Raw genomic sequence first — 111,194 nt, 5'->3', positions numbered from 1 at the left:
ACTGGCGGGGAAGATGGTGATATGGGTGCGTCGATGGCGCTGCGGAACCGCGGCGCCTTTTTCATGCCACGACACATGTCGTACGAGACGCCAGGGGGCGGTAGGTGCTGAAGAAGGTGTTCATGGCGCCGGATCCGGGACGGATCCGGCTGCGGTTCGCGACGCGGGCCGTGCTCGGCATCGGGGCGGCCGTCGTCGCCTGCGGGCTCGCCGGGCACTCCCTGACCGGCGCGATCACCGGCGGGCTCGCCGCGCTCCTCGCCCTGTTCACCGTCACCGACGCCACCGTCCGCGGGCAGGCCGTCACCACGGCCCTCCTGCCCGCCGTCGGCCTGCCCGTGCTGGCCGCCGCCGCGGTCCTCCAGGACCACCCGGTGGCCCGGGACGCGGCCTTCCTCGCCGTCGTCGGGCTCGGCGTGTACGCCAGGCGCTGGGGACCCCGCGGACACGCCCTGGGCGTCTTCGCCTTCATGACCTTCTTCGCGGCGCAGTTCCTGCACCCCAGGACCGGCCAGCTCGCCGAGCTGTCCGTCTCCGTGCTGCTGTCCGTGGCGATCGCGGCCACGGTGCGCTTCGGGCTGTGGTGCTACGAGCGGCGGCTGCCCCCGGCGGCCGTGCCCGCACCGCCCGGCGGCGCCCGGCTGTCCCGCATCACCACCCGCCAGGCCGTCCAGGCGACGGCCGGCGCGGGCTTCGCCCTGCTCGTGGGCCAGCTGATGTCCGGAGAGCGCTGGTACTGGGCCGTCGGCGCGACCTGGTGGGTGTTCGTCAACACCACCTCGCGCGGTGAGACCCTGGTGCGCGGCTTCCGCCGCGTGCTCGGCACGGTCATCGGCGCCGGGCTCGCCCTGTTCGTCGCCGTCCCGGCGCACGGCGACGCGACCCTCACCGCGCTGGTCGTCGCCGTCTCCGTCTTCGGCATCTTCTACACGGCGGCCGTCTCGTACACCTGGATGATGCTCTGGGTGACGGTCCTCGCCGCCATGCTGTACGGCCTGCTGGGCGTGCTCACCCCGTCCCTGCTGGCCCTGCGCATGGCGGAGACCGGCGTCGGCGCGCTCGGCGCGGTGCTGGCGGTGGTCTTCCTGCTGCCCGTGTCCACGCACAGCGTCACCGACGCCTGGATCCGGCGGGCGCTGCGCTGCGTGCACGCCTGCACGGCGCAGACGGCCGCGCGGCTGGCCGGCGACCCGGTCGCGGACCCGGCGCCCACGGTCGTGGAACTGGAGCAGCTCCTCGCCCGGGTGCGCCTGTCGGTGGCGCCCCTCGTGCACCCGCTGAACCCGATGCTCGGCCGCAAGCGGCGGGCCCGCCAGGTGCTCGCGCTGCTGGACGACTGCGCCCGCGAGATCCGCGGCCTGGTCGCCGTCGCCGCCGACCCGGAGGCCTCGCACGACGCCCGCCTGGCCGCGGCCTGCTGGCGCGTCGAGGCGGCGGTCGAGGCCCTCACGACGGGCCGCGACATCGAACCGCGCACGGCGCCCTCCACGCCGGAACCGGCCGCCCTCGCCCACCTCCACACCCTGGAACGCACCCTCGCGGAGCTGTCGGCACCGCTGCGGACACCGTCGGGCTCGCCCCTGGTAGGCGCGTGACGGCCTGCGCGGCCGACGGTTGACACGACGGACGGGGGCGACCCGCGTCCGGGTCGCCCCCGTCCGGGGCGGTGTCGGACGCGGCTGCTGGGCAGCGCGTTCGGAGTGGACGCGCTGTCGCGCGGTAGGGGGTGCCTTACGCGCGAGGGGCACGGCACCCCGCCGGCGGTGATGCGGCGTGGGACACCTGTCCGGGTCGGTGCCGGACGCGGCTGTTGTGCAGCGCCTCCGGCGGGGACGCGTGGTGCGCGCCGGAGGCGCTGCACAACCCGGAGGGGCACGCCACTGGTGTGCCCTTCGCCCGGCCACGGGGTCGCTCCGCCCCCGAGGGGCATGACACCGATGGCCGCCCATGACCCGGCCGCGCATCGGCTCATCCGCCACAGCTGCCCGGCGAACCCGCGCCGACGCCCTTCGCCCGTCGCCCGGTGCACGCCGACGCATGTGACGTCGCGCTGGGGCTGTGCCCTCACCTGCCGGGTCCGTCGGCGACCCCGCACTCGGACCCGGCCGCGTGGCCGTCGCCCCGTCAGCACCCTCGGCGGTCGGGCCGCCCGCCCTCGAACGCCCCCGCCTCCCGGGGGCCACGCCAAAGGGCCCGCTCCGGTGACCGGAGCGGGCCCTTCAGGCGTCCTGCGAAAGAGCTGCCCGCGTCAGCGGGCCGGCGTGCTCTGGGGCTGCTGGGGCGCGATGCCCAGGGCGGTCGTGTACTTGGCCAGGGCCAGCTTGCCGATCGCCGGGTAGGGGCCGAGCGGCTCGGACGCGGGGCAGTCCGCCTCCTTCGCGGCCTCCTCGACGAGCGAGGCGTCGATCTCCGGGCCGATCAGGTACGGCGCCAGTGCCAGCTGCTGCGAACCGGCGTTGCGCAGCTGCTCGGCCACGGAGGCGATGGAGCCCTCCTGGTCGAGGGCCGCGGCCATGACCGGCACGGCGAGGCGCGCGGCGAGCAGCATGCCGGTGATGCCGGCCGCCTGCACCGCCTCGTCGCCGCCCACGGAGGCCAAGATGATGCCGTCCGCGGCGGTCGCCACGGTGAACAGGCGGGCGCGGTCGGCGCGGGCCAGGCCGGCCTCGGAGAGCCGCACGTGCAGCGCCTCGGCGAGCAGCGGGTGCGGGCCGAGGACGTCGGTCAGCTCGGCGGCGACGCGGCTGTCCATGACGGCCTGGCGGACCTGGCGCAGCAGCGCGCTGTCCGGGCCGGCGAGCAGCGGCACGACGACGGCGACCGGGCCGTCGGGCTCCTTGACGTCGGAACCGGCGGCACGCGCCTGCTCGTAGCGGGCGGTGCGCTCCTCGGCGGCGCGCGCGAGGACGGAGGTCAGCGAGGGGAACTCCTCGTCGTCCCCGTCGAGGTAGCCGATGCGGGCGTCGAGACCGGGCAGCTCGGACCGTGCGATGCTCACGACCTCTTCGGCGAGCGAGCGGGTGGCACTACTGGGCTTACCCGGCACGGCGAGGACGAGCGCGGGCGCGTCCTCGGGAGCCACCAGGGGTTCGGGACGGCGGTGCCGTCCGGGCTGGCGGGGGCGCGGCATTCGTACGGGCAGGCCGGACGCGGGCCCAGTGGGGGTGCTCATGTTGCGGCATGTTAGTGGCTTCCGGGGGTCTCCTGTTCGGGGAGGGTGCAGGTGAGCGGTATCCGTCCGGTTTTGTCGGATGAGTTACGTACGGGTGTCGGCCGTGAGGGTGACGTCCGTTCCCTCCGTGCTCGTCACGCACAGCATCCTCTCGTCACTCGGAAGAGCGAGCGGACCAGCGGAAAGGTCCTCCGCGAGCCGCACCGCGCCGTCGAGCGGATCCCCCTCGGCGGGCACCCGGCGCGCCCCCGGCAGCAGCTCCGCCAGCCGCTCCTCCAGGGGCGCCAGCAGCACCTCGCCCAGCCCGAGGAGACCGCCGGTGCAGCCGACCGCCGGCGCGCCCTCCGCCGGGCACACGGCGGCCGCCGCGTCGGCCATGTGGCGGGCCGCCGCCCGCACGATGCCGACGGCCACCGGGTCCCCCTCCGCCGCGCACGCGCCCACGCGCGGAGCGAACGAGGCGAGCACCGCCGCCCGGTCGGCGCGCGGGTACACCTGACCCGGCAGCCCGGTCACCGGACCGAACATCTCCTCCGCCTCCGCGAGCAGCCGCGCGGAACCGCCGTCCCGCCCGTCGTGCGCGCGCAGCGCGGCCTCCAGGCCGGCCCGCCCGATCCACGCGCCGCCGCCGCAGTCGCCGAGCAGATGGCCCCAGCCGTCCGCGCGCCGCCAGCCGGCCAGGTCCGTGCCGATCGCGATCAGGCCGGTGCCCGCCGCGATCACCGCACCGGGGCGAGGCCCGAGGGCGCCCACGTACGCGGTGACCGCGTCGGCCGCCAACGCCGCTCGCCGGACGCCCAGTTCACGGGCGAGCAGGTCCGGCAGCTCCGCGCGCAGGGCGTCACCCAGGCTGGCCATCCCGGCCGCGCCGACAGCGGCCGCCTCCAGCCGCTCAAGACCGGCCTCGGCGCACAACGCCCGCGCCATCGGGACCACTTGCTCCATGAAATGCTCCGGTTCGAGCCCCCGCTCGCCCGTGCGCACCGGCACGTCCGAGGACGCCCGCGCCAGCGGACCGCGCCCGGGCGCCCCGACGACGGCCCGCAGTCCGGAGCCGCCGGAGTCCACGGCGAGGTAGCCGGCTCCGGTCACGGCAGGCGCCAGTCCACCGGCTGCCCGCCCTGACGGATCAACAGGTCGTTGGCCCGGCTGAACGGGCGCGAGCCGAAGAACCCGCGGTCCGCGGACATCGGCGACGGGTGCGCCGACTCCACGGCGGGCAGATCACCCAGCATGGGACGGCAGTTGCGGGCGTCCCGCCCCCACAGGATGGAGACCAGCGGCTTCCCGCGTGCGGCCAGCGCGCGTATCGCCTGCTCGGTGACCTCCTCCCAGCCCTCGCCTCGGTGGGCGCCCGGCTTGCGCGGGGCGGTCGTCAGCGCCCTGTTGAGCAGCAGCACGCCCTGCTCCGTCCACGGGGTCAGGTCGCCGTTCGACGGCTGGGGCACGCCCAGGTCGCTGTTCAGCTCGCGGAAGATGTTGATCAGGCTGCCGGGCAGCGGGCGCACGTCGGGCGCGACGGAGAAGCTCAGGCCGACCGCGTGCCCCGGGGTGGGGTACGGGTCCTGCCCGACGATCAGGACGCGTACCTCGTCGAAGGGCTGCTGGAAGGCCCGCAGGACGTTCGCTCCCGCCGGGAGGTAGGTGCGTCCCGCGGCGATCTCCGCGCGGAGGAAGTCCCCCATAGCGGCGATTCGCCCCGCCACCGGTTCGAGGGCGTTCGCCCAGCCCGCTTCGACGATCTCGTTCAAGGGTCGTGGTGCCACGGGCGTCACCCTACTGCCGTGCCGGCAGCGGCTATCAACCCGTGGCCCGAGCCCGGCCGGATCCGCGTCGACCTCATCCGACGACCGCCGCCCGCACGCACAGCACGTCCGGCAGATGCGCGGCCAACTGCGCCCAGCTGTCGCCGTCGTTCGCGGACGCGTACAGCTCGCCGTTGCGGTTGCCGAAGTAGACGCCCGCGGGATCGGCGTCGTCGCTGCACATCGCGTCGCGCAGCACCGTGCCGTAGTGGTCCTCCTGCGGCAGCCCCGCCGACAGGGGCTCCCAGCTGCGCCCCGCGTCCCCGGTCCGGTAGACGCGACATCGCCGGCCGGCCGGGACCCGGTCGGAGTCGGCGTTGATCGGGAACACGTAGGCCGTGTCCCCGCGGGACGGATGCGTCACCATCGCGAACCCGAAGGTCGAGGGCAGTCCGTCGCCGATGTCCGTCCAGTGCGCGCCCGCGTCGTCGCTGCGGTAGACACCCCAGTGGTTCTGGAGATACAGCCGGTCGGGGTCCGCCGCGTCCCGGGCGACCTTGTGCACGCACTGTCCGAACTCCGGGTCGGGGTCCGGCAGGAACACCGCGGACACCCCGGAGTTGGACGGCGCCCAGTTCGCGCCGCCGTCCAGGGTGCGGAACACTCCCGCGGTGGAGACGGCCACCGTGACCGCGCTCGGGTCGCGCGCGTCGGTCAGCACGGTGTGCAGGCCCTCACCGCCGCCGCCCGGCACCCACTTGGAGCGCGTGGGATGCTCCCACAGCGGCCTGACCAGCTCGAAGGACTCCCCGCGGTCCTCCGAGCGGTACAGCGCGGCCGGCTCCGTGCCCGCGTACACCACGTCCGGTTCGGCCGCCGCCGGATGCAGTTGCCACACCCGCTCCAGTGACGCCCCTGTGTCGGGTGGGAACTTGACGGCGGGCCGGGCCGGTTCGGTCCAGGTGCGGCCCAGGTCGTCGGAGTGGAACACCGACGGCCCCCAGTGCGCGCTGTCCCCGCCGACCAGCAGCCTAGGGCTCTGCCCCCGGGTGTCGATCGCGACCGAGTACACGGCCTGCGCCTCGAAGTGGGGGGACTCGTCGAACTCCCAGGAGCCGCCTCGCCGGCGCCCGATGAACAGGCCCTTGCGGGTACCCACGGCGAGCAGTACCTCGGTCATGCCGATCACCTCCGTGACATCGTCTTCGACGTCCTCGATCAGGACACCGGTCAGTGTGCACCCCACCACTGACAGTCACCGTCGGACGCGGCATGACCGCAGGTCAGGGCGGTGCGGCGGCCCCGCCTCACTCCCGCCCCGGCAGCCCCCGCTCCAGAATCGCGTCCAGCCCCGCCCCCGCCGGCAGCGTGCCGAACGCGTGCCCCCAGTCGCCGCCGAGCCGCGTCGCGCAGAACGCGTCGGCGACCGCGGCCGGCGCGTGCCGCACCAGCAGGGACGCCTGAAGCGCCAGCGCCATCCGCTCCACCAGACGCCGGGCCGTGACCTGCGACCCCTCGGCCAGCTGGTCCTTGAGCCCGGCCACCGCCGCGTCCAGCCGGGCGTCGGCGCCGCGCGTCAGCGACAGCTCGTCGAACAGGGCCTGCGCGGTCGCCGGGTCGCGGCCGAGCGCCCGGAGCACGTCGAGGGCGTTGACGTTGCCCGAGCCCTCCCAGATCGACAGCAGCGGGGCCTCCCGGTAGTGGCGGGGCATGCCCGAGTCCTCGACGTACCCGTTGCCGCCCAGGCACTCGAGCGCCTCGGCGGTGAAGGCCGGGCCCCGCTTGGTGACCCAGTACTTGCCGACCGCCGTCGCGATCCGCCGGAACGCGGCCTCCCCGGCGTCCCCGCGCACCGCGCGGTCCGCCGCACCGGCCAGCCGCAGCGTGAGCGTCGTGGCGGCCTCGGACTCCAGCGCGAGGTCGGCCAGCACGTTGCGCATCAGCGGCTGGTCCACCAGGCGCGCCCCGAAGGCGCTGCGGTGCCGCGCGTGGTGGCCCGCCTCGACGAGCGTCTTGCGCATCAGGGCCGCGGACATCATCACGCAGTCGAGACGGGTGCAGTTGACCATCTCGATGATGGTCTTCACGCCCTGCCCCTCGGGCCCGACCAGCCAGGCCACCGTCCCGTCGAACTCGGGCTCGGAGGAGGCGTTGGAACGGTTGCCCAGCTTGTCCTTGAGACGCTGGATGCGGAAGGTGTTGCGGGTGCCGTCGGGCAGCACCCGCGGCACGAGGAAGCAGGACAGTCCGCCCGGCGCCTGGGCCAGCACCAGGAAGACGTCGCACATCGGCGCCGAGGTGAACCACTTGTGGCCGCGCAGGGTGTACACCCCCGGCTCGGCGGTCGGCGTCGCGACGGTGGTGTTCGTGCGGACGTCGGAGCCGCCCTGCTTCTCGGTCATCCCCATGCCTGCCAGCAGCCCGCGCTTCTCGGCCGGCACGCGCAGCCCGGGCTCGTACTCACGGCTGGTCAGCAGCGGCTCGTAGATCTTCGCCAGCGTGGGCTCCCGGCGCAGGGCGGGGACCGCCGCGTACGTCATGGACGTGGGGCAGCCGTGTCCGGCGTCGGTGTGGCCCCAGACGAGTCCCCCGGCGGTGCGGGCGACGTGTGCGCCGGGGCGGTCGTCCGCCCAGGGCGCGCCGGCCAGCCCCTCGGCGACGGCGGTGCGCATCAGATGGTGCCAGCTCGGGTGGAAGTCCACCTCGTCGACGCGGTGCCCGTACCGGTCGTGGGTGCGCAGCTCGGGCTCATGGCGGTTGGCCTGCTCGGCCCACTCCTGCGCCTCTTCGCTGCCCGCCAGCCGTCCGAGCCTGCGCAGGTCCTCCTCCGCCCAGCCGGCGCCCTCCCGCCGCACCCCTTCGAGCAGGGCGACGTCGTCCGAGGCGTCGTACGGGGCCGTGTGAGGGGGCTGGTTGGTGACGTCGTGGGTGGCGCCGCCGGTGACGCCGGATGCGTAAGGGGTCTGCTGCGACTCGTCGGCGCGCGTGGTGGTCATGGCTGAGTGTTGCACTGTCACTGCGCTCGCAGCAATAGTGCAACACGGCTCGCGTGGCGGTTCCCGTCCCCTCAGCCGTGCCGGTCGATCAGCACCCGGTACGTCTCGAAGGCGGGCTTCGGCGTGTAGTCGTCCGTGGTGAGCCCGAAGCGGTGGAACAGTCCCGTCCGGGAGCTGTCGGCGTCCCGCAGCGCGAAGTGGGTGTAACCGCTCAGGCGCAGCGGCTCCGCCAGCTCGGCGACGGCCCGGACCACGGTGTCGACGACCTCGGCCTGCCGCTGAGGCGGGCGTTCCTCGCCGGTGGGCCAGCCGTGCTCGGTGATGTGCAGCGGCAGGTGTCCCAGCCCGGCGGGCGCCAGCACGGCCTCGCGGTGGTGGCGCAGCAGGCCCGCGACGGCGGACGCGAGGTCGGACGCGGCGACGGGCCGGAAGACGTCGGGGAAGAGGTCCAGGCCCACGTAGTCCAGTTCGGCGGCGAAGGCCGGGCCGCCCAGCACGGCCAGCTCCGCGACGAAGGACGCCGACGGTCCGAACAGCGGGGTGGTGTTGAACCCGACGCGCAGCTCGTCGTGCCCGAGTTCCCGTGCGCGCTCCTTGGCGGCGGAGACTCCGCGGACGATCGCCTCCCGCACCGACGGGTAGTAACCGTCGAGGACCGGATTGCCCGTGTCGTTGGGCTCCTCCGTCACCTGGAGGGTGCTCGTCACCGCGCCGTACTGCTCGACCAGTTCGCGCACGAACCGGCAGTAGCCGTCGACGTCCCCCGCGGCGGACCGGTACTGCGCCACCAGGTCGAGGCGGCGGCCCCGCACGGCGTACCGCGCCGCGTCCTCCGGCGCCGCCGTCGCGTGCGGCCCGCCGAGGCGGGTGGCATCGTCGAACGCGGTGTAGGCGCGCACCAGGAACGGACGGTCCGGCCGCCCCTGAAGGCGGTCCAGGGCCTGCGTCACACGGTCCGGGTCGTCGGGCGGCCCGCCCGCGAGACCTCCCGAGTCGTCACCGGAGACCCCACCCGGATACACACCGAACAGCAGACGATGCGACGTCACGCGCCCTCCTCCTCCAGCTCACGCGCGGCCCCCGTGGGCCACGGCAAGGTCCCGCTCTGCAGCTCCTCGATCACCGAGTCGACCCACGCGATCTCGGCGCGCGCGAGGCTCAGCGCGTACTCCGCCTCGATGACATGCATGCGGGGGACGCCGGCCGCCAGGGCCTCCTCGAGCCGCTGCTCGTCCTCCGCCGTGCGCTGCCGCAGTCGCCGCCCGCGCTCTGCCAGCGCCTCCATCGCGCCGCCCCGGCCGAGAGCGCCCAGATAGGCGACCGCGCCCAGGAACTGGGAGAACTCCCGCTGGGGGACGCGGATCTGGGAGTCCAGGCGGCGCACGAGTTCCTCGCGCCCCGCGTCCGTGAGGGCGTAGACGGTCCGCTCCGGGCGGTTGCCCGACCGTTGTCGCTCCAGCGGGGCGAGCCAGCCGGCCTGGGTCAGCGCGGCGACCGTGTTGTAGAGCGTGCCGCGGGTGATCGCGGCGGCGTGCGCGTCGCTGCGTCTGCGCAGCTCGGCGAGCATCTGGTGCGGGTGGGTGGGTTGCTCGAGCAGCAGGCCCAGGACGAGCAGGACGATCGGGTTGTCGAGAGCACGACGAGGCATGGCCGAACGCTATCAGTCCAAATAGAGCAGTCCAAATAGACTATTCCGCGAGAGATCACCGGAGGGCAACCGGGCCCGAGCGGGGGCCTAAAGTACGGCTCATGCGGCGCAACGACCCGGCGGAGCCGGCACCGGACGGTCCGCGGCTGCGCCCGCTCTCCGCGCGGTCGGTCGTCCTCAGCCTGCTGCTGGGCACGCACCCGCCGGAGCTCCCGGCGCGGCAGCTCGGACGGCTGGTGGAGGGCTTCGACCTCGGCGGGTCGACGCTGCGGGCGGCGCTCAGCCGGATGGTCGCCGCCGGGGACCTGCGCCGCACGGACACCGGCTATCGCCTCAGCGACCGGCTGCTGGAGCGTCAGCGCCGCCAGGACGAGTCCGTACGGCCGCGCACGCGCGCGTGGGACGGCGAGTGGGAGCTGGTCGTCGTCACCGCGACCGGACGCGGCCCGGCCGAACGGGCGGAACTGCGCGCACGCCTGGCCGGACTGCGCCTCGCCGAGCTGCGCGAGGGGGTGTGGCTGCGCCCGGCCAACCTGGACCGCCCGCTGCCCGCCGCCCTCGACGGGGTGGCCGAACAGGGAACGACCCGCCCCGCGCGGCCCGCCGCCGAACTTGCCGCAATGCTCTGGCCGTTGGACGCCTGGTCGGGCGAGGCCCGCACTCTGCTCGGGCACGTGGGGCGCACCGGGCGGCCGGCCGAGCGGCTGACCCTGTTCGCGGCCGTGGTGCGCCATCTGCTCGCCGACCCCGTCCTGCCGCCCTCCCTGCTCCCCGCCGGCTGGCCGGGCGACGAACTGCGGGCCGCGTACGCGGACTACCGGCGGGAGCTGGAGGGTGAGGTGCGCTCACTGGTGGGCGGGGGCCGGCCGCACGCGGACCTACGGGCGGACGACCGGCGGCCGTAGGGGACGCCCGGCGGGACGCCTCCCACGGCCGCGGCCCGTGGGGGGTTACCGGTAGGTGATGTCGGACGAGCTGTACTTGCAGTAGGTGCCGTCGGGGCCGGAGCCGTTGCTGCTCGGCTCCTTGCCGGTGTTGTTGCCGATGTACTTCTGGCACGGCACGATCTTCTTGCTGCTGTCGCCGACGATCGTGATGTTGCGCAGGGTGGCGCTGTCGCCGTAGTTGGTGTTGATGCCGGCGATGCGGCCGCCCTTCCAGTTCACCTCGATGGAGTTGAGGTTGATCGTCCGCTTGTACTGCGACGAGCAGTTGCCGCAGGAGCGGACGAAGGTGCCGAAGTTTTTGACGGCGAAGTTCGACACGTTCAGTGTGCCCGCGCCGTTGAACTGGAAGACCTTGTCACTGGCCTCCTTCGCGCCGCCGCCGCTGACGGTGTAGACCGACCCGGACGACTTGCCCTTGAACGTGGCGGCGTCCTCGCCGACGTCCTCCCACCAGACGTTCTGGAGGGTGCAGGAGCCCTCGCAGTGGATGCCGTCGGCGGCGGGGGCGCCGAGGATCACGTTCTTCAGGACCGCGCCGTCGGCCAGCTTCAGGATCGGGCCCTGGTCCTCGTCCTGGCCGCCGGAGCCCAGGTCGCCGGTGCCGTAGAGGCGCTTCATCCCGTAGTCCTTGGTGCCGGACACGGAGATGGTGGACGAGACGCCCTGGCTGCCGTTGGGGGTGGGCCAGGTGGCGGCCTGCGCGGACGGAGCCGCGGTGGTCAGGACCATGCCGGCCGAGAGGCCGAGGGTGGCGAGCGCGCCCGTCAGCGCGCGTCCACGGAGGCGCGGTCGTGTCGCGGATGTCATGTCGTTCCTTCTCCTGTGGTGTGGGGGTGTCGAGCCATGACGAACCATGTGGATGAACGACGTACATGTATCTGCACGGCATGCGGGGTGAACGCGCTCGGCGGTCACGTCCCGGTCATGTCGATGAACGGAACGTAGAGGGAAAGCGCTTTCTGGTCAACGCCTCGCGTGGTCCGTATCCGGCCAGGAACGACGGACGCCGGCGGCCCGGAAACCCTGCGCGGGTCTCCGGGCCGCCGGCGCGGCACCGCGGGTGGTGAACGGGTCGGACGGCGGTGAACAGGTCAGACGGAGAGGTGGTACTGGTCCGGCACGCGGACCCGCGCGTCCAGCTCGCGGGCGGCCTGCCGGGCCCAGGAGGGGTTGCGCAGCAGCTCACGGCCCAGCAGCACGGCGTCCGCCTCGCCGTTGGCGAGAATCTTCTCCGCCTGCCCCGTGTCCGTGATCAGACCCACGGCCGCGACCGGCATCGACGTCTCCTGACGCACCCGCGCGGCGAACGGCACCTGGTAGCCGGGGCCGGCCGGGATGCGGACGCCGGGGGAGTTGCCGCCGGAGGAGACGTCGAGCAGGTCGACGCCCCTCTCGTGCAGGTCGGCGGCGAGGCGCACGGTGTCGTCCACCGTCCAGCCTTCCTCGTCCAGCCAGTCGGTCGCGGAGGTGCGGAAGAACAGCGGCTTGTCGTCCGGCCACTCCTCACGCACGGCGTCCACCACCTCGAACGCGAACCGCGTCCGGTTCTCGTAGGAGCCGCCGTAGGCGTCGGTGCGGTGGTTGGAGTGCGGGGAGAGGAACTCGTTGATCAGGTAACCGTGGGCGCCGTGGACCTCGGCGACCTCGAAACCGGCGGCGAGGGCGCGGCGGGCGGCCGCGCGGAACTGGCCGACGATCTCCCGGATCTGTTCCGGGCTCAGCTCGTCCGGCACCTGGTGGCGCTCGCTGAAGGGGACCGCGCTGGGCGCGACCGGCTGCCAGGCGCGCTCCTCCGGCCCGAGCGGCGCCCCGCCCTTCCAGGGCTGATCGGTCGCCGCCTTGCGCCCGGCGTGCGCGAGCTGGACGGCCGGCACGGTGCCGTGGGCGGCGAGGAAGCGGGTGATCCGGCGGAACGCCTCGACCTGGGTGTCGTTCCAGATCCCCAGGTCGTAGGGCGAGATGCGGCCCTCCGGCGACACCGCCGTGGCCTCGACGACGATCAGTCCCGTGCCGCCGGTGGCGCGGGCGGCGTAGTGCGCGAAGTGCCAGTCGTGCGGCGCACCGGCCTCCGGGCCGTCCGGCGCGGCCGAGTACTGGCACATCGGCGCCATCCACACGCGGTTGGGAATCGTCAGGTCGCGCAGGGTGTACGGCTCGAAGAGCGTGCTCACGGTGGGCTCCGTTCGGAAGGCGGCGACGGGTGTGCGACTCGTACGATAGCCGTCGTAGTACGGTGGATGTCAAACTACGAGGGTTCTCGTACAATGAAGACTCCCGGAGCACCATGGAGCCGCCGTGACGACCGCCCTGCCCAGCCCCCGCGTCCTGCCCCACCCCACGCGGGACGAGATCCGGCTGGAGTCGGTGCTGCACGCGCTGTCCGACCCCGTCCGCATGCGCATCGTCAGCGAACTCGCGGACGCCGACGCCGCGTTGTCCTGCTCCCGCTTCGACCTCCCGGTCACCAAGTCCACCACCACGCACCACTTCCGCGTGCTGCGCGAGAGCGGCGTCGTCCAGCAGGTCTACGAGGGCACCGCCAAGATGAACGGCCTGCGCCGCGACGACCTGGACGCCCTGTTCCCGGGCCTCCTCGACGCCCTCCTCACGGCGGCCCGCCACCAGGGGGCACGGGACGCGGTCTGACGCGCGGGCCCGCCTCGGCCGGCGGCCGTCACCCGGCAGGCCGGGCTACGGCCCGGTCACCGCCTCGCCCGCGTCCCGCGCCGCAGCCATCAGCGACGTCCAGTCCGCGAGCTTGACCACACCCCGGCCGAGGGACGCGCCCAGGCGGGACTCGGCGCGTTCGATGGACTGCCAGCCCTGCCAGAGGACCGGGTCGACGCCCTCGGCGCGCAGGGCCGGCAGGGGGTCGTCGGGGAGGGCGCGGGCGGTGAGGGACGGGGCGTCCTGGAGCAGGGACGTCACCGTTTCCTTCGCGCAGGAGCGGTTGGTGCCGATGACGCCCGTCGGGCCCCGCTTGATCCAGCCCGCCACGTACTCGCCCGGGGCGACGGCGCCCCCGCGCAGCACCCGCCCGGCGAGATGCGGCACCGTGCCCGTCGCCGCGTCGAACGGCAGTCCCGCCGGCGGCACCCCGCGGTACCCGACCGAGCGGAGCACCAGCTGACCCTCGATGTCCTCGAAGCGACCCGTCCCGGTGATCCCGCCCAAGCCGTCGGGCACCGTCCGTTCGAAGCGCACGGCGCCCACCCGGCCGTTTCGGGCGAGCACTTCGACCGGACGGAGGAAGAACCGCAGACGGATCAGGCGCAGGGCGTCCGCTCGCGGCGGCGCCGTCCAGGCGCGCAGCACCTCGACGTTGCGGCGGCGGGGCGGGGGCAGGCCGGACGGGTCTGCGAACGCCGGGTCGAGCGACGCGTCGTCCGCGTCGGCCTGGACGGCGGTGTCCGGCAGGGTGCCCAGTTCGCGCAGCTCCTTGGTGGTGAAGCGGGCCTGCGCGGGGCCGCGCCGGCCGACCATGTGGATCCGCGTGACCTCGCTCGCCGCGAGGGCGGTCAGCGCCGCGTCCGGCATGTCGGTCGGGCGCAGTTCACGCGTCCCGCGCGCCAGCATGCGGGCGACGTCCACGGCGACGTTCCCCACGCCGATGACCACCGCCGACCGCACCCCGCGCAGGAACCCGGTGTCGGCCGCGTCCGGGTGCGCGCTGTACCAGGAGACGAACTCGGTCGCCGACCAGCTGCCCGGGAGATCCTCGCCGGGGATGCCCAGACGCCGGTCAGCGGCGGCGCCCACGCAGTGGACCACCGCGTGGTACAGCTCCCGCAGCCGGGCCGCCGGCACCCCGTCCGGCCCGACCGGCACCGCGCCGAGGAACCGCACCCGCTCGTGCTCCAGCACCGTGCGCAGGCCGTTCTGCAGCGACTTGATCTTCTCGTGGTCCGGGGCCACGCCGTAGCGGACCAGGCCGTAGGGGCAGGGCAGGCGGTCCAGGACGTCGACCCGCGCCCCGGGGTCGAGCTGGACGAGATGCTGGGCGGTGTAGCACCCGCTGGGCCCGCTTCCGACGACGGCGACACGCAGCACGGGGAACTCCTCACCCCGAGGGGGACCGGCGGGACACCGCCGGTGCCTCCCAGCATGGCACCGCCCGCACTCCGCTGACAGGGTGCCGTCCGCCGTCCGGGGTGCGTGTTCCTACGGAGGGAAACTGATCACCCCGTTACGTTGCCTGTGTGCTCGAGGCATCTTTTCTTCAACTTTCCGATCGCTCTCCGGCGGAGGGTGCGGTGTCCGTGTGGCCCGCGTGGGAGGTGCGGGAGGGCGAGCGCTCCACCCGGTGGCTCCATGTGCGGCTGGCCTTCCGTGACGGGGCCACGATCGAGGCACTGGCGTCCGTCGGCGAGGGCTGGGTCGGTGTGGAGGACGTCCAGGCCCGCCCCGCCCTCGCGCTGGAGGACCTGGCCGTGTTCGCCGACTGGATCGAGGGCCCGCTCGCCCGGGCCTGCGGCATCGAGCCCGAACCCGGGGAGGACACCGGCGGCACGCACGGGGAGGAGCCCCCCGGCGGGCGGGCCGAGTGGCCGGCCGTGGCCCGGACGTACCGGGCCGCGCAGGAGCGGGGCGCCGACCCGGTGCTCGCCGTGATGGACCGGACCGGCTACAGCCGGCGCGGGGCGCTCCGCCTCATCGGGCGGACACGCGACGCGGGGCTGCTGTCCCCGCGCCACGCCCGCCGCTGAGCGGACCGGCGCCCCGGCGGAGCGTCACAGCAGGTCGCGCATCCGGTTGATCTCGCTGGTCTGCTGCGCGACCGTGTCGTCCGCCATCTCCTCGATCTGGATGTTGTTCCCCTGGCCCTTCACGTCCGTGGCCATGGTGACCGCGCCCTGGTGGTGCGTGATCATCAGCGTGAGGAACAGCTGGTCGAACGCCGCGCCCTCGGCCGACCGCAACTGCCTGAGCTGCGCCTCGGTCGCCATGCCCGGCATCGCCGCGTGGTCGTGCCCGTGGCCGGCGTCCTGCTCCGTCTTGCCGTGGGTGCGCAGCCACCCCTTCATCGCGCCGATCTCCGGCTTCTGCGCGGCGGCGATGCGCTCGGCCAGCTTGACCACCTTGGGCGACTCGGCCCGGCCCGGCGCCAGCTGGGTCATCTCCAGCGCCTGCGTGTGATGGAGGATCATCATCCGCGCGTACGACACGTCCGCCGCGTTGGGGGAGTCGTCCTCCCGGCGCTCCCGCTCGGCGTCCTCGGCGGACAGGGTGCGGTTCTCCTCCCCGGGCGCGCCGGGCGCGATCACCGGAGGCCCGCTCGCCGGCGCCGACTTGGTGTCGTCGCCGCCGGAGTCGCAGCCCACGAGTCCGAGTACGGCCAGCGCGGTCAGCCCGGCGGCGACGGCGGACAGGCGTGGCACGCGGCGGTGTTGCACATGGACCTCCTGTGACTGGCGGTATGCCCGCTCGGCAGTGGTGCGGGACACCTCGTGAGTGTCGATGACCGTCCTAGCACGGTTTCGCGCAACTTCGATCAAAAAACTTTGTTGCGATGATGTGGCGCCCCTGTTGGTATGTGCATGCCGAAGACGATACTGCCGGTGCCACACCGTTCCGACGTGAACGGAACCAGGGAGGAAAACAGTGATCCTGTTGAGCGTTTCCCGAACCCGGCGGAGACGGCTGGGAGTTGCCGCGGCCGCGGGCGGCCTGCTGGCCGCGCTGCTCACCGCGGCGCCCGCCGCGGCGATCCCGGACCCGGGGGACTCGCCCGCCGCCGCGAAGGACGTGTCCCGCAGCGACCAGGCAGAGGCCCGTGCCGCCATCAGGAGCGGCGAGATACCCGGCCAGGACGAGATCGTCCACTCCGCCAACATCGAGCACGTGGCCCACATCCCCAAGGACGTGCTGTCCGGCACCAACTCGGACCTCGCCTTCCAGGGGAAGTACGCCTTCGCCGGCAACTACGACGGCTTCCGCATCTTCGACATCAGCAACCCCAGGAGCCCCAAGACGGTGGCCCAGGTGCTGTGTCCCGGATCGCAGAACGACATCTCCGTCTCCGGCAACCTGCTCTTCCTGTCCACGGACTCCTCGCGCAGCGACAGCAGCTGCAACAGCACCACGCAGCCCGCCACCGAGAAGTCCTCCTGGGAGGGCATGAAGGTCTTCGACATCAGCGACAAGCGCAACCCGCGCTACGTCGCCGCCGTCGAGACCGCCTGCGGCTCGCACACCCACACGCTGGTGCCCGAGCGCAAGAACGTCTACATCTACGTCTCCTCCTACTCGCCGAACGCGGCCTACCCGGACTGCCAGCCGCCGCACGACGGCATCTCGGTGATCAAGGTGCCGCGCAAGGCCCCGCACAAGGCGGCGCTGGTCGGCTTCCCCGTGCTGTTCCCGGGTGAGGGCCCGGACGGCGGCGGCAACCCCGGCTCGCCCACCAACCCGGGCGTCTCCAAGACCACCGGCTGCCACGACATCACCGTGCTGCCCTCGAAGGACCTGGCCGCCGGCGCCTGCATGGGCGACGGCATCCTGTTCTCCATCAAGAACCCCGAGCGCCCGCGGGTGATCGACCGCGTCCAGGACAACGTGAACTTCGCGTTCTGGCACTCGGCGACCTTCAACCAGCGGGCCGACAAGGTCGTCTTCACCGACGAGCTCGGCGGCGGCGGCGCGGCCACCTGCAACGCGGAGATCGGTCCCGACCGCGGCGCGGACGGCATCTACGACATCGTCGGCAGGGGCGACCGCAGCAAGCTCGTGTTCCGCAGCTACTACAAGATCCCCCGCCACCAGGCGGACACCGAGAACTGCGTGGCCCACAACGGCTCGCTGATCCCGGTCCGCGGCCGTGACCTGATGGTCCAGGCCTGGTACCAGGGCGGCATCTCGGTGTGGGACTTCACCAACTCGTCCAAGCCGAAGGAGATCGCCTACTTCGAGCGCGGTCCGCTGTCCACCGACCAGATCGTCACCGGCGGCTCCTGGTCGGCGTACTACTACAACGGCTACATCTACTCCAACGACATCGCCAAGGGCTTCGACGTCCTGAAGATCGACGACAAGCGCACGGACCCGGCCCGCTGGGTCCGTATGCAGGAGCTCAACGTGCAGACGCAGCCGGACTACTTCGACTGAGTCCCCGCGTCCGTCGCGAAGAACCGGGCCAGGTCCGTCCGGTCCTTCTCCTCCGTCCCGCCGGTCCCCTCGGGGTCCGGCGGGACACCCATCTCCCAGTCCAGCCGGTAGCGCTTGAACAGCTCGGCGCGCAGCACCGGCAGGGGCATCGGCGCCCCCGGCATCAGCGCCGCGTACACGGCGCCCATCAGCAGCGCCCGCAGCATCGGATAGTCGGACTCGACGTCCCGCGAGCCGTGCCGGGCGACCGTGTCGCTCAGCAGCTCGGCCAGCCGCCGCTGCTCGGGACACGGCAGGAAGCCCTCCGCCTGGAGCAGCCCCGCCATGTGCTGGCGCATCAGCACCGGCCGGTCCCGTGCCAGGCCCAGGATCGCGTCGATGGCCCGCGCCAGCCGCTCCCTGCCGTCGTCGGTGCGCGGCTCCCGCTCCAGCGCCTCCTCCAGGGTGCGGTGCATCAGCCGGTGCACGGCGGACTGCACGAGCTGGCGCTTGCCCGGGAAGTAGTACGACACCAGGCCCCGCGCGGAACCCGCCCGGTCGGCGATGTCGCCCAGCGTGGTCGCCTCGTAGCCGCGCTCGTCGACGAGCTCGACGGCCGCGTGCAGCAGCCGCTCCTTGGAACGCCGACGCAGTTCTTCATTGACCAGGGCGCTGCGCGGGGACATGCTGGACTCCTGCGTTGACTGGCTGCCAGCCAACTATACTCAGCGCACCTGGAAGGGCCCTGTGCGGGCCCTCTTCGGGCTGCCGTTCACCTCGGGCGACGCGGGGGATCGTCCGAGGTGGGCGGTTCGGGCGAGGGCGACGGCGGGCGCGCACGGTCGGACCCGTCCGGCGCGGCGGGACACAGCCGCCGGTGCGCCGCGACCGCCGCGACGACTGTCAGCGCGCCGAGCAGCCAGCCGCCGAGCACGTCCGTCGGCCAGTGCACCCCGAGCCAGACCCGGGTGAGACCGACACCGGCCACCGACACGGCCGCCACCGCCAGCGCCGTACGCCACAGATCGGGGCCCGGCCCGTGACGGCGCAGCACCCACAGCAGCAGCCCCAGCACGACCGTCGCGGTCATGGCGTGCCCCGACGGGAAGGCGGCGTAGTGCGCCGTGTCCACCGGGTCGGCCCACACCGGTCGGTCCCGGCCGAGCGCGGCCTTCAGCCCCTGCTGCACGGCCGTGGCCACGGCCACCACCACGACCAGCCACCCCGCCGTCCACCGGGCGGCCGGACGCCGCAGCAGCACCACCACGGCCACCGCGCACAGCAGCCGCATCGTCCAGGGGTCCCACACCCAGTCCGTCAGGACACGGGCCGCCTGCGTCAGCCCGTCCTCCGCCACCGCCCAGCGGTGCGTGGTGCGGGAGATGCCCGCGTCCAGGTCGAGCAGGGGCCGCCACTCGGCGGCGACCAGCGCCAGCAGCAGCGTGGAGGCCGCCGCCAGCAGGGCGGCCGGCGCCGCCGCCGACCGGGCCGGCGTACGGGGTCCGGGGGGTGCGTGCGGTGCGGGGGCGTGGGGGGTGCGCATGGGGTGATCCTCGCCGACCGGAGGCGTCCGGGGCCAGAACCCGGCACGCCCGGTCCTCAGGGGGCGCGGACCGGCCCGGTGCCGGGACGGTACGGCCGCGTCGGGGCCGTCGCCTACCCCAGTGCCCGCAATCCCGGCAGGAACGCCACGAGCACGGGGACCGCCGGCACCAGCGACGCGACGGCCGTCAGCCGCAGCCGCCGGCCCGCGGTCAGCCGGTCACCCGGGGCGAGCAGCCGGTCCACCCGCGCCGGGACGTGCGCCTGCGCGGTGGGGCAGGGGCCGAACACCCCGCGGTCCTCGTTCAGTTCCACCAGGGCCAGGGCGGTGGTGAGCCGGCCGAACCGGCGGGACGCCGTGTCGTCCGCGGCCAGTTCGACCAGCCGGTGCATCTCGTCCCGGAACGCGGAGAACACCGGCACCTGCGGGAAGCCCTCCGCCAGCGCCGACGAGCAGTGCAGCAGCCAGTCGTGCCGGGCGCGCGCGTGACCGCGCTCGTGCGCCAGCACGGCGTCCAGCTGCCGACCCTTCAGACGCTGCAACGCGGCCGTCGTGACCACCAGTTGGGGCGGGCTGCCGGGCAGGCACCAGGCCTCCGGACGGTCGCCCTCCAGCACCACCAGCCGGTCGGAGCCCGGCTCCTCGCCGGGCAGCAGCGGCGCCCTGCGCCGCAGTTCGGCACGGCGGGCCCGGCGGCGGGCGCGGGCCCGCGCGATCTCCCGCACCAGCATCGCCCCGCTCCACAGCCCCCCGCACGCCAGCACCACGGCGGTGACATGCGCCCAGGGGCCGGCCGTGCCCAGGGTGTACGCCTCCACGACCGCGACCGGCGCGCCGGTGAACACATGCCCGCCGACCGCCCGCCAGGCCGCCGCCGCGCTGAACGTCATCGACAGGGCGCAGCACAGCAGCACCGACGCGATCACGCACTGCCAGGCCCACAGGGCCACCACCGGTTCACGGTCCGGCCAGTCCGCCCGGGCGAGCAGCCGGGGACCCACGACGGCGGTCAGCACACCGAGCAGCAGCAGGACCGCGGGGAGGATCATGGCAGCAGCCTAGAAGCGCGGACGCCCCCTGGATACGGACCCGCGGCCCGAAGTGACGCAGACAACGGTCCCCTGCCTGCGGCCGAACGGCCTCTTGCGCGCCCTCACATCGTCAGCAGCATCGCCACCATCGCGATCCCCATCGACAGCCGGCAGGCCCGCGCCAGCTCCGGCCGGTCACCCCACCCGGTGCCCGCACCGGTGCCCGGCCCGGCGCCCGGTGGTCCGCCCGCCACGGCGGCCACCGGGGCCAGGCGCGCGCCCGTCACCAGCACGTACGCCGCGAAGTACAGCAGCAGGGCCGCGGTCAGCGCGGGTATGCCCGCACCGCCGTGGTGCGCCCCCTGCGGCGCGGCCGCCATGACCACCGCCATGTAGACCATCGCGCCCGCGCCCACCGCATGGTGCAGATGGCGCGCGGAGGCGCGGGCCGCCCACAGCGCGTGCAGCCCCGCCGCCCCGAACACCGCCGCCCACAGCGGCCAGGTCCACGCCGGCGGCGTGAACACCGCCGCGGGCACCGCCATCGCCGCCATCCCGAACCCCATCAGCGCCTCGCCGCCCGCCGCTCGGCGCTGCTCCTCCACGCTGCTGCGCATCCGCAGCAGGCAATAGGCGCCGGTCGCCGCGCAGAGCGCCACCAGCAGCCAGCCGGACGATCCCGGTCCGTGCACGCGAACCCCCCTCGAACCGTTCCACCGGACGGTCAGGGGATGCCCGGGCCCGACGGCGTGTACGCGAGCGCGAGGGGGTACGCGGGGGGCTTGCGGGGGCGCGGGCGGGTCGGTGAAGAATTATTTAGCGTGTAAAACACCTGTTAACCTTGCCTGTATGAGCAGGACCAGCGATGCCACCCCCACGCGGGTCCGGCGCCTCCCCGTCGTCGGCGCGCTGCGCCTCGGGCGACCCTCCGACGTCTGGTTCAAACCCGCGCTCAGCGTGGTCGCCGCCGTCGCCCCGCCCAGCCTGCTCCTGGTGGCACTGGGCCGCCTCGACCTCGCCGCGTACACCATGGCCGGGTCCCTGTGCGCCCTGTACGCCCACAACCGCCCGTACGCCGCTCGGGCCAAGGCGCTGGCGTGGGTGATCCTCGGGATGCTGGGCGGCCTCGCCGTGGCCCTGGTCGCCGCCTCGCTCACCCGTGACGCCGTCGTGCTGGTCACCGTCGGCGCCCTGCTGGCCGCCGTGCAGAAGGCGGTGTGCGACGCCACGCGTGTCGGGCCGCCCGCGCACGTGATCTTGACGTTCGTCAGCTCTGCCACACTGTTCGTCCCGCAGACCCTCGGCCAGATTCCCGGCCACCTCGCGCTCGCCGCGGCGGCCGGCGCGTGGGCCTGGCTGGTCGGCATGGCCCCTGCCCCGCTCCGCCCTCACGGCCCGGAACGCCGGGCCACCGCCCAGGCCCTGAACGCGGCCGCCGCGTACGCCGCCGCCACGGCGCGCGGCGGTGAGGGGGCCGCCGCCGCCCGGTCCGCCGCGTACGCCGCCGTGCACGCGGCCTGGCAGACCCTCCTCGCGGCAGGGGACCGCCCCTCCACGACCCGCGGCGCCCTGGAACGCCTCGTCGTCCGCGCCGAGGTCGCCCTGGCCGCCCCCGCGGACGCCGACCCCGCCCTCCTGCGCACCTGGGCCCGCGCCGTACGCGGCACGGGCCGTGTGCCGTGCACGGACGATCCGCGCCGGGTGGGCGATGGGGTGTGTCGGGACGACTTGGGTTCGCGCGGGGTGGGCGGCGGCCTGCGTCGGGGTGCCGGTGACCTGCGCCGGGTGGGCGACGGGGTGCGTCGGGGCGACGAGGGTTCGTGCGGGGTGGGCGGCGGCCTGCGTCGGGGTGACGGTGACCTGCGCCGGGTGGGCGACGGGGTGTGTCGGGGCGACGAGGGTTCGTGCGGGGTGGGCGGCGGCCCGCGTCGGGCTGACGGTGACCCGCGCCGGGTGGGCGATGGGGTGTGTCGGGACGACTTGGGTTCGCGCGGGGTGGGCGACGGCCCGCGTCGTGGCGACGGTGACCCGCGCCGGGTGGGCGACCGTCCGCGCCCGACCGCGGACGGCCCGCGCCGGGAGGTCCACGGCCTGCGCCGGGCAGGCGGCGACTCGCTCCCGGTGGGCGACGGTCCGCCCCCGATGGGGGATGGTCCGCGCCGGGAGGCCGGTGATCCGCGTCGGCTCCGCCGGCGGGTCGGCGGTGGCCGCGTCCGGCGGCGGCTGGATCCGCAGCAGCGCCGTCACCCGGCCGGCCGCGACCACGCCCCGGCTGAGGAAGTAGCCGGACTCGATCAGGAACATCACCGGCCACACCAGCATGGTCACGTACCCGAGGACGACCGTCCGGGTCCGCAGGGCGACCGCCTGCGCACGACCGGCGTCGGCCCGGGCACGATCGGCGACGGCCTGCATGGGACCGGCGAGATCCCGCCCAGGACCGGCGGCATCCCGCCCACAACCCGCGACCTCCCGCCCGCCGAGCGGGACGAGCTTCTGGGGGTCGACGCCGAGCGTGACGTCCCGCCGCGTCCGCTGTGGAGGCGGCTCGAGGCGCTTGCCCCCGTCGCCCTCCGTACCGCTCTCGGCTGTGCGCTCGCCGGTTACGCCGCCCTCGCCCTCGGGGCCGACCGGCCCTCCTGGGCGCTCGTCACCGCCGCGTCCCTCTACCAGGCCAACGTCACGCTCACCTGGAGCAGGGCCGTGCAGCGGGTTGTCGGCAACGTCGTCGGCGTGCTGCTCTTCGCGGTCGTCGCCCCGGTCGCCCAGCTCGGGCCGCTCGCCCTCGTGCTGTGCATCCTCGCCTGCAACTTCGGCGCCGAGGCGCTCATCGGGCGCAACTACTGGCTCGGCAGCGTCTGCGTGACCCCACTGGCGCTGCTGGTCACCGAGCTGCCCGGCCACCAGCCGACCGGCGAGCTGGTCACCGGCCGGGTCGTGGACACCCTCGTCGGCGCCCTGGTCGGCTTCGCCGCCGCCGTGGCCGTCACCGACCGGCGGGCAGGCCGGCGGGTCGAGCGGGCGCTGACCGACGTCGACCGGGCCCGCGAGCACGCCGCCCGCCTGGCGGCCGGGCCCGCGGCCACCCCCGCCGCCCTGGAGGCCGCCCGCCGCGGACTCGCCGCCGCCGTCGTCGACCTGCGCGCGACCACCGACGCCGCGGCCGGAGAATGGTGGCAGCGCGCGCTGCCCCAGGAACGGGTGGTGCTCGCCGAGCAGGCGGCGCACCGTACGCTCGCGGCGACGGTACGACGCCAGGGACTCCTCCCGGACCCCGGTACCAGCACGCACACGCACACGGAGGACGCATCGCCATGACGGCGACCCAAGGGCCATCGGCCGGCGACGGCGCCGGCACGCCGCACACCTCGAGCACCACGGATGCGTCCGCCCCCGGGCGTGACACCGTCGCCGAGGTCGTCCGGCAGTGGCGGGCGGTCCACCCCGGCCTCGACACCGGTCCCATGGAGGTCATCGGCCGTATCAACCGCTGCGCGGCCCTCTTCCAGCAGGCCGAGGACGCCCCGCTGCGCCGGGCGGGGCTCACCCGCCCGGAGTTCGACCTGCTCGGCGCGCTGCGCCGCACGGGGCACGAGCTGACGCCCAGCGAGCTGGCCCGCGAGACGTTCTCCTCGGGCGCCGCCGTCACCAAGCGGCTGAAGCAGCTCACGGAGCGGGGGCTGGTGGAACGCCGTGGGGACACCAGGGACCGCAGGGTGGCGCACGTGCGCCTCACCGACGCGGGCCGTGAGCTGGTGGACGGCATCCTGCCGTCGCAGCTCGCGTACGAGAACGCGGTGCTGTCCGGGCTGGACCACGGGGAGCTGGGCGATCTCGCGGGGCTGCTCGGCGGGCTGCTGGCCCAGCTGGAGGGGCGGCTGGGCGCCCTGCGCGCGTAGGGACGACTCCGTCTCCCCGTCCCCCGGAACCCCTACAGGCCCGGCCGGTACCGCAGCGGGTGCTCCTCCGGGATCTCGACGAGCACGATCGGCGTGCCGTCCGGGTCCTCGATCCACATCTCGATCAGGCCCCACGGCTCCTTCACCGGAGGGCGGACGATCTCCACGCCGCGCCCGGTCAGTTCCTCCCGCGCCGCCTCGGCGTCCGCCACCTGGAGCCACAGCCGGACGTCGGGGGAGCCCGCCGGAGCCGCCTCCGCGCGGCCCGAGAGCTCCAGGAAGCCGCCGCCGAGGAAGTACACGGTGCCGCGCTCCGGACCGGTGCCGAACTCGCGGTGGACGGCGAGCCCGAGCCGGCGGCCGTAGAAGTCGCGGGAGCGTTCGGGGTCGGAGGGGCGGAGCAGGACACGGCTGCTGAGTACATGCACCATGCGGCCGAGCGTAGGGGGAGGGGACGGGCGCCGCCGCCGACCCGCCGTCCGGAGCGTGGACCGCGCCTTCAGGGCCCGGCCGGGGCGCGTTAATCTCGGGCCGTCCCGGCCACGCCGAGGAAGACGCACACGAATCGAGGGACCGCGCCATGGGAACCGCCGCCGACGCCGTACTGACCTTCCGCGATGCCACCGACGCCGATGTGGACGCGCTCGTCGAGCTGATCGAGTCGGCCTACCGGGGGGAGTCCAGCCGCGCCGGGTGGACCACCGAGGCGGACATCCTGCACGGGCAGCGCACCGACCGCGAGGGCGTGCTGGAGGTCGTCAAGGCGCCGGACAGCCGGCTGCTCACCGTGGAGCGCGAGGGCCGGATCGTGGCCTGCTGCCAGCTCGAACACCGCGGCGAGCACGCCTACTTCGGGATGTTCGCGGTCAGCCCCGCCCTCCAGGGCGCGGGGCTCGGCCGCACCGTCATCGCGGAGGCGGAGCGCCAGGCCCGCGAGGGCTGGGGCGTGACCGAGATGCACATGACGGTGATCTCCGTGCGCGAGGACCTGATCGCCTGGTACGAGCGGCGCGGCTACCGCCGTACGGGACGGACCACGCCGTTCCCGTACGGCGACGAGCGCTTCGGCATCCCGCAGCGCGACGACCTGGAGTTCGAGCTGCTCGTGAAGGAGCTGGCCTGACCGTCGCACGGCGTCCGGGGGCTACGCGGTGAAACGGCCGGTACGTTTGATCTCCGGGTAGTCGGTGGTCGCCCCGTCCAGTTCCAGCGCCCGCACCAGCCGCAGGTGGTCCTGGGTGTTGACCACCCAGCCGAACACCGACAGGTCCGCCTTGCGGGCGTGCTCCACGATCTCCAGCGTGATCCGGCGGATGTCGAGGCACAGCCGCGAGGCGCCGACGGCCACCGCCCGGTCCACCACGTCCGTGCCGTAGCGGCCGGCCACGAGCGCCGTGCGCACCCCGGGCACCAGCCGGGCGATCTCGGCGATCGCCTCGTCGTGGAAGGACGCGACCTCCACGCGGTCGGTCAGTCCCCGGTCGTGCATCACCTCGGCCAGCGCCCGGGCCGCCCGGACGTCCTTGATCTCCGCCTGGAGCGGCGTCCGCACCGCGTCCAGCACCTCCACGAAGAGAGGCACGCGCTCGCCGCGCCCGGCGTCCAGGGCACGCAGTTCGTCGAGGGTCTTGTCGGCGATGGCACCCGTGCCGTCCGTGGTGCGGTCCACGCGCGCGTCGTGCATCACCACGAGCGCGCCGTCCTTGCTCAGATGCAGGTCCAGTTCGATGACGTCGAGCCCGGCCTCCTGGGCGGCGACGAAGGACCGGAGGGTGTTCTCGGGCTCGACGCCCATGACTCCGCGGTGACCGATGGTGAGGAAGTTCAAGATCCGACTCGCTTCCGTCGACGGCGGCGGGGGGCCGCGTCCCTACGGCCCTCTGGGACCGTATCGCCTCTGCCCCCGGCGTCCAGAGGCTGAACCCGGAACGCATGGAGCGCCGCCGTACGGGGTAACCCACAGGAAAAAATGCGGTGACGCCCCGGGTGAGGCAGGATAATTTCCTGAGGTACCCCTTGCTGGGAGAAACGCCCTGTGTATACGGTCAGGCGTACGCAAGGTTCTCCTGTGGAGGATGGGACATGACGGAAATTCTTGTGCAGCAGGCTTCGGGGGAGCGGGTTCCTTCGACGACCAGGGTGGTGGAGCACCCGGCATGGCCCGTGCTCAAGGATGCCGTGGAGCGGATCCGGCCCTGGCAGTCCAAGGACGGCTCGATCGACTTCGACGCCGAGGGCGCCCCGTCGCGTGCCGACGCGGAGCGCGCCGTGCGCGCCGTGACCGACGCGGTCGGTGAACTGTCCCCGCTGCTCCCGCACGACCGCGCGTATCACGAGGCCCTGGGCAAGGACCTGGCCCGCTGGGCCGAGGGCGGCTTCGAGGTGCCCGACTTCCTCGACTCGCTGCTGGCCTTCGCGCCCGCCGCGCACCGCGAGGACGGCCTCCAGCACCTGGTCGTCTTCCCGATGTACACGCAGAACGGCAACCCGGACCGCAACCTCGAGGCGGTCGTGTTCCGCATGGTCTGGCCCGACTGGCTGGCCGAGCTGGAGCGCACCCGCTACGACAACCCGCTGTTCTGCGGCATCACCTTCGAGGACTTCACCGCGGGCTACGACACCAACTCCGCGGTGCTCTTCCCGGAGACCATCGCCGTGCGCGAGGCCCCCGAGCGCTTCACCTGGGGCGCCATCTTCTGCGACCGCGAGGCCGCCCGCTTCCGCCGGGTCACCGAGGCCGCCGTCGACATCCTCGGCCTCGAACTGCCCGAGGACGTCGCCGCCATGGTCCACGACCAGAAGCGCTGCGAAGAGGCCTTCGTGCTGTGGGACATGATCCACGACCGCACGCACAGCCACGGCGACCTGCCGTTCGACCCCTTCATGATCAAGCAGCGCCAGCCGTTCTGGATGTACGGCCTGGAGGAGCTGCGCTGCGACCTCACCGCCTTCAAGGAGGCCGTGAAGCTGGCCGGCGAGGGCGTCCCGCAGGCCCGTGACGTGCAGGTCGCGGTCATCTTCGACCGCATGTTCCGCTTCCCGGTGACCGGCGAGCGGGTGCGCAACTACGACGGCCTCGGCGGCCAGCTGCTCTTCGCCTACCTGCACAAGCACGACGTCGTCCGCTGGACCGACAACAAGCTCTCCATCGACTGGGAGCGCGCCCCGCAGGTCACCAACGAGCTGTGCGCGGAGATCGAGACGCTGTACCGCGACGGCATCGACCGCCCCAAGCTCGTCCACTGGTTCGCCGGCTACGAGCTGGTCTCCCGCTACCTCTCCCCGCACCCCGGCTCCAGGTGGGCCAAGGGCCCCGAGGCCCTCGACCTGTCGCTGCCGCCGCGGAAACTCGTCGATGACGTGCTTCCGGACGAGTTTCCGCTGAGCATGTTCTATGAGGCACTGTCCAAGAAGCTGAAGAACGTGATCGCCTCGACCAAGGGCATCACGGCGGACGGCGCCGAGCGGGTCGCCGCGTGAGCGATCTCGTCCACACCACTGCTCAGGAGGCGAGAACCATGGGGAACGGGGCGCTCGAAGGCGCGGTGATCGCGGTGGCCGGCGCGGGCGGGCCCGCGGGACGCGCGGCGCTGCTCAGGCTCGCCGAGGCGGGGGCCACAGTCGTCGGCTCGGACAACGACCCGGAGCGCCTCGCGTCCGCCGTGGACGCGGCGCGCTACGCGCACGGCGGCGCCACCGTCACCGGCGAGACGGTCGACCTGCTCGACCTGGAGTCGACTCGTGACTGGGCCGCCCGCACCGAGAAGGAGTTCGGCCGCGTCGACGGCCTGGTCCACCTCGTCGGCGGCTGGCGCGGCAGCGAGACGTTCACCAAGACCAGCCTGGACGACTGGGACTTCCTGGAGCTGCTGCTGGTGCGCACCGTGCAGCACACCACGCTCGCCTTCCACGAGGCGCTCCAGCGCAGCGACCGCGGCCGGTACGTCCTGATCAGCGCGGCCGGCGCCACCAGGCCCACCGCGGGCAACGCCGCCTACGCCGCGGGCAAGGCCGCCGCCGAGGCGTGGACGCTGGCCATGGCCGACTACTTCCGCAAGGCCGGGGGCGAGCAGGGGCCGACTTCGGCTGCTGCCATCCTGGTGGTGAAGGCGTTGGTGCACGACGCGATGCGCGCCGACCGCCCCAACGCGAAGTTCGCGGGCTTCACGGACGTCAAGGACCTGGCCGAGTCCATCGTCGGCGTCTGGGACAAGCCCGCCGCGGAAGTGAACGGAAACCGTCTGTGGCTGACCGAGAAGCCGTGAACCCGCCGAGGACCGACGCGCGTCGTCATCACGACCCGGACGTCCGCGGTTTCGCCAGCGACAACTACGCAGGCGCTCACCCGGAGGTGCTCGCCGCCCTGGCCCTGGCCAACGGCGGGCACCAGGTCGCGTACGGCGAGGACGCGTACACCGAGAACCTCCAGCAGGTGATCCGCAGCCACTTCGGCCCCACCGCCGAGGCGTTCCCGGTGTTCAACGGCACCGGCGCCAACGTCGTCGCGCTCCAGGCGGTCACCGACCGCTGGGGCGCGGTGATCTGCGCGGAGAGCGCCCACATCAACGTGGACGAGGGCGGCGCCCCGGAGCGGGTCGGCGGCATCAAGCTGCTCACGGTGCCCACCCCGGACGGCAAGCTCACCCCGGAGCTCATCGACCGGCAGGCGTACGGCTGGGACGACGAGCACCGGGCCATGCCGCAGGTCGTCTCCCTCGCCCAGGCGACCGAGCTGGGCACCGTCTACACCCCGGACGAGATCCGGGCGATCTGCGAGCACGCCCACGCGCACGGCATGAAGGTGCACGTCGACGGCTCCCGGCTGGCGAACGCCGCCGCCACGCTGGACGTGCCGCTGCGCACCTTCACCAACGCGGTGGGCGTCGACCTGCTCTCGCTGGGCGGCACCAAGAACGGCGCGCTGTTCGGCGAGGCGGTCGTGGTGCTGGACCCGGACGGCATCAAGCACATGAGGCACCTGCGCAAGCTGTCCATGCAGCTCGCCTCCAAGATGCGCTTCGTGTCCGTGCAGCTGGAGGCCCTGCTCGCCCGGGACCTGTGGCTGCGCAACGCCCGGCACGCCAACGAGATGGCCCAGCGTCTCGCCGAGGGCGTGCGCGCGGTGCACGGCGTGGAGATCCTCTACCCGGTGCAGGCCAACGCCGTGTTCGCGCGGCTGCCGCACGACGTGAGCGAGCGGCTGCAGAAGCGCTTCCGCTTCTACTTCTGGGACGAGGCCGCGGGCGACGTCCGCTGGATGTGCGCCTTCGACACCACCGAGGACGACGTGGACCGCTTCGTGGCCGCCCTCAAGGAGGAGATGGCCCACTAGGCGCCCGTCGAGCATTGCATAGGTATGCGGCCGGTCGAAAAGTCATTGACTGTCGTCCGGTCGCTTGCCTATGCTCCGGCGCCATGCAGCTCATCCAGGAAAACCCGGACCTCTCCGCCTACTTGGCCGCCGACGAGGCGATCGACCACCACCATCCGCAGGTCCGGGAGGTGTCCGCGCGCCTGGCCGCCGACGTCCATGACTCGTATGAGTATGCGCGAGTGGCCTTCATGTACGTGCGCGACCGCATCACGCACTCGCAGGACGCCGACGACCCCCGCGTGACCTGGCGCGCCTCCGACGTACTGGAGCAGGGCACCGGCATCTGCTACGCCAAGTCCCACACCCTGGCCGCGCTGCTGCGCGCCGAGGACATCCCGACCGCGCTCTGTTACCAGCACCTCGGCGTGGTGCACGGTCTGGTCGCCGTGCGGTTCAACGGCGCCTGGCACCGCCAGGACCCGCGCGGCAACAAGCCCGGGGTGGACGCGCGGTTCTCCCTCGACGGCGAGCGACTGGCCTTCACCCCCGACCCCGCGTCCGGCGAGAGCGACCACCCGGTCCTGTATGCCGCACCGCACCCGGCCGTCCTGCGCGCCCTGCGCGACGCCACCGACCGGGCGCAGCTGTGGCGCACGCTCCCCACCGCGCTCTGAGGCGCACGGCCGGGGAGCCCCGCTCGGCGCGCGGCGGAAACGCGACAGGTCCCGGGCGTCCGTGCGTGAGCACGGCCACCCGGGACCTGGGCACGGGACCTCAGCGGGCCTCCGCCTCGCGGACCTGCTCGGGGGTGGGGGCCGTGCCGCCGAGGTGGGCCGGCATCCACCAGGTGTCGTTCTGGCTCTTCGGCCGCACCGGGTACGCCCGCTGCGCCGCCTCCAGCAACTCCTGCACGCGCTCGCGCAGCTGACGGGTGATCGCGCCCGCGTACTTGTCCTTGGACGCCTCGATCGCCTCGCCCACGCGGATGGTGATCGGGGTGTGGCTGCGCTTGAAGTTGCGCGGGTGGCCCTTGGTCCACAGCCGCTGCGTGCCCCACACCGCCATCGGGATCAGCGGGACGCCCGCCTCCTGGGCCATGCGCGCGGCCCCGGACTTGAAACTCTTCAGCGTGAAGGACGGGGAGATCGTCGCCTCGGGGAAGACGCCCACGATCTCCCCGGACCGCAGCGAGCGCAGCGCGTGCTCGTAGGCGGCCTCACCCTGCGTGCGGTCGACCGGGATGTGCTTCATGCCGCGCATCAGCGGGCCGGAGACGCGGTGGCGGAACACCGACTCCTTGGCCATGAAGCGGACGAGCCGCTTCTGCGGCAGCGCCGCCAGTCCGTTGAAGACGAAGTCGAGATAGCTGATGTGATTGCTCACCAGCACGGCGCCGCCCGAGCGCGGGATGTTCTCCGACCCCTGGCAATCGATCTTGAGGTCCCACACCTTGAACAGGGTGCGGGCGAAGCCGATCACGGGCCGGTAGACAAGTTCTGCCATGGGCGGGTCGAAACCCTTCCTTCTCTGCCTGGGAAGGGGGTCTCCCAGTCGAAGTTACGCAGCCGTAGGTTTACGGCCTGTCGCTGATGCTGCCCCAAGAACGGCCGGTGAACCAGCCCCGGTGCCCGTCCGGCGCGGAGATTCTCGTCACGTTCCGTCGATCCACCTCGACTTTCGCGGCGCGGGCGGGAATGTCCGGGGTCTCTGGGGCGCTGGAGGCGTTGGACGTGACATCCAGGGTGGCGGGAGCGGCGAGTGCGAGGCAGTGACGACACGGGACGGTCGGGCACCGGCACCGACGCCGGCTCCGGCTCCGACGGCGGAGCGCGCACCGGTCTCGCGGCGGAACTCGGCGCGGGGCTGGGCGAGCGCGCCACCCTGGTGCAGTTCTCCAGCGCCTTCTGCGCGCCCTGCCGGGCCACCCGCCGTGTGCTCGGCGAGGTCGCGGACATGGTGCCGGGCGTGACTCACGTCGAGATCGACGCCGAGGCCCGTCTGGACCTCGTACGGCGTCTGGGCGTCGAGCGCACCCCGACCGTGCTGGTCCTCGACGCGGACGGCCGGGAGGTGCGGCGCGCGGCCGGGCAGCCGCGCAAGGCCGACGTGATCGCCGCCCTGGGCGCGGCGCTGTGAGGCCGTCGCGATCATGGTGAGACATCTCCCATCCACGGGGGCCCGCTTGACGCTGCGCGCGCGTTGTCGTCAGCCTGACAGCTTGTCGTCGGGGTCGTCGGGACTCCCTCGCCGCCGCCGGGTACCCGGCCCCCTCCCGGCCGACGCCCGCGTCCCGCGCGCGTCGCGGCCGGGCCGGTGAGCAGCCGCGCATCCGCTCGTGACCCCTCCCAGAAGGACTGTTTCATGACGGCCACGTCCGACCTCGGCGCCGCCCGGCCCGCCTCGCCCGACCTGCTGCGCTCCGTCTTCCGCCGGCACCCGGCGGGGGTCGCGGTGGTCACGGCGCGCGGCCGTTCCGGTCCGGTCGGCTTCACCGCCACCTCCCTCGCCTCCGTGTCCGCGGAGCCGCCGATGCTGTCCTTCGGCGTGTCCACGGGCAGTTCCAGCTGGCCCGTGATCGCGGACACCGATCACGTGGGCGTGCACCTGCTGGGCGAGCACCAGCAGGACCTCGCGGCCACCTTCGCGCGCCGGGGCGCCGACCGCTTCGGTCCGGGCACGGCGTGGCGGGAGGGGCCGGAGGGGGTGCCGGTGCTGGACGGCGTGCCCGCCTGGATGGTGTGCCGGGTGACGGCGCGGGTGCCCGCGGGCGACCACCGGATCGTGGTCGCCGAGGTGCTGCTCGGCGATCCCACGGGCCACGGCCGTCCCCTCGTCTACCACCAGGGACGCTTCAGCGGGCTGCCCGACTGAGGGCGGGGACCTCGGTCGCGGGCCGGGAGAGTTCCGGTTACGCTGCGTTGCGAAGGTCACAGTTCAAAGCGCTTGCTTAGCGGGCAGGAACTGAGTGTACTGACGAGTAATATTTCGGTCGGAGCGTGGGTCGCCCCGACCGGGACCGCCCGCTTGAGGCGCCTATGCTGCCTGCAGGCAGGCAGCCAGAAATGACGATGCAGTAGGAGAGCCGGCGTGAGCTTGAGGATCGTTGTCACTGTGAAGTACGTGCCCGACGCCACTGGCGACCGGCACTTCGCCGATGACCTGACCGTCGACCGTGACGACGTGGACGGTCTGCTCTCCGAGCTGGACGAGTACGCGGTGGAGCAGGCGCTGCAGATCGCGGAGAACTCCGACGACGACGTCGAGGTCACCGTCCTGACCGTGGGCCCCGAGGACGCCAAGGACGCGCTGCGCAAGGCGCTGTCCATGGGCGCCGACAAGGCCATTCACGTCGAGGACGACGACCTGCACGGCACGGACGCCATCGGCACCTCCCTGGTGCTGGCCAAGGCCGTCGAGAAGGCGGGTTACGACCTGGTCGTCTCCGGCATGGCCTCCACCGACGGCACCATGGGCGTCGTCCCGGCGCTGCTCGCGGAGCGCCTGGGCGTGCCGCAGGTGACGCTGCTGTCCGAGGTGTCCGTCGAGGACGGCAAGGTCACCGGCCGCCGTGACGGCGACGCCGCCTCCGAGCAGCTCGAGGCGTCCCTCCCCGCGGTCGTGTCGGTCACCGACCAGTCGGGCGAGGCCCGTTACCCGTCGTTCAAGGGCATCATGGCGGCCAAGAAGAAGCCGGTGGAGTCCTGGGACCTCTCCGACCTCGACATCGACGCCGACGAGGTCGGCCTGGAGAACGCCTACACGGTCGTCGAGTCGGCGACCGAGCGTCCGGCCCGCACCGCGGGCACGATCGTCAAGGACGAGGGCGAGGGCGGCAAGCAGCTCGCCGAGTTCCTTGCGAGCCAGAAGTTCATCTGAGCCGCAAGGCACGGCTCGCTTCCCGCCCCTCATACTTCGCAAGCAGGAGAGAAGAAGTCCCATGGCTGAAGTTCTCGTCTACGTCGACCACGTGGACGGCGCCGTCCGCAAGCCGACCCTGGAGCTGCTGACCCTCGCCCGCCGCATCGGCGAGCCGGTCGCCGTGGCGCTGGGCAACGGCGCCGGCGACACCGTCGCCACGCTCGCCGAGCACGGCGCGGTCAAGGTCCTCACCCACGAGGCCGCCGAGTACGCCGACTACCTGGTCGTTCCGAAGGTCGACGCCCTCCAGGCCGCCCACGAGGCCGTCTCCCCGGCCGCCGTCCTGGTCCCCTCCTCCGCCGAGGGCAAGGAGATCGCCGCCCGCCTGGCGCTGCGCATCGGCTCCGGCATCATCACCGACGCCGTCGACCTCGAGGCCGGCGACGAGGGCCCGGTGGCCACCCAGTCGGTGTTCGCCGCCGGTTACACCACCAAGTCCCGCGTCTCCAAGGGCACCCCGGTCATCACGGTCAAGCCGAACTCGGCCGCCGTGGAGGCGGCCCCGGCCGCCGGCGCGGTCGAGTCCCTGAGCGTCACCTTCTCCGCGCAGGCCACCGGCACCAAGGTCACCGGCCGCACGCCGCGCGAGTCGACCGGCCGCCCGGAGCTGACCGAGGCCGCGATCGTCGTCTCCGGCGGCCGCGGTGTCAACGGCGCGGAGAACTTCTCGATCATCGAGGCGCTCGCCGACTCGCTCGGCGCGGCCGTCGGCGCCTCGCGTGCCGCGGTCGACGCCGGCTGGTACCCGCACACCAACCAGGTCGGCCAGACCGGCAAGTCGGTCTCGCCGCAGCTGTACATCGCCAACGGCATCTCCGGCGCGATCCAGCACCGCGCGGGCATGCAGACCTCGAAGACCATCGTGGCCGTCAACAAGGACGCCGAGGCCCCGATCTTCGAGCTGGTCGACTTCGGCGTCGTCGGCGACCTGTTCGACGTCGTGCCGCAGCTGACCGAGGAGATCAAGGCCCGCAAGGGCTGATCACCCCCGGAACCGTCCGAGGCCCCCGCGACCGCACCGGTCGCGGGGGCCTCGCCGTGTCTTCCGGGCGCCCGCCCGGGTCCGGTGGCGGGGCGGCCCTGCCCGGGGGACGGTGTTGACCGGCACGGAGACCGCCGGATACCGTCCTTCAACATATTGTTGAATCTGCGTGTCGCGGTAACGCGACGGCGGGATCAGGGTCGCGGACGTCCGGGAGGGTGGCATGGGCCAGGGGCAGCAGGAGCGGGTGCCGACGAGTGTCGCGGGCGCCGTCGCCGAGGAGATCGGCGCCTCCCTCGCACCGGTCGACGCCGAGCTGGAACGCCTGTACCCCGGCGATCCCGGGACCCGGCAGCCCGTCCACACCGTCTACGTCCCCGGCGACCGGTTCACCGCCGGCACCGTCCGGGACTGGGGCGACCAGGCCCTCGCCGCACTGGACGAACACGCCCCCGACGCCGCGTTCTTCGGCGCCGTCCTCGGCCTCGACGGCGCCCTCGCCGAGGACGTGTACGCCCGGGTGCGCGCCAAGCTGGAGCGCGAACCGGTCGAGGACCTGCGCATCGACTTCGAGGACGGCTACGGCCACCGCCCCGACGCCGAGGAGGACGAGACCGCCGCCCGCGCCGCCCGCCTGGTCGCCGAGGCCTCCGCGCACGGAACGGCGGCCACAGCGGCGCCCTGGACCGGCATCCGTATGAAGTGCATGGAGGCGGCCGTACGCGACCGCGGCATCCGCACCCTCGACATCTTCCTCACCGGCCTGATGCGGGCCGGCGGACTGCCCGCCGGACTCGTCCTCACCCTCCCCAAGGTCACCTACGCCGAGCAGGTCTCCGCCATGGCCCGGCTGCTCGGCGCCTTCGAGAAGACCTGGGGGCTCGAACCCGGACGCATCGGCTTCGAGATCCAGATCGAGACCAGCCAGTCCATCCTGGCCGCCGACGGCACCGCCACCGTCGCCCGCATGATCCAGGCCGCCGACGGCCGCGCCACCGGACTGCACTACGGCACCTTCGACTACAGCGCCTGTCTCGGCGTCCCGGCCGCCCACCAGTCCGCCGACCATCCCGCCGCCGACCACGCCAAGGCCGTCATGCAGGTCGCCGCCGCCGGCACCGGGGTGCGGCTCTCGGACGGCTCCACCAACGTCCTCCCGGTCGGCCCCACCGAGCAGGTCCACGCCGCCTGGCGGCTGCACCACGGCCTCGTCCGCCGCGCCCTCGCCCGCGCCTACTACCAGGGCTGGGACATGCACCCCGGTCACCTGCCCACCCGCTACGCCGCCGTCTTCGCCTTCTACCGCGAGGGGTTCGAACAGGCCGCCGCCCGGCTCGCCCGGTACGCCGAGCGGACCGAGGGCGACGTGATGGACGAGCCCGCCACCGCGAAGGCCCTCGCCGGGTACCTGCTGCGGGGCCTGGACTGCGGAGCCCTGGACGACGCGGAGGTGTCCCGCGCGAGCGGGCTGACACGGGCCGGGCTCGAGGCGTACGCCTCGCCCCGGCGCGGGGGACTGACCGTCTCGGCCCCGTGACGGGCGGACGCCACCCGCACCGCGCGATTGCGTTGCCTATCGAAAATCGATAGATTCCCATCGTGCTTCGAGTGAAGGAGAGGCGATGGGACACGTGACCGTGCTCGCGCTGCGCGCGGTGATCGCGGTGCTGCTGGCGGGCTCCCTGGCGGTGCAGACGGTGATGGTGCCGCTGCTGGCGAGCGACCTGGACGGGCTGGACGAGCAGTACGCCTACCTGCGGACCCCGCTCCTGGTCATCGTGGTCCTCACCGTGCTGGCGGCCCAGACCGTGCTGATCTGCGTCTGGCGGCTGGTGACCATGGCCCGGCGCGGCACCGTCTTCTCCTACGCCGCCTTCCGCTACGTCCACGTCGTCATCGGCGCGTTCGTCGCCGCGGCCCTGCTGGTCTTCGCGCTCGGCGCGCTGCTGGCGCCGGGGGAGGCCGTCGCGCCCGGCGTGGTGCTGCTGGTGGGCGGGGTCGGCCTGGCGATCGGGGGCATCGCGCTCGTCGTCCTCGTCCTGCGGATGCTGCTGGCCCAGGCCGTGGCACGGGAACTGGAGGCGTCGCGGATGCGGGCCGAGCTGGCCGAGGTGATCTGATGCCGATCGCCGTCGACATCGACGTGATGCTCGCCCGGCGCAAGATGTCCGTGGGGGAACTCGCCGAACGTGTGGGCATCACCCCGGCGAACCTGGCCGTCCTGAAGAACGGCCGGGCGAAGGCGGTCCGCTTCACCACCCTCGCCGCGCTGTGCGAGGTGCTGGAGTGCCAGCCGGGCGACCTCCTGCGCCACGAGCCGGACCATGCCGTGGCGGAGCCGGCGACGAACTCGGCGTAGCGCTGGGGCGGAGCGGGCGCCCGCGGCTTTGTCGGCGCGGGGGCGCTACGTCCCTGCCCCGTCCGCGGAACCGGTCCCTGCGGACGTCACGTACCGCTCCAGGCCCCCGGACGTCACCAACCCCTCCTCCGCGAACAGCCGCGTCCCCTTCTCGCACAGCGCGCGGTCCGCGCGGGCGCGGGAGGTGAACTCCTCCGGCGTCGTGCCGAACAGGGCCCGCAGGCGGGGGAGTGTCGCCAGGAGGCCGGTCAGCAGGGGGCGCTGGCCCGGGTGGGTGCGGGGGGCGCCGGTGCCGTCGTGGAGGACGCCACGGCGATTGACGTAGGCGTAGGCGCCCGGGAGCGTGCTGCCGTCGGGGAGTTCGACGCGGACGTCCGGCGCCGGCAGCCAGGCGCGGCGGAAGTTGCCGCGCGGCAGCGGAACGCCCTCGCTCGCGTCGATCACCGTGAGCTGCCGCGCGTCCAGCCAGAGCACGAACAGCTCGCTCACCCGCCCCGGCGTCGCCACCGGGGAGTTGGAGACGTAGCCCATGCGGCTCACGTGCGCCGAGACGCCGATGCCGACGCCCGCCACCCGGGCCCGCACCATGGGAAGCGGGGAGGTGGTCCCCGACTCGGCCAGCTTGTGGCGCAGCTGCCCGGGGCAGGCGTTGGAGCCGATCGAGATCACCGGCACCCGGTCCTCGAACGCCCACCGGTCCAGCGGCAGCAGCCGGTCCCCGTCGAGCAGCCCCGACTCCCGCGGCCAGGCGCCCGGATACTCCAGCGGATGCTCACGCGGCACCACGTCCAGTCCCAGCGTCCGCAGCGTACGGTCCTCCACCGGCACCGCCCGCCTCAGTCCGCCGGGGGCAGCTCGCCCGAGCCCCGGGTGATCAGCCGGGTCGGCAGCTCGATGCGCTCCGGGGCGATCAGCGTGCCGTCGAGCTGGCGGAACAGCCGCTCGGCGGCGGTCCGGCCGAGGGCGGCGGCGTCCTGCGCGACGACCGTGACGCCGGGCTGGAGCAGATCGGCCAGCTCGATGTCGTCGAAGCCGACGAGCGCGACCGGGCGGGCGTGCTCGGCCAGCACCCGGATCACCGTCACCGTCACCCGGTTGTTGCCGGTGAAGATCGCGGTGACCGGCTCGGGGCCGGTGAGCATCTCCCGCGCCGCCCGCCGCACCCGATCGGGGTCCGTGACGCCCAGCGACATCCACCCTTCCGCCACCGGTATCCCCGCGTCCTCCATGGCCGTGCGGTAGCCGCGCAGCCGCTCGGCCGCCGTGTGGATGCGGGGCATGTCGCCGATGAAGCCGATCCTTCGGTGCCCGTGCGCGATCAGGTGGCGCACGCCGTCGCGCGCGCCGCCGAAGTTGTCCGACACCACCACGTCCGCGTCGATGTGCCCGGCGGGCCGGTCCACGAACACCGTGGCGACCCCGGCCTTGAGTTCCGGCTCGAGATAGCGGTGGTCGTCGCCGGCCGGGATCACCACCAGGCCGTCCACCCGGCGGGCGCACAGCGCCAGCACCAGTTCCTGCTCGCGGTCCGCGTCCTCCGCGCTCGACCCGTTGATCAGCAGCGCGCCGTGCGCCCGGGCCACCTCTTCCACGGCCCGGCTCAGCGGACCGTAGAACGGGTCCGCGAGGTCCTCCAGGACCAGGCCGATGCTGGCGGTACGTCCCTTGCGCAGCACCCGCGCGCTGTCGTTGCGGCGGAAGCCGAGCGCGTCGATCGCCTCCTGCACCCGCCGCTCGGTCTCCGGCGTCACGCCCGGCTCGCCGTTCACCACCCGGGAGACCGTCTTCAGGCCCACTCCGGCGCGGGCGGCCACGTCCTTCATCGTCGGACGGTTGCCGTATCGGGTCCCCGGGAAGCGGTCGGTGCGGCGGGTCGTCTCCGGCACGATGCGGTGTCCTGTCCTGTCGGCCACGGCCACGGGGATGCGTGAGCCCATGGGCTTGTATGAGGATGTGGCGTCGAGCATAGAGCCTGGACAACGTTGTCAGCCTCGGGGGACACTGTCCGACGCACACTCCGGCCCGCACCTGACCGCTCGACCGGGCCGTTGCCCGTGCGCATGTGTTGCCTCCTGGTCGCGCATGGCCGTTCCCAGCGTGTTCCTTGATTGTTTCCGATGGTTGACGGGGAGATCCGACTCTGATGCACACCGACCTCGTGGCTGCGCTCGACATCGGCGGCACCAAGATCGCCGGCGCGCTGGTGGACTGTGAGGGCCGGATCCAGGCCCGGGCCCAGCGGCCGACCCCCGCGCGGGAGGACGGCGACACGGTCATGGGGGCCGTCGAGGCGGTGATCGGCGACCTCACCGCGTCCCCCCTGTGGGAGCGCGCCGGCGCGGTCGGCATCGGCAGCGCGGGGCCCGTCGACGCCTCCACCGGCACGGTGAGCCCCGTCAACGTCCCCGGCTGGCGCGACTACCCGCTGGTCGCCGGGGTACGGGACGCGGCCGGCGGCCTGCCCGTCGAACTGATCGGCGACGGGGTCGCCATCACGGCCGCCGAACACTGGCAGGGCGCCGCCCGCGGCCACGACAACGCGCTGTGCATGGTGGTCTCCACCGGCGTCGGCGGCGGCCTGGTGCTCGGCGGGCGCCTGCACCCCGGACCCACCGGCAACGCCGGGCACATCGGCCACATCAGCGTGGACCTCGACGGCGACCCGTGCCCGTGCGGGGCACGCGGCTGCGTGGAGCGGATCGCGAGCGGGCCCAACATCGCCCGGCGGGCACGGGACAACGGCTGGCGGCCCGGCCCGGACGGCGACACCTCCGCCGCGGCGGTCGCCGCCGCGGCCCGCGCCGGCGACCCGGTCGCCGTGGCCTCCTTCGAACGGGCGGCCAGGGCCCTCGCCGCGGGCATCGCGGCCACCGCGACGCTCGTCGAGATCGACATCGCGGTGATCGGCGGCGGCGTGGGCAAGGCGGGCGAGGTGCTCTTTGCTCCGCTGCGGAAGGCGCTCACCGAGTACGCCACGCTGTCCTTCGTGCAACGCCTCGCGGTGGTCCCGGCCCAGATGGGCACCGACGCGGGCCTGGTGGGTGCGGCCGCGGCGGCACTGTTCAGCCGGACGGACCCGGCGGTGGCGGGGGTGTGAGGCGCGCGGCCGGGTTCGCGGGAGCCCGGCCGCGGGACTGATGCGAGCGGGGGCTTGGGACCTGTGTGAGTTCGGGCGGGCCGGTGCGGGGGCTGGCCGGCCTTGTCGGACTTCGGCAGGGACTCGTCCCGTTGCGGCCCTTGGCTCGTCCGAGCCTGGCGGGGGAGTCGTTCTGGCGGGGCGGTGACTCGATCGAGCCGGGCGGGTGACTTGGTCGAGTGGGTCGGGGGCTGGTCCGAGTCGGCCGGGCCTCGTGTGGGTGGGGCCGGAGCTTTGCCGGCGGCGGCGCTGTTCAGCCGGACGGATCCGGCTGTCGTGTGTGCAGGGGCTGTGAGCGAGCCCGGCCGGGGCTGGTCCTGGCCCGAGCACGGGACTCGTCCGATTCGTGCGGGCTGGTTCGAGGTGTGGCCGGAGCCTTGGCCGGGACTGGGGTGAGACCCGTACCGTCCTGGTCCACTGGCTCCTTCGAGCCCCGGCTCGGCCGAGTCGTCCATCCGCCTCGGCAGAGTCACCGCCAGCCCCGGCGAGGGCACGTGCGAGCCTGGCCGTGGCTCCATCCGCATCCGGGCGGGCGCGGGTGCGTGTTCGGCCGGCGGCGCACGTCCAGTACGGCCGGGTGTCACGCGACGGCCGGGTGTCACGCGAGCGAGGCCAGGGTCTCGTCCGACCCGGGGACGGCATTCGGCCCGAGCCGGGCCAAGGGCCGGCCGGTCTGCGGAGGACGCGTCCGAGCCCGGTCAGGCACGGGCCGAGTCTCGCCGGGGACCCGGCCGAAGCCGGGCGTGACCCCGCGCGGCGTTTCGCCGTTGTGCCGGGCATGAAGAAGCGCAGCATGCTCGCCATCGCCTCCCTCGCCACCGGTTTCGTCGTCGCGGCCGTCACCCCGTCGCACGCGCTCACCGACACCCCCGCCCTCGGCACGCTCGACGTCGAGGACACGCTCAGCTCCCTCGACCGCACGGTCGCCGAGAACAACACGCTGGAGCTGGACATCGACCGGGACGGCACGGCCTGACGGGCCCCTCGAAGCGTCGACGGCGGCGTCGGCACCCCTCCACGACGGGGCGCCGGCGCCGCCGTCACGTGTTCTCCGCCGGATCTGGTTTCCGTGGCAGGGTGGAACGGGCAAGCCACAGGGGGCCAACGGAAGAGGGGGAAACGTGATCGTCTGGGTCAACGGCGCGTTCGGTGCGGGAAAGACCACCACCGCGCACGAACTGATCGAGCTGATCCCGAACAGCACGCTCTTCGACCCCGAAGTCATCGGCGGAGCACTGGAACGGCTGCTCCCGCCCAAACGCCTCGCCGAGGTCGGCGACTTCCAGGACCTCCCGATCTGGCGACGCCTCGTGATCGACACGGCGGCCGCGATGCTCGCCGAGCTCGGCGGGACCCTCGTGGTCCCCATGACCCTGCTGCGCCAGGAGTACCGCGACGAGATCTTCGGCGGGCTCGCCGCCCGGCGCATACCGGTGAAACATGTCCTCCTCGCCCCGGCGGAAACGATCCTGCGCGAGCGCATAGCCGCCCGCGAGGTTCCGGCGGACTCCCCCGACGGGGAGATACGCGTCCGGCAATGGTCGTACGACCACATCGAGCCGTACAAGGCCGCCCTCGCCGCCTGGCTGACCGCCGACGCCTATCCGATCGACAGCGGCTGTCTCACCCCGCGCGACACCGCCCGCCGCATCGCGGAGGCGGTCGGCAGCGGGGAGGTGTCCGCCTGCGACATCGTGCAGACGCCCGAGCCCACCGCCGAGACCGTCGCCGCGGGGGTGCTGCTCTTCGACGAGCAGGACCGGGTGCTGCTCGTCGACCCGACCTACAAGGCCGGCTGGGAGTTCCCCGGCGGGGTCGTGGAACGCGGTGAGGCCCCGGCGCGGGCCGGCATGCGGGAGGTCGCGGAGGAGACCGGCATACGGCTCGACGACGTGCCGGCCCTCCTGGTCGTCGACTGGGAGCCGCCCGCGCCGCCTGCCTACGGCGGACTCCGGCTGCTGTTCGACGGCGGCCGCCTCGACTCCGCGGACGCCGGGCGGATGCTGCTGCCCGGCCCCGAACTGCGCGCCTGGCGCTTCGCCTCCGAGGCGGAGGCGGCCGACCTGCTGCCGCCGGTCCGTTACGAACGCCTGCGGCGCGCGTTGCGGGCCCGTGAGCGCGGCCGGGCGATGTATCTGGAGGGCGGGGTGCCGGTGGGGTGAGGTGCGGGTGTCAGGGGGTGCCTCAGGGCTCGCCCGGCGCGTACTCGCCTTGTGGATGGTCCGGTTCGCCGCCGCTTCCGAGGCCCCGCGACCTTCCACGCCCCAGGCTCCGCCCCGCCGCCTACGGGTGTGAGTAGTTGGCGTACAGGAAATCCCGGTGAGAACGATCATGGTCGGCTAGCACATGGCGGGCCCGTACGGCGGCCGAGCGGCGCCTGTCGAGGCGGTGGCCCGTGCTGCGTGCCGGGCCGATCCGGCGCTCGCGCCGGCGCTGGCCGGGCTGCTGGCGGTGCCGGAGGGCAAACGAATCTCGGAACTGGAGCGGCTGCGCACACCGCGCGTGAAGTCGACGGGTACGGCGATGGTCCGCGCGATGGAGCGGGTGGAGGAGATCTCCTCGTTCGCGCGCGGGCGGGTGAATCTGTCGCGGGTGCCGGTGAACCGGCTGTCCGCGCTGGCCCGGTACGGGCAGTTGAGCAAGGCGCAGACGATTGAGCGGGCGCCGGAGCCGCGGCGGACCGCGCTGCTGACGGCGGTGGTGCGCCAGCTGGAGGCGCGGGCGGTCGACGACGCGCTCGACCTGTTCGCGGTGCTGATGGCGAACCGGCTGATCAGCCCGGCCCGGCGGGCGTCGGACCGCGAGCGCCTGGCGATGCTGCCGCAGCTGGAGAAGACGGCCCGGATCCTGGCGAAGGCGTCGAAGATCCTTACCGAGGAGCTGGACCTGGTCGCCGAGCACGAGGCGGACCTGGACGTCGCCGCGCTGTGGGCGGCGGTTGAGGAGGCCGTGCCGCGTATGGCGGTGGCCGGGGCGGTGGCGACCGTCGAGGCCCTGGTGCCCGAGGACGACGGGTCGGCGGAGGCGGTGATGCGGGAGAAGCTGGCCCTGCGCTACAACACCGTGCGCCCGTTCCTGTCCCTGCTGGGCGAGTCCGACGCGCTGGGCGCGGCCCAGGCCGGGCGGCGCGTCCTCAAGGCCGTGCGGCGCCTGCCCGCGCTCTCCCGGCGCCGGGTCAAGGACCGGCCGCTACTGCCCCGCGAGGTCGACGCCGAGCTGGTGCCGGCGATGTGGAAGCGCGCGGTGTTCTCCAACGCCAAGTTGCCGCAGGGCGCGGTCGACCGCGACGCGTACGTGGTGTGCGTCCTGGAGCAGCTGCACCGCGCCCTGAACCGGCGCGATGTGTTCGCCTCCCCGTCGAACCGGTGGGCGGACCCGCGCGCCCGGCTGCTGGACGGGCCGCGGTGGGAGGCGATGCGCGCGGACGTGCTCGCGGTCCTGTCCCTGACCGAGGACGCCGAGGAGCACCTGGCCCAGCTCACCCGGGGGCTCGATGCGGCGTGGCGGCAGATGGCCGACCGCCTGGAGGAGGCCGGCGCCGACGCGAAGGTGGAGATCGTCGTCCCCGAGGGCGGCGGACGCGCCCGCCTGTCGGTGGACAAGCTCGGCGCGGTGGGCGAGCCGGAGTCGCTGACCTGGCTCAAGGCCACCACGAAGGCGATGCTCCCGAGGATCGACCTGCCGGACCTGCTGTTCGAGGTCCACTCCTGGACTTCGTTCCTCGACGCCTTCGGGCACGTCTCCGAGCGGCGCACCCGCATGGAGGGCCTGCTCGTCTCCCTGGTCGCGCTGCTGGTGGCGGAGAGCTGCAACATCGGCCTGACCCCGGTCATCGACCCGGAGAACAAGGCACTGACCCGCTCGCGGCTGTCACACGTCGACCAGAACTACCTGCGCGCCGACACCATCGCCGCGGCGAACGCTGCCCTCACTGACCTGGCTCAAAGCCTTCAATGACCAGGTCGCGGGGATCGGCGCGATGGTCGTACGGGGCGCCCCGCGCGACAGCCTCTACACGCTGGACACGCTGCTGAACCTCGACGGCGGGGTGAAGCCGGAGATGGTCGCGACCGACAATGCCTCGTACTCCGACATGGCCTTCGGCCTGTACAAGATGCTCGGCTTCCGCTTCGCCCCGCGCTTCCGCGATCTCTCGGACCAGAGGTTCTGGCGGGCCGACCTGCCCGACGGCCAGGCGCCGGCCGCCGGGTACGGGCCGCTGGAGGCTGTCGCCTGCAACAAGGTGAATCTCAAGCGGGTCGCCACGCACTGGCCGGACATGCTCCGCGTCGCCGGGTCGCTCATCACCAACCAGGTCCGGGCCTACGACCTGCTGCGGATGTTCGGCCGCGAGGGCCACCCGACCCCGCTCGGCGCCGCGTTCGCCGAGTACGGCCGGATCGACAAGACCATGCACCTGCTCGCGCTGGTCGACCCGGTCGACGACACCTACCGCCGGCTGATGAACCGGCAGCTGACCGTGCAGGAGTCCCGCCACCGCCTGGCCCGCGCGATCTGCCACGGCGGCCGCGGCCAGATCCGCCAGGCGTACCGCGAGGGACAGGAGGACCAGCTCGCCGCCCTCGGCCTGGTCCTCAACGCCGTCGTCCTGTGGAACACCCGCTACCTGGACGCCGCCGTCGCCCAGCTCCGCGCCGAGGGCCACGGCATCAAAGACGAGGACGTCGCCCGCCTCTCCCCGCTCAAGGACCGGCACATCAACTTCCTGGGCCGCTACCTGTTCACATCAAGGCCAGCGGCCCCGGCCAGGGCCTGCGCCCCCTCCGCGACCCGGATGCGTCCGAGGACGGTGACGAGGACGGCGAGCAGCCGTGACGTACCCGGCAGGAACCGTCACCGGGTGGGCAGCCCGATGCGTCGCAGCCATGCCTCGACTTCGGTGTCGCCGTCCTTGACCTTTTCACCGCGTACCGCGAGGCCCTCGGCGATGGTTGCGGCGGGGCAGGAGGCGGCGTAGTCGCGTTCGGTGGTGCCCAGGCCGCTCATGGCGTAGGTGGTGACCGGGTGGACGGTCTTGCCGCGGAAGTCGAGGGCTTCGGTGAACGTCGTCATGATCATGGGTGCTCGGACGTTCCAGATGGGGCTGGCCAGGAGGATGATGTCGTAGCCGTCGAGGGAGGGCAGGCGGCCCTCGATGGCCGGGCGGGCATCGGTGTCCTGCTCGCGGACGTTGCGCTTCACGGTCGCGTCGTAGTCGCGCGAGTAGGGGTCGGCGGCCTGGATGCGATAGGTGTCGCAGGCGATACGGTCGGCGATCTTGTTGGCGAGCACCTCGGTGTTGCCGACCTTCAGGTCGGTGCGGTCGCCGTAGTAGTAGTTCTCGCCCGGACGGGAAAAGTAGGCCAGCAGGACTCGTTTCACGTTGCTTCCGCTCGTCGTGGCGGGCTGAGAGGCGGTGGGGGTGCCGGACCTCGGTGAGGACGGTGAGCAGCCCGCGAGGTGGGTCGCGCTCAAAGCGGCGGTTGCGGTCAGCAGCGCGCCGCGCAGAACGGTGCGCCGGCCCGGCAGGGCGCCGTGGTGCTGCGGCAGGATCATGGTGGGCGGCTCCCGGTGAAACCGTGGAAGCCGGGCGGGTGCCCCGGGCATTCGCTTGAGGGCACACGCGGCCGGCGAGGGCGGTGGGCGAGGCGTTCAGCTGTCCAGACGGCGTCCGGCGAGCCAGGTGACCATCTCGGGGTCGTGGTGGTCGAAGAACAGGGAGCTGCCGGTGTCGAGGGTGGCGATCTGGGCCATCTGCTCGTCGGTGAGCTGGAAGTCGAAGACGTCGATGTTCTCGGCCATGCGCTCGGCGCGGACGGACTTGGGGATGGCGATGACGCCGCGCTGGGTGAGCCAGCGCAGGACGACCTGGGCGACGGACTTGCCGTACTCCTTGCCGATCTCGGCGAGCAGAGGGTTGGTGAACAGGTCGTTCTTTCCTTCGGCGAAGCCGCCCCAGGACTGGATCTGCACCCCGTGCTCGCGCATGAGGTCCTGGTAGTCGGCGCGCTGGAAGAAGGGGTGGGTCTCGATCTGGTTGACCTGCGGGGCGATCTCGTTGTTGATGATCAGGTCGATCAGCCGGTCGGGATAGAAGTTGGCGACACCGATCGCCTTCGCGAGGCCCTCGCGGTTGAGGGCCTCCATGGCGCGCCACTGGCCGTAGACGTCGCCGAAGGGCTGGTGCATCAGGTACAGGTCGAGGTGGTCCAGGCCCAGCTTGGTCAGGGACGTCTCGAACGCGCGGCGGGTGTTGTCCTGGGCGGGGGCGTCCTGGACCCACAGCTTGGTGGTGACGAACAGCTCCTCGCGCGGGATGCCGCTGGACTTGATGGCGCGGCCTACGGCTTCTTCGTTGCCATAGGCGGCGGCGGTGTCCAGCAGCCGGTAGCCGGCGGTCAGGGCCGCGGAGACGGCGCGCTCGGTGTCCTCGGCGGGGATCTGGTAGACGCCGAAGCCGAGGAGCGGCATCTCGACGCCGTTGTTGAGGGTGACGGTCTGCATGAGCGGGATGTCCTTCACTGTGCGCGGCGGGTGGTCAGGGGCGGATGAGGGCCTTGAGGACCTGGCGGTCGGCCATGGCCCGGTAGGCGTCCGGCGTCCGGCCGAGGGTGAATTCCTGGTCGAAGACACGGCCTGGGGTGATGGTGCTGTCCAGGACGTCGGGCAGCAGTTCCGGGATGTAGGCGCGGGCGGGGCTGGCGCCGCCGGTCAGGGTGATGTTGCGCATGAACTCGGCCGGGCCGATCGGGCCCTGCTCGTACTGGGGGACGCCCAGGCGGCTGATGGTGCCGCCGTCCAGGACCGAGCCCAGTGCGGTGTCGAGGGCCTGGCGGGTGCCGACGGCCTCGATGACCTTGTCCACGCCGCCGGTCAGCTCGCGGATCCGGGTGATGCCCTCCTCGCCGCGCTCGGCGACCACGTCCGTGGCGCCGAACTCGCGGCCCAGACCGGTGCGGGCCTCGTGGCGGCCGGCGAGTACGATCCGCTCGGCGCCGAGCCGCTTGGCGGCGATCACCGCGCACAGGCCGACCGCGCCGTCCCCGACGACCAGTACCGCATCCCCGCGGCCGACGCCGGCGGTGACGGCGCCGTGGTGGCCGGTGGTCATCACGTCCGAGAGCGCCAGCAGCGACGGCAGCAGCGCGGAGTCGGCGGCCACCGGCAGCTTCACCAGGGTGCCGTCCGCGTACGGGACGCGGACGGCTTCGCCCTGCCCGCCGTCCACGCCGTCGAAGCCGTACCGGCCGCCGTTGCGGCACGAGATGTGCAGGCCCTTGATGCAGTAGTCGCAGGTGTTGTCGCTGTAGGTGAACGGGGCGACGACCAGGTCACCGGTCTTCAGGCCGGTCACGTCCGCGCCGGTGTCCTCGACGATGCCGAGGAACTCGTGGCCCATGGGACGGCCGGTGCCGGTGGCGGGCATTGAGGCGTAGGGCCACAGGTCACTGCCGCACACGCAAGAGGCGACGACGCGGACCACGGCGTCAGTGGGATGGACGATCTTCGGGTCGGGCCGGTCCTCGACGCGGACGTCATCGGCTCCGTACATCACTGCTGCACGCATCAGGGGTTGCTGCTCCAAACGGGGGTCGTACGGGGTGGCGCGGAGGAATCAACGTTCGAGCATCCGGGCCTGGGCCTCGGTGTGGGTGTCGCCGGCGGCGGGCGGCAGGCTGGAGAGCCGCTCCAGCTGCTCGGCAGTCAGCGTGACCGTGTCGGCGGCCGCGTTCTCCTCGACCCGGGCCACGTGCTTGGTGCCGGGGATGGGGGCGATGTCGTCGCCCTGGGCGAGGAGCCAGGCCAGCGCCACCTGCCCGGGCGTGGCACCGACCTCGTCGGCCAGGGCCTTGACCTCGTCGGCCAGCGCCAGGTTGCGCTGGAAGTTCTCACCCGTGAAGCGCGGGTTGTCGCGGCGGAAGTCGTTCTCGTCGAACTGGTCAGTGGAGCGCACCGTGCCCGTGAGCATCCCGCGGCCCAGCGGGGAGAACGGGACCAGGCCGATGTTCAGCTCCCGCAGGACGGGGAGCACGCGCTCTTCGATTCCCCGGGTGAACAGGGAGTACTCGGACTGCACCGCGGTGACGGGCTGGACGGCGTGGGCGCGGCGGATGGTGTCCGGACCGGCCTCGGAGAGGCCGAAGGCGCGGACCTTGCCCTCGGCGATCAGTTCGCCCACGGCGCCGGCGGTCTCCTCGATCGGCGTGTTCGGATCGACGCGGTGCTGGTAGTACAGGTCGATGTGGTCGGTGCCCAGCCGCTTCAGGGAGCCCTCGACCGCGGTGCGGATGTTGGCCGGGCCGGAGTCCAGGTTCCACGCACCGTCGCCGGCGTGGGAGACCAGGCCGAACTTGGTGGCCAGCACCACCTTGTCCCGGCGGCCCTTCAGCGCCCGCCCGAGCAGTTCCTCGTTGGTGTAGGGACCGTAGATCTCCGCGGTGTCGATGAGCGTGACGCCCAGCTCCAGCGCTCGGTGCACGGTTCGGATCGACTCCGCGTCATCGGTGCCGGAGCCGGTGTAGCCGTGGGACATGCCCATCGCACCCAGACCGATTCGGGAAACCTCCAGCTCACGCAGCTTGATGTACCGCATCTCGTCCTCTTCCGATCAAGGTGTCGCCTGCTCTCCCACTCTTGCCCGGCCCGGCAGGCCGTGCCCGCCGAAGTCCGGGCGGGAGCGAAGAGGCGGCGTCTTCCTCATTCACCTTCGCCCGGATTGCTCGGGTGTGGCAGGGCGGGCTCTTCGGGGGTAACGACAGGGCCCCCCTCCCGCCCGCGCAGCGGGTGCCCGGTGGGTGAGACTGGAGTCATGACTTCGACGAGCGCGCACAGCGAGGGCACCGAGCTGGGCCGCTTCCTGCGCGCCCGCCGCACCCAGACCAGTCCCCAGCACGTGGGTCTCACCGTCGGCGCCGGTATCCGCCGCACCCCCGGTCTGCGCAGGGAGGAGCTGGCCACTCTCGCCGGTATCAGCATCGACTACTACGTGCGTCTGGAACGCGGCAAGGAGACCCGCCCCAGTCCTGCCGTCCTCGACTCGCTCGCCCGCGCTCTGCACATGGACGACCAGGAACACCAGCACCTGCGTGAGCTCGCCGCGCGGGCCGCCCGCTACGTCTCCGAGCCGCCGCCGGCCCCGAGCCGCACCGTGCGCCCCCACCTGAAGCTGCTGCTGGAGTCACTGCGCCCGAACCCGGCCTACCTCATCAGCCGCAGCATGGACATGCTGGCCTGGAATCCCGGCGGCCTCGCCCTGTACGCGGGACTGGAGGACTGGCCGGCCAAGCACCGCAACCTGGCCCGCTACCTCTTCCTCCACCCGGCGTCGCGGAACCTGTTCCCGGACTGGGACCGGCAGATCACCGCCTGCGTCGCCCGGCTGCGCGCCGTCGCCGGGACCGCTCCCGACGCCCCGGACCTGACCAACCTCGTCGGCGAGCTCCTCCTCAAGAGCCCCGACTTCGCCCGGTTGTGGGAACGCTACGAGGTCACCGGCCGCAAGCCCGCACAGAAGACCTTCCAGCACCCCCGCGTCGGCACCGTCACGCTCATCTCCCAGTCCATGGAGCTGGAAGGCACCCCCGGACAGCGCATCGGCGTCTACACCGCCGAACCCGGCACCCCCGACCACGACGCCCTGCTCCTGCTCGACATGACCGCGCAAGCAGCAGCGCCCCAACGGGAAGTCCCGCACGCATCATCCTGACCGCCGTTCTCACAAACGGTCCTTTGCGCGAGCAAGATCACTTGCGGGCTGCCCGGCCGCCGCCGGATCCGGGTTTGCTCTCAGAACCTGTTCTCACTCAAAAGCGGGATGGACCCCCTTCTGAGACTTGCATCGTGCGAAAATCCGGGCTCATGACGGGCCCTCAGCCACCCTTCCCGAACCACCGGTCGGACGCCGGCGACGTCGAGCAGCACGCCTGTCCGAAGTGCGACGCCCAGCCCGGCTCACCGTGCCGCTCGCGCGGCGGCGCGGTCGCCTCCGCCTACCACACCCGCCGCTTCACGATGGTGCCCCGGCTGAAGAAGGAGCTGCGGGTGCCGACCCCGGCCGACCGAGGCCCAGGCCGCCCGTGGCGGCCGGGCACCCCGCCGCCAGCGCCGATCAACCCGGACCTGCCGAGCGCGGACATCCGCATCGGCTACGCGCGGTGCTCGACCCTCGGGCAGGAACTCGACTCCCAGCTCGACGCGCTCAGCAAGCACGGCATCCCCCGCGGCAAGATCTTCAGCAAGAAGATCAGCACCCGGGTGCGGGTCCGCCCGAAGTTCGAGGAGGCGCTGAGGACGGCCCGGGAGGTCAAGGCACACGCCCCGCACTGCCGGGTCGTCTTCACCGTGTACGAGATGAAGCGGCTCGGGCGGGACGCCGCCGAGCTGACCGCGCTCGCCGATCACATCACCGCGCACGGCCTGGTGCTGGAGATGCTGGCCGGGCCCCTGCCCGAAATCCACGACCCGACGGGTTCGGGAAGCTGCTGTTCGCGTTCTTCGCCGCGATGGCGGAGACCGAGCGGGAGAACATCCGGGAATCGACGCTCGAAGGGCTCGACACCGCGGCCCGCAAAGGCAAGCACGGAGGTCGGCCGCCCGTCATCACCGAGGACATGCTCCACACCGTGCTGCGGCGCCGGGCGAACGGGGAGCCCGTCGAGCAGATCCAGCCCGACCTGATCATCCCCATCGGCAAGCGCAAGGGACAGAACCCCTCGGTGGCCAGCATCTACCGGGCGCTGGCCGAGCACGCCAAGCGCGAGGCGTACCCCGAAGCCGTCGAGCAAGCTCACGCCGACTTCGCTGCCCTCCAGGCCGGCGGCGTCCCCCGGCCCAGTCCGGACGCCGTGGCGCTCAGCTCGTAACCATGATCGTTCTCACCGGGATTTCCTGTACGCCAACTACTCACACCCGGCCTACGCCCCCACCATCGCCCGCAGCCTCCCGCCCGCCCCCGTCAGCACCGGGTCGCCATGGCCGAAGCAGGCCGTCTCCGTGTCGAGGCCGGCCAGACGGGCGCAGGACGCGAGGAGTTGCCGCCGGTCCAGGTTGAAGACGCCCGGGATCGGCGTGCCGTCCGCCGGGGACACCGCCACCGTGTCGCCGGTGAAGAGGACGCCCGCGTCGGGGAGATGGAGCGCGATGCTGCCGTGGGTGTGACCCGGGACGTGCAGGACGTGGGCCCCGCCTCCCATGTCCAGGACGTCGCCGTCGGACAACTCCGTGACGGCCGACGGGCGTTCGTACTCGCCCGGGGGCAGCAGGGACAGCGCACGCCGGTGCAGGGGGACCTCCCAGTCCTCCAGCGCCGGCGGCGGGCCCGGCGCGTCGCCGCGGACGTGGGGCGCGTCCAGCCGGTGGGCCAGGATCTCCGCGCCGGTGAGCGCCGCGACCTCCGCCGCGCCGCCCGCGTGGTCCTCGTGGAAGTGGGTGAGCACCACCCGTCGGACCGCCCCCGGGCGCGCGCCCAGGGCCGTCACGGCTTCGACGATCCGCGCGCCCGACCCCGCGGGACCGGCGTCGATCAGCGTCACCGCGTCCGCGCCGTCACGCCATACGTACGCCTGGCCGACAGGGAAGCGCAGCATCACCAGCCGGGGGGGGGGCAGCTCTACGACGTCCACGCCCACGACCGTAGGGCAGAGCCCCCGGCCGAAGCCGGAGGCTCTGCTCTCGGCAGAGGGCGCAGTCAGGCGGCGCCGGACGCGTAGTTGCGCAGGAACAGCGCCTCGGCGACCGACAGCCGCTCCAGCTCGTCGGGCGACACGCTCTCGTTCAGCGCGTGGATCTGCGCCTCCGGCTCGCTCAGCCCGATCAGCAGGATCTCCGCCTCCGGGTAGAGGGCGCCGAGCGTGTTGCACAGCGGGATCGAGCCGCCCTGGCCGGCGTACTGCATCTCCTGGCCCGGGTACGCCACCGCCATCGCGTCCGCCATCGCCTGGTACGCGGGGCTGGCCGGGTCGGCACGGAACGCCTGCCCCTGGCCGATCTGCTCGGTGGTGACCCGCGCGCCCCACGGCGTGTGGGACTCCACGTGCGCGCGCAGCAGTTCGGTCGCCTTCGCCGCGTCCACGCCCGGCGGCACCCGCAGGCTGATCAGCGCCCGCGCGCTCGCCTGCACGGACGGCGTGGCGCCGACCACCGGCGGGCAGTCGATGCCGAGCACGGTGACCGCGGGGCGGGCCCAGATGCGGTCGGCGACCGTGCCGGAGCCGATCAGCCCGACCCCGTCCAGCACCTTGGCGTCCTTGCGGAACTGCTCGTCCTCGTACTGGATGCCCTGCCACGCGTCGTCGGCGGCCAGCCCGTCGACGGTCGTGCTGCCGTCCTCGGCGCGCAGCGAGTCCAGCACCCGCACCAGCGCGGCCAGCGCGTCGGGCGCGGCCCCGCCGAACTGGCCGGAGTGCAGGTTGCCCTCGAGCGTGTCGATCCGCACCCGCACCAGCGTCATGCCGCGCAGCGTGGTCGTGACGGTCGGCAGACCGGCGCGGAAGTTGCCCGCGTCGCCGATGACGATCGTGTCGGCGGTCAGCAGGCCGGGGTGCTCCTCGGCGTACCGCTCCAGGCCGCCCGTGCCCTGCTCCTCCGAGCCCTCCACGATGATCTTCACATGCACCGGCACGCCGCCGTTCGCCTTCAGGGCGCGCAGCGCCAGCAGGTGCATGATGACGCCGCCCTTGCAGTCGGCGGCGCCGCGCCCGTACCAGCGGCCGTCGCGCTCGGTCAGCTCGAACGGCGGAGTGGTCCAGCCGGCCTCGTCCAGCGGCGGCTGCACGTCGTAGTGCGCGTACAGCAGCACGGTCTTCGCGCCCTGAGGGCCCGGCAGGTAGCCGTACACCGACTGGGTGCCGTCCGGGGTGTCGAGCAGGGCGACGTCCTGGAAGCCCTCGGCGGTGAGCGCGTCGGCGATCCAGCGGGCGGCGCCCTCGCTCTCCTCGCGGGGGAACTGGTCGAAGTCCGCCACCGACTTGAAGGCCACCAGCTCGGTGAGCTCCTCCTTCGCCCTGGGCATCAGTGAGGCGACGGTCACGGCGACCGGATTCGACGACATGGGCACGCTCCTTGTGGGTGCGACGTTGTGCAAGTGCGTACCTCGCGGTACGCGATGATCGTGTGGTGTGCGTGGGTGGCCCGTGTAAGGGGCACTCACGTCGCCGATCCTCCCACAGCGGACCGTGACGACCGCCGCCGTAGGATGCGGGAGGACAGCAGCGGCAGGCGGCGTGGACGGAGCAGCGAACCATCGTGAGCAGCGACAACTCTTCGGCGGACGACGTGCGGCAGGTGTGGGACGTCGTCGTGGTGGGCGCGGGACCCGCGGGGGCGTCGGCGGCCTACGCGGCGGCGGTCGCGGGGCGGCGCGTGCTGCTGCTGGAGAAGGCGGAGCTGCCCCGCTACAAAACGTGCGGCGGCGGCATCATCGGCCCGTCGCGCGACGCGCTGCCGCCCGGCTTCGAGCTGCCGCTCAAGGACCGGGTGCACGCCGTGACGTTCTCGAGCAACGGCCGCTTCACGCGCACCCGCCGCTCCCGGCAGATGCTCTTCGGGCTGATCAACCGGCCCGAGTTCGACATGCGCCTCGTCGAGTACGCGCAGAAGGCCGGGGCCGAACTGCGCACCGGCGCCGCCGTGCAGCGCGTGGAGCAGCACGGCTCAGCCGTGCCGGACCGGCGCACGGTCGCCGTCGTCCTCCAGGGCGGCGAGACGGTGCTCGCGCGGGCCGTGGTCGGCGCCGACGGCAGCGCCGGCCGCATAGGAGCGCACGTCGGGGTCAAGCTGGACCAGGTCGACCTGGGCCTGGAGGCGGAGATTCCGGTGCCGGAGACGGTCGCCGAGGACTGGAAGGGCCGGGTGCTCATCGACTGGGGCCCCATGCCCGGCAGTTACGGCTGGGTCTTCCCCAAGGGCGACACCCTGACCGTGGGCGTCATCTCGCGGCGCGGCGAAGGCGCGGCCACCAAGCGTTACTTGGAGGACTTCATCGCCCGGCTGGGTCTGGCGGGCTTCGAACCGGCCATTTCCTCGGGGCACCTGACCCGCTGCCGGGCCGACGACTCGCCGCTGTCCCGCGGCCGGGTGCTGGTCTGCGGTGACGCGGCGGGGATGCTGGAGCCGTGGACCCGCGAGGGCATCTCCTTCGCGCTGCGCTCCGGCCGGCTGGCGGGGGAGTGGGCGGTGCGCATCGCCGAGGCGCACGACGCCGTGGACACGCGTCGGCAGGCCCTCAATTACGCGTTCGCCGTGAAGGCGGGGCTCGGCGTGGAGATGAGCGTCGGCAAGCGGATGCTGGCGGCGTTCGAGCAGCGGCCGGGCGTCTTCCACGCGGTGCTGACCGGCTTCCGCCCGGCGTGGAAGGCGTTCAAGGACATCACGCAGGGGTCGACGACGCTGGGCGAGCTGGTCCGCACCCATCCGATGGCCCACCGTGCGCTGATGGCGCTGGACCGGCGTCCGGCGGGCGACGGCGAGGTCAGCTCCGGACAGTGATCCGGAACACCGGGTGGTCGGGGGCCGCCGCCAGGATCTCCTCGTCGGAGGACGTGGCGGTGACCCCCTTGAAGTACTGGTTGACCTCCCAGCCCCACTTCTCCAGGTAGGTGCGCAGCACCGGCAGCTTCTCCGCGTCGGGGATCTCCACCGCCGTGAAGGTGCGCACCTTGCGGCCCACGCGCAGTTCGCCGCCGCCGGCGGCCCGCATGTTGCGCACCCACTGCGAGTGGCCGCGCGCGGAGACCAGGAACTGCTCGCCCGCGTAGGCGTGCGGGTTGACCGGGACGCGCTGCATCTGCCCGCTCTTGCGGCCCCGGACCGACAGCTCCGCGGTGCCGGCGACGCTGACGCCGTGCCGGGCCAGCCAGCCGACGATCCGGTTGAAGCGGGCGGCGACGGGACCGGCCGTGAGGTAGTACGGCGTGGACGACGACATCGGGGCCTCCGGGAGAGGGATGGGGTGAGAGCGCCGCTCCCTTATGTGAGCACTGCTCTCGCTTCTCCTTCAGCATGCCCGCTTCCGCGCGGCAATGCAAGAGCGGCGCTCTCGTTTGTGTGCGCCGCTCTGTTTTCGTGGAACACTGGCGGCATGACGAGCACTCCGCACGGCGCCCGCGCGCGGGCCAGGATCGAGATCACGGCAGCCATCAAGGAGGAGGCGCGACGGCGGCTCGCCGACCAGGGCGCCGCCGAGCTGTCCCTGCGGGCCGTGGCCAGAACGCTCGGCATGGCGTCCTCCGCGATCTACCGCTACTTCCCCAGCCGCGACGACCTGCTGACCGCGCTCATCATCGACGCCTACGACTCCCTCGGTGAGACGGCCGAGGCGGCCCTGAAGGCGTCCGCCGGCGCCGCCTCGGGGGAGCGCTGGACCGCGGTGTGCGAGGCCATCCGCGGCTGGGCGCTGGCGCATCCGCACGAGTACGCGCTGATCTACGGCTCGCCCGTGCCCGGCTACGCCGCGCCGGCCACCACCGTCCCGGCGGCCGCCCGCGTCGGCTTCGCCCTCATCGACGTCGTCCGCGACGCCCACCGGGCCGGGGAGCTGGACGTTCCGGCGCTTCCAAGGGACCTGGAGGCGGAGGCCGCGCGCATGGCGGCGGACTTCGTCCCCGACCTGCCGCCCGCGGTGGCGCCGGCGTGTGTCGCCGTCTGGGCTCAGTTGCTCGGGCTGATCGGCTTCGAGGTGTTCGGCCAGTTCACCCGGATCGTGGAGGAACGGGACGCGTTCTTCCGCCACACGGTCGGCGGGCTCGCCCGCACGGTGGGGCTGCGGCCGGCCGACGCCGCCTCCTGAGGCGCGTCGGTCTGATCATCCCCGGTTGCGGGGTGTTGTCGTCGGTCGTCGGCACCCCAGGTTGCCTGGCGGCGTACTGCGTTCCGCGGGCGGCCCGATGCACACCGGGGTGAGCCCGAAACGGCATGGCGCAGGCCTCGGCGGAGTTGCCGGCGCCCCTCTCTCGGCCGGTGGAACCCCCCGGCGTTGTCGTCGGCCGCCGGCGCCCCCTGGTCGGCCGCCGGCGCCCCCTGGTCGGCCGGCGGCGCCCCCCTGGTCGGCCGGCGACGCTCCGCGTCCCACCGCCGCGGCCCGGTCCGAACCGAAGGCCCCGGCAGGGCGTCCGTACTTCCCCGGGAGTATCCGTGATCACGCCGTCCGGCCGACGCCGTCGGTCGGGCGTGGCGTCTAGCGTGGCGGACATGGACGAACAGCGTGGGCCCCGTACCGGCCCGCCGGAGCCGTGGCGCGCCGGCGGGCCGCCCCGGTGGTGGCGGCACGGGCCGCCCGGCTGGAGCCGCCGCGCCGCCGAGCGTGACGAGGACCTGGAGTCGGCCCGGCGCGCCCGGTGGCCGTGGCCCTCGACCGTGCTGCTCACCGCCTTCGTCGTGATCGGCTCCGGCTTCGCCGACCACGCCCAGGCGGGGGAGCGGGCCGCTCTCGACCCGTGGGGCCGCGCGCTGCTGTTCGTGTCGGGCGCGCTGCTGCTGTGGCGGTGGCGGCATCCCGTCGCCGTGCTGGGCGGCACGGTGGCCGCCGTCCTGGTGTACCTCGGCGCCGGATACCCGTACGGGCCCGTGTTCCTGACCGTCGCGGTGGCCTGTTTCACCGCCGTCGTCTCGGGGCGGCGGTACGCGGCCTGGGCGGCGATGGGGACGCTGTGGGCCGGGCACCTGCTGCTCGTCCACCTTCTGTACCGGTGGCTGCCCCCAGCGGGGGACGACGCGGCCTCCTGGACCGAGGAGATCGTCGTCGCCACCTGGGTGGTGGCGCTCCTCGCCGTGTCCGAGCTGGCCCGCGTCCGCCGTGAACAGTGGGCGCGCGAGCGGGCCGAGCGGGCCCGCGCGGAGCGCCGGCGCGCCGACGAGGAGCGGCTGCGCATCGCCCGGGAGCTGCACGACGTGCTCGCGCACAGCATCTCCGTCATCAACGTGCAGGCCGGCGTCGGACTCGCCCTGCTGGACAGCGACCCCGAGCAGGCGCGCACCGCGCTGACCACCATCAAGGCCCAGAGCAAGGAGGCGCTCGGCGAGGTGCGTCAGGTGCTCGACACCCTGCGCGCCCCCGGCGCCGCCCCGCGCGCCCCGGCGCCCGGCCTCGACCGGCTGCCCGACCTGGTGGAACAGGCCGCGGGCGCGGGACTGACCGTCACCGTCGAGGGCGAGCCGCCCCGGCTGTCGCCCGGCGCCGACCTGGCCGCCTTCCGCATCGTCCAGGAGGCCCTCACCAACGTCGTACGGCACTCCGGCTCCCGCGAGGCGTGCGTGCGCGTCGAGCGGCGCGACGGGCGGCTGCGGCTGCTGATCGACGACGACGGTCCCGCCACCGGCGCCGACGCGGGCGGCACGGGCAACGGGCTGGCCGGGATGCGGGAGAGGGCCGCCGCGCTCGGTGGCACCATCGAGGCGGGCACCCGCCCCGACGGAGGGTTCCGCGTGCTCGCCGTACTGCCGATCGAGGCCGAGGAGGACCGGTGATCCGAGTGGTGCTCGCCGACGACCAGTCGCTGGTGCGGGCCGGGTTCCGCGCCCTGCTGGACGCACAGCCGGACATCGCGGTGGCCGGGGAGGCGGCCGACGGCGAGGAGGCCCTGCGCCTGATCCGCGAGCTGCGGCCCGACGTCGTGCTGATGGACATCCGCATGCCCGCGCTGGACGGCCTCGCCGCCACCCGCCGCGTCACCGAGGACCTGGACCTGGCCGACGTGAAGGTGGTCATGCTCACCACCTTCGAACTGGACGAGTACGTCTTCGAGGCGATCCGCTCCGGCGCCTCCGGCTTCCTGGTGAAGGACACCGAGCCGGACGAACTGCTGCGCGCGGTACGGGCGGTGGTCGACGGCGACGCGCTGCTCTCGCCCGGCGTGACGCGCCGCCTGATCGCCGAGTTCGCCGCCCGCTCCAAGGAACCGGCCGCCGCCGGCGCCCTGTCGGAACTGACCGAACGGGAACGGGAGGTGATGGCGCTGGTCGGACTCGGCCTGACCAACGAGGAGATCGCCCGGCGCCTGGTGGTGAGCCCGCTCACCGCCAAGACCCACGTCAGCCGCACCATGGTGAAGCTGGGCGCCCGTGACCGCGCCCAACTGGTCGTCCTCGCCTACGAGTCGGGGCTCGTACGGCCGGGCTGGCTGGGCTGAGCCGCCCGCCGGAACCGCACCAGGACGGACACGGTGCGGACGGCGAACAGCGCCCCCGCGAGCACGCCGCCCCCGCGCACCAGTACGGTCTCCACCGCCCCCGGCAGGGCGAACAGCAGCGCCGGGCCCGCCACGGCGCCGAAGACCACGGCCGCCGCGAAGGCCGCGCTGCACAGCGCGTACCCGGTCTCCACGGTGATCGCGTCCCGCTCGGCCTGCCCGCGCCGGCCGCCCCCGCCCGCCTGATGTCCCCCCTGCTCACGCATGCCGGCAGTGAAACAGGCGGGCGTCCGGCGGGCAAGCACCCCGGGGCGCCGGCGCCTCAGCCGACCGCTGACGTCTCCCGCCACAGCGCCGCGAGCGCCGCGTCCCCCGACACCGCCGGCAGGGGGAGCCGGTTCCACAGCGAGAGGTACAGCTCGGCCGCCGGACCGGACACCTCGCACTCCGCGTCCCCGGCCGCGTCCCGCGTGGTCACCGGCGGCTCCTGCGACAGCCGTACGGTCCACACCGCGTCCGCGTCGGTCGCGCGCACCCGCAGCACGCGCGGCTCCGGGGTGCGGACCTGACTCCTGCGGCGGGCGTGGAAGCCGCGCAGCAGTTCGTCCACGCCGTCCACCGCGAAGTTCGTGGCGACGGGCGTCGGTTCGCCGCCGCGCGCCGCCTCCGCGTCGTAGCGGTGCACGGCCGTCTCATGGGCCTGGCGGCGGGCCCAGAAGCCGAGGCCGGAGACCGCGCCGGGCAGGAACGTCCAGCACTCCACGTCCGGCTTCGCCTCAGCGAGGGTGTCGAGCAGCGCGCGATGGCAGGCGCGGTACCAGGCGACCAGCTCCGGCCCGTCCAGGCCGGGGTGCTCCTCCATCGGGCGGGGCGTCGGGCACGCGTCGGCGACGAAGCCCGCCGCCCACCGGTGCACCACGCCGGTGTGCCGCAGCAGGTCCCGCACCCGCCAGCCCGGGCAGGTGGGGACGAGGGCGTCCGTCCCCGCCCGCTCCGCGGCGTCGGCCAGCAAGCGGCCCTCGTCCTGAAGTATTCCCAGGTACGAGGCAGTCTCCATGGCATTCTCCATGCCCGGGAGTCTGCCTCACGCAAGGCCGGAGGGGTCAGTGCTTTCCCCGGCGCCTACGGCAGCGGCTCCCGCCCCGGGCGCTCTACGGCAGCGGCGTCCCGCCCGTCGCGTTCACGATCTCGGCGGTGATGTACGACGCCTCCTGCGAGGCGAGGAACACGTACGCCGGCGCCATCTCGGCCGGCTGGGCGGGACGCCCGATCGGCGCCTGCTTGCCGAACTCCGCGGTGTCCGGCAGCGTGGCCGGGATCAGCGGCGTCCACACCGGGCCCGGGGCCACGGCGTTGACCCGGATGCCCCGCTCGATCAGCATCTGCGCCAGCCCCTGCGTGAACGTGACGACGGCGCCCTTCGTCGTCGCGTAGTCCAGCAGATGCGGGCTCGGCTTGTACGCCTGCACCGACGCCGAGTTGATGATGCTGCCGCCCTCCCGCAGATGCGGCACGGCGAACTTGCACAGCCAGAACATGCCGTACAGGTTGGTGCGCAGCACCCGGTCGAACTGCTCGGTGCTGATCGCCTCGATGCCGTCCGGCTGCGACATCTGGTACGCGGCGTTGTTCACCAGGATGTCGATGCCGCCGAACTCGGCGACCGCCCGGTCGATCAGCGCCCGGCAGTTCTCCTCCTCCCGGATGTCGCAGGAGACGGCCACGGCACGCCGCCCGGCCTCCTCCACCCAGCGTGCCGTCTCGTCCGCCTCGTCCTTCTCGCTCTCCAGGTACGTGAAGACCACGTCGGCCCCCTCACGGGCGAAGGCCAGGGCGACCGCGCGGCCGATGCCGGAGTCCCCGCCCGTGATCACGGCCGTGCGGCCGGTCAGGCGTCCGCTGCCCCGGTAGGAGTCCTCACCGTGGTCCGGCGGCGGGTCCATCGGGCCGGTCCAGCCCGGGTGCGGCTGGTCCTGGGACGGGAAGTCGGGGGTGGGGTGCCGGCCGACGGGGTTCTGCTGCTCGCTCACGTTCTCTCCCGGATCCACGCGGTGGTCGCTTGCGGCGTCCGCCGGGCGGAGGACCGGCGGACGCCGACGCACCGGGTACCCCGCCGCCGCCCGACGATCCCCCGCCGGGCGCTCAGTCCGCCCGCACGTGCCGGGTCGTGAACCCGATGGTGGTGGCCACCGCCGCCAGCACCGCCACGCTGGTCAGGGCGGCCGGGAGGCTGTACCAGTCGGCCATGAAGCCGATGGCGGGCGGGCCGAGCAGCATCCCGCCGTAGCCCAGCGTGGAGGCGGTCGCCACCCCGCTCGGGCCCGCCAGCGCGCCCGCCCGCTCCACGGCCACGGGGAAGAGGTTGGCGAGCCCCAGCCCGGTGACCGCGTACCCCAGCAGCGCCGCCCACAGGTACGGGGCCAGCGCGCCGAGCAGCATGCCGGCCGCGGCCGTCGAGCCGCCCACCAGGATCGTGCGGGTCCGGCCCAGCCGTTCCAGCAGCGTCGTGCCGCTCAGCCGGCCGATCGTCATGGCGAGCGCGAAACAGAGGTACCCGATCGCCGCCGCGCCCGGCGAGGCGTCCAGGTCCTGCTCCAGATGGAGGGCGCCCCAGTCGGCCAGTGCGCCCTCGCCGTAGGCGGTGCACAGCGCGATCAGCCCGAAGACGACCACCAGGGCCCGGGTGCGCCGGTCGTGCCGGGGAGCGGCGCCCTCGGCGGGACGTCTCCCGCTCGCCGGGGTCAGCGGCTCGCACCGCATCAGCGCCCGCCCCGCCACCGCCGTCACCAGCAGCGCGACCACGGCGAGCCCCGTGAGATGCCGGGTCGGCGACAGGGAGCCGGCGACCAGGGCTCCGAGCCCCGCGCCGACCATGCCGCCCAGGCTGAACGCGGCGTGGAAGCTCGGCATGACGGGCCGTCGCAGCGCCGCCACCAGGTCGACGGCCGCGCTGTTGAAGGCGACGTTGATCCCGCCGTAGGCCGCGCCGAACACCAGCAGCACGGCGCCCAGCGTGAGCGCGGAGTGGGTCAGCGGCGGCAGGGCCACGCTGAGGCTGAGGAGCACCGCGCAGACCACGGTGACCAGGTGGCTGCCGTACCGGCGGCACAGCCGGCCGGTCAGCGTCATGGTGATCACGGCGCCCGCGGAGACGCCGAGCAGCGCGAGCCCCAGGGCACTCGCGGACGCCCCGGTCTGTTCCTTGACGGCGGGGATGCGCACGACCCAGCCGGCGAAGACGAAGCCGTCCAGGGCGAAGAAGGCGGTCAGGGCGAGACGGAGTCGGACGAGGTCGGTACCCGGCACGGCACTGTGCGAGCGGGTTTTGTTTATCAGCGGCACAAAAGCAGGCTAGGCGGCGTTCCCAAGCCGCGGCAAGAGGTCGCCGGACCCGGCGGAAGTGAGCCGGCGCACGGCCGGAGGGGTGGGGGAGTTAACCCGTGTGATCGCCCCGGATGGTGAGGCCGCGCGACATGGCTGAGCGTGGATCAGGCCGGAGCCCGGGAAGGTCGTGCTGACGCGGAGTCAGCCGCCCGGCCTCCAGCGGAAGGACTCTCAGATGCGCTCTGCCCGCATGGTGCTCGCCGCCGCGACGGCCACGGCGGCTCTCGCCATCGCCGCGCCCGCGGCCTACGCCGACCACGACGGCGACAGCGGACACGACTCGTCCTCCTACAGCGAGGACTACGACAAGGAGAGCTCGTACGACAAGGACGAGAAGGACGACAAGTACGACAAGCCGCACGGCGGGGTCCACGCGGGCGGCGGCGCCCTGTCCGCGGTGAGCGGCGACGACTGGGGCAGCGCCAAGGACCCCAAGTACGACCCCGAGACCTACAAGGAGAAGGACGACTCCGAGAGCGAGGACTCCTGGAGCGGCAAGCAGGACAAGGAGTGGAAGCACGAGAAGCCGCACGGCGGCGTGCACACCGGCGGCGGCGGTCTCGCCTCGGAGCCCGGTGTCACGGCGGGCGGCCTGGCCGCGCTCGCGGTCCTCGGCACCGGCGCCTACGCGCTGCGCCGTAAGAAGGTCTCCGGGGACATGGCCTGAGCCATGCCCGGGGTCATAGCGGCCGGGGCCGTCCCCGGCGCCCCGAGCGCCAGGACGGCCCCGCTCGCCCCCTGCGTCCTCTTCGCCGTTCCCCCTCCCCCTGAAGCGCCCTCCGCCGTGCCCGAACGAGGTGGTTCCCCCGATGCCGGTCAGTGCCCTCCCTCCCGTCGAATCCGACCGGACGTCCCCGACGAGGCGCAGAGTGCGCTCCGTCATGACCGCGGTCTTCTGGGGCGGGGCCGGTCTGCTGCTGGCCACCACGCTGATGGGCGGCGGCGAGGACCCGCCCGACGACGCCCACGGACCGCACGCCTCCCGCACGGTCGCCGCGGCGCCCTCGGCCGACGCGTCCGGCGGTCCCGCCGAGGGCGGGTCCGCCGCCACGTCCCCCTCCGCCGCACGGTCGCCGGGCAAGCACCTGCCGCGCTCCGCGCCGACGAGGCTGGTCATCCCGTCCATCGGCGTGAACGCCCCGTTCACCGCGCTCGACCTCGACAGCAAGGGCCGGCTCGAACCGCCCCCGCCGAACGACACCAACCTCGTCGGCTGGTACGCCAAGGGCGCCTCCCCGGGCGAGCTGGGCGCCTCGATCATCGCCGGACACGTGGACACCAAGACCTCCGCGGCCGTCTTCGCGCGGCTCGTCGAACTCGAGAAGGGCGATCGCTTCCAGGTGCGGCGCGCCGACGGCACCAGGGCCACGTTCGTCGTCGACGAGGCGGAGTCCTTCGAGAAGGACGACTTCCCGAACGAGCGCGTGTACGCCGACACCCCCGACGCGCAGGTCCGGCTGATCACCTGCGCCGGCGCCTACGACCGCGCCGCCAAGGACTACACCGAGAACCTCGTGGTCTTCGCCCACCTCGTGTGAGCGCGCGGTACGACGGGCGCGCCACGATGGCGGATCCGCGTGACGAACGGTGACGAACGGCTGCCCGGAAGGGGAGGGACCTTCCGGGCGGCCGGCTTCGTCACGCCACGGAGCACTCCGCGCCGTTCAGCGAGAACGCCGCCGGGTCGGCGCCGGCCGCCGACCGCGTGCCGGTGAGGCCCAGCGAGACCGAACCGGCAGGCGGGATCGTCGCCGTGTACGGGGCCGCCGCGACGCTCACCTCCGCACCGCTCTGCGTCACCGTCCCGCCCCACAGGCTGGTGACCCGCTGGCCCGACGGGAAGGTCCAGCGCAGCGTCCACCCGTCGACCGCCGCGCTCCCGCTGTTGCGGACGACGACCTCGGCCTGGAAGCCGCCGGGCCACGCACCCGTCACCCGGTAGGCGACCGCGCAGGACCCGGCCGCCGGACCCGAGGCGGTCGTGACGGTCACCGTCGCCGAGCGCGCCGAACGGTTCCCGGCCGCGTCCCGTGCGTGGACCGCGAAGGTGTACGAGGTGTCCGCCGCGAGACCGGTCACGGTGGCCGTGGTGCCGGCGGCCGAGGCCACGACGGTCTCCTGACCGCCGGCCACCCGCACGACGTCGTAACCGGTCACCCCGACCGCGTCGGTGGCCGCGCCCCAGGAGAGGGTCACGGAGGAGGACGTCACCGCGGAGGCCACCGGGGCGCCCGGAGCGGTCGGCGCCGTGGTGTCCTCACCCGGGCCGCTCCGGTAGACCTCGGCCTCCTCGGACGTGGCCGCGATACCGTCCGGGCCGTCGAAGAGGCGCTGCCCCCAGCTGGTCATCCGGTCCGGGTCGAAGTTCTCGACCATGTCCAGGTACTCGACGCCGCCGCCGTTGCCGCTCCACGACCAGCCCAGGTAACCGATGCCGAGCTGCCGGGTGACCGACAGGACGGCGTCCTCGTCCGGGTTGCCGTCGGAGTGGTCGTGCCCGAACTCGCCCACCACGACCGGGAGTTTCGCGGCGACGAAGCGGCCGAGGTAGTCGCTCACCTCGGCGGCGGTGTCGAAGACGCCGTACATGTGGATGGAGAACACCGTGTTGGCGTCCGGGTCGGCCGCGAACACGGAGGCCGCGTTGTCGCGCATGGTGAACGCCCAGTCCTGGCCCCAGTTGGGTGCGTCCACCATCAGCGTGTGGTCGAACCCGGCGGCCCGCAGCCGCTGGACCGCCGCCTTCGTGTCGGCGGTCCAGCGGGTGTGGTCGGTGTTGCCGTAGGGCTCGTTGCCGATGTTGACGACGACGTAGTCCTCCTGGCCGACGAGCGCGTCCCGCACCTCGATCCAGTAGCCGGCGGCGCGGGCCAGCGTCACCGCTCCGCTCTGCTCGCCGTAGCCAGTGGTGTCGTGCACCTCCAGGACGCAGATCAGCCGGTTCCGCTTGCACTGCGCGACGACGTTCGCCACGTCGGCGGTGTCGTTGCGGGTCCACCGGTCGCCGCTGGACAGCACCACGCGCACGGTGTTGGCGCCCTTGGCCTTGATGTGGTCCAGCGCGTCGAGCCGGTCGGCGTACCAGGTGTGGGCGTGGTTGACGCCCCGCATCACGAAGTCGTTCCCGGACGCCTCGAGGAGCCGTCCGTTCTCCACCCGGAACCCGGTGGGCGCCGCGTGGGCCGGGGTGGCCGGGACGAGCAGCGTCAGGAGCAGGGCCGCGAGTGCTGCGAGCGCGGCGGACAGGTGCGGGAGGCGTAGGAGGCCGAGGTGGGTGTCGCGCATGGTGTCCCCTTCCGTGGTGGACGTGGGAGCGCTCCCATGCGGGACATGAAGGCATCGTTGTCAGTTGCGCGTCAAGAGGCGTGGTGCGGGTCGGTCGCCTGACCTGCGGAGGTGAGAGAGGTCGGGCCGGGACGCCGTGGGGCGTCCCGGCCCGGTACCGCTGATTCGACCGCCGTTCGACGGCTCAGGTGCGTGGGCCGGACGGCGTACGGGGTTCGGGTGCTTCGGGTGCCTCGGGTTCTTCAGGCGTCTCGGGTGCCTCGGGTGTCGTGGTCGTACGGCGCGGCAGTGCCCTGCGGAGCAGCGGCCAGGCGAGCAGCAGCACCACGACCGCGTACACCGTCACCGAGAACGGCGTGTTCACCAGGCCGGTGACGCTGCCGTCGCTGATCTGGAGCGCGCGGCGCAGCTGCTGCTCGGCGGCCGGACCGAGGATCACGCCGATCACGGCGGGCAGCACCGGCAGCCCGTACCGCCGCATGCCGAACCCGATGAGGCCGATGACCAGCAGCATCACCAGGTCGATCACCTCGCCCCCGACCGCGTACGCGCCCACCGCCGCGAAGAACATGATCCCGGCGTACAGGTACGGCCGCGGGATGCGCAGCAGCTTCGCCCATACCGGCGCCAGCGGCAGGTTCAGCGCCAGCAGCAGCACCATGCCGACGAACAGCGAGGCGATCAGACCCCACACCAGGTCCGGTTCCCGCTCGAAGAGCAGCGGGCCCGGCTGGATGCCGTACTGCTGGAACGCGGCCAGCATCACCGCGGCGACCGCCGTGGTCGGCAGGCCGAGGGTCAGCATCGACACCAGCGTGCCCGCGGCCGACGCCGAGGCCGCCGACTCCGGTCCCGCCACACCCTCGATGGCGCCCTTGCCCCACTCGTCCTTGTGCTTCGACAGGCGCTTCTCCGTCACGTACGACAGGAACGTCGGGATCTCCGCGCCGCCCGCCGGGATCGCGCCGAACGGGAAGCCGATGAACGGGCCGCGCGCCCAGGCCTTCCAGGTGCGCCGCAGGTCGGCGCGGCCCAGCCACGGCCGGCCCACCGGGATGGGCTCCGGCGGCCGGCGCCGCAGATGGGCGGCCACCCACAGCGCCTCACCGATCGCGAACAGGCCCACCGCGACGATCACCACGTCCACACCGTCGGCCAGGTGCAGCGAACCGAAGGTCAGCCGCTGCTGCCCGGTCATCTGGTCCAGGCCGATCAGGCCGATGGTCAGGCCGATCAGCAGCGAGGCCAGGCCCCGGACACGGGACGAGCCGAGGACCGAGGTCACGGCGATGAACGCCAGCACCATGATGGCGAAGTAGTCCGGCGCGCCGATGTCCACCGCCAGGTCGGCGACCGTCGGCGCGAGCGCGACCAGCAGCAGCGTGCCCACCATGCCGCCCGCGAAGTGACCGACGGCGGCGGCCGCGAGGGCCTGCGCGCCGCGCCCCGACTTCGCCATCGGGTTGCCCTCCATCGCGGCGACCACGGCGGCGCTCTCACCGGGCGTGTTCAGCAGGATCGAGGTCGTCGAACCGCCGAACATCGCGCCGTAGTAGATGCCGGCGAACATGATGAACGCGCCGGTCGGGTCCAGCCCGTACGTCACCGGCAGCAGCAACGCCACCGCCATCGCCGGGCCGATGCCCGGCAGCACGCCGATCGCCGTGCCGAGCAGCACGCCCACCGCGGCCCAGAGAAGGTTGAGCGGTGTGAGGGCGGTGCCGAAGCCGTCCAGCAGGGAGTTGAGGGCGTTCATGTCACAGCACTCCCATCAGCGGACCGCCGGGCAGCGGCACTCCGAGCAGCTTGTCGAACAGGGCGTAGGTGGCCAGCGAGAGCACCGCCGCGATCAGCGGGTCGCGGTCCACCCTGCGGCTGCCGAGCGCGTACGCGGCGCCCCAGAAGAGCAGGGCGCCCGCGGCGGGGAAGCCGAGCGGCTCGATGAGGACGGCGGAGCCGAGGAACACGCCGGCCAGCAGCGCGACCGTGCGCCAGTCGGCCGGTTCGGTGAGGTCGACGTCCTCACCGGTCTCCGCCTGGCCCCGGCCGCCGCGCAGGACGTCCACGGCGAGGAGGGCGGCGACGAGGAGCAGGCCGATGCCGACGACGACCGGAACCGTCTTCGGCCCCACCGGGCCGCGCTGGGTGATGTCGACGTCCATGGTGAGGGCGTCGGTGAGGACCAGCACGCCGAGGGCGAGGAGGAGGGCGCAGACGCCCAGTTCGGAGTGGTCGCGGAGCCAGGAGGTGGGGGTGCGGGGGGTGCTGGGCGGGGTCGGCTTCGTTTCGGGGGCGGGCGTGGGGTGCGCGGTGGGCTCGGCCTCGGGGTCGGGCGTCGGGGTGGAGGGGGTGCTCACAGGCCCAGCTCCTTCAGTACCGACATCACGCGCTCGTCCTCGGCGGCCAGGAACGCGCCGAACTTGTCGCCGGTCAGGAACGCGTCGTCCCAGCCGTTGCGTTTCATGGACTCCTGCCACTCCTTCGAATCGTGCAGCGCCTCCAGCAGCCGGACGAGCTTGCCGCGTTCGGCGTCGGTGAGGCCGGGCGGGGCGACGACGCCCCGCCAGTTCGTGAACTCCACGTCGTAGCCGGACTCCTTGAGCGTGGGCGCGTCGAGGCCCGGTACGCGTTCCGGTCCGGTCACCGCGAGCAGCCGCAGCTCGCCCGCCTCGATCTGGTCGCGGTACTCGCCGACCCCGGAGACGCCGAAGGCGACCTTGTTGCCGAGGATCGAGGCGAGCAGTTCGCCGCCGCCGTCGAACGGGATGTAGTTGACGTCCTTCGGGGCTATCCCGGCGGCCTGCGCCATCAGCATCGGCGCGAGGTGGTCCGGGCCGCCGGGGGAGGAGCCGCCGCCCACGGGGAGCCGGCCGGGGGCCGCCTTCCAGGCGTCGACCAGGTCGCCGATGGTCCGGTACGGGGAGTCCTTGGCGACCACCACCACGTCCTGCTCCTCGGTGAGCCGGGCGATGGGCGTGGTGTCGGCGAGGGTGCGGGGCGCGTGGTTGGAGCGGACGGCGCCGACGACGCCGAGGCCCATCGACATCGCCAGCTTGCCGTTGCCGCGTTCGTTCACCAGGCGGGTGAGGCCGACCGTGCCGCCGGCGCCGGGCAGGTTGAACACCTCGACGGAGCGGGTGAGGTCGGCCTCCTCGGCGTTCTTCGCGGCCGTACGGGCGGTGATGTCGTAGCCGCCGCCGGGTGTGTTGGGGACCATGAGGCGCAGGCCCGGGATGCTGGTGCCGCTGTCGGAGCCGCTGCCGGTCGTGAGCAGAGGCGGGCCCACGAGGACGAGCAGGGCGGCGCCGAGCAGGGCTAGGGGTGTGCGGAGGCGCACGGGTGCCACCACCTGTCGGTCGGGTTGTGCGGGTGTTTGCGGGTGTGTGCGGGTGTGGGGTGTGTGTGGGGGTGGGGGGCGCGTGACCCGCGGAGGGCGGGTGACGCGGGCCACATGGTGCCTGCGTGGGGGCGGGGTGTCGCGGTTACGGAAGCAATGGAGGTTGTGGTCGTTGTGTCAGGGCCCTTTGCCTGGTCGGGGGCGGGGGTGATGATGTGCCTATGCGAGACGGGGAGGATGCGGCTGTCGGGGCCATCGGGGTGCTTGTCGTGGACGACGACTTCCGGGTGGCGCGGGTGCACCGGGCGTACGTCGAACGCGTCGACTCCTTCCGGGTGGTCGGGGTCGCCGGCAGCGGTGAGCAGGCGCTGCGCGCCGTCGACGAACTCCGTCCTGATCTGGTGCTGCTCGATCTGTATCTGCCCGACGTGTTCGGCCTCGATGTCATCCCCCGGCTGCGGACCGCCGGGCACGACTGCGACGTCATGGTCGTCAGCGCCGCGCGGGAGGCGGACGCGGTACGGGGCGCGGTGCGGCACGGTGTCGTCGACTATCTGCTGAAGCCCTTCGACTTCGAGGACCTGCGGGGGCGGCTCGAGCGGTACGCGGTGCAGCGGGGGATGCTGCGGGACACCGTGGTGCGGGGGCAGGCGGACGTCGACCGGGTGCTGGCGGGGGCGGCGCTGCCGGTTCCGTCCGCGTCGCCCGGGCGGCCGGTCAGGCTGCCGAAGGGGATGAGCGCGGAGACCGCCGGGCTGGTCGAGCGGACGCTGAGGGAGGCGGAGGGGAGCCTGTCGGCGAGTGAGTGCGCGCGGCTGACCGGTGTGTCGCGGGTGAGTGCGCGGAGGTATCTGGAGTACTTCCACACGGTGGGGGCGGCGGAGGTGTCGTTGCGGTACGGGGCGACGGGGCGGCCTGAGCGGCGGTACCGGTTCGTGGAGGCACGGCGGGAGCGGGAGCGGGGGCGGGGGTTGGGTGATCCCCCTCCGTCGATGCCTGCGGCGCAGGGTTCTGCCCGGTGGGGGTTGCTGTAGCGCCTACGGAGGGTGGGTGGAGCGGGGCCGCGGCGGGGGCGGACGTCCTCGGTCTGGCGCGAGAGTGCGTGTTTACGAGGTGCGAGGGGAGGACGCGCCAGCCGCTGCGGGCGCCCACCCCCACCCCGACCCCTCCCCGCCGTGGGCGGCTACGCCGACACCGGTGGCGTGCGCCCGGCCAACGGCGGCAACCTGCCGCCAACCGCGAGCGCACGGCCGGCCGGCGGCGGCCAACTGCGGGTACTCGTGCCGCCTGGGGCGATGGGGGAGGGTGGGCGCGGCGGCGCCTCGCTGGCGCCGAGTTGCGCCGACACCCCTACCCCGCACCAACGCCGGTGCCTGTTGTCCCGCTCGCCGCGGGCAGTCGTGCCGCTGGGGCGATGGGGGTACCTCCCGCTCGAGCGAAGCCGAGAGTGGGGGAGGGTGGGCGCGGCGGCACCTCGTGGGCGCCGAGTTGCGCCGCCACCCCCCGGCCCACACCCCCGCCGTGTGCTACTGAAGCGCGCTGCTGTGCAGGTCCCTTGACGTGCCGCGCACCCTGGGATCGCCCAGGTCACTTAGGCGCCGCGCCCCGCGGATAGGACGCCGGCAGCCGCGCCGACGCAACCGCCAGCGCCGTCGCCGCCGACGCAACCCCCAGCACCGCCCCCGCCGCCACATCCCCCGGATAGTGCACCCCCGTATGGATCCGGGAGTACCCCACCGCCCCCGCCAACAGTCCCAACGGCACGGACGCCGCGGGCAGCACCGTCCCCACCGCCGTCGCGAAGGCGACCGCGGACGCCGTGTGCCCGGACGGGAACGACGCCGACCTCGGCATCGGGACATGCCGGTCCACCGTCACCCGCGCCGCCTCCCGGTCCGGACGGTCCCGCCGGACCAGCCGCTTGCCGAGCAGGTTCGCCGACGCCGAGGCCACCGCTACGGCGCCCACCCCCGCGAGCGCCGCCCTGCGCGGGCGGGAGCCGGCCAGGGACAGCGCGCCGGCGATGGCGAACGAGATCTTGGAGTGGTCGGCCGCGTGGGAGAGCCGGCGCAGGGCGCGGTCGAGGGTCGGCGTCGGGGTCGCGGCGACCGCCGCGTACAGGGCGCCGTCCACCGCTCTGAGGTCGCTCAGCACCTCGGAGACGATCCTGCGCAGTCCGTCGGCGGCCGGTACGGGTCTGGTGAGCTCGCTCATCTGTCTCTCCCGCGGTGACGTCGTCCAGGGTGCCCACGGTACGCATGATCCACGTGAGGGGCCCACCCGCCCCGGCCAGGAGTTGACAAGGTACCCCCTGGGGGTATCGTGAGCAGCGTCGACGTTGCTTCCGGAGGAGAGCCGGCCATGAAGACTGGATTGAGGATCACCGCGTTCGCCGCCGCGCTGGCCGCTACGTTCGGCACCGCCTACGGGGTCGGCCAGACCTTCGACCCGGTCGTGGCGGACCGTCCACCCGCGCACGAGGAGCGGCATGAGCCGGGGGAGAGCCGGCACGCGCCCGGTGGACTGCAGATCTCGGAGGGTGGCTACACCCTCGACCTGCGCACTCCGGCGGTGACCGCCGGCGAGCGCGCCGAGCTGCGGTTCGCCGTGCGGGACGCGGAGGGGCGGGCCGTCACCGAGTACCGGCGGGAGCACGACAAGGAGTTGCATCTCATCGTGGTTTCCCGTGATCTGGTGACCTACCGGCATCTGCATCCGGAGCGGGCGGCCGACGGCACCTGGAGCACGCAGGTGGAGCTGCCCCGCGCCGGCGGGTACCGGGTGTTCGCCGACTTCACTCCGGACAGGGCGGGTGCGGAGAATCTGACGCTCGGCGCCGATCTGGCCGTGTCCGGGGCGTACAGTCCGCGTGAGCTGCCACGGCCCGCGGCCAAGGCTCGGGTGGACGGGTACGACGTGCAGGTGACCGGGGCGCTGACGCCCGGCCGGGAGAGTGAGCTGCGGCTGACCGTTACACGTGACGGTGAGCCGGTCACCGATCTCGAACCGTATCTGGGCGCCTACGGCCATCTGGTCGCCCTGCGCGCCGGGGACCTCGCCTATCTGCACGTTCATCCGGAGGGTGAGTTGGGCGTCGCCGAGCCGGGGCCGCACGTCTCCTTCAGCGCCACGGCGCCCAGCGAGGGCAGCTACCGGCTGTTCCTGGAGTTCAAGCACGACGGAGTCGTCCGCACCGCCGCCTTCACCGTCGAGGCCTCGCACGGCCACTGAACGGGTCTCAGCCCAGCGCCCGGTCCAGGTTGTACGCCGCGCTGATCAGGGAGAGGTGGGTGAAGGCCTGGGGGAAGTTGCCCTGTTGGTGGCCGGTGTGGCCGATCTCCTCGGCGTAGAGGCCGAGATGGTTGCCGTAGGTGAGCATCTTCTCGAAGGCCAGGCGGGCTTCGTCCAGGCGGCCGGCGCGGGTGAGGGCCTCGACGTACCAGAACGAGCAGATGGAGAACGTGCCTTCCGCGCCGTGCAGGCCGTCGGGGCTGGCCTGCGGGTCGTAGCGGTAGACCAGCGAGTCGGAGACCAGCTCACGGGTCAGACAGTCCAGCGTGGACAGCCACTTGGGGTCCTTCGGCGCGATGAACTTCGACATCGGCATCATCAGCAGCGCGGCGTCCAGCACCTCGCCGCCCTCGTGCTGCACGAACGCCCGCAGGTCGTCCGACCAGCAGTCGGTCATCACCCGCCGGTAGATCGTGTCCCGGCACGCCGTCCACAGCGGCAGGTCGGCGGGCAGGCCCCGGCGGCGGGCCATGCGGACGGCACGCTCGATCGCCACCCAGCACATCAGCCGCGAGTACAGGAAGTTCTTCCGCCCGCCGCGGGTCTCCCAGATGCCCTCGTCGGGCTGGTCCCAGTTCTCGCACACCCACTCGACCAGCGCCGTCACATGGTCCCACTGCTCGCTGGAAATCGGCTCGGCCCACTTGTCGTAGAGGTAGATCGAGTCGATCAGCGCGCCGTAGACGTCCAGTTGCAGCTGGTCGGCCGCCGCGTTGCCGACCCGGACCGGGCGTGAGCCGCGGTGGCCCTCCAGATGGTCCAGGGTCTGTTCGGGCAGGTCCGTGCGGCCGTCGATGCCGTACATGATCTGGAGCGGGCCCGAGGGTTTGCCGTCGCCGGGGCTGATGTGCCGGGAGACGAACGCCATGAACGCCTCCGCCTCCTCGGTGAAGCCCAGCCGCAGCATGGCGTAGACGCAGAACGCCGCGTCGCGCACCCACATGTACCGGTAGTCCCAGTTGCGTTCGCCGCCGAACTCCTCCGGCAGGCTCGTCGTCGGCGCGGCGACGATCGCCCCCGTGGGCGCGTACGTGAGCAGCTTCAGGGTGAGCGCCGAGCGGTGCACCATCTCCCGCCAGCGGCCCCGGTAGCGGGACGCGGCCAGCCAGTTCCGCCAGTAGCGCACCGTCGCGGCGAACTCCTGCTCGGCCTCCTCGTGGGCGCAGCCGCGCGGCGTCAGCGCACCGCCGACCTGGTCCAGCGCGAACACCGCCGTCTCGCCCTCGGCCAGCTTGAACTCGGACCGCACGTCCTGCCCGTCCCGCTCCAGCGGAACCGTGGCGGTCAGGGCGAGGTCCAGCGCGTCGGACTCGAAGACCGCGACGTCCCCGGTGAGCCGCAGCGTGTGCGGCAGCGCCGCGTAACCGAACCGCGGCGCCACCCGGGCGCGGAACGGCAGCGACCCGCGCACGCACAGCACCCGCCGGATCAGCCGGTGCCGGTCCTCCTCCACGGACTCGCCGGACACGGGCATGAAGTCCTGCACCTCGCCCACGCCGTCCTCGGTGAAGTACCGGGTGATCAGCACGTTCGTGTCGGGGAAGTAGAACTGCTTGGTGCGGGCCGGCACGGCCGCCCCCAGCTCGAAACAGCCCCCGCGGTCGGCGTCCAGCAGCGCGGCGAACACGCTCGGCGCGTCGAAGCGCGGCGCGCAGTACCAGTCGATGGTGCCGTCCGTCGCGACCAGTGCCACGCTGCGCAGGTCGCCGATCAGCCCGTGGTCGGCGATGGGCATGTACCGCCGCGCGGATCCGTCGCCAGGCCGGTTGGTCGTCCCGTCCATCGCAGCCTCCTCGGCCGGCGCGTGTCCCCCTGCCAGCTTAGGCAGGGGGAGCGGGGCCGGCCTTCCGGCGGGCGCGGCGCTACCGGCGTACGGCCCTGAGGATCACGAACTTCGGGTCCGACGCCACCACCTCGCTGTTGCCGAACAGGCGGCGCAGCTTCATGTGGTGCCCGAGGTGCCGGTTGCCGACCACCCACAGCTCGCCGCCCGGGCGCAGGGTGCGGCGGGCGCCGGTGAACATGCGCCAGGCCGTGGCGTCCGTGGTCGCCTGGTGGGAGTGGAAGGGCGGGTTGTTGAGCACCAGGTCGACGCTGCCCGCCGGGACGCCCGTCAGACCGTCGCCGACCCGGAACTCGGCGTGCCCGCTCACGTCGTTCGCCCGGTAGGTGTCCTGCGCCGACGCCACCGCCTGGAAGGACTCGTCCACGAACAGCACCTCGGCCTTCGGGTCGGCCAGCGCCGCCGCCGTCCCCACGACGCCGTTGCCGCAGCCCAGGTCCACCACCCGGCCGCCGCCCCGCCCGCCGGGCAGATGGCGCAGGAAGAAGCGGGTGCCGATGTCGAGCCGGTCCGCGCAGAACACCCCGGCGTGGTTGACGACCGTACGGCCCGACACCGCACCGACGTCCTCCGGCAGCGTGTAGCGGTACGGCCACGGGTTCGGCGGGCGGACCAGGGAGGGGTCCGGTGTGCAGAGGATCAGCCGGGCCTTCTTCTCCGCGAGGGAGGTGCGGGTCGGGCCGATGATCCGCTCGAACAGCTTCAGCGTCGAGGTGTGGATCTCCTTCACCATGCCCGTGCCGACCACGACCGTGTCCGCGTGCACGGACGGCGCCAGGCGCAGCAGCTGGTCCTCCAGCAGCGCCAGGCTCTTGGGCACCCGCACCAGCAGCACGTCGATCCGCTCCGGCGGGGCGTCCTGCGTGGTCAGCAGCCGGACGGCGCCGGTTTCGACGCCGTTGCGGGCGAGGTTGGCGCGGGTGGCCTCCTGGCCGAGCCAGGAGTCGGTGATCTGCGTCGGCCGGTGTGCGGCGAGCGCCGTGACCAGCGCGCCCCACCGGTCGCCGACGACCACGACCGTGCCGGACAAGGCCGGCCGGCGGTCGGCGAGATGCCTGAGGAGATATTCGTCGGAGGCGTCCCAGGCGCGCAGCCTGTCCCGCGGGTCCTCGGGGAAGCGGGACAGCTCCGGCTCGCCCCAGGGCGTCGTCATACGGTCGTTCATCGTGCGGCCAGGCTAGCCGAGCCCGGGACCGGCCCGGCGCGGCCGCCGGGGTGCACGCCCTGTACGGGCGGCACGCCTCACCGGGTCGCCGCACGTGGGCGGCCTGTCGTCCGCGAGTGTTGCGGATCATGGGAGACTCGCCCCCATGAGCGGGAAGGCGGACCCCCGGCCGGCGGGGGAAGGGACCACCTCGAGGACGCGGCTGGACCGGGGGCGCGGGGCGCTCGGACCCGCGCTGGAGCTCGTGCACACCGGACGCGCCCCGACCCGCGCCGTGCTCACCGCGGAGCTCGGCGTCACCCGGGCCACCGCCGGCGCGGTGGCCGCCGAACTGGAGGCGCTCGGACTCATCCGCGTGGACGCCCGGCCCGGCGCGGCCGCCGGATCCCAGGGACGCCCCTCGCACCGGCTGTCCGTCGCCGAGGACGGCCCCGTGGCGCTCGCCGCGCAGATCCACGCCGACGGCTTCCGCGCCGCCCTCGTCGGGCTCGGCGGCCGGATCGTCGCCACCGCGCCCGGCTGCGAGGTCGTCGACCCCGACCCGGCGAAGGTGCTCGGCTCCGTCGTCGCGGCCGGCGCGGAGTTGCTGCGCGAGACCGGACGGCGGTGCGTGGGCGCCGGGCTCGCCGTGCCGTCGGCGGTCGCCGAACCGGAGGGCCTGGCGCTCAACCCGCTGCACCTGGCCTGGCCCGCCGGCGCGCCGGTGCGGGAGATCTTCGCCGAGCAGGTGCGCGCCGCCGGCCTCGACGGGCCCGCCTTCGCCGCCAACGACGTCAACCTCGCCGCGCTCGCCGAGCACCGGCACGGCGCCGGGCGGGGCGCGCGCGACCTGCTGTGCGTCGCCACCGGCCACCGCGGCGTCGGCGGCGCGCTGGTCCTCGACGGCCGTCTGCACACGGGCAGTTCGGGCCTCGCCCTGGAGGTCGGCCACCTCGCCGTCAACCCCGAGGGCCGCCCCTGCCACTGCGGCGGCCGGGGCTGTCTCGACGTCGAGGCGGACCCGCTGGCCCTGCTCACCGCGGCCGGGCGCGAACCGGGCCCCGAGATGTCGCTGCTGAAGCAGGCCGACGACCTGATCCGCGGCCGGTACGACGACCCGGAGGTGCGCGCCGCCACCGAACAGCTCATCGACCGGCTCGGCCTCGGGCTCGCCGGGCTGGTCAACATCCTCAACCCCGACCGGATCATCCTCGGCGGTCTGCACCGCACCCTCCTGGAGGCCGACCCCGACCGGCTGCGGGCCGTCGTCGCCGACCGCAGCCTGTGGGGCCGCAGTGGCGGGGTGCCGATCCTCGCCTGCACGCTGGACCACAACAGCCTGGTCGGCGCGGCGGAACTGGCCTGGCAGCCGGTGCTGGACGATCCTCTGGGGGCACTGGCGTAACGACCACCGCACAAGAGAAGGCCGACCGCATGACCGACACGCTCACCGTCACCGTCCTCGGCACCGGCATCATGGGCGCCGCGATGGCCCGCAACCTCCTCAAGGCGGGGCACACCGTCCGCGCGTGGAACCGCACCCGCGCCAAGGCCGACCCGCTGGCCGCCGACGGCGCCCACGTCGCCGGCACCCCCGCCGAGGCGGTCGAGTCCGCCGACGTGGTCCTCACCATGCTGTACGACGGCCCCGCCACCCTGGAGACCATGCGCGCCGCCGCTCCGGCGCTCCCGCGCGGAGCCGTCTGGGCGCAGTGCACCACCAGCGGCATCGAGGACGTCGCCGCACTGGCCGCCTTCGCCCGCGACCACGGCCTGCGCTTCTACGACGCCCCCGTGCTCGGGACCCGCAAGCCCGCCGAGGACGGACAGCTCACCGTCCTCGCCGACGGCCGGGACACGGTGACCCCGGTGTTCGACGCGGTGGGCGCCCGCACCGTGTGGACCGGCGAGGACGGCGCCGAGGCGAGCGCCACCCGGCTGAAGCTCGTCGCCAACAGCTGGGTGCTCGCGGCCACCGCCGCCGCGGGCGAGACCCTGGCGCTGGCCCGCGCCCTCGACGTCGACCCGGACGCCTTCTTCGGCCTCATCACCGGCGGCCCGCTCGACATGGGCTATCTGCACGCCAAGGCGCGGCTGATCCTCGAGGGGCAGCTCTCCCCGGCCCAGTTCGCGGTGAAGACCGCCGCCAAGGACGCCGCGCTGATCGTACGGGCCGGTGAGCGCAACGGCGCCCGCCTCGACGTCGCCGCCGCGAGCGCCCGCCGCCTGGAGCGGGCCGCCGCCCAGGGACACGGCGACGAGGACATGGCCGCCGCCTACTTCGCGAGCTTCGGCGACGGTCCCGCGTCCACCACCTGACCACCCCCCTCCCTGTTCGCCCTGTACCGCGAGGAGTCCACGTGTCCAAACCCCCACTGCCGCCCGAGGCCCAGGAGCTGCTGCGCAAGCCCAACCCGTGCGTGATGGCCACCCTCCGCTCCGACGGCACGCCCGTCTCCACCCCCACCTGGTACCTCTGGGAGGACGGCCGCGTCCTGGTCAACCTGGACGAGGGCCGGGTCCGCCTGCGCCACCTCCAGCGCGACCCGCGCGTCACCCTCACCGTCCTCGACGCGGACAACTGGTACACCCACGTCACCCTGATCGGCCGCGTGGCCGAGATGCACGACGACGAGGACCTCTCCGACATCGACCGCCTCTCCCGCCACTACGGCGGCGACGCGTACCCGAACCGCGAGCGCCGCCGGGTCAGCGCCTGGGTCGAGGTCGAGCGGTGGCACGGCTGGGGCGCGATGAAGGACAGCGACCAGACCGGCTGACCGGGGGCCGCGGGAGCAGCCGCGCACCGCCCGCGTACTCCCCGGGTGGTACGCCGGCTGCCGCCGGCCGCACGACGCCCTGACCCCCCTCCCGGGGCGAGTCTCGAAGTGTCGCCGAGGGGCGACGAGACACCGCATCCGAGGAGTTGAACGATCATGGAGACCCTGGCGCACTTCGGTGACGGCGGGCCCGGCCCGTGGATCCTGCTCTTCCCCCTGTTCTGGGCCCTGGTCGTGGGGTTCGGCATCACCCTGCTGCGCCGCACGGGGTGGCGCGGCCGCCGCGGCCCGCACGGACCGGCCGCCCGCGACGACTCGCCGCTCGCCGTCCTCGGCCGCCGCTTCGCCTCAGGCGAGATCGACGAGGACGAGTACTGGCGCCGCCTGTCGGTCCTGGAGGAGCAGTTCGGACGACGCGACTGAGACGGACGCCTTCGCGCGCCCCTCTTCGCGATCATGGTGACGCACGTCACCACCCCACCCTGTGACGGTTACGGCGCGGACGGCGCTGCACAGATGAGGCGTCGTACGGGGCGGATGAGCCCCGTGTGACGGCCGCAGCTTCCGTCGGCCCGGTCGGGCCGCTTCTCAGGGTGGGGATCCTTTTGAGCCGTCGCAGCCGGCGTCGTGCCGTGTCGCACGCGTACAGACCGCTGAGCATGAGACGCCGGGCGTGGCTGACGCTCGGCGCCGTGCTGATCGGGGGAGGGGGCGTCGTCACGTACGCCACGGCCAGCCCGTCCGACGGGTCCGGCGCCCCTGGGCAGGACCGGCGGCCGGTCGAGGTCTACGGCCTGACGCTGAAGGGCACCGCGGCGGGCGAGCGCGAGCTGCCCCGCACGGAGACCGAGCAGTTCTCCCTGGTCGGCGTCTCCTGGACCGGGGCGCTGAAGCCGCTGGAGGGCACCGCGCAGGTGCGCGCCCGCGGCCTCGAGAGCGGCGAGTGGAGCGCCTGGCATGACCTGGAGCTGAACGCCGCCCCGCCGGAGGAGGTCGAGGCCGGCATGCGCGGCGCGTCCCAGCCGCTGTGGGTCGGGCCCTCCGACGGCGTGGAGGCCCGCGTCGTCCACGAGGACGGCACCACCGGCGCGCTGCCCAAGGGCCTCGAGGTGAACCTGGTCGACCCGGGCGTGGTGACCGAGGCCGAGACGCGCCTCGACGCGCCCGAGCCGGCCGCGTTCGTCATGGACGAGTCGCCGTCCCCGTCCCCGTCCCCGGAGCCCACCGCGCCGCCGTCCACGGTGCCGCAGCCGCCCGTCACCTCGCGGGCCGGCTGGGGCGCGGACGAGTCGAAGAGCCCTGACCCGTCGGAGTACAACCCCGACGTGAAGGCGGTGTTCGTGCACCACACGGACGGCGCCAACGACTACGACTGCGCGGAGTCGGCGTCCATCGTGCGCGGCATCTACGCCTACCACACCGAGGTCGAGGGCTGGAACGACATCGGCTACAACTTCCTGGTCGACAAGTGCGGCACGGTCTTCGAGGGCCGCAAGGGCGGCATCGACCGGCCCGTGCTCGGCGCCCACACCTACGGCTTCAACCGTGAGTCCGCCGGCATCGCCGTCCTCGGCACGCACGTCAGCGGCGCCGCCTCCACCGCCGCCCTCACGTCCGTGGCGCGCGTGACCGCCTGGAAGCTCGGCCAGTACGGCGCGGACCCGGCGGGCACGGTGCAGCTCACCGCCGGCGCGACTCAGCGCAACTACTTCAGCACCCAGTTCACCGCGGGCGAGCAGTACACCTTCCGACGGGTGTCCGGACACCGCGACGGCTTCAACACCCAGTGCCCGGGCGACGCCCTGTACGCCCAGCTGCCGACCGTCCGCACCTGGGCCGCGGGCCCCGTCGACGGGCTGCGCATCGCGTCCCTCACCGACGCGACCGCCAAGGGCTCGACGTACTACACCAAGGGCACGCCGGTGGTGCGCTGGGCGGCCACCACGCCGGCCGCGCTGATCAAGAGGTACGACGTGCTCGTCGACGGCCAGGCCGTCGCCGCCACCTCGGGCGCCGGCTACGCCAAGCGGATCACCCTTGCCCCCGGCAGCCACACCGTGACCGTGCAGGCCACGCACCAGTCCGGCGCCGTCTCGGCCGCGGCCCCGCTGACCGTCGTGGCGGAGACGACCGCGCCGGTGTTCACCGCCGCGCCGACGCTCGGCCTGCGCACCGGCACGGTCTACACCGGGTCCGCCCCGGTCACGCTGCGCTGGAAGGCGACCGACGACCAGGCCCTGCGCCAGGTGCGGCTGCTGACCCCGCAGGCCGCCACGTTCAGCGCTGCCGCCTACCTCTCCAACCGCACCGCGAGGCCGGGCACCGCCTCCAGCTGGTCGATGCGGGCGTACGACTACGCCGGCAACTCCCGCGACACGGCGGCCACCTACACCCCGGTGATCCTCCGGGAGAGCGCGGCGGTCCGGACGGGCAGCTGGAGCGCGCGCAGCTCCTCCAGCTACCTCGGCGGCCAGTCGTACTCCAGCGCCTCCAGGGGTGCGAGCCTGAGCTGGACGTTCACCGGCCGCTCGGCCGCCTGGGTGGTCTCCCGGGCGTCGAGCTCGGGCCAGGCGTACGTGTACGTCGACGGCGTCAAGGCCGCCACGGTGGACCTGAGGTCGTCGGCCACGAGCTACCGGCAGGCGATCTGGACGAGGACCTGGACGGCCAACGCCAGGCACACCGTGAAGATCGTGGTCGTCGGCACCAGCGGCCGGCCGACCGTCACCACGGACGGCCTCGTCTACATCAGGTGACCGGCCGGGGCGCGGTGTCCGGCGGACCTCAGTTCCGCCGGACACCGCGGCCGTCGGCGGCGCCCCGTTGTGTCACCGCCCGGTCAGCCGGGAACGGCGGACCGGGCGGGAGCGGGTTCGGGCCGGTGGACCTCGGCCGCGTGGTCGACGAGTGCGACCTCCGTGAACCGTGGCCGGTCCGGTCCGGCGGGTGTGAGGCGCGGGCGCCGGTCCCGGGCCGCCGGTTCGGCGGGCGCGGCGGTCGGCAGCGTGAACCACACGACCTTGCCCGCGTCGTCCGGCAGCACGCCCCAGCTCTCGCTCATGGCGGCCACCATCGCCAGGCCGCGGCCACAGGTGGCGAGCGGTCCGGCGTCCGCGACGACCGGCAGCCGCGGATCGTGGTCGTGCACCGACACCTTCAGCCGGTCGAGGAGCAGTTCGATCTCCACGGTGCACGTCTTGTCGGGCTGGGCATGCCGGTGGACGTTGGACAACAGCTCCGTCACACCGAGCGAGGCCCGGTCTATCAGGGAATCCATGTGCCAGTAGCGCAACTGCGCAGATACGATTCTGCGGACCTGGCCGATCCGCGACGGCAGGGCTTGGAGCTCCACCGTGCAGTGCCTGCTTGGGTGACTGATCACGGCTGCGACTCCCCGACGTGAGGTCCGGAAGAACACGGAGTACGGATCCAGCAGGGCGCCTGCGTGACGCTGCCGCCTGCTGTCGTGGCCGGCGGGCTGGTTCGCAGCGTTATCGCCGGTAAACCCAGAGTGACGTGAGAACAGCGTGACCCAGCGGAGGATGCGGCGCAACTCGCGGACATCTCAGGCGCCGCGCCCCGCCGCCCGGCGGACGGCCTCGATGAAACGGCGGGCCGCGGGCGGGCCCGGCTCCCCGGGCGCCGGGTCGTGGTCCCCGAGGGTCAGCAGATACCGGTGGCCGTTGAGGTCGGCCAGCGCCCGGCCGTCGGGCGCGAACCAGGGCCGCGTGGCCCGCACCGCCTGCACCGGCGCGCTGTCTATCTCGGTGCCGTAGCTGGTGAGCAACTCCAGCCGCCCGTCGCTGATCCGGACCTGTCCGGCCCGGGTGAGCGACCGCAGCCGCCGGCCGATCCGCACGCCCGTGGCCTTGAACTCCGGCTCCGCCATTGCCACCCGCCCCCTCAGTGCGCGTCGGTGTGCCGGACCGCGCTGCGCGGGCCGGCCACTGTCCAGAACCAGTGTGCCCCTGCTCCCGCCGGTGCAGTCTGCCCCCACCCGCCGCCGAGCACCAGAGCACGAGCCCCCGCCGACGGGGGCGCGGGGGGCACTCGGGCCAATGCGCCCCCACCCGCGCGCCCCCTGGGCCCCAGCCCTGCCTTTCAGGCCACCAAAGATGTGTTTATGCAGGTGAGAGGTGGTGCGAACGGTGCTTATGATCGGGGTGTCGGCCGCGCTGGACGCCGTCGGCGCTCAGTGTAAGGAGCCCAGTCGTGAGCACTCCCCAACAAACCCCGACCGGCGCCACTCTCGACGTCGACCGCAGCGACCCCGCCTACCGTGCCTGGCTGAAAGAGGCCGTGCGCCGGGTGCAGGCCGACGCCAACCGCTCGGCCGACACCCATCTGCTGCTCTTCCCGCTGCCCGAGCGGTGGGGCATCGACCTCTACCTGAAGGACGAGTCGACCCACCCCACCGGCAGCCTCAAGCACCGGCTGGCCCGCTCGCTGTTCCTGTACGGCCTGTGCAACGGCTGGATCCGTCCGGGCCGCCCGGTGATCGAGGCGTCCAGCGGCTCGACCGCCGTGTCCGAGGCGTACTTCGCGAAGCTGATCGGCGTGCCCTTCATCGCCGTCATGCCGCGTACGACGAGCGCCGAGAAGTGCCGCCTGATCGAGTTCCACGGCGGCCGGTGCCACTTCGTGGACGACCCCCGCACGATGTACGAGGCGTCCGCCGCCCTCGCGGCGGAGACCGGCGGCCACTACATGGACCAGTTCACCTACGCGGAACGGGCCACGGACTGGCGCGGCAACAACAACATCGCCGAGTCGATCTTCCGCCAGCTGCGGATGGAGCGGTTCCCGCAGCCGGAGTGGATCGTCGCCACCGCCGGCACCGGCGGCACCTCCGCGACCCTCGCCCGCTACGTGCACTACATGCAGTACGACACCCGCATCTGCGTCGCCGACCCGGAGAACTCCTGCTTCTTCCAGGGCTGGACGACCGGCGACCCGGACGTCTCCTGCGACAGCGCCTCCCGTATCGAGGGCATCGGACGCCCCCGGATGGAGCCGAGCTTCGTGCCCGGCGCCGTCGACCGGATGATGAAGGTGCCCGACGCGGCCGCCGTCGCCGCCGTACGGGCCCTGGAGCGGGTCATCGGCCGCAAGGCGGGCGGCTCCACCGGCACCGGGCTGTGGAGCGCGCTGAGGATCGTGGCGGAGATGGCCGCGGAGGGCAGACGGGGCAGCGTGGTCACGCTGCTGTGCGACCCGGGCGACCGCTACCTGGACAAGTACTACTCGGACGCCTGGCTGGCCGAGCAGGGCCTGGACGTGACGCCGTACGCGGAGGCGATCGACACCTTGCTGCGCACCGGGGCCTGGCCCGAGGGGTCAGTCCGCGAGCCGGCGGTCCAGTGAGGTCACGGCGTCGCGGAAGCTCGCCGCGAGACCCGGCCGGGCCGCCTTCAGCGCCAGCCGGAACGGCGTGAGGCCGTCCACCGCCATCGTCCAGCGCACCCGGGTGCCCGTCCCGGCCGGACGCAGCTGCCACTCCTCGGCCATCGCACGGGCGCCCGGCACATTGGTCACGTCGACGCGGTAGGCGTACACCTCGGGCTCCTCGGCCGCGAGGACCGTCTCGCGGAACCGGGCGCCGCCCAGGAGCCGGATCTCCCGGCCCGCGCCGCCGTCCAGCGGACGGGCCAGGGTGACCGCGCGGAACCAGTCGGTCCAGCCCGTCACGTCCCGTGCCAGCGCGTCGAACACCGCAGGGGGAGCGGCCGAGATCTCCCGCTCGAAGACCAGACGCACGGGTGCGACCGATGCGAACTCCCGCCCCACGGGGCGCAGACGGTGGGCCATCGACTCAACTCCTCCGAGATCACGCTGCGTACGGGCACGGACGGTGCAGGGGAGCGGCGCCCGGGTCAGGCGTCGGCGGCCTCCGCCCGGTCGTCCTCGGACTGCTCGGACTGCTCGGGCTCGCCGGCCACCACAAGGCGCCGCAGATGCTCGGACACCTCCGCACGGGCCTCGGCGGACAGCCCCGAGTCCGTGACCAGCGTGTCCACCTGATCCAGCGAGGCGAACGAACTCAGACCGACGGTGCCCCACTTGGTGTGGTCGGCGACCACGACCACCCGCCGGGCCGACTGCACCAGCCGCCGGTTGGTCTCCGCCTCCGCGAGGTTCGGCGTCGACAGACCCGCCTCGACCGATATCCCGTGCACCCCGAGGAACAGCAGGTCGAAGTGGAGCGCCGCGATCGCCTGGTCGGCCACCGGGCCCACCAGCGAGTCGGACGGGGTGCGCACCCCGCCGGTCAGGACCACCGTCGCCGCACCCTGCCGGCTGCCCGAGGAGCGCTGCGCCGCGTGGAAGACGTCCGCCACCCGCACCGAGTTGGTGACCACCGTGAGATCGGGAACGTCGGTCAGCCGGTGCGCCAGCGCGAACGTCGTCGTGCCGCCGGACAGCGCGATCGCCGCGCCCGGCGGGACCAGCTCGGCCGCCGCGCGCGCGATGTCCTCCTTGGCGGACAGCTCCAGACCCGACTTGGCCTCGAACCCCGGCTCGTGCGTGCTCGCCTCGACCACCGGGACCGCGCCGCCGTGCACCTTCTCGAGAACGCCCTGCCGGGCCAGCGCGTCGAGGTCGCGGCGGACCGTCATGTCCGACACGCCGAGCCTGCGGGTCAGCTCGTTGACCCGGACCCCGCCCCGCCGCCGGACCTCGTCGAGGATCAGGGTGCGCCGCTGCTCGGCGAGCAGGTTCTGATTCTCGCTCACGTACGCTCCGGTCCTTTCGCCGCACAGCCGTCCGACACACTCCCGCGCGTCCACGGCCTCGGGCGGCATGCTCCCCGGGCACCGGTGCGCGGACGTCCCATCCTCCCATGCCGGGCCATCGGCGGCGCCACCGGTGGCTCGTCGCGTACATGGCGGTTCTGGGCGCCCGTGCGGTGCGTGCGTGTCACCCGGATCGGGGAGATTGAGTGACGACGGACGCACACCGTCCGGGCGCGGGAGATCCTGACCGCACGGACGGATCCGACGGATCGTCACGGGGGAGGCCGCACGGTGGAGAAGGCACAGCACATCGGACCGGACGAGGACGGCGGAGCACCGGCCGGCGAGGGGCCCGGCGGGTCCGGCACCGCGCTGGAACTCCTGGTCCACGGGGTGGGCGGCACCAGCCCCGCGCAGATGCTCGACGACCCGCGCACGGTCCGCGTCACGGGCGACGACGTCGCCGCCGTGTTCCGCCGCGCCGACGACGCCGACGCCGAGCGGAACCCCGACACGCGCCGTGACGGGCCCGTCCCCGAGGCGTACGTCTGGTGCAACCTCACCTCCGGCAACGGCACCCGCGCCCTGTGGCTGCTGCTCCTGCCCTTCATGGTGGTCAACCTCGCCCACTGGATGCGCCCCAGCGCCCGCGGCCACCGCCGCACGGTCCGGCTGTACGGGCTGCTGGTGCGGCTGACCGGGCTCAGCCTCACCGTGCTGCTCGTCGCCGCCGCCTGCGAGGTCGCCCTCGACCTGACCGCCTGGCAGTGCGCGGGCACGCCCGCCTGCGCCGGCCGGCACTCCTGGCTCGGCTTCCTGTCGTCCGACGGCGGCTGGTGGGGCGCGCCCGGCCGCAGGCTCGCCCTCGCCGCCCTGGTGCCCGCCGCCCTCACCGGCCTGCTGTGGTTCCTGTCCCTGCGCACCTGGAGCGCCTACGAGTCGCAGCAGCCGCTCGGCGGGCCGGAGGAGGACACGGGACCGACCGCGCTGAGCCGCCCCGGCTTCTGGTACGGCCGCCGCCTGGGCGCCCGGCTGCGCGCCGCGCACACCGCCGCCGCGCTGCTGACGGTCGCCGCCGCCGTCGGCTCCGCCGCCGCCCGGTACGACCGCGAGCCGGGCGGCCCCGCCGTCCTCGCCGTCCTGGGCGTGCTGCTGGAGGCCGCCCTGGCCGCCGGGGCGTGCGCCGTGGTGTGGGTGGTGTGCCGCCGCGGCCGCAGCGAACGCCGCCTCGACGGCGACGCGGACCGGCGGCTGGTGCGCGGGCTGCCCCTCGCCGCCCTCGTCCTGCTCGCCCTCAGCGCGCTCTACGCCGGGTGGGAGCGGCCCGAATGGGAGTCGGCGGACCGGCTGCCCGGCAACGTCACCTTCGGCGCCCTCACCCTCGCGCAGGGCCTGCTGGTCATCGTCCTGGCCGGCGTCGCCCACGCCCTGCACCGCACCGACCCCGACCGGCGCGCCGCGCTGCGCGGACTGGCCGGACCGGCGGTCGCCATGCTCGCCTGCGCCCTCGGCGGGGTGATGTCCGGCGGGGTCTCGCAGCGGGTGTCCGACTGGCTGGACGGCACCCGTGCCTCCATCCCGGGGCCGCCGGTGCTGCTCACCTGGCAGGCGTCCGTCATCCCGCCGCTGCTCCTGCTGCTCCTCGTCATGTGCTGCTGGCTCGCCCGCCGCGCCTGGCAGCTCGCGCGGGCCGAGCGCGCCGCCGTGGCCGAGGAGTACCGGGGCGAGACGGGCGACCCCGGCCGCACCCGCCGCATCGCCTCGGTGCGCGCCATGGCCGCCCTCACCGACCGGGGCCCGCGCATCCTCGCCGTCACCTCCGCCGCCACCCTGCTGCTGGGCGCGGCCGCCCTGGCCGGCGCGGCGGCCACCGGACGGACACCGAGCCAGGCGGCCCGCGACGCCCACCCCGTCGTGCACGGCGCGGCCCAGACCGCGCAGGCCCTCGGCTCCTGGCTGATCGGCCTCGGCTTCGTCCTCCTCGTCACCTGGGGCCGCCGCGCCTACAAGGACGCCTCCGCCCGCCGCACCATAGGGATCCTCTGGGACGTCGGCACGTTCTGGCCGCGCGCCGCGCACCCCTTCGCGCCGCCCTGCTACGCCGAGCGCGCGGTGCCCGACCTGACCTGGCGGATCGCCACCTGGACCCGCACCACCGGCGGACGGCTGGTGCTGTCCGGGCACTCCCAGGGCAGCGTGCTCGCCGCCGCCGCGGCCTGGCAGCTCCCGCCGTCCGTCCGCGCACGCGTCGCCCTGCTCACCTACGGCTCCCCGCTGGAGCGGCTGTACGGGCGCTGGTTCCCCGCGCACTTCGGCCCGGACGCGCTGGCCGCCCTGCACCGGGACGTCGTCTGCTGGCGCAACCTGTACCGGCGCACCGACCCGATCGGCGGCCCCGTGCGGCTGTCCGGCGACGGCGGCCCCGACGTGGACCGCCCGCCGCTGAAGGACCCCCTGGCCTACGGGCGCACCGCGGACCATCCGCTGCCCGCGCCGATCCTCGGCCACTCCGACTACCAGGCCGACCCCGCCTTCGCCGAGGAACGCCGGCGCCTGCTCGCCCGGCTGCGGCCCGAGGTGCCCGCCCCGCGCCGGACCGGGGAGCCCGGCCCGGCGGTGTGACGGGCCTCGCTCACGGCAGCGCGGGCAGGTCCTCCGCGTACAGCAGCGTCAGGTCGTCGGTGGTGGGCTCGTCGAGCTGGGCGACCCGGCTCGCGTGCCGCTCCACCATCGCCTCGAACGTCTGCCGCGCCGTGCGCCCGTTGCCGAACGCGGGCCCCTTGGGGATGTCGGTGAAGTACGTGAGCAGCGCCTGGGCGGCGCCCGGCGCCAGCCGGTACTCGTGCTCCTCGGCCTGCTGCTCCACGATCCGCAGCAGCTCCTCCGGGCCGTAGTCGCCGAAGGTGATCGTGCGGGAGAAACGCGACGCCACACCGGGGTTGACCGACAGGAAGCGCTCCATCTCGGCCGTGTAGCCCGCCACGATGACCACCACCGCGTCCCGCTGGTCCTCCATCAGCTTGACCAGCGTGTCGATGGCCTCCTTGCCGAAGTCCCGGCCCGCGTCCTCCGGCGACAGCGCGTACGCCTCGTCGATGAACAGCACCCCGCCGCGCGCCTTCTCGAACGCCTCCTGGGTGCGGATCGCCGTGGACCCGATGTGCTCGCCGACCAGGTCCACGCGGGACACCTCGACCAGGTGGCCCTGCTCCAGCACTCCCAGCGAGGCGAGGATTTCGCCGTACAGGCGCGCCACGGTGGTCTTGCCGGTGCCGGGGGAGCCGGTGAACACCAGGTGCCGCTTGACGGACGCGGCCTTGAGCCCGGCCTTCTGCCGGCGCCGGCCCACCTCGATCATGTCGGTGAGGGCGCGCACCTCGCGCTTGACGCTCTCCAGGCCGACCAGGGCGTCGAGTTCGCCGAGGACGTCCTTGGAGGTGCGCGCCTCCCGCCGGGGTTCCGGCACGGTGGCGGGCGCGGGCGGCGCCGGGGCCGCGGCCGGGGCGGGGACCGTGCCCAGCAGCCCCGTGGTGTGACCCGTCGTCTGCACCGCGGGTTCCGGCGCGGGCGGTTCGGCGCGCAGGCTGCCGGACTCGTCGCTCGTGCAGTCCTCGACGACCGGACCGCCCGAGCCGGACGCCCCGTCGGCGCCCTCGGCGAACTCGTAACCCCCGCGCGCGCAGCGCTCGGTGCGGCACTTGCGCAGTGTCGTGCGGCTGCCGTCGATGACGTGGAAGCCGTAGCCGCCGCTGCCCGTGACCCGGCAGTGCTCGAAGGTGCCGCGACCGCCCGCGGACACGTACACGCCCGCCTCCGCGGGGGAGTCGACCGTGCAGCGCTCGACGGTCGGGTCGGCGCCCTTGGTGACGATGACGCCGGTCTGGGTGCCGTCCAGGGAGCAGTTGCTGAGGGTGCCCCCGCTGCCGTGGTCGCGGAACCAGGCGCCCGTCGCCGCCTCCCGGATGCGGCAGTCGTCGAGCTGGGCGGTCGCGCCGTCGCTCACCGACACCGCCGTGTTGCGCACCTGGGACAGGTCGCTGTCGACGACGTCCGCGCGCGAGCCCCGGTCGAGCACGAACAGCGCGTCCGGCACGTCGTGCACCCGGCAGGAGTCCAGGACGGCCGTCGCCCCGTCGCTCACCCACACCGCCGGGTAGTCACCGGTGCTGTCGAAGATCTCGCACTGGTTGGCGTCCACGCGCGTGCCCGGGTCCCACACCGACAGGCCGTTGCGCCCGAACTGCCGCACCGTGGTGCGGGTCAGGGTGAGCACCGAGCGGGAGCGCAGGTCGACCGCGTTCTCCGGGATGTCGTGGATCCGGCAGTCCGCCAGCGTCAGCACGGCGTCCGTGTCGAGCGTGACGCCGTCCCCGGTGGTGCGGTGCACGTCGCAGTCGGTGAGGTGGGCGGTGGCGCGGCCGGTCACCTGCACCCCGCTGCCGCGCACCTCGTACACCTCGCACCCGACGGCCTCCAGCGCCGAGTTCTCCCCGGTCGCGGTCAGGCCGGAGCCGGAGGCGTGGTGCACCGTGCAGCGCTCCAGGCGGGGGTGGCCCCCGCCGCGCACGGCGACGCCCGCCTGTCCGGCGGCGACCACCTCGCACTCCTCGAACACCCCGCCCCCGCCGTCCACCACGGCGATGCCGGCGCCCGCCGGGTTGTCGACCGTGCACCGGCGCACCGTGGGCCGGGCGGCGCCGCGCACCTCGATGCCGGCCGCGGACCGGCTCACCACGCGGATGTCCCGCAGCTCGGGCGTGCCGTCCTCCACCAGCACGGCCGGGGCGGTGGCGTCCTGCCCCTCCACGAGCAGGTCACGCACCACCGCGGAGGCGCGCACGGTGAGCGGCACACCGTCGGGCGGGGCGATGCGCACCGAGCCGGGCGACCCCTCGGGGCCGCGCAGCGTCACCGCCCGCCGTACGACGAGGTTCTCCCGGTAGGTGCCGGGAGCGACGGTGAGCACGTCGCCCTCGCCCGCGGCCTCCAGGGCGGCGGCGAGCGACGGGTACTCACCTGTGCGGCGGCGCCACCTCGATGTGCCGGTGTGCGTCACCTGGACCGTGCCCTGTGCCATGGTGTTGCCGTGCCCCCACCTCGTCGTACCTGTGGCTCGTACCCGCCCGAGTCGCTGCCGATCGGTTCGGCCGGTCCACCGTAGCGTGCGCGGGGGCGGCGAGTTGACCGGAGGCGGAACGCCGTCAGCCGGCGGCGTCCGCCCTGCCCCAGTCCGGACCCACCCGGCCCCACTCCCGGTCCCAGCGGGCGTACCGGCCGCGGAGCATCCGCCGCAGCACCAGGCGCCGGCCGGCCTCGAACAGCCCGGCGGCCAGCAGCGCGGCCCCCGCGCCCGCGAGCACCGCGTGCACCGTCGCGGTGCCCCTGTCCAGCGGGCGCGCGACCCGGTCCCCGCGCCGGTCGGTCCATATGCGGAAGGTGTCGCCCGGCCGCGGATCCGGCAGGCGCGCCTGCACGGCCGCCCGCCGGCCGGTGCCGTCCGGGGCGGTCCAGCGGGCCAGGACGCGGCTGCCCGCGTCCCCGCCCAGCAGCTCGGGGTCCGTGGCCGCCGGGGCCGCGTCCAGCTCGCGCACCACCGTGGCCGTCACCAGGTGCCGGGACTGGTGCTGGGCGCGGACCGACCGCTGGAGCGTCGTGTGGGCGGCGCTCCCGGAGAGCACGCCGATCAGCGGCGCGGCGAGCGCGACCAGCAGGAGCGCGGTGAGCGCCAGCCAGGCCTCCGCGAGGTCGGTGGCGCGGCGCAGCGGGTTGCGCCGCCAGCGCCAGAGTCCGCTGACCGCTCGCACGGCACGCACCCCCTCCCCGGTTCCCGCACCGATCCCTCACGCTGCCCAACGCGCCGGGGCGGACCCGGGTTCCCGCGTCCGCACGGTGGCTCCTGAAGGCGCGTCAGGCCACGACCTCCAGCGGATCGCCGACGCGGAGGACGCCGGGGGAGAGGGGCACCAGGTTCACGCCGAAGAGGAGCCGGCCGCCGACGGACCGGTGCCGGGCGAGGGTGTGCAGCGGTTCGCGTCCGCGCCGGGCGGTGTCCTGGTCGGTGGTGGTGACCACGCACCGTCCGCTCGGCTTGGCGACCCGGAACGCCACCTCGCCCACGGTGACGCGGCTCCAGTCGTCCTCCGCCCACGCCTCGGTCCCCTCGATCACCACGTTGGGCCGGAAGCGGCTCATCGGCAGCGGGCCCTCGTGCGCGTGCGCGCCCTGTGCGACGAGCTCGTTGAGCCGGTCCAGGGAGGCGGTCGTGGTGAGCAACAGCGGGTAGCCGTCGGCGAACGTGACCGTCTCCCCGGGCAGCGCGTACTCGGGGTCCACCGGCCGCCGCACGGCCGGGTCGTCGAGGTGCACGAGCCGTACCGGTGTGCCCAGGTAGTCGCTGCACCACGCGTGCACGGCCGGGTCCTCGGCGGGGACGACCTCCACCTTGTCGCCGAAGAGATCCGCCGGCACGGTCGCGCCTGGCGCCGGCACGGGCACCGTGACCGGGGCGTGGCCGGGCGCGGACAGCACGACGCCGCCGCCGGGCAGCGGCTCGGCGGCGGCGAGTGCGAGGCGCGGGTGCAGGCGCTGGGTGACGACCTTTCCCCCGTCGTCGATCAGCATCCAGCGCCGGTCACCGGCCGGACCCCAGCGCTCCACGACGACCTCCCGGAGCGGCAGGCTCCGGAAGGCCTTGACCGGATGAACATGGACCGAGCGCACACGAGCGTTCCTCATGCGGCCATCGTGCCATCGGCGCACGACGGCACGCGGCCCGTTCGGTACGGCTCGGCCGCTCAGTACCCCCGGTACTGCTGGTTGTTGTACGGGTCCTGGTACGGCGCGGGCGCCGGCCGCGGGGCGGCGGGACGCATCGCCTCGTACCCGGCGGGCTGCGGCGGGCGCGGCGGCTGCGGCTGAGGGCCGGGGTAGCCGCGCGGCGCCGTGGCCTGCTGCGGGATGTACGCCGTGTGCGCCTGCTGGAGCGGGGCGGGCTGCGGCATGGCGGGCTGGGGGTAGCCGTAGGACGGCTGGGACGGTGCCGCCGGGAGGGCCGGCAACGCCGAGGGAAGCGCGGGCAGATGACTGGCCGGCGCCTCGTACGCGGCGGGGACCCGGATCGGGGCGATCTGCGGGGTGCCCCGCTCGGCCACGAGCGAGTCGTAGATCGGGGTGTCCGGGAAGGCAGCGGAGGAGTAGCCGCCGCCATACATGGAGCGGGGGGAGGTCATGGCACATAAGTTAAGCCCACGATGTGCTGGTTGGGGAGACCGATAAGAGGGTTGTTTTCCGCGCCCTGGGTGACGCGGGATCGCCAATGTGAGCGAATTTATGGAAAACGGGCGTACTGCCGCGTGTTTTTCGTGTAAAGGCCGAGTTCCGAGGGCGTTACCGGCGGTCGCAGGGGGTGGTTCGCGCCCGCGGGCGTGGGCGTCCCGCGCGCGAGGGAATAGGTTGGGCGCGCACACCGACGGATGCCGGGGCTCGCCCGGCGCGGCGACCTGTGATGGGGGCGGGACATGTCCATGCCGAAGGGATCGAACACGCCGGTGCCGGCCACGGCACTGCGGGTGGACGTGGGCTGGCGCTCCGGCCCCGGGGTGCCCGACGCGGACGCCTCGGCGCTGCTGCTGGCCGGCGGCAAGGTCCGCTCCGACGCCGACTTCGTCTTCTACAACCAGCCCGCCCACGCCTCCGGCGCCGTACGCCACGAGGGCAAGCGGCAGGACGGCGGCCGGGTGACCGACACCCTGCTGGTCGACCTCACGCGCGTCGAGCCCGGCATCGAGACCGTCATCCTGGCCGCCTCCAGCGACGGCGGCACCTTCGGACAGGTCCCCGGCCTCTCCATCGAGGTGAAGGACGCGGCGAACGGCGCCGTGGCCGCCCGCTTCGACAGCACCGGCGCCACCACCGAGACGGCCTTCGTGCTCGGCGAGTTCTACCGCCGCCAGGGCGCCTGGAAGTTCCGCGCCGTCGGACAGGGCTACAGCAGCGGCCTCGAGGGACTCGCCACCGACTACGGCATCACCGTGGACGAACCCCAGCACGCCGCACCGCCCGCCGCTCCGCCCGCTCCCGTCGCACCCCCGGCCCCGCCGGTCGCGCCCCCGGTCACGGTGCCGCCCCCGCCGCCCCGGCCCGTCGCGCCCCCGGCGCCCGTCCAGCTCACCAAGGTGACGCTCACCAAGGCGGCGCCCTCCGTGTCGCTGACCAAGCAGGGCGGCACCTCGGGCTCCCTGCACGTCAACCTCAACTGGGAGGTGCGCAAACAGTTCTCCGGCTGGGCCGCCAAGCTGGGCCGCCCGGTCGCCATGCACGCCGACCTCGACCTCGACCTGTGCGCCCTGTGGGAGCTCGCCGACGGCAGGAAGGGCGTCGTCCAGGCCCTCGGCAACGCCTTCGGCTCGCTGCACCAGCCGCCGTTCATCCACCTCGACGGCGACGACCGCACCGGCGCCTCGGCGAGCGGCGAGAACCTCACCGTCAACCTCGACCACAAGAACCAGTTCCGGCGCATCCTCGTCTTCGTCACCATCTACGAGGGCGCCCGCTCCTTCGCCGACCTGCACGCCACGGTCACCCTCCGCCCGCAGCACGGGGCGCCCATCGACTTCTCCCTGGACGAGTGCACCGTCCCCTCCACGGTGTGCGCGCTCGCGCTCATCACCAACAACGGGGGCGACCTGGTCGTCCAGCGCGAGGCCCGCTACCTCGTCCCGGAACGCGGCGTCAGCCCGCAGCGCACCGTCGACTACGCCTACGGCTGGGGCATGAACTGGACGCCCGGCCGCAAGTGACGGCCCGTCGGCCCTCGGTGCGTCGGTCCTCGGCCCGTCGGGGCTCCGCCGGTCGGCCCCTCCGTTCGTCGGCCCTCCGTCCGTCAGCCCTCCTCGGCGGCGGTCTCCGGGCGGGCGTAGGTGCGGCCCTTCCAGGCGGCGCCGCGCCCGCGCCGGTGCTGCACCGCCGAGTCCACCGTCATCAGCAGGTACAGGAACGCGGTCACCGGCAGCAGCGGCGCGAGCCACAGCGGCTGCCGGTAGTACCGCAGCATCGGGACGTACGTCCCCGCCATCACCAGCCACGCCGCCCCGCCCAGCAGCGCGCACGGCGCGTTCCCCGCCGCCGCGCCCACGGCTACCGCCACCGGCGGCACCAGGTACACCAGCGTCAGGCCGGCGACCGTCCCCGCCAGCAGCAGCGGGCTGTGCCGCAGCTGCGCGTACGCGCTGCGCGACACCATGCGCCACAGGTCACGCAGCCGCGGATAGGGGCGCACGCTGTCCACGCCGTCGGCGAGACCCAGCCAGATCCGCCCGCCGCTCCGGCCGACCGCGCGGGCCACGGCCACGTCGTCGATCACGGCGTGCCGCACGGCGTCCGGGATCCGCGCCCGCGCGGCGGCGTCGGCGCGCAGCAGCACACAGCCGCCGGCCGCGGCGGCCGTCCGCGACCCCGGCCGGGAGATCCGGCGGAACGGATAGAGCTGCGCGAAGAAGTACACGAACGCCGGCACGACCAGCCGCTCCCACAGGCTCTCCACCCGCAGCCGCGCCATCTGCGACACGAGGTCGAAGCCGCCGGTCCGGGCAGCCGCCACCAGCCGCCGCAGACTGTCCGGGGCGTGCGCGATGTCCGCGTCCGTCAGCAGCAGGTACTCGGGGTCCCGCGCGCGGGCCAGCTCCATGCCGTGCCGCACCGCCCACAGCTTGCCCGTCCACCCGGCCGGCGGTTCGCCCGGCGAGACGACCGTGAGCGGGAGACCGCCCTGCCGCCGCGCCAGCTCCCGGGCCAGGTCCCCGGTGCCGTCCGTGCTGCCGTCGTCGACCAGGACGACCTCCGCCCGGCCCGGATAGTCCTGGGCGAGCAGGGACGGCAGGCTCGCGGGCAGCACCGCCGCCTCGTCCCGCGCGGGCACCACCACGCACACGTCCGGCCACGCGTCCGGGTCGCGCGACGCCGGAAGCCGCACGTCCGTGCGCCAGAACCACCCCTGGAACAGCAGCAGCCACAGCCAGGCGGCGAGGGACACGGCGGCACTCCACACGACGGCGCTCACGTCCCGCAGTCTGCCCCACGGCACGGCCCCGCCACGGCTCATCGTCTATCGTGGCCGGGTGAAGATCGCGCTCATGGACTCCGGAATCGGACTGCTGGCGGCCACCGCCGCGGTACGGCGACTGCGCCCCGACGCCGATCTGGTGCTCTCCCTCGACCCCGACGGCATGCCGTGGGGACCGAGGACGCCCGCCGACCTCACCCGGCGCGCCCTGGCCGTCGCCGAGGCGGCCGCCGTGCACCGGCCCGACGCCCTGATCGTCGGCTGCAACACCGCGACCGTGCACGCCCTCACCGCGCTGCGCGCCCGCCACGAGCCCGACCTGCCGGTCGTCGGCACCGTCCCCGCCATCAAGCCGGCCGCGGCCGGCGGCGGCCCGCTCGCCATCTGGGCCACCCCCGCCACCACGGGCAGCCCCTACCAGCGCGACCTGATCAAGCGGTTCGCCGCGGACGTCACCGTCACCGAGGTGCCCTGCTGGGGACTGGCCGAGGCCGTGGAGCGCGCGGACGACGCGGCGATCGACGAGGCGGTCGCCGCGGCCGCCGAGCTCACCCCGGACGACGTGACCACCGTCGTCCTCGGCTGCACCCACTACGAGCTGGTCGCCGACCGTATCCGCGCCGCCGTGCAGCGCCCCGGCCCGCAGCCGCTCGCCCTGCACGGCTCCGCCGGCGCGGTGGCCGCCCAGGCCCTGCGGCGGCTCGGCGAGCAGCCCGCCCCCGACGCCTCCGCGACGGGCACGCTCACCGTGCTGCTCAGCGGACGCCCCGGCGCGCTGCCCGACGCCGCCCTCACCTATCCGGAGGGCGCGCTGCTCCAGACGGCCGTCCCCGCCCGGACGGCTCAGTAACGCCCCGCGACGCGGTACCGGCGGAGCGGATCCTGAGTAACCTCGAGGCATGAGGGACCACCGCTCACGCTCAGGCGAGCACGGCCCGTACTCCGAGGTCTGGACCGGTCGCGCCACCGCCCGCTTCCAGTGGCTGCTGGCGCTGATCGGCGCCGCCTGCATGGCGCTCGGCATCGGCCTCGCCGTCGACTCCGCGTGGACGTCCGGGGGCGCACCCCTCGCCATGGCCGTCGTCGGCTGCATCGCGGCCGGACTCCTGGTGCTGTTCGGCACCCTCGCCTTCGTGCACGTCGCGCTGCGGGTCGACGAGGACCATCTCGAGGTGCGCTGCGGCCACATCGGCGTGCCGCGCCGCCGCATCCCCCTCTCCCACGTCGCCGGCGCCGAATTCGCCCCGCACGTCACACCCCGCCACTGGGGCGGCTGGGGCTACCGCTGGCGCCCCGAGAAGGGCACGGCGGTCGTCGTCCGCCGCGGCGAGGGCGTGATTCTCAGGCTCGCGGACGGCCACACGTTCACCGTGACGGTGGACGACGCGGAGGCGGCGGTCCGCGTCATCCGCGACCGCCTCCGGCTGGGAAGGCCGGACGCGAAGCTGTGAGGCGACCCGCGGGTCGCCTCCGGCGGCGGGCGGACGGGTAGGCGCCTTTCCCACCGGGAAGCGAGTCAGGCGACCTGGCTCGCGCCCGTCGTCAACGAACCCCGCGACCGCTCGGCCGTGACGGCTGGGCGTGCGCCGGGTCAGCCGGTGGCCCGAGGTACAGGGCGGGTCGGCCGGCACGCCGGGCCAGCCGGTGGTCCGAGGTGCCGGGCGGGTCGGCCGGTGACGCGGCGTCCGGCGCGGTGCGGCGGTGGGGCTGTCGTCCGCTGTCGCGCTGGTACGTAGCCGCCCGTGCGCGGGATGCCCGGTCGAGCCGACCGGGGGCGGGCGCAAGTTTGGGCCCGCCGGATCGGGCGGTCCAGTTCCCGCGCACCTGTGCCGGCGCCGCTAGCCTCGGCTGTCGCGCTGCTACGTAGCTACCTATGCGGGATGCCCGGCGGAGTCGGCCGAGGGCGGGTGCGAGTTCGGGTCCGCCAGATGGGGTCGGTTCGGTCCCGGCATACCTCGGAGGCTGACGCCGCTGTCCTCGGCTCTCGCGCTGGTGCGTAGCTGCCTGCGTGCGGGGCGCCTGGCCGAGCTGATCGGGGGCGGCTCAAGCTGGGCCCGGCAGGCCGGGCGGGCCATTCCCCGCGCACCCTGGCCGGTGCCGCTGTCCCAGCCCTCGCGCTGGTACCGAGGCACGCAACTACCCGCGCGCGGGACGCCCGGTCGCGCCCCCCCCAGGGGCGGGCGCAAGTTCGGGCTCGCCGCACCGGGCGGACCGGGCCCCCTCGCCCCCGCCACCGTGAGGTGATCCAACCCCGGCGTCCTCACCGGACCGCCCCGCCCCGTACCTCCCCCGTGCGGCGGGTCGTGTCCAGGGTGTAGGGGCGGGACGTGGCCAGGCCGGCGAGGAAACCCGTGCCGACCGCCACCGCGGTGAAGCTGAGGGCGTTGCCCACCGTGGCGACCGCCGCGAGGGCGGTGAGGGCGACCGCCGCCGTGAGTACCAGCGGCGTCGGGCGCGGGCTGCGCCACAGCGCGTACAGCAGCCAGCCGAACGCCGCCGCCAGCAGTAGTACTCCGGCGATCCCCTGTTCCGCCGCGAGCTGGAGCGGAGCGGAGTGCGGCTTGCCGTCGGACTGCGGCGACGCGAGGGACGCCGGGCTCAGCTCGCCGAAGCGTCCCGGGCCCACGCCCAGGCCCGCGTGCATGCGGGCCAACTCGAGCGCGTCGTGCCACAGCGCCACCCGGTGCGGGGTGAGCCGCCCCTCCAGCGAGGCGGCGAAACCTTCCGGCACCGCGTTCCCGGCGACGGCCCAGGTCAGTCCGGCCGCCCCGGCGACGGCCAGCCCCATCCCGGCGAGGGCCGCGCCCCGGCGCCGTACCCGGCCGACGGCCAGCGAGCCCGCCAGCACCGCCGCCCCGGCCACGCACCCCGTGACCGAGCCCAGCACCGCCGCCGTCACCGCGATGCCCGCCGCCACCAGCCGCAGCGCCGTCCGGACCGCCGGGACGGAGGCCGCCCAGGCCGCGCAGCAGGCGGCCCCCGCCGACAGGATCACCATGGCGGTCGTCGCCCCGGCGTGCCCGAGCGGGGCCGTGATCTGCGGACCGGGTGCCAGATGGGGGACCCACGCGGTGAGGGCGATCCCGGCCAGCGCACCCGCGCAGGGCGCGGCCACCGGCAGCAGCGCCCCGCCGATGCGGCCGGCCGCGTACCCGGCCGCCACGGCCAGCACCGCGAGCAGCATCCCCTCCGGCCGGCCGTCACGGGCCGCCGCGGTGATCAGGGGCCAGGCCGCGCACGCGCCCAGCACCACCACCCCGGCCGCGTCCGGTCCCGTCCGTCTCTCGCCGTCCGCGTCACCACTGGCGGACGCCCTGTCCGTCGAACCTGTGGAACCCACCCCGCACCCCGCCCACGTCGTGCCCCCGAGCCATGTGACGGTCCTCGCCCCCGGACCCCCCGTCGGGCCGCGCGGACAAGGCACCGGCACACGGTAACGGCTGGTGGCCCGTTTGGGGACGCCTGGTGACGACTCACGCGGAAACGGTGACCGGCGCCGGGAGGGCGCACCGGCCCGCCGAGCCGGCGCCGTACGACCGTGCTGTCCGGCCCCCCGGCACGCGCCGTAAACTCCCCCGGGTGACCGTCACCGCACCTCTCGTCGACGCGTCGGAACCCCCGCCGCCGCAGACCATGCCCTCGGCCTGGGAGAAGTGGCGCGCGCGCCTCCTCCCGGCCGGCGCCGCCGCGCTCGCGGGCCTCCTCCTCTACGTCAGCTTCCCGCCGCGCACCCTGTGGTGGCTCGCCCTGCCCGCCTTCGCCGCCTTCGCCTGGGTGCTGCGCGGCCGGAGCTGGAAGGCGGGCCTGGGCCTCGGCTACCTCTTCGGCCTCGGCTTCCTGCTGCCGCTGCTGGTGTGGACCGGCGTGGAGGTCGGTCCGGGACCGTGGCTCGCGCTCGTGGCGATCGAGGCGGTGTACGTCGCGCTGGTCGGCGCGGGGATCACCCTGGTGTCACGGCTGCCCGGGTGGCCGGTGTGGGCGGCGGCGCTGTGGATCGCCGGTGAGGCGGCACGCGCGCGCGTGCCGTTCAGCGGCTTCCCCTGGGGCAAGGTCGCCTTCGGCCAGGCGGACGGCGTGTTCCTGCCGCTCGCCGCGCTCGGCGGCACCCCGGTGCTCGGCTTCGCCGTGGTGCTGTGCGGCTTCGGTCTGTACGAGGTGGTGCGGCTCGCCGTGCAGGCGCGGGGCACCGGGAACCTGCGGCGGGCCGCCGCGGTCGTCGGCGTGCTGAGCGTCGCCGTGCCGGTAGCCGGGGCGTTCGCCTCGCGCGCCCTGGTCAGTGACAAGGCCGAGAGCGGCACGGTGACCGTCGCGGTCGTCCAGGGCAACGTGCCCCGCCTCGGCCTCGGCTTCAACTCCCAGCGGCGGGCCGTCCTCGACTACCACGCGCGCGAGACGCGGCGGCTGGCCGCCGAGGTCGCCGCCGGGCGCGCCGAGCGCCCGGACATCGTGCTGTGGCCGGAGAACTCCTCCGACATCGACCCGTTCGCCAACGAGGACGCGCGCGAGGTGATCGACGGCGCCGCGAAGGCCGTCGGCGCGCCCATCTCGGTCGGCGCGGTGGTGACCCGGGACGGGAAGCTGCTGAACGAGCAGGTCCTCTGGGACCCGGTCAAGGGCCCCGTCGACGTCTACGACAAGCGGCAGATCCAGCCGTTCGGCGAGTACCTCCCGCTGCGCTCCCTGGTCGGCGCGATCAACGACGAGTGGACCTCGATGGTCCGCCAGGACTTCAGCCGCGGCTCGGAGCCGGGCGTGTTCGACCGGGACGGCGCCGCCGTCGGCCTGGTCACCTGCTACGAGGCCGCCTTCGACTGGGCCGTGCGCGACACCGTCACCGACGGCGCCCGGATGATCTCCGTGCCCAGCAACAACGCCACCTTCGGCCGCAGCGAGATGACCTACCAGCAGCTCGCCATGTCCCGGGTCCGCGCCGTCGAGCACAGCCGCGCCGTCACCGTGCCGGTCACCAGCGGCGTCAGCGCCGTGATCATGCCGGACGGCAGGATCACGCAGAAGACCGGGATGTTCGTCGCCGACACCCTGGTGCAGGAGGTGCCGCTGCGCACCTCGCGGACCCCGGCCACCCGCCTCGGCACCCTCCCGGAGGCCGTCCTCGTCCTCCTCGCCTCGTGCGGTCTCGGCTGGGGCGTGGCCGCTCGGGTACGCGCCCGGCGCACCGGCGACCAGTAGGTGAACGCTCCCGACGCGCACGGATGCGCCCCCGGGCGCCCGTTAGGGTCGGGGCATGGCTACTCCAGACTTCATCCGCACCCTGCGCGCCTCGGCCGGCCATCAGCTGCTGTGGCTGCCCGGCGTCACGGCCCTCGTCTTCGACGACGAGGGCCGTGTGCTGCTCAACCGCCGGGCGGACACCCGCAGGTGGTCGGTGATCGGAGGCATCCCCGACCCGGGGGAGCAGCCCGCGGACTGCGCGGTGCGGGAGGTCGAGGAGGAGACCGCCGTGCGCTGCGCGGTGGAGCGGGTGGTGCTGGTGCAGGCACTGGAGCCGGTGACGTACGGCAACGGCGACATCTGCCAGTTCATGGACATCACCTTCCGCTGCCGTGCCGTCGGCGGCGAGGCGCGGGTCAACGACGACGAGTCGCTGGACGTCGCCTGGTTCGCGGTGGACGCGCTGCCCGAGCTGCACGACTTCGCGAGCTTCCGCATCAAGCAGGCCCTCTCCGACGCACCCACCTGGTTCGAGCCCGCACCCACATGGCTCGACCCCACTGAAAACAGCTGAACTGTAGGGCGCGACCACATGGGTCGACCGGGGCGTGCTGCCTAGGGTCGACCCCATGACCGCGCCCCGTGCCCTCCCGGCCCCCCACGACACCCCTCTCGACCTCGGCGGCCGCACCGCGCTCGTCACCGGCGCCGCCGGCGGCATCGGCCGCGCCTGCGCGCTGCGGCTCGCGGCCGCCGGCGCCAAGGTCAGAGCCGTCGACCGGGACGCCGCGGGTCTTGAGGCGCTCGCCGCGGCGGCCGCGGACCTCGGCGGCGCCGTCGAGCCGCACGTCCTGGACCTCACCGACCTGGACGCCGCCGAGTCCGCGGCCACCGGGACGGACGTCCTGGTCAACAACGCCGGACTCCAGCTGGTACGGCCCATCGAGGAGTTCCCGCCGGACGTCTTCCACACGGTCCTCACCGTGATGCTGGAGGCCCCCTTCCGGCTCATCCGGGGCGCCCTCCCGCACATGTACGGGCAGGGCTGGGGCCGCGTCGTCAACATCTCCTCCGTGCACGGTCTGCGCGCCTCGGCCTACAAGTCCGCGTACGTGGCCGCCAAACACGGCCTGGAAGGGCTGTCCAAGACCACCGCCCTGGAGGGCGCGCATCGCGGAGTCACCTCGAACTGTGTGAACCCCGGCTATGTGCGCACCGCACTGGTCGAGAAGCAGATCGCCGACCAGGCCCGCGCCCACGGCATCCCCGAGGAACGCGTCGTGTCCGAGGTGCTGCTGCAGGACAGCGCGGTCAAGCGCCTGATCGAACCGGAGGAGGTCGCCCAGGCGGTGGCCTACCTGTGCGGCCCGCAGGCGTCGTTCGTCACCGGCGCCTCGCTGGTCATGGACGGCGGCTGGACCGCGCACTGACACCCGCCACCGACCGCGGCCGGCCGTCGGCCGCCGGAGTTTTCCACAGGGCTGACGGGGTGGCCGCCGGATGAGGAATCCTGACACTCATGCCCCGCGATCACCTTCAGCCCGCCGAACGGTCCGCCTCCGCCGCCGGCGCGCCGGGCGGGACCCGCCCCGACGCCGGCCGGCCCGCCGCCGACGGCGCCGAGGCGCCGTTCCTGGAGCTGCTCGCCCGCGGCGCCCCCGCCGAGGCCTACGAGCAGCCGGTTCTGCTCGCCCGCGCCGAGGGCCGCCCCGCCGAGCGGATCGCGGCCCTGGAGCGCGCCAAGCTGCTCGCCCTGCGCGTGCGCTCCGAGATGGAGGGGCGCCGCCGCCGGGAGGCCGAGCTGTCCGCCCTGTTCGAGACCGCCCACGACCTGGCAGGACTGCGCGACCTGGACGCCGTGCTGCGCGCCATCGTGCAGCGCGCCCGCTCCCTGCTCGGCACCGACGTCGCCTACCTCAGCCTCAACGACCCGGAGCGGGGCGACACCTACATGCGGGTCACCGAGGGCTCGGTGGCGGCCCGCTTCCAGCAGCTGCGCCTCGGCATGGGCGAAGGCCTCGGCGGTCTCGTCGCCCAGACCGCCCGGCCCTACGTCACCGACGACTACTTCCGCGACGACCGCTTCCAGCACACGCACACCATCGACACCGGCGTGCGCGACGAGGGGCTGGTCGCCATCGTCGGGGTGCCCCTGACGCTCGGAGACCATGTCATCGGGGTGCTGTTCGCCGCCGACCGGCGCACCCGGGTGTTCGAGCGGGAGCAGATCGCCCTGCTCGGCTCCTTCGCGGCGCTCGCCGCGGCCGCCATCGACACCGCCAACCTGCTCGCCGAGACCCGCGCGGCCCTGAGCGGCCTGGAGCGGGCCAACGAGATCATCCAGGACCGCAGCGCCGTCATCGAGCGCGCCTCCGACGTCCACGACCGGCTCGCCGAGCTGGTCCTGCGCGGCGGCGGGGTGCACGACGTGGCCGCCGCCGTCTCCGAGGTGCTGGACGGCACCGTCGAGTTCACCGAGGCCCCGGCGGCGCCCGCCCGCGCCCTGGAGTCCTCCCGCGCCGAGGGCCACGCCGTGCGGCACGGGGACGACTGGATCGCCGCCGTCGCCGCCGGGGACGAACTGCTCGGCGCGCTCGTGCTCCGCGGCCACCCGGGTCTCGACCCCGTCGACCAGCGCACCCTCGAGCGCGCCGCCATGGTCACCTCGCTGCTGCTCCTGGCCCGCCGCTCCGCCGCCGAGGCCGAGCAGCGGGTGCGCGGCGAACTGCTCGACGACCTGCTCGACGCCCGCGACCGCGACCCCCGTCTGCTGCGCGACCGCGCCACCCGGCTGCGCGCCGACCTCGACGCCACGCACGCCGTGCTCGCCGCCCGCCTGGAGGGCGGCGCCGCCGACGCCGACCACGAGGCCGACGCCCGCCGGCGCCTGTGGGCCGCGGCCTCCCACCTCGCCGCGACCCGGCACGGCCTCGCGGCCGCCCGCGACGGGGGCACGGTCCTGCTGCTGCCGCTCGCCCCCGGCGACACCGCCACCGGCCTGGCCCGCCGCACCGCCCGCGAGCTGGGCACCGCCGTCCACGAACCGGTCACGGTCGGCGCCTCCGCCCCGGTCGGGCCGCTCCTCGCCCGCCCGGACACGGTCGCCTCGGCGTACGCGGAGGCCCGGCGCTGCCTCGACACCCTGCGGCTGCTCGGCCGCGCGGGCGACGGCTCCGCCGCCGAGGACTTCGGGTTCCTCGGCCTGCTGCTCGCCGGGGAGCGGGACATCGCCGGCTTCGTCGACCGCACGATCGGCCGGGTCGTGGCGTACGACGAGCGGCGCGGCACGGAGCTGCTGCGCACGCTGGACGCCTACTTCGCGTGCGGCATGAGCCCGGCCCGCACCAAGGACGACCTGCACGTCCACGTCAACACGGTGGCGCAGCGCCTCGACCGTGTCGGCCGGCTCCTCGGCGACGACTGGCAGAGCCCGCAGCGTGCCCTGGAGATACAGCTCGCCCTGCGGCTGCACCGCCTGTCCGGCGTCACACCCCCGCCGCCCGCACAGCCCTGACCCGCGCAGGGCGCCGGCCCCCGCGCCGCCGGGGCGGACGCGGGGGCCGGAACAGCGGCTCGGGGGACCGGCTGCGGGATCAGAGGGCGCGCGCGTCCTTGGCGGCTGCCTCTGCCCTGACAGGGGCGGGCACGACGTCCTCCGCTTCCGGGGACACGTCCGCGAGATCCCGGTGCCGGGTCTCCTTGGCCGCCAGGATCGCGACGACCGTGAGCAGGCTCGCGGCGATGACGTACAGCGAGATCGGGGTGGAGGTGCCGTAGTCCGACAGCAGCGCGGTGGCGATCAGCGGGGCGGGGGCGCCGGCCGCGACCGAGGCGAACTGGGCGCCGATCGAGGCGCCGGAGTAGCGCATGCGGGTCGCGAACATCTCGGAGAAGAAGGCGGCCTGCGGCGCGTACATCGCCCCGTGCATCACGAGACCCACGGTGACCGCGAGCAGCAGGGCGCCGAAGCCGCCGGTGTCGATGAGCGCGAAGAAGGGGAACATCCACAGCCCCACGCCGACCGCGCCGATGAGATACACGGGCCGCCGGCCCCACCGGTCGGACAGGGCGCCCCAGGCGGGGATCACGGCGAAGTGCAGCGCGGAGGCGATGAGCACGGCGTTGAGAGCGGTCTGCTTGGACACCCCGGCCGAGGTGGTGGCGTACACCAGGATGAACGCGGTGATCACGTAGTAACTGATGTTCTCCGCCATGCGCGCGCCCATCGCGACCAGCACGTCACGCCAGTGGTGCGTGAGCACCGCGACGAGCGGCAGGCGCTCGGCGGGGGCGTCCGCCTTGCGCGCCTCGGCACGCTTCAGCGCCTGCTGGAACACCGGCGACTCGTCGACGGAGAGCCGGATCCACAGCCCGACGATCACCAGCACGCCGGACAGCAGGAACGGGATCCGCCAGCCCCAGGCGCCGAACGCCGACTCCGACAGCACGGCGGTCAGCAGCGCCAGCACGCCGGTCGCCAGCAACTGCCCGGCCGGCGCGCCGGTCTGCGGCCACGACGCCCAGAACCCGCGCCGCCGCGCGTCACCGTGCTCGGACACCAGCAGCACCGCGCCGCCCCATTCGCCGCCGAGCGCGAAGCCCTGCACCAGCCGCAGCACGGTCAGCAGGACCGGCGCCATGCTGCCGACGGTGGCGTGCGTGGGCAGCAGACCGATGGCGAAGGTCGCCCCGCCCATCATCAGCAGGCTCAGCACCAGCAGCTTCTTGCGCCCGAGCCGGTCCCCGTAGTGCCCGAACACCAGCGCGCCGATCGGCCGCGCGGCGAACCCGACGGCGTACGTCAGGAACGACAGCAGCGTGCCGACCAGCGGATCGGACTCCGGGAAGAACAGCTCGTTGAAGACCAGCGCGGCCGCCGACCCGTAGAGGAAGAAGTCGTACCACTCGATGGTGGTGCCGATGAGGGACGCGGCGACGATGCGCTTGAGGTTGTTCGGTGCTGGTGGGGCGGCAGAGGGCGACGACATCGGCACCACTTCCTGGCGTTGCGGGGACGGTTGCGTGTCGCCACACCGTAGGAATCCGCAGGTCAGCCGCACATGTGGCGGGACACCATAGTTCGAGGGCGGGCTATGCGCGCGGCCACCATGCCGGCTCGTGGAAAGGTGGCAGTTGAGCCCGGACGTCGCAGGTCTGCCTACCGCACGGTTCTGGCATAGCCACCTGCGCTCATGCCGAATTCCCGCCGGAAGTGCCGATTGAGCTGGCTCTGGTCACAGTAACCAAGCTCGGCGGCGGTCTCTGCCACGGATCGTCCCGCTGCCAGCATGGACTTGGCGCGTGCCAAGCGCAGCAGGGTCCGGTAATGGTGGGGTGGAACCCCGTAAGCCTGCTGGAAGCTCCTGATCAAGTGGCGTTTGCTGCAACCGGCGACTGCCGCGAGGTCGTCGAGCTTGATGTTGGAGTTCAGTTGGCTGTGGAGCATCTCCCGTACTTGACGAAGCGCCCGAGGACGAAGTGCCGGACTCGCTGCGCCGGGAGCAGCCGCATGCCTGGCGAGCAGATCGTTCAGCAAGCGGATCAGCGACGACTCGAGATGCAACTCGTCCTCGCCGTGCGCCAAATCCCTGTGCAGCGCGGCGATGCCGTCGAAGAGGCCGCGGTCCCTCGACGTTCCCGGCCGGCCCGTGCCGCTGGAGGTCAAGGTGTCGATCCCCGCGACGGGCACCGACCTGCCGCTCATCCTCCTGTCCCACGGGCACGGACTGGCGAACTTCCTGTCCTCCTACAACGGCTACGGGCCGCTGGCGAACTTCTTCGCCGCCCACGGGTTCGCGGTCGTCCAGCCGACACACCTGGACTCGACGGCCCTCGGTCTGCGCGACACCGACCTCAAGGACGCGCCCTTGTTCTGGCGTGACCGCGCCACCGACATGCACAACATCCTCGACCGCCTCGACGACATCGAGGCCGCCGTCCCGGGTCTTGCCGAACGACGCATCGACAGGGACCGCGTCGGTGCCGTTGGACACTCCCTGGGCGGCAACACCGTCTCCCTCCTCCTCGGAGCACAGATGCTGGACCCGGACGACGACCGGCCGAAGGACCTCTCCGACTCCCGTGTCAAGGCGGGAGTGCTCATCGGAGCTCCCGGCATCGGCAACGACGAGCACTTCGCCGAGTGGGCCAAGACGAACTACCCGGTGCTGTATTACACCGACTTCGAGCAGATGACAGGCACCGGCCTGATCATCGTGGGCGATCAGGACCTCAACCCCAACTTCTCCAGTCGGCTCAGCTACCGTGCTGACGCCTACTCGGCCAGCCCCGGCGGCAACAAGACCATGGTGACCATGTACGGCGCCGGTCACATCTTCGGTGGCATATCCGGATACGACGCGGCAGAGACGAACGACGAAAACCCCGAGCGCGTGGCGACTCTGCGGGCTCTCGTGTGGGCCTACTTGCGCAGCCGGCTCTACTCGGCCGACCCGTCCTGGAAGAACGCGGTGAACGCCCTGGAGAACGGTGAAGACCCGATGGCCAAGGTCGAGACAAGGTAGTTCCGCGAGGTGGGCGGCGGCGGGTCCGACTGAGGGGTGGTCGGCCGCCGAGCGCGGCGGACTCCCGCGTGAGCGGCTGTGTGTGGCGTCAGCGTGCGAACTTCTCGACGGCCGCCGGGGTGACGGGGGTGAAGAAGTTGACGAGGTTGCCGTCGGGGTCACGGAACAGCAGCGACCGGTTGCCCCAGGGCATTGTGGTGGGCTCGGTGACGAAGTCGGTGACGAAGCCGGTCAGGTTCTGGTGAACGCGATCCACGTCGTCGACGAGGAACTCGGTGATCACGCTGTGGTTGTCCGCCGGGCGGGCAGAGCCCGGGGCGAACAGCGGGACGGTGCGGGTGCCGGCGATCGCGAGGGTGGCGCCCGCGGTCCTGAGCTCGGCGAAGTCCTCGGTGGCCCACGCCGCCCGCACTCCTGTGGCTCGCTCGTAGAACTCGACGAGACGCGCCACGTCGCCGGTGATGATGCGGATCGAGATGAAGTCCATGGGGATCTCCTTGGCTGTGTGGAGTCGTGCACGTCGCAGGCTAGGAGAGATAGTGGACAGAATCGGTCCTGTATTCGCGTTAGGTTGTGCACATGCCTCGACCCACTCTCCGCGTGCTGACACTTCTGGAGCTGCTGCAGTCGGGCGGCACCCGGACGGTGGCCGAACTCGCCGACCGGCTCGGCGTCGAAGGGCGCACCGTGCGGCGGTATGTGGACCAGCTGATCGACCTCGACGTGCCCGTGGAATCGGTGCGCGGCCGCTACGGCGGGTACCGGCTCGCCCCTGGGTACCGCCTGCCTCCGCTCATGCTCAGCGACGACGAGGCGCTGGCCGTGCTCCTCGGCCTGGTGGCCGGCCGCCGGGCAGGGCTGACAACGACGCAGCACACGGCAAGCGAGACGGCATCGGCCAAGATCCGGAGGGTGCTGCCCAAGCACATCGCCCGCCGGCTCGACACACTCCTGGAATCGCTCGCCTTCACGGACCGGCCCGCAGAGTTCGACACCCCGGACGCCGGAGTCCTGCTCACCATCGCCGATGCGGTGCGCCACCGCCGACCGGTCTCGATCCGCTACACCGACCGCGACGAACGGCGCAGCGAACGCACGCTGCACGCGTACGGGATCGTCGCCCATGCGGGCCGGTGGTACGTCACGGGCAAGGACGCCCGGATCGGCGAGGACCGAACCTTCCGGCTCGATCGCATCGCGGACGCGCGGACCCTGCCCGGCTCGTTCGAAGCGCCGGCGGATCCCGATCCGGCACAGCGCGTGTTGTCAGGCTTCGCCACGGCTGACTACCGGCATGAGGTGACCTTGCGGATCCACGGGACGGTCGAGCAGATCCGCGCCCGCCTTCCCGCCGGCGTCGCGATCCTGGAGGAGCACGAGCCCGCGGCAGACCAGGACCGGGCGACCCGGCGCTGGCTACGCGTCGAGCTGCGGGCGGAGCGACTCGACTGGTTGCCTTCAGTGCTCGCCTCACTCGACCGGCCGTTCGTCATCGAGCGCCCCGATGAACTTCGCGACCTCGTCACCGCGCTCGCCGATCGCCTCGCGTCCTGCGCCCGCCAAGCATGAGTGAGTGTCCCGTCAACGCCGGGCGCTACGTGTCGTCGTTGGCGCAGCGGAAGCCGAGGTTGGCCGAGGAGGATTCCGGGGTGTTGGAGGAGCGGGCCGCGACCCGGTAGCGGTTGCAGTAGGAGTCGTGGCAGAGGTAGGAGCCGCCGCGCAGGACCCGTGCGGTGCCGGTGTCGGGGCCGGTCGGGTCCTCCGGCGCGGAGTGGGCGTAGTAGGTGGGTGAGAACCAGTCGGCGCACCATTCCCACACGTTGCCGGCGGTGTTCCACAGGCCGAAGCCGTTGGGGCGGTAGGCCTTCACCGGTGCGGTGGTGAGGTGGCCGTCCTCGGCCGTGTTGGTGTACGGGAAGCGGCCCTGCCAGATGTTGCAACGCCAGTGGCCGTCGGGGGTGAGGTCGTCGCCCCAGGCGTAGCGGCGTCCCTCCAGGCCGCCGCGGGCCGCGTACTCCCACTCGGCCTCGGTGGGCAGGCGCTTGCCCGCCCACCGGGCGTAGGCGGTCGCGTCGTTCCACGAGACGTGGACGACCGGGTGGTTCTGCCGCCCGGTGATGTCGGACCTGCCGCCTTCGGGGCGGCGCCAGTGGGCGCCCCTGACATTGATCCACCAGGGCGTTCCGGCCGCGGCGCCGAGGACGTCGGACGGGTCGGCGTCGACCACGAGGTGGAAGACCGCCGAGGAACCGTAGCGTTCGGCGTCGGTGACATGGCCGGTGGCCTTGACGAAGGTGGCGAACTGCGCGTTGGTGACGGCGGTCTCGTCGATGTGGAAGGGCGACAGGCGTACCGCGTGGACGGGGGTCTCGCCGTCGGCGCGGTAGCCCTCGTCGAAGGCGTCGCCCATGGCGAACTCGCCCCCGGACAGGCGGACCTGCCCGCGGGTCGAGCGCTCCCTCACCGCGCCGGCCGCCGGGACGGCCGGCGCGGTGAGGGTGACCGGGGTGGCGGCCGGGGTGCAGCAGGAGGCGTGTTGACGCGTCATGGGGGGAGTCCAGGTGACGGGCCCGGTCAGGGCCGGTAGGTGGATTCGTCGAGTCCGCTCAGGGTGGGGTCGTGGCCCACCTCGCCGACGTCGTACATCGAGGTCATCCAGTGGTAGAACTTGTCGCCGCGCTCCCGCAGCACGTCGTACAGGCGGCGGGTCATCCGGGAGCGGACCTCGGCCAATTCGGGGTGGTCATGGACGTTCTGCAGTTCGTCCGGGTCGTTGTGAAGGTCGTAGAGCTCGTTGACCGAGTCGGGATTGACGACGAGTTTGTAGCGGTCCTCGCGCAGCATGCGCTGCGGGTACGGGAAGTGGTGGCCGTGGAACTCGCAGACGATGTCCTCGTCCCAGTCCGTCTCCTCGCCGTGCACCAGGGGCAGCAGGCTGCGTGAGTCGACCGCGGGCTTGGGGTCGACGCCGGCCACTTCGAGGATGGTCGCCGTGCAGTCGAGCAGGCTGACGAACTCGTCGCGCACGACGCCGCCGGGTGCGCCCGGGACGCGCAGCAGGCCGGGTGTGCGGTAGATGTCCTCGTACATCGCCGGGCCCTTGTCGTGCAGCCGGTGCGAGCCGGTGAACTCGCCGTGGTCACAGGTGAAGAACACGGCGGTGTCGTCGGTGAGTCCGAGGCGCTCCATGGCCTCCATGACCCGGCCGATCTGCCGGTCGATCAGCGCCACATAGCCCCAGTAGACCGCGATGAGCTTGCGGGTGGTCTCGATCGGCATGGTGTCGAAGGTCCAGTGCGCGCTGTAGTTGCGCTGGACCGGGGGTTTGCCGTGGAAGGTCTCGGCGATGGAGCGCGGGAGTTCCACGTCGGCCGGGTCGACCAGGTCGAAGTACTCGTCGGGGAGGATGTACGGCAGATGCGGGCCGAAGAAGTGCAGGGCGAGGAAGAAGGGCCGCTCACGTTCGCGGGAGTCCGCCGCGTACTGTTCGAGCTTCTCGATGGCGCGGGTGGCCAGATAGTGCTCGAAGGTGGCCTCGACGGGCTGGTGGAGCCGGGCGGCGAGGAGGTTGCCGGGGCCGCCGTTGGGCAGGGTGCCGCGGATGCGGTCGCTGATCTCGTACGGCGGCAGCCCGCGCTCGTCGAGGTAGGCGAGGTAGTCCGGGTGGTCCACCGGGTTGTGCCAGCCGGGCAGTTCGGGGCCGTCGAAGCCGTAGTCGGCGGCCGTCCGCCGGGTGCCGACGTGCCACTTGCCGATGAGGCCGCAGTTGTAGCCCTTCTCCCGCAGGGCGTGGGAGAAGGTGAACTGGTCCTCGGCCAGGTCCTCCAGGTAGCCGACGTTGCGCTCGTGGTTGGCGAGCAGCTTGTGCCGGAAGGGGGCCTGACCGGTCAGCAGGCTGGCCCGGGCCGGGGTGCAGATCGCGGTAGGGGTGTACCAGCGGTCGAACCGGGTGCCGGTGGCGGCGAGTTCGTCGAGGACCGGCGTGTGCGCCAGCGGGTTGCCGTACGTGCCCAGGGTGTCGGCCCGGTGCTGGTCGGTCATGAGGAAGAGGATGTTCTTCCTGGGCGTGCCGGACCGGGTCACTTGCCTGCTCCGATGAAGAGGTTGCCGGTGTAGTACTTCTCGGGGTCGACGGGCTGCTCGAGCTTGCCCGCCTCGACGAAGTAGTCGTTCATGCCCTGGAACCACTTGTTCACGGTGCCGTCCTTGGTGAGCTTGTCGAGTTCCTCGACGCTGAGCACCTTGTTGTTGGCGGCGTCGGCCTTCACCTGGTCGGCCGGGAGCTTCAGCATCTCGGCGGTGAGACCGATGGCCTCGTCGGTGTGCTCGCTCCGGAACTGCATGGCCTCGCGCAGGACGGCGAGGACCTTCTCGACCTTCTCCGGGTGGTCGGCCACGAGCTTGTTGCCGGCCACGAAGGCGGTGGGGAAGGAGACCTCGTCCTCGAAGTCGGTGTTCCTGGCGAGTTCGACCAGGTCCGGGATCTGCTTCTTGATCGTGGCGGCCGCGGGGTACCAGAAGCCCGCGCCGTCGACCTGCTTGGAGGAGACGGCGGAGACGATGGTCGACGGGTCCATGGGGACGAGCTTCAGATCGTCCTTGGTCATGCCCGCCTTCTTCAGGGCGAGCGAGAGGATCATGTCGCCGGAGGTGCCTTCGGGGACGGCCACCGTCTTGCCCTTGAGCTCCTGCATCGAGGTGATGCCCGGCTGGGCGAGGACCCGGTCGGAGTTGCCGAGGGTGTTGATCGCGACGACCTTGGCCTGGCCGGAGGCGGGGAGCCACATCGCGCCGGGGCCTATGTAGCCGAAGTCGAGGTTGTCCGTGCCGAGCGCCTGGATCTGCAGGGGGCCGTTGGTGAAGACCTTGGCGTCCGCCGTGAGTCCGTGCTTCTTCCACAGGCCCTTGGCGTCGGCGATGGCGATGAGGCTGGCGCCGTTGAAGTCGTTGATGTAGCCGAAGCGCACCGTGTCACCGGAGCCGCCGGAGGAGTCGCCGCTGCCGCAGGCGGCGATCAGGGCCGTCGCGGCCAGACAGGCGAGGGAGACCGTGAGGTGTCTGCGCGGGCGGGTACGTCGCATGGGTGGTCGTTCCTTCCGGGTCAGTTCGTCGCGGAGCCGGCGGTCGCGGGGGCGGTGCGGCTCTCCTGGTGGTAGACGGAGTGCCACACGCGGTTGCGCAGCGCGGCGAACTCGGGGCTGAGGCGGAACGCCTCGTTGCGCTCGATGGCGGGGTCGACCTCGATGACGTCGTGGACGCGCCCGGGGCGGGCCGCCATGACGATCACCCGGTTGGCGAGGAACACGGCCTCGTCGACGTCGTGGGTGATGAACAGCACCGTGCGCTTGTCCTGGCTCCAGGTCTTCAGCAGCTGTTCCTGGAGTTTGACCCGGGTCAGGGCGTCGAGGGCGCCGAACGGTTCGTCCATCAGGAGGATGGAGGGGTCGACGGCGTAGGCGCGGGCGATGGCGCAGCGCTGGCGCATGCCGCCGGACAGGGTCTTGGGGAGCGCGTCGGCGAAGCGTTCGAGCCCCACCAGCTCGATGAAGTGCTCGGCCCGGCTGCGGCGTTCGGCCTTGGGCACGCCCGTGGTACGCAGACCGAACTCGACGTTCTGGCGTACGGTCAGCCAGGGGAAGAGGGCGTACTGCTGGAAGATCACTCCTCGTTCGGGCCCCGGTCCCGAGACGGGCACGCCGTCCACGAGGGCACGGCCCGCAGTGGGGGTCTCCAGCCCGGCGAGGA

The 111,194-nt window shown here is 73.5% G+C and carries 103 protein-coding genes and 2 pseudogenes (1 of these 105 running past the window's edge); 50 read left to right on the top strand and 55 right to left on the bottom strand.

Annotation, left to right across the window (positions count from 1 at the left end; all coding sequences use genetic code 11):
• Positions 1-104 precede the first annotated feature (104 nt).
• Entirely contained in the window at positions 105-1,595 is a 1,491-nt protein-coding gene (locus ACFOSY_RS22055; RefSeq protein ID WP_394309535.1) for an FUSC family protein, read from the top strand.
• A gap of 653 nt (positions 1,596-2,248) precedes the next feature.
• Here ACFOSY_RS22055 and ACFOSY_RS22050 read toward each other — a convergent pair.
• The 7 genes from ACFOSY_RS22050 to ACFOSY_RS22020 all read right to left on the bottom strand — a co-directional run bounded on the left by ACFOSY_RS22050 (position 2,249) and on the right by ACFOSY_RS22020 (position 9,561).
• Entirely contained in the window at positions 2,249-3,172 is a 924-nt protein-coding gene (locus ACFOSY_RS22050) for a sirohydrochlorin chelatase (RefSeq protein WP_225652463.1), read from the bottom strand.
• A gap of 84 nt (positions 3,173-3,256) precedes the next feature.
• Entirely contained in the window at positions 3,257-4,264 is a 1,008-nt protein-coding gene (locus tag ACFOSY_RS22045) for a BadF/BadG/BcrA/BcrD ATPase family protein (protein ID WP_394309532.1), read from the bottom strand.
• A complete protein-coding gene (locus ACFOSY_RS22040) occupies positions 4,261-4,938 on the bottom strand; it encodes a uracil-DNA glycosylase (RefSeq protein ID WP_394309531.1) in 678 nt (225 codons plus the stop codon). Before ACFOSY_RS22040 ends, ACFOSY_RS22045 begins: the two co-directional genes overlap by 4 nt.
• 73 nt (positions 4,939-5,011) lie before the next feature.
• On the bottom strand, positions 5,012-6,166 hold the full coding sequence (locus ACFOSY_RS22035) for a WD40/YVTN/BNR-like repeat-containing protein (RefSeq protein ID WP_394309529.1): 1,155 nt from the start codon (positions 6,164-6,166) through the stop codon (positions 5,012-5,014).
• A gap of 58 nt (positions 6,167-6,224) precedes the next feature.
• Positions 6,225-7,913: a DNA alkylation response protein gene (locus ACFOSY_RS22030; protein ID WP_394309527.1), complete on the bottom strand. Its 1,689-nt coding sequence runs from the start codon at positions 7,911-7,913 to the stop codon at positions 6,225-6,227.
• Positions 7,914-7,984: 71 nt separating this feature from the next.
• The gene (locus tag ACFOSY_RS22025; RefSeq protein ID WP_394309525.1) at positions 7,985-8,962 is read right to left on the bottom strand and encodes a hypothetical protein; all 978 of its coding nucleotides are present in this window, start codon (positions 8,960-8,962) and stop codon (positions 7,985-7,987) included.
• Entirely contained in the window at positions 8,959-9,561 is a 603-nt protein-coding gene (locus ACFOSY_RS22020; RefSeq protein WP_394309523.1) for a PadR family transcriptional regulator, read from the bottom strand. Before ACFOSY_RS22020 ends, ACFOSY_RS22025 begins: the two co-directional genes overlap by 4 nt.
• 101 nt (positions 9,562-9,662) lie before the next feature.
• On the opposite strand from ACFOSY_RS22020, the gene ACFOSY_RS22015 reads away from it, so the two are divergent.
• Complete coding sequence (locus tag ACFOSY_RS22015; protein WP_394309520.1) at positions 9,663-10,466, top strand: PaaX family transcriptional regulator C-terminal domain-containing protein; 804 nt, start codon at positions 9,663-9,665, stop codon at positions 10,464-10,466.
• Positions 10,467-10,511: 45 nt separating this feature from the next.
• Here ACFOSY_RS22015 and ACFOSY_RS22010 read toward each other — a convergent pair whose 3' ends face one another.
• The gene (locus tag ACFOSY_RS22010) at positions 10,512-11,315 is read right to left on the bottom strand and encodes a pectate lyase (RefSeq protein ID WP_394309518.1); all 804 of its coding nucleotides are present in this window, start codon (positions 11,313-11,315) and stop codon (positions 10,512-10,514) included.
• A gap of 284 nt (positions 11,316-11,599) precedes the next feature.
• Positions 11,600-12,679, bottom strand: a complete 1,080-nt coding sequence (locus tag ACFOSY_RS22005) for an NADH:flavin oxidoreductase/NADH oxidase (RefSeq protein WP_394309516.1) — start codon at positions 12,677-12,679, stop codon at positions 11,600-11,602.
• A 124-nt stretch (positions 12,680-12,803) separates the two neighbouring features.
• Between ACFOSY_RS22005 and ACFOSY_RS22000 the strand changes: the two genes are divergently transcribed.
• Positions 12,804-13,154 carry an ArsR/SmtB family transcription factor gene (locus ACFOSY_RS22000; protein ID WP_394309515.1) on the top strand — a complete coding sequence of 117 codons (351 nt, stop codon included), beginning with the start codon at positions 12,804-12,806 and terminating at the stop codon, positions 13,152-13,154.
• A 45-nt stretch (positions 13,155-13,199) separates the two neighbouring features.
• Here ACFOSY_RS22000 and ACFOSY_RS21995 read toward each other — a convergent pair whose 3' ends face one another.
• Positions 13,200-14,558, bottom strand: a complete 1,359-nt coding sequence (locus ACFOSY_RS21995; protein ID WP_394309513.1) for an FAD-dependent oxidoreductase — start codon at positions 14,556-14,558, stop codon at positions 13,200-13,202.
• Positions 14,559-14,761: 203 nt separating this feature from the next.
• Here ACFOSY_RS21995 and ACFOSY_RS21990 point away from each other — a divergent pair, with 203 nt between their 5' ends.
• On the top strand, positions 14,762-15,214 hold the full coding sequence (locus tag ACFOSY_RS21990) for a DUF6214 family protein (RefSeq protein WP_394309511.1): 453 nt from the start codon (positions 14,762-14,764) through the stop codon (positions 15,212-15,214).
• A 24-nt stretch (positions 15,215-15,238) separates the two neighbouring features.
• Here the strand turns inward: ACFOSY_RS21990 and ACFOSY_RS21985 are convergent, their stop codons facing one another.
• On the bottom strand, positions 15,239-15,901 hold the full coding sequence (locus ACFOSY_RS21985; RefSeq protein ID WP_394309886.1) for a DUF305 domain-containing protein: 663 nt from the start codon (positions 15,899-15,901) through the stop codon (positions 15,239-15,241).
• Positions 15,902-16,109: 208 nt separating this feature from the next.
• On the opposite strand from ACFOSY_RS21985, the gene ACFOSY_RS21980 reads away from it, so the two are divergent.
• A complete protein-coding gene (locus ACFOSY_RS21980; protein WP_394309509.1) occupies positions 16,110-17,612 on the top strand; it encodes an LVIVD repeat-containing protein in 1,503 nt (500 codons plus the stop codon).
• On the opposite strand, the gene ACFOSY_RS21975 is transcribed toward ACFOSY_RS21980, so the two are convergent.
• The 4 genes from ACFOSY_RS21975 to ACFOSY_RS21960 form a co-directional block, all read right to left on the bottom strand.
• Positions 17,600-18,277, bottom strand: a complete 678-nt coding sequence (locus tag ACFOSY_RS21975) for a TetR/AcrR family transcriptional regulator (protein ID WP_394309507.1) — start codon at positions 18,275-18,277, stop codon at positions 17,600-17,602. The genes ACFOSY_RS21980 and ACFOSY_RS21975 overlap by 13 nt on opposite strands.
• Before the next feature lie 86 nt (positions 18,278-18,363).
• A complete protein-coding gene (locus ACFOSY_RS21970) occupies positions 18,364-19,134 on the bottom strand; it encodes a phosphatase PAP2 family protein (protein WP_394309505.1) in 771 nt (256 codons plus the stop codon).
• Between the two features lie 113 nt (positions 19,135-19,247).
• Positions 19,248-20,183 (bottom strand): M56 family metallopeptidase, encoded by a 936-nt coding sequence (locus tag ACFOSY_RS21965; RefSeq protein ID WP_394309503.1) that lies wholly within the window; start codon positions 20,181-20,183, stop codon positions 19,248-19,250.
• A 104-nt stretch (positions 20,184-20,287) separates the two neighbouring features.
• Entirely contained in the window at positions 20,288-20,857 is a 570-nt protein-coding gene (locus tag ACFOSY_RS21960) for a DUF5134 domain-containing protein (protein ID WP_394309501.1), read from the bottom strand.
• Positions 20,858-21,014: 157 nt separating this feature from the next.
• On the opposite strand from ACFOSY_RS21960, the gene ACFOSY_RS21955 reads away from it, so the two are divergent.
• A complete protein-coding gene (locus ACFOSY_RS21955) occupies positions 21,015-23,483 on the top strand; it encodes an FUSC family protein (RefSeq protein WP_394309499.1) in 2,469 nt (822 codons plus the stop codon).
• Positions 23,480-24,064, top strand: coding sequence for a MarR family winged helix-turn-helix transcriptional regulator (locus ACFOSY_RS21950; protein ID WP_394309497.1), 585 nt, complete (start codon positions 23,480-23,482; stop codon positions 24,062-24,064). Before ACFOSY_RS21955 ends, ACFOSY_RS21950 begins: the two co-directional genes overlap by 4 nt.
• Positions 24,065-24,096: 32 nt before the next feature.
• Here the strand turns inward: ACFOSY_RS21950 and ACFOSY_RS21945 are convergent, their stop codons facing one another.
• A complete protein-coding gene (locus ACFOSY_RS21945) occupies positions 24,097-24,495 on the bottom strand; it encodes a VOC family protein (protein ID WP_394309495.1) in 399 nt (132 codons plus the stop codon).
• 149 nt (positions 24,496-24,644) lie between these two features.
• Here ACFOSY_RS21945 and ACFOSY_RS21940 point away from each other — a divergent pair, with 149 nt between their 5' ends.
• Positions 24,645-25,187: a GNAT family N-acetyltransferase gene (locus tag ACFOSY_RS21940; protein WP_394309493.1), complete on the top strand. Its 543-nt coding sequence runs from the start codon at positions 24,645-24,647 to the stop codon at positions 25,185-25,187.
• A 21-nt stretch (positions 25,188-25,208) separates the two neighbouring features.
• Here ACFOSY_RS21940 and ACFOSY_RS21935 read toward each other — a convergent pair whose 3' ends face one another.
• Entirely contained in the window at positions 25,209-25,892 is a 684-nt protein-coding gene (locus ACFOSY_RS21935; protein ID WP_394309490.1) for a glycerophosphodiester phosphodiesterase, read from the bottom strand.
• 254 nt (positions 25,893-26,146) lie between these two features.
• On the opposite strand from ACFOSY_RS21935, the gene ACFOSY_RS21930 reads away from it, so the two are divergent.
• The 4 genes from ACFOSY_RS21930 (at position 26,147) to ACFOSY_RS21915 (ending at position 30,052) form a co-directional block, all read left to right on the top strand.
• Positions 26,147-27,544, top strand: coding sequence for a DUF6421 family protein (locus ACFOSY_RS21930; RefSeq protein ID WP_394309488.1), 1,398 nt, complete (start codon positions 26,147-26,149; stop codon positions 27,542-27,544).
• Positions 27,545-27,582: 38 nt separating this feature from the next.
• A complete protein-coding gene (locus tag ACFOSY_RS21925) occupies positions 27,583-28,329 on the top strand; it encodes an SDR family NAD(P)-dependent oxidoreductase (RefSeq protein WP_394309884.1) in 747 nt (248 codons plus the stop codon).
• Positions 28,326-29,396, top strand: a complete 1,071-nt coding sequence (locus ACFOSY_RS21920) for a threonine aldolase family protein (protein WP_394309882.1) — start codon at positions 28,326-28,328, stop codon at positions 29,394-29,396. The genes ACFOSY_RS21925 and ACFOSY_RS21920 overlap by 4 nt, the downstream gene beginning before the upstream one ends.
• 83 nt (positions 29,397-29,479) lie before the next feature.
• On the top strand, positions 29,480-30,052 hold the full coding sequence (locus ACFOSY_RS21915; protein WP_394309485.1) for a transglutaminase-like domain-containing protein: 573 nt from the start codon (positions 29,480-29,482) through the stop codon (positions 30,050-30,052).
• A gap of 100 nt (positions 30,053-30,152) precedes the next feature.
• Here the strand turns inward: ACFOSY_RS21915 and ACFOSY_RS21910 are convergent, their stop codons facing one another.
• Positions 30,153-30,881 (bottom strand): lysophospholipid acyltransferase family protein, encoded by a 729-nt coding sequence (locus ACFOSY_RS21910; RefSeq protein WP_394309483.1) that lies wholly within the window; start codon positions 30,879-30,881, stop codon positions 30,153-30,155.
• Positions 30,882-31,136: 255 nt separating this feature from the next.
• On the opposite strand from ACFOSY_RS21910, the gene ACFOSY_RS21905 reads away from it, so the two are divergent.
• From ACFOSY_RS21905 to ACFOSY_RS21875, 7 genes are all read left to right on the top strand, one after another.
• Positions 31,137-31,514, top strand: coding sequence for a TlpA family protein disulfide reductase (locus ACFOSY_RS21905; RefSeq protein WP_394309481.1), 378 nt, complete (start codon positions 31,137-31,139; stop codon positions 31,512-31,514).
• Between the two features lie 225 nt (positions 31,515-31,739).
• Positions 31,740-32,249, top strand: coding sequence for a flavin reductase family protein (locus tag ACFOSY_RS21900; protein WP_394309479.1), 510 nt, complete (start codon positions 31,740-31,742; stop codon positions 32,247-32,249).
• Positions 32,250-32,465: 216 nt separating this feature from the next.
• On the top strand, positions 32,466-33,254 hold the full coding sequence (locus ACFOSY_RS21895) for an electron transfer flavoprotein subunit beta/FixA family protein (RefSeq protein WP_394309478.1): 789 nt from the start codon (positions 32,466-32,468) through the stop codon (positions 33,252-33,254).
• Positions 33,255-33,315: 61 nt separating this feature from the next.
• Positions 33,316-34,278: an electron transfer flavoprotein subunit alpha/FixB family protein gene (locus ACFOSY_RS21890; protein WP_394309477.1), complete on the top strand. Its 963-nt coding sequence runs from the start codon at positions 33,316-33,318 to the stop codon at positions 34,276-34,278.
• Between the two features lie 223 nt (positions 34,279-34,501).
• Positions 34,502-35,815, top strand: coding sequence for a DUF6986 family protein (locus ACFOSY_RS21885; RefSeq protein ID WP_394309476.1), 1,314 nt, complete (start codon positions 34,502-34,504; stop codon positions 35,813-35,815).
• An 85-nt stretch (positions 35,816-35,900) separates the two neighbouring features.
• On the top strand, positions 35,901-36,398 hold the full coding sequence (locus ACFOSY_RS21880; RefSeq protein WP_394309475.1) for a DUF2975 domain-containing protein: 498 nt from the start codon (positions 35,901-35,903) through the stop codon (positions 36,396-36,398).
• Complete coding sequence (locus ACFOSY_RS21875) at positions 36,398-36,637, top strand: helix-turn-helix domain-containing protein (RefSeq protein WP_394309474.1); 240 nt, start codon at positions 36,398-36,400, stop codon at positions 36,635-36,637. The genes ACFOSY_RS21880 and ACFOSY_RS21875 overlap by 1 nt, the downstream gene beginning before the upstream one ends.
• 45 nt (positions 36,638-36,682) lie before the next feature.
• Here the strand turns inward: ACFOSY_RS21875 and ACFOSY_RS21870 are convergent, their stop codons facing one another.
• The gene (locus ACFOSY_RS21870) at positions 36,683-37,465 is read right to left on the bottom strand and encodes a hypothetical protein (protein ID WP_394309473.1); all 783 of its coding nucleotides are present in this window, start codon (positions 37,463-37,465) and stop codon (positions 36,683-36,685) included.
• Between the two features lie 8 nt (positions 37,466-37,473).
• Positions 37,474-38,574, bottom strand: a complete 1,101-nt coding sequence (locus ACFOSY_RS21865) for a LacI family DNA-binding transcriptional regulator (protein ID WP_394309472.1) — start codon at positions 38,572-38,574, stop codon at positions 37,474-37,476.
• Between the two features lie 206 nt (positions 38,575-38,780).
• On the opposite strand from ACFOSY_RS21865, the gene ACFOSY_RS21860 reads away from it, so the two are divergent.
• From ACFOSY_RS21860 to ACFOSY_RS21845, 4 genes and pseudogenes are all read left to right on the top strand, one after another.
• Positions 38,781-39,734, top strand: coding sequence for an ROK family protein (locus ACFOSY_RS21860; RefSeq protein ID WP_394309471.1), 954 nt, complete (start codon positions 38,781-38,783; stop codon positions 39,732-39,734).
• Positions 39,735-40,551: 817 nt separating this feature from the next.
• A complete protein-coding gene (locus ACFOSY_RS21855; RefSeq protein ID WP_394309469.1) occupies positions 40,552-40,749 on the top strand; it encodes a hypothetical protein in 198 nt (65 codons plus the stop codon).
• A 145-nt stretch (positions 40,750-40,894) separates the two neighbouring features.
• Positions 40,895-41,935: an NUDIX hydrolase gene (locus ACFOSY_RS21850; protein WP_394309467.1), complete on the top strand. Its 1,041-nt coding sequence runs from the start codon at positions 40,895-40,897 to the stop codon at positions 41,933-41,935.
• 184 nt (positions 41,936-42,119) lie between these two features.
• Positions 42,120-44,451, top strand: a pseudogene (locus ACFOSY_RS21845) (Tn3 family transposase); the annotation flags it as partial.
• 176 nt (positions 44,452-44,627) lie between these two features.
• Here the strand turns inward: ACFOSY_RS21845 and ACFOSY_RS21840 are convergent.
• The 4 genes from ACFOSY_RS21840 to ACFOSY_RS21825 form a co-directional block, all read right to left on the bottom strand.
• Positions 44,628-45,329 carry a flavodoxin gene (locus ACFOSY_RS21840; protein ID WP_394309466.1) on the bottom strand — a complete coding sequence of 234 codons (702 nt, stop codon included), beginning with the start codon at positions 45,327-45,329 and terminating at the stop codon, positions 44,628-44,630.
• 96 nt (positions 45,330-45,425) lie between these two features.
• A complete protein-coding gene (locus tag ACFOSY_RS21835; protein WP_394309464.1) occupies positions 45,426-46,277 on the bottom strand; it encodes an aldo/keto reductase in 852 nt (283 codons plus the stop codon).
• Between the two features lie 34 nt (positions 46,278-46,311).
• Positions 46,312-47,340, bottom strand: coding sequence for a zinc-binding dehydrogenase (locus tag ACFOSY_RS21830; RefSeq protein WP_394309462.1), 1,029 nt, complete (start codon positions 47,338-47,340; stop codon positions 46,312-46,314).
• 48 nt (positions 47,341-47,388) lie between these two features.
• Positions 47,389-48,366 (bottom strand): aldo/keto reductase, encoded by a 978-nt coding sequence (locus tag ACFOSY_RS21825; protein WP_394309460.1) that lies wholly within the window; start codon positions 48,364-48,366, stop codon positions 47,389-47,391.
• 216 nt (positions 48,367-48,582) lie between these two features.
• Here ACFOSY_RS21825 and ACFOSY_RS21820 point away from each other — a divergent pair, with 216 nt between their 5' ends.
• The 3 genes and pseudogenes from ACFOSY_RS21820 to ACFOSY_RS21810 all read left to right on the top strand — a co-directional run bounded on the left by ACFOSY_RS21820 (position 48,583) and on the right by ACFOSY_RS21810 (position 50,635).
• Positions 48,583-49,479 (top strand): helix-turn-helix transcriptional regulator, encoded by an 897-nt coding sequence (locus ACFOSY_RS21820; RefSeq protein ID WP_394309458.1) that lies wholly within the window; start codon positions 48,583-48,585, stop codon positions 49,477-49,479.
• A 152-nt stretch (positions 49,480-49,631) separates the two neighbouring features.
• Positions 49,632-50,153: pseudogene (locus ACFOSY_RS21815) on the top strand (recombinase family protein); the annotation flags it as partial.
• Between the two features lie 122 nt (positions 50,154-50,275).
• A complete protein-coding gene (locus ACFOSY_RS21810) occupies positions 50,276-50,635 on the top strand; it encodes a hypothetical protein (RefSeq protein ID WP_394309456.1) in 360 nt (119 codons plus the stop codon).
• A gap of 51 nt (positions 50,636-50,686) precedes the next feature.
• Here ACFOSY_RS21810 and ACFOSY_RS21805 read toward each other — a convergent pair whose 3' ends face one another.
• Both ACFOSY_RS21805 and ACFOSY_RS21800 read right to left on the bottom strand, forming a co-directional pair.
• Positions 50,687-51,394 (bottom strand): MBL fold metallo-hydrolase, encoded by a 708-nt coding sequence (locus ACFOSY_RS21805; protein ID WP_394309454.1) that lies wholly within the window; start codon positions 51,392-51,394, stop codon positions 50,687-50,689.
• A gap of 65 nt (positions 51,395-51,459) precedes the next feature.
• Complete coding sequence (locus ACFOSY_RS21800; protein ID WP_394309452.1) at positions 51,460-52,821, bottom strand: dipeptidase; 1,362 nt, start codon at positions 52,819-52,821, stop codon at positions 51,460-51,462.
• Between the two features lie 194 nt (positions 52,822-53,015).
• Here ACFOSY_RS21800 and ACFOSY_RS21795 point away from each other — a divergent pair, with 194 nt between their 5' ends.
• Positions 53,016-54,257 (top strand): geranylgeranyl reductase family protein, encoded by a 1,242-nt coding sequence (locus ACFOSY_RS21795; protein WP_394309450.1) that lies wholly within the window; start codon positions 53,016-53,018, stop codon positions 54,255-54,257.
• On the opposite strand, the gene ACFOSY_RS21790 is transcribed toward ACFOSY_RS21795, so the two are convergent.
• Positions 54,241-54,696, bottom strand: coding sequence for a nitroreductase family deazaflavin-dependent oxidoreductase (locus tag ACFOSY_RS21790; RefSeq protein WP_394309448.1), 456 nt, complete (start codon positions 54,694-54,696; stop codon positions 54,241-54,243). The two genes, ACFOSY_RS21795 and ACFOSY_RS21790, sit on opposite strands and share 17 nt — an antisense overlap.
• Positions 54,697-54,849: 153 nt before the next feature.
• Between ACFOSY_RS21790 and ACFOSY_RS21785 the strand changes: the two genes are divergently transcribed.
• The 3 genes from ACFOSY_RS21785 to ACFOSY_RS21775 all read left to right on the top strand — a co-directional run bounded on the left by ACFOSY_RS21785 (position 54,850) and on the right by ACFOSY_RS21775 (position 57,895).
• Entirely contained in the window at positions 54,850-55,557 is a 708-nt protein-coding gene (locus ACFOSY_RS21785) for a TetR/AcrR family transcriptional regulator (RefSeq protein ID WP_394309445.1), read from the top strand.
• A 401-nt stretch (positions 55,558-55,958) separates the two neighbouring features.
• Complete coding sequence (locus ACFOSY_RS21780) at positions 55,959-57,233, top strand: sensor histidine kinase (protein ID WP_394309443.1); 1,275 nt, start codon at positions 55,959-55,961, stop codon at positions 57,231-57,233.
• The gene (locus ACFOSY_RS21775) at positions 57,230-57,895 is read left to right on the top strand and encodes a response regulator (RefSeq protein WP_394309441.1); all 666 of its coding nucleotides are present in this window, start codon (positions 57,230-57,232) and stop codon (positions 57,893-57,895) included. Before ACFOSY_RS21780 ends, ACFOSY_RS21775 begins: the two co-directional genes overlap by 4 nt.
• Here ACFOSY_RS21775 and ACFOSY_RS21770 read toward each other — a convergent pair.
• The 4 genes from ACFOSY_RS21770 to ACFOSY_RS21755 form a co-directional block, all read right to left on the bottom strand.
• Positions 57,856-58,161, bottom strand: a complete 306-nt coding sequence (locus ACFOSY_RS21770; protein WP_394309439.1) for a DUF6332 family protein — start codon at positions 58,159-58,161, stop codon at positions 57,856-57,858. The two genes, ACFOSY_RS21775 and ACFOSY_RS21770, sit on opposite strands and share 40 nt — an antisense overlap.
• Positions 58,162-58,217: 56 nt before the next feature.
• A complete protein-coding gene (locus tag ACFOSY_RS21765) occupies positions 58,218-58,952 on the bottom strand; it encodes a maleylpyruvate isomerase family mycothiol-dependent enzyme (protein ID WP_394309437.1) in 735 nt (244 codons plus the stop codon).
• A 94-nt stretch (positions 58,953-59,046) separates the two neighbouring features.
• Positions 59,047-59,925, bottom strand: coding sequence for an SDR family oxidoreductase (locus tag ACFOSY_RS21760; protein WP_394309435.1), 879 nt, complete (start codon positions 59,923-59,925; stop codon positions 59,047-59,049).
• 112 nt (positions 59,926-60,037) lie between these two features.
• Positions 60,038-61,201 carry an MFS transporter gene (locus ACFOSY_RS21755; RefSeq protein WP_394309432.1) on the bottom strand — a complete coding sequence of 388 codons (1,164 nt, stop codon included), beginning with the start codon at positions 61,199-61,201 and terminating at the stop codon, positions 60,038-60,040.
• A 253-nt stretch (positions 61,202-61,454) separates the two neighbouring features.
• Here ACFOSY_RS21755 and ACFOSY_RS21750 point away from each other — a divergent pair, with 253 nt between their 5' ends.
• On the top strand, positions 61,455-61,946 hold the full coding sequence (locus ACFOSY_RS21750; protein WP_394309430.1) for a hypothetical protein: 492 nt from the start codon (positions 61,455-61,457) through the stop codon (positions 61,944-61,946).
• 214 nt (positions 61,947-62,160) lie between these two features.
• Positions 62,161-62,817, top strand: a complete 657-nt coding sequence (locus ACFOSY_RS21745) for a class F sortase (protein WP_394309428.1) — start codon at positions 62,161-62,163, stop codon at positions 62,815-62,817.
• A gap of 100 nt (positions 62,818-62,917) precedes the next feature.
• On the opposite strand, the gene ACFOSY_RS21740 is transcribed toward ACFOSY_RS21745, so the two are convergent.
• From ACFOSY_RS21740 to ACFOSY_RS21725, 4 genes are all read right to left on the bottom strand, one after another.
• Entirely contained in the window at positions 62,918-64,564 is a 1,647-nt protein-coding gene (locus ACFOSY_RS21740) for a cellulase family glycosylhydrolase (RefSeq protein ID WP_394309426.1), read from the bottom strand.
• Positions 64,565-64,748: 184 nt separating this feature from the next.
• Positions 64,749-66,320, bottom strand: a complete 1,572-nt coding sequence (locus tag ACFOSY_RS21735; RefSeq protein WP_394309424.1) for a tripartite tricarboxylate transporter permease — start codon at positions 66,318-66,320, stop codon at positions 64,749-64,751.
• 1 nt (position 66,321) lies between these two features.
• Positions 66,322-66,921, bottom strand: coding sequence for a tripartite tricarboxylate transporter TctB family protein (locus tag ACFOSY_RS21730; protein WP_394309423.1), 600 nt, complete (start codon positions 66,919-66,921; stop codon positions 66,322-66,324).
• Positions 66,918-67,901, bottom strand: coding sequence for a Bug family tripartite tricarboxylate transporter substrate binding protein (locus ACFOSY_RS21725; protein WP_394309420.1), 984 nt, complete (start codon positions 67,899-67,901; stop codon positions 66,918-66,920). The genes ACFOSY_RS21730 and ACFOSY_RS21725 overlap by 4 nt, the downstream gene beginning before the upstream one ends.
• A 221-nt stretch (positions 67,902-68,122) precedes the next feature.
• Between ACFOSY_RS21725 and ACFOSY_RS21720 the strand changes: the two genes are divergently transcribed.
• Positions 68,123-68,935: a response regulator gene (locus ACFOSY_RS21720; RefSeq protein WP_394309418.1), complete on the top strand. Its 813-nt coding sequence runs from the start codon at positions 68,123-68,125 to the stop codon at positions 68,933-68,935.
• Between the two features lie 553 nt (positions 68,936-69,488).
• On the opposite strand, the gene ACFOSY_RS21715 is transcribed toward ACFOSY_RS21720, so the two are convergent.
• The gene (locus ACFOSY_RS21715) at positions 69,489-70,115 is read right to left on the bottom strand and encodes a phosphatase PAP2 family protein (RefSeq protein ID WP_394309416.1); all 627 of its coding nucleotides are present in this window, start codon (positions 70,113-70,115) and stop codon (positions 69,489-69,491) included.
• A 147-nt stretch (positions 70,116-70,262) separates the two neighbouring features.
• Between ACFOSY_RS21715 and ACFOSY_RS21710 the strand changes: the two genes are divergently transcribed.
• Entirely contained in the window at positions 70,263-71,132 is an 870-nt protein-coding gene (locus ACFOSY_RS21710) for a hypothetical protein (RefSeq protein WP_394309414.1), read from the top strand.
• A 7-nt stretch (positions 71,133-71,139) separates the two neighbouring features.
• Here ACFOSY_RS21710 and ACFOSY_RS21705 read toward each other — a convergent pair whose 3' ends face one another.
• Positions 71,140-72,975, bottom strand: a complete 1,836-nt coding sequence (locus ACFOSY_RS21705; protein ID WP_394309412.1) for a glycoside hydrolase family 15 protein — start codon at positions 72,973-72,975, stop codon at positions 71,140-71,142.
• Positions 72,976-73,054: 79 nt separating this feature from the next.
• The gene (locus ACFOSY_RS21700; RefSeq protein ID WP_394309869.1) at positions 73,055-74,188 is read right to left on the bottom strand and encodes a methyltransferase; all 1,134 of its coding nucleotides are present in this window, start codon (positions 74,186-74,188) and stop codon (positions 73,055-73,057) included.
• Between the two features lie 157 nt (positions 74,189-74,345).
• On the opposite strand from ACFOSY_RS21700, the gene ACFOSY_RS21695 reads away from it, so the two are divergent.
• The 5 genes from ACFOSY_RS21695 to ACFOSY_RS21675 all read left to right on the top strand — a co-directional run bounded on the left by ACFOSY_RS21695 (position 74,346) and on the right by ACFOSY_RS21675 (position 79,715).
• Positions 74,346-75,584, top strand: coding sequence for an ROK family protein (locus tag ACFOSY_RS21695; protein WP_394309410.1), 1,239 nt, complete (start codon positions 74,346-74,348; stop codon positions 75,582-75,584).
• A gap of 29 nt (positions 75,585-75,613) precedes the next feature.
• Positions 75,614-76,498 (top strand): NAD(P)-dependent oxidoreductase, encoded by an 885-nt coding sequence (locus ACFOSY_RS21690; protein ID WP_394309408.1) that lies wholly within the window; start codon positions 75,614-75,616, stop codon positions 76,496-76,498.
• Between the two features lie 41 nt (positions 76,499-76,539).
• Positions 76,540-76,959: a PPOX class F420-dependent oxidoreductase gene (locus ACFOSY_RS21685; protein ID WP_394309406.1), complete on the top strand. Its 420-nt coding sequence runs from the start codon at positions 76,540-76,542 to the stop codon at positions 76,957-76,959.
• Between the two features lie 156 nt (positions 76,960-77,115).
• Positions 77,116-77,382 carry an SHOCT domain-containing protein gene (locus ACFOSY_RS21680; protein ID WP_394309404.1) on the top strand — a complete coding sequence of 89 codons (267 nt, stop codon included), beginning with the start codon at positions 77,116-77,118 and terminating at the stop codon, positions 77,380-77,382.
• Between the two features lie 236 nt (positions 77,383-77,618).
• Positions 77,619-79,715 (top strand): peptidoglycan recognition protein family protein, encoded by a 2,097-nt coding sequence (locus ACFOSY_RS21675; RefSeq protein ID WP_394309402.1) that lies wholly within the window; start codon positions 77,619-77,621, stop codon positions 79,713-79,715.
• An 83-nt stretch (positions 79,716-79,798) separates the two neighbouring features.
• Here ACFOSY_RS21675 and ACFOSY_RS21670 read toward each other — a convergent pair whose 3' ends face one another.
• Together ACFOSY_RS21670 and ACFOSY_RS21665 are read right to left on the bottom strand one after the other, a co-directional pair.
• Complete coding sequence (locus ACFOSY_RS21670; protein ID WP_078592392.1) at positions 79,799-80,341, bottom strand: ATP-binding protein; 543 nt, start codon at positions 80,339-80,341, stop codon at positions 79,799-79,801.
• A 183-nt stretch (positions 80,342-80,524) separates the two neighbouring features.
• On the bottom strand, positions 80,525-80,848 hold the full coding sequence (locus ACFOSY_RS21665; RefSeq protein WP_006136459.1) for a hypothetical protein: 324 nt from the start codon (positions 80,846-80,848) through the stop codon (positions 80,525-80,527).
• 323 nt (positions 80,849-81,171) lie between these two features.
• On the opposite strand from ACFOSY_RS21665, the gene ACFOSY_RS21660 reads away from it, so the two are divergent.
• Positions 81,172-82,323 (top strand): PLP-dependent cysteine synthase family protein, encoded by a 1,152-nt coding sequence (locus tag ACFOSY_RS21660; protein WP_394309398.1) that lies wholly within the window; start codon positions 81,172-81,174, stop codon positions 82,321-82,323.
• Here ACFOSY_RS21660 and ACFOSY_RS21655 read toward each other — a convergent pair.
• Together ACFOSY_RS21655 and ACFOSY_RS21650 are read right to left on the bottom strand one after the other, a co-directional pair.
• Complete coding sequence (locus tag ACFOSY_RS21655; RefSeq protein WP_394309395.1) at positions 82,297-82,767, bottom strand: SRPBCC family protein; 471 nt, start codon at positions 82,765-82,767, stop codon at positions 82,297-82,299. The genes ACFOSY_RS21660 and ACFOSY_RS21655 overlap by 27 nt on opposite strands.
• A 65-nt stretch (positions 82,768-82,832) precedes the next feature.
• Positions 82,833-83,693 (bottom strand): DeoR/GlpR family DNA-binding transcription regulator, encoded by an 861-nt coding sequence (locus ACFOSY_RS21650; RefSeq protein ID WP_394309393.1) that lies wholly within the window; start codon positions 83,691-83,693, stop codon positions 82,833-82,835.
• A gap of 291 nt (positions 83,694-83,984) precedes the next feature.
• Between ACFOSY_RS21650 and ACFOSY_RS21645 the strand changes: the two genes are divergently transcribed.
• Positions 83,985-86,315 carry a hypothetical protein gene (locus tag ACFOSY_RS21645; RefSeq protein ID WP_394309391.1) on the top strand — a complete coding sequence of 777 codons (2,331 nt, stop codon included), beginning with the start codon at positions 83,985-83,987 and terminating at the stop codon, positions 86,313-86,315.
• 10 nt (positions 86,316-86,325) lie between these two features.
• Here ACFOSY_RS21645 and ACFOSY_RS21640 read toward each other — a convergent pair whose 3' ends face one another.
• The 4 genes from ACFOSY_RS21640 to ACFOSY_RS21625 form a co-directional block, all read right to left on the bottom strand.
• Entirely contained in the window at positions 86,326-88,770 is a 2,445-nt protein-coding gene (locus ACFOSY_RS21640) for a right-handed parallel beta-helix repeat-containing protein (protein WP_394309389.1), read from the bottom strand.
• Between the two features lie 124 nt (positions 88,771-88,894).
• A complete protein-coding gene (locus ACFOSY_RS21635) occupies positions 88,895-89,506 on the bottom strand; it encodes an Rv1733c family protein (RefSeq protein ID WP_449343585.1) in 612 nt (203 codons plus the stop codon).
• Between the two features lie 94 nt (positions 89,507-89,600).
• The gene (locus ACFOSY_RS21630; RefSeq protein ID WP_394309385.1) at positions 89,601-90,428 is read right to left on the bottom strand and encodes an MOSC domain-containing protein; all 828 of its coding nucleotides are present in this window, start codon (positions 90,426-90,428) and stop codon (positions 89,601-89,603) included.
• Between the two features lie 59 nt (positions 90,429-90,487).
• Entirely contained in the window at positions 90,488-90,922 is a 435-nt protein-coding gene (locus ACFOSY_RS21625) for a DUF6643 family protein (protein ID WP_189406801.1), read from the bottom strand.
• 294 nt (positions 90,923-91,216) lie between these two features.
• Between ACFOSY_RS21625 and ACFOSY_RS21620 the strand changes: the two genes are divergently transcribed.
• Positions 91,217-92,491, top strand: a complete 1,275-nt coding sequence (locus ACFOSY_RS21620; protein WP_394309867.1) for a TerD family protein — start codon at positions 91,217-91,219, stop codon at positions 92,489-92,491.
• Between the two features lie 83 nt (positions 92,492-92,574).
• On the opposite strand, the gene ACFOSY_RS21615 is transcribed toward ACFOSY_RS21620, so the two are convergent.
• Positions 92,575-93,792 carry a glycosyltransferase gene (locus ACFOSY_RS21615; protein ID WP_394309382.1) on the bottom strand — a complete coding sequence of 406 codons (1,218 nt, stop codon included), beginning with the start codon at positions 93,790-93,792 and terminating at the stop codon, positions 92,575-92,577.
• A gap of 16 nt (positions 93,793-93,808) precedes the next feature.
• Here ACFOSY_RS21615 and ACFOSY_RS21610 point away from each other — a divergent pair, with 16 nt between their 5' ends.
• Entirely contained in the window at positions 93,809-94,603 is a 795-nt protein-coding gene (locus tag ACFOSY_RS21610) for a glutamate racemase (protein ID WP_394309380.1), read from the top strand.
• A gap of 49 nt (positions 94,604-94,652) precedes the next feature.
• Positions 94,653-95,204, top strand: coding sequence for a hypothetical protein (locus ACFOSY_RS21605; RefSeq protein WP_394309378.1), 552 nt, complete (start codon positions 94,653-94,655; stop codon positions 95,202-95,204).
• A gap of 809 nt (positions 95,205-96,013) precedes the next feature.
• Here ACFOSY_RS21605 and ACFOSY_RS21600 read toward each other — a convergent pair.
• Entirely contained in the window at positions 96,014-97,009 is a 996-nt protein-coding gene (locus ACFOSY_RS21600; protein ID WP_394309865.1) for an O-antigen ligase family protein, read from the bottom strand.
• 323 nt (positions 97,010-97,332) lie between these two features.
• On the opposite strand from ACFOSY_RS21600, the gene lnt reads away from it, so the two are divergent.
• From lnt to ACFOSY_RS21580, 4 genes are all read left to right on the top strand, one after another.
• Entirely contained in the window at positions 97,333-98,943 is a 1,611-nt protein-coding gene (gene lnt / locus ACFOSY_RS21595; protein WP_394309376.1) for an apolipoprotein N-acyltransferase, read from the top strand.
• Between the two features lie 55 nt (positions 98,944-98,998).
• Entirely contained in the window at positions 98,999-99,499 is a 501-nt protein-coding gene (locus tag ACFOSY_RS21590; protein ID WP_394309374.1) for an NUDIX hydrolase, read from the top strand.
• Positions 99,500-99,554: 55 nt separating this feature from the next.
• Entirely contained in the window at positions 99,555-100,355 is an 801-nt protein-coding gene (locus ACFOSY_RS21585; RefSeq protein WP_394309372.1) for a 3-hydroxybutyrate dehydrogenase, read from the top strand.
• An 89-nt stretch (positions 100,356-100,444) separates the two neighbouring features.
• Entirely contained in the window at positions 100,445-102,439 is a 1,995-nt protein-coding gene (locus ACFOSY_RS21580) for a helix-turn-helix domain-containing protein (protein WP_394309370.1), read from the top strand.
• 79 nt (positions 102,440-102,518) lie between these two features.
• On the opposite strand, the gene ACFOSY_RS21575 is transcribed toward ACFOSY_RS21580, so the two are convergent.
• Together ACFOSY_RS21575 and ACFOSY_RS21570 are read right to left on the bottom strand one after the other, a co-directional pair.
• Entirely contained in the window at positions 102,519-103,913 is a 1,395-nt protein-coding gene (locus tag ACFOSY_RS21575; RefSeq protein ID WP_394309368.1) for an MFS transporter, read from the bottom strand.
• A gap of 170 nt (positions 103,914-104,083) precedes the next feature.
• A complete protein-coding gene (locus ACFOSY_RS21570; protein ID WP_394309366.1) occupies positions 104,084-104,590 on the bottom strand; it encodes a helix-turn-helix domain-containing protein in 507 nt (168 codons plus the stop codon).
• Between ACFOSY_RS21570 and ACFOSY_RS21565 the strand changes: the two genes are divergently transcribed.
• Positions 104,529-105,449 (top strand): alpha/beta hydrolase family protein, encoded by a 921-nt coding sequence (locus ACFOSY_RS21565; RefSeq protein WP_394309364.1) that lies wholly within the window; start codon positions 104,529-104,531, stop codon positions 105,447-105,449. The genes ACFOSY_RS21570 and ACFOSY_RS21565 overlap by 62 nt on opposite strands.
• Positions 105,450-105,537: 88 nt before the next feature.
• Here the strand turns inward: ACFOSY_RS21565 and ACFOSY_RS21560 are convergent, their stop codons facing one another.
• The gene (locus tag ACFOSY_RS21560) at positions 105,538-105,936 is read right to left on the bottom strand and encodes a VOC family protein (protein WP_394309362.1); all 399 of its coding nucleotides are present in this window, start codon (positions 105,934-105,936) and stop codon (positions 105,538-105,540) included.
• Positions 105,937-106,028: 92 nt separating this feature from the next.
• Here ACFOSY_RS21560 and ACFOSY_RS21555 point away from each other — a divergent pair, with 92 nt between their 5' ends.
• Positions 106,029-107,018, top strand: coding sequence for a helix-turn-helix transcriptional regulator (locus ACFOSY_RS21555; RefSeq protein ID WP_394309360.1), 990 nt, complete (start codon positions 106,029-106,031; stop codon positions 107,016-107,018).
• Between the two features lie 25 nt (positions 107,019-107,043).
• On the opposite strand, the gene ACFOSY_RS21550 is transcribed toward ACFOSY_RS21555, so the two are convergent.
• The 4 genes in view from ACFOSY_RS21550 to ACFOSY_RS21535 are tightly spaced (at most 26 nt apart) and all read right to left on the bottom strand, a layout consistent with a single transcriptional unit that may run on beyond the window.
• Positions 107,044-107,997, bottom strand: coding sequence for a formylglycine-generating enzyme family protein (locus tag ACFOSY_RS21550; RefSeq protein ID WP_394309357.1), 954 nt, complete (start codon positions 107,995-107,997; stop codon positions 107,044-107,046).
• A 26-nt stretch (positions 107,998-108,023) separates the two neighbouring features.
• On the bottom strand, positions 108,024-109,532 hold the full coding sequence (locus tag ACFOSY_RS21545; protein ID WP_394309355.1) for a sulfatase-like hydrolase/transferase: 1,509 nt from the start codon (positions 109,530-109,532) through the stop codon (positions 108,024-108,026).
• A complete protein-coding gene (locus ACFOSY_RS21540; RefSeq protein ID WP_394309353.1) occupies positions 109,529-110,530 on the bottom strand; it encodes an aliphatic sulfonate ABC transporter substrate-binding protein in 1,002 nt (333 codons plus the stop codon). Before ACFOSY_RS21540 ends, ACFOSY_RS21545 begins: the two co-directional genes overlap by 4 nt.
• Positions 110,531-110,550: 20 nt before the next feature.
• Positions 110,551-111,194 carry the 3' portion of an ABC transporter ATP-binding protein gene (locus ACFOSY_RS21535; RefSeq protein WP_394309351.1) on the bottom strand. The gene runs 166 nt beyond the window's last position, so the window shows 644 of its 810 coding nt (coding positions 167-810); the start codon falls outside the window, past its right edge; it ends in the stop codon at positions 110,551-110,553.

This window comes from Streptomyces lusitanus (genome assembly GCF_042647945.1).
Lineage (GTDB): Bacteria > Actinomycetota > Actinomycetes > Streptomycetales > Streptomycetaceae > Streptomyces > Streptomyces pseudogriseolus.
Note: the sequence above shows the minus strand (reverse complement) of the source record. Positions and strands in the feature narration are given on the sequence as shown.

Excerpts from the sequence above, each read along its gene's own strand:
- ACFOSY_RS21855 (WP_394309469.1), top strand. The coding sequence starts at position 40,552 with ATGAAGAAGCGCAGCATGCTCGCCATCGCCTCCCTCGCCACCGGTTTC.
- ACFOSY_RS21810 (WP_394309456.1), top strand. The coding sequence starts at position 50,276 with ATGGCGGAGACCGAGCGGGAGAACATCCGGGAATCGACGCTCGAAGGG.
- ACFOSY_RS21680 (WP_394309404.1), top strand. The coding sequence starts at position 77,116 with ATGGAGACCCTGGCGCACTTCGGTGACGGCGGGCCCGGCCCGTGGATC.
- ACFOSY_RS21820 (WP_394309458.1), top strand. The coding sequence starts at position 48,583 with ATGACTTCGACGAGCGCGCACAGCGAGGGCACCGAGCTGGGCCGCTTC.
- ACFOSY_RS21630 (WP_394309385.1), bottom strand. The coding sequence starts at position 90,428 with ATGAGGAACGCTCGTGTGCGCTCGGTCCATGTTCATCCGGTCAAGGCC.
- ACFOSY_RS21890 (WP_394309477.1), top strand. The coding sequence starts at position 33,316 with ATGGCTGAAGTTCTCGTCTACGTCGACCACGTGGACGGCGCCGTCCGC.
- ACFOSY_RS21655 (WP_394309395.1), bottom strand. The coding sequence starts at position 82,767 with ATGGCCCACCGTCTGCGCCCCGTGGGGCGGGAGTTCGCATCGGTCGCA.
- ACFOSY_RS21865 (WP_394309472.1), bottom strand. The coding sequence starts at position 38,574 with ATGGGCTCACGCATCCCCGTGGCCGTGGCCGACAGGACAGGACACCGC.
- ACFOSY_RS21555 (WP_394309360.1), top strand. The coding sequence starts at position 106,029 with ATGCCTCGACCCACTCTCCGCGTGCTGACACTTCTGGAGCTGCTGCAG.
- ACFOSY_RS21885 (WP_394309476.1), top strand. The coding sequence starts at position 34,502 with ATGGGCCAGGGGCAGCAGGAGCGGGTGCCGACGAGTGTCGCGGGCGCC.
- ACFOSY_RS21875 (WP_394309474.1), top strand. The coding sequence starts at position 36,398 with ATGCCGATCGCCGTCGACATCGACGTGATGCTCGCCCGGCGCAAGATG.
- ACFOSY_RS21550 (WP_394309357.1), bottom strand. The coding sequence starts at position 107,997 with ATGACGCGTCAACACGCCTCCTGCTGCACCCCGGCCGCCACCCCGGTC.
- ACFOSY_RS21915 (WP_394309485.1), top strand. The coding sequence starts at position 29,480 with ATGCAGCTCATCCAGGAAAACCCGGACCTCTCCGCCTACTTGGCCGCC.
- ACFOSY_RS21750 (WP_394309430.1), top strand. The coding sequence starts at position 61,455 with ATGCGCTCTGCCCGCATGGTGCTCGCCGCCGCGACGGCCACGGCGGCT.
- ACFOSY_RS21945 (WP_394309495.1), bottom strand. The coding sequence starts at position 24,495 with ATGGTGCATGTACTCAGCAGCCGTGTCCTGCTCCGCCCCTCCGACCCC.
- ACFOSY_RS21955 (WP_394309499.1), top strand. The coding sequence starts at position 21,015 with ATGAGCAGGACCAGCGATGCCACCCCCACGCGGGTCCGGCGCCTCCCC.
- ACFOSY_RS21590 (WP_394309374.1), top strand. The coding sequence starts at position 98,999 with ATGGCTACTCCAGACTTCATCCGCACCCTGCGCGCCTCGGCCGGCCAT.
- ACFOSY_RS21765 (WP_394309437.1), bottom strand. The coding sequence starts at position 58,952 with ATGGAGACTGCCTCGTACCTGGGAATACTTCAGGACGAGGGCCGCTTG.
- ACFOSY_RS21745 (WP_394309428.1), top strand. The coding sequence starts at position 62,161 with ATGACCGCGGTCTTCTGGGGCGGGGCCGGTCTGCTGCTGGCCACCACG.
- ACFOSY_RS21715 (WP_394309416.1), bottom strand. The coding sequence starts at position 70,115 with ATGAGCGAGCTCACCAGACCCGTACCGGCCGCCGACGGACTGCGCAGG.
- ACFOSY_RS21615 (WP_394309382.1), bottom strand. The coding sequence starts at position 93,792 with ATGAGCCGTGGCGGGGCCGTGCCGTGGGGCAGACTGCGGGACGTGAGC.
- ACFOSY_RS21585 (WP_394309372.1), top strand. The coding sequence starts at position 99,555 with ATGACCGCGCCCCGTGCCCTCCCGGCCCCCCACGACACCCCTCTCGAC.
- ACFOSY_RS21780 (WP_394309443.1), top strand. The coding sequence starts at position 55,959 with ATGGACGAACAGCGTGGGCCCCGTACCGGCCCGCCGGAGCCGTGGCGC.
- ACFOSY_RS21560 (WP_394309362.1), bottom strand. The coding sequence starts at position 105,936 with ATGGACTTCATCTCGATCCGCATCATCACCGGCGACGTGGCGCGTCTC.
- ACFOSY_RS21830 (WP_394309462.1), bottom strand. The coding sequence starts at position 47,340 with ATGCGTGCAGCAGTGATGTACGGAGCCGATGACGTCCGCGTCGAGGAC.
- ACFOSY_RS21675 (WP_394309402.1), top strand. The coding sequence starts at position 77,619 with ATGAGACGCCGGGCGTGGCTGACGCTCGGCGCCGTGCTGATCGGGGGA.
- ACFOSY_RS21970 (WP_394309505.1), bottom strand. The coding sequence starts at position 19,134 with ATGCGCACCCCCCACGCCCCCGCACCGCACGCACCCCCCGGACCCCGT.
- ACFOSY_RS21965 (WP_394309503.1), bottom strand. The coding sequence starts at position 20,183 with ATGATCCTCCCCGCGGTCCTGCTGCTGCTCGGTGTGCTGACCGCCGTC.
- ACFOSY_RS21640 (WP_394309389.1), bottom strand. The coding sequence starts at position 88,770 with ATGGCACAGGGCACGGTCCAGGTGACGCACACCGGCACATCGAGGTGG.
- ACFOSY_RS21690 (WP_394309408.1), top strand. The coding sequence starts at position 75,614 with ATGACCGACACGCTCACCGTCACCGTCCTCGGCACCGGCATCATGGGC.
- ACFOSY_RS21950 (WP_394309497.1), top strand. The coding sequence starts at position 23,480 with ATGACGGCGACCCAAGGGCCATCGGCCGGCGACGGCGCCGGCACGCCG.
- ACFOSY_RS21910 (WP_394309483.1), bottom strand. The coding sequence starts at position 30,881 with ATGGCAGAACTTGTCTACCGGCCCGTGATCGGCTTCGCCCGCACCCTG.
- ACFOSY_RS21800 (WP_394309452.1), bottom strand. The coding sequence starts at position 52,821 with ATGTCGTCGAATCCGGTCGCCGTGACCGTCGCCTCACTGATGCCCAGG.
- ACFOSY_RS21975 (WP_394309507.1), bottom strand. The coding sequence starts at position 18,277 with ATGTCCCCGCGCAGCGCCCTGGTCAATGAAGAACTGCGTCGGCGTTCC.
- ACFOSY_RS21735 (WP_394309424.1), bottom strand. The coding sequence starts at position 66,320 with ATGAACGCCCTCAACTCCCTGCTGGACGGCTTCGGCACCGCCCTCACA.
- ACFOSY_RS22020 (WP_394309523.1), bottom strand. The coding sequence starts at position 9,561 with ATGCCTCGTCGTGCTCTCGACAACCCGATCGTCCTGCTCGTCCTGGGC.
- ACFOSY_RS22030 (WP_394309527.1), bottom strand. The coding sequence starts at position 7,913 with ATGACCACCACGCGCGCCGACGAGTCGCAGCAGACCCCTTACGCATCC.
- ACFOSY_RS21565 (WP_394309364.1), top strand. The coding sequence starts at position 104,529 with ATGCCGTCGAAGAGGCCGCGGTCCCTCGACGTTCCCGGCCGGCCCGTG.
- ACFOSY_RS21940 (WP_394309493.1), top strand. The coding sequence starts at position 24,645 with ATGGGAACCGCCGCCGACGCCGTACTGACCTTCCGCGATGCCACCGAC.
- ACFOSY_RS21740 (WP_394309426.1), bottom strand. The coding sequence starts at position 64,564 with ATGCGCGACACCCACCTCGGCCTCCTACGCCTCCCGCACCTGTCCGCC.
- ACFOSY_RS22015 (WP_394309520.1), top strand. The coding sequence starts at position 9,663 with ATGCGGCGCAACGACCCGGCGGAGCCGGCACCGGACGGTCCGCGGCTG.
- ACFOSY_RS22050 (WP_225652463.1), bottom strand. The coding sequence starts at position 3,172 with ATGAGCACCCCCACTGGGCCCGCGTCCGGCCTGCCCGTACGAATGCCG.
- ACFOSY_RS21625 (WP_189406801.1), bottom strand. The coding sequence starts at position 90,922 with ATGACCTCCCCCCGCTCCATGTATGGCGGCGGCTACTCCTCCGCTGCC.
- ACFOSY_RS21580 (WP_394309370.1), top strand. The coding sequence starts at position 100,445 with ATGCCCCGCGATCACCTTCAGCCCGCCGAACGGTCCGCCTCCGCCGCC.
- ACFOSY_RS21925 (WP_394309884.1), top strand. The coding sequence starts at position 27,583 with ATGGGGAACGGGGCGCTCGAAGGCGCGGTGATCGCGGTGGCCGGCGCG.
- ACFOSY_RS21860 (WP_394309471.1), top strand. The coding sequence starts at position 38,781 with ATGCACACCGACCTCGTGGCTGCGCTCGACATCGGCGGCACCAAGATC.
- ACFOSY_RS21705 (WP_394309412.1), bottom strand. The coding sequence starts at position 72,975 with ATGGACGGGACGACCAACCGGCCTGGCGACGGATCCGCGCGGCGGTAC.
- ACFOSY_RS21770 (WP_394309439.1), bottom strand. The coding sequence starts at position 58,161 with ATGCGTGAGCAGGGGGGACATCAGGCGGGCGGGGGCGGCCGGCGCGGG.
- ACFOSY_RS21835 (WP_394309464.1), bottom strand. The coding sequence starts at position 46,277 with ATGCAGACCGTCACCCTCAACAACGGCGTCGAGATGCCGCTCCTCGGC.
- ACFOSY_RS21575 (WP_394309368.1), bottom strand. The coding sequence starts at position 103,913 with ATGTCGTCGCCCTCTGCCGCCCCACCAGCACCGAACAACCTCAAGCGC.
- ACFOSY_RS21620 (WP_394309867.1), top strand. The coding sequence starts at position 91,217 with ATGCCGAAGGGATCGAACACGCCGGTGCCGGCCACGGCACTGCGGGTG.
- ACFOSY_RS22010 (WP_394309518.1), bottom strand. The coding sequence starts at position 11,315 with ATGACATCCGCGACACGACCGCGCCTCCGTGGACGCGCGCTGACGGGC.
- ACFOSY_RS21930 (WP_394309488.1), top strand. The coding sequence starts at position 26,147 with ATGACGGAAATTCTTGTGCAGCAGGCTTCGGGGGAGCGGGTTCCTTCG.
- ACFOSY_RS21900 (WP_394309479.1), top strand. The coding sequence starts at position 31,740 with ATGACGGCCACGTCCGACCTCGGCGCCGCCCGGCCCGCCTCGCCCGAC.
- ACFOSY_RS21880 (WP_394309475.1), top strand. The coding sequence starts at position 35,901 with ATGGGACACGTGACCGTGCTCGCGCTGCGCGCGGTGATCGCGGTGCTG.
- ACFOSY_RS21710 (WP_394309414.1), top strand. The coding sequence starts at position 70,263 with ATGAAGACTGGATTGAGGATCACCGCGTTCGCCGCCGCGCTGGCCGCT.
- ACFOSY_RS21695 (WP_394309410.1), top strand. The coding sequence starts at position 74,346 with ATGAGCGGGAAGGCGGACCCCCGGCCGGCGGGGGAAGGGACCACCTCG.
- ACFOSY_RS21785 (WP_394309445.1), top strand. The coding sequence starts at position 54,850 with ATGACGAGCACTCCGCACGGCGCCCGCGCGCGGGCCAGGATCGAGATC.
- ACFOSY_RS21605 (WP_394309378.1), top strand. The coding sequence starts at position 94,653 with ATGAGGGACCACCGCTCACGCTCAGGCGAGCACGGCCCGTACTCCGAG.
- ACFOSY_RS21840 (WP_394309466.1), bottom strand. The coding sequence starts at position 45,329 with ATGATCCTGCCGCAGCACCACGGCGCCCTGCCGGGCCGGCGCACCGTT.
- ACFOSY_RS21720 (WP_394309418.1), top strand. The coding sequence starts at position 68,123 with ATGCGAGACGGGGAGGATGCGGCTGTCGGGGCCATCGGGGTGCTTGTC.
- ACFOSY_RS21825 (WP_394309460.1), bottom strand. The coding sequence starts at position 48,366 with ATGCGGTACATCAAGCTGCGTGAGCTGGAGGTTTCCCGAATCGGTCTG.
- ACFOSY_RS21700 (WP_394309869.1), bottom strand. The coding sequence starts at position 74,188 with ATGACGACGCCCTGGGGCGAGCCGGAGCTGTCCCGCTTCCCCGAGGAC.
- ACFOSY_RS21665 (WP_006136459.1), bottom strand. The coding sequence starts at position 80,848 with ATGGCGGAGCCGGAGTTCAAGGCCACGGGCGTGCGGATCGGCCGGCGG.
- ACFOSY_RS21790 (WP_394309448.1), bottom strand. The coding sequence starts at position 54,696 with ATGTCGTCGTCCACGCCGTACTACCTCACGGCCGGTCCCGTCGCCGCC.
- ACFOSY_RS21540 (WP_394309353.1), bottom strand. The coding sequence starts at position 110,530 with ATGCGACGTACCCGCCCGCGCAGACACCTCACGGTCTCCCTCGCCTGT.